Genomic DNA, 103,115 nt, shown 5'->3' on the forward strand with positions numbered 1-103,115 from the left:
TAATTCCTCAGCTGAATGCACTGCTTGTGTGTTGTGTCTTGTCTGCAATACCTCGTTTAATAAAGTAACAAAAGCTTGAAAGTTGATTGAAGATTCTATTTGTAATTCATTTTTTAATGCTTTCTTTACACCCCTTTTTCTTAACTCGCTAAATCTAATAGGGTTTTTTAAATAAATTGTAGCTGAACAATCAACTCGCGATACCACAGCTCCGCTTCTAAACAATGCATATAGATCTTCTTCGGCTGATACTTTATGATATATATGTGGTACACTTTTATAAATCAAACGACTAAAGCCATTATCGTGCATATACTCTTGTAATCTTTCAAAACATTCAATCATCTTTTGTTGTCGCATAGAATAATCAACAATAAATCCACCAAAAGTCAATCCCTGATGAGAATATAATATAGAATTTTTAATATTGAGCGGCAAAAGGGCAATAAGTTTAGAATCTTCATAAAACATTAATGAATGATCTATAAATCTATCAGCATGATAATCCATATAATTTCTATCAAACATAAAGATTCCATTTTTAGAACTTTTATTGAAAATATTCCATTCGCCATAATGCGTCGTCTCATATCGACATATCCTCATACACACACCTTGCAATTCACAAATATTTCTGCACCAAAGTCTGGTAAATAATCTATCATTTTATCTAATCCTAGCAATAAATTCTCATCAATAACTCCATTCTGCATACATTCCTGCATTTTCCGATGATTAAAAGGTTTAATGAGGTATGAACCTTTATCCATAATCGTTACCCCCCCCCCCCCATTAGCTTGATTCACAAAGTCTATAAGACTTGTAAGAGAAAAAGTTGTATGTTGTTGAAGATTCTTGGCGGTATGTGTCAAATCTCCAAGTGCTGAAATAAGCCCGCTTTGATATGCCCATAACAAGTGAAATGAATATGCATTAGGGACATTAATGTGAAGTATTGTATTAGGATTGCAAAGACTAAATATGTCTTTTAGAAAAGCTTCTGGATTTACTACTTCATGCAAAAGAGAACTAAGTATAATGAAGTCAAACCTTTGTGTTCTTAACTCCACAAGCTTAGATTCTACAAAATCATTTATCACTCGAATATTTTCAAACCTGCTTAAGTCTTTTTGTGCTTTTTCTGCAAATATTTTGGAAGGCTCGACAATACAAAAAGATTCAAATTTTTTATAATAGTTGGCTATGGAATCACTACCACAACCAATCTCCAATATATTTTTAGCCTTATAATATCCTAAAAAATTTAAGACTTTTTTACGACGAAAAGACACCATAATATTTTCAAAATCATAAGAATTCGCCAAATAATCCTGTGTGTATTTATCTATATCTCGCTGCATTTTAATTCCTTATCATTCGCAAAAACTCATCATAATCCCGGATATACTCACTCTCATCATAAAAATCACTTGCTAAAATCATTAACTTACAACCATACGAAAAATTCCGCATTTCTCGCCACATATTTTTACCTATATACAAACCTACATCTGGGCGATTAAGCCACACTGACTCCCGATTTTTTCCATCATCCAAGACAAACTCACATGCACCATCCATCGCTATCACAATCTGCTCTAAATACTTATGTGCATGAAATCCCCTCTTTTCATCAGGCAATGTATCATAAATATAATATACTCTTTTAATCGCAAAAGGAAGATTTCTATTAGACTCTAGGGCGATGAGTTTTCCACGCTTATCAAGCTTTACGTCTAGTTGTATCACTTTATAGTTCATAGCTATCCACCATTAGATTATGGTTATACCCATATCTTATTAAACAATAATTATCGCAACCATAAGAATGTTTAATTCTACACGCAAGAAGAAATATGTATCTATTGAAACAGTTATACACTACTTTATCTAAAAATAACTTATACATTAGGATACCTAAAATGTTTTCTTTTTTGTTCCATTCGATTACCAACCTTAATTCCCCATCACTTTTTAGCACAATAGACAAAAACTTCAAACCTACCAATATAATCTCTTCGCATATCACTATAACTATAACCATTAATAGGCAATGACAATGAATCATAACCTAAACACGCACTATCAATATTCCATACTTACCACCATTTACACTATGGAAAATAGTAGCTGAATGTATTTTAAAATTCCTGAATACCTTAACATTCGAGAGCACGTAACGGCAGTAAAGTACTCTCATTTTATGAAAGATTTTACCTATTACCTTCATAGACAAACCTCATACTTTTTCAGATAAAATTGCAATGTCTTTTCCAACCCACTCTCAAAACTCTCTTGTGGTTTCCAGCCTAAAACCTTAGTTATTTTACTAGAATCAATTGCATAGCGTCTATCATGACCTGCCCTATCCTGCACAAAAGTAATTTGACTTTGATAAGATTCTCCATTTACCTTTGGGATAAACTCATCTAGCAAAACACATACATACCTTGCAATATCTATATTAACACGCTCACAATTTCCGCCAATATTAAAACTCTCACCATAGCATTGCGAATGAAACACCATGTCAATCCCACGACAATGATCCTCAACATAAAGCCAATCACGCACATTTTTTCCATCACCATAAATAGGTATCGTTTTGCCTTGCAAAGCATTGCGAATGATTGTGGGAATAAGCTTCTCATCATGTTGCTTAGGTCCATAATTATTAGAACAATTTGTAATAAAAGCCTTAAGTCCATAAGTGTGAATATAAGAACGAACAAGCATATCGCTTGATGCCTTGGAAGCTGAATATGGAGAATTTGGTGCATAAGGAGTAGATTCAATAAAGTAACCACTCTCACCTAGAGAACCAAAAACTTCATCAGTGCTAATATGATGAAAAATACAATTCTCCTTGCCATGTTTTGCAACATATGGCTTATCAAACCAACATAGATAAGCGGTATGCAGGAGATTAAAAGTACCATTTATGTTTGTTTTTACAAATACATCAGGATTTGTAATAGAATTATCCACATGAGATTCAGCAGCAAAGTGTATCACACCTTCAATATTATATTTTACAAAAATCTCATTTACCAACCTTGTATCGCAAATATCACCTTGTATAAAGGTGTAATTGTTGAAGGTTTCTGCACCTTTAAGATTATCTAAACTTCCAGCGTAAGTGAGCAAATCCAAGTTAACAATATGATAATTTGGATATTTCTTTAAAAAGTACATCACAAAATTACTACCAATAAAACCAGCTCCACCTGTTATTAAAATGCTCTTCACCATCCACTCCACTAACGCTCTAAAAAATTCTTCAAATACTCACCATAACCACTCTTTTGCAAAACGTGAGCACGCTCTAATAATTTTTCTTGATTAATCCAGCCATTATGGTAAGCAATCTCTTCTAAACAAGCAATTTTATAACCCTGCCGCAACTCAATAGTCTGCACAAAAGCGGAAGCCTCTATGAGACTATCATGCGTACCTGTATCAAGCCACGCAAACCCCCTGCCTAACAACTGGGACTTCAATCTGCCCTGTCTTAAATATGCGATATTCACATCAGTGATCTCTAGCTCTCCCCTCGCACTAGGTTTCAAAGACTTAGCAAAAGAAATTGCATCATTATCATAAAAATACAACCCAGTTACTGCGAAATTACTCTTAGGATTCAATGGCTTTTCCTCAATACTCAAGGCTCTACCATCTTGATCTACCTCCACTACGCCAAATCGCTCTGGATCTTTGACACGATAGGAAAATATCGTAGCAAAGCCATGTTGTGCTTCCCTCTTTGCCTCTAAAAGCATAGGTGAAAAACCTTGCCCATAAAAAATATTATCCCCTAAAATCAATGCCACACTATCTCCGCCAACAAACTGCTCTGCTAGAATAAGTCCTTGCGCTAACCCATCAGGGCTATCCTGCACACAATAGCTAATCTCCATACCAAGCCAACCGCCATCACCAAAAATCTCTTTAAATCTTGGCATATCCTTAGGGGTTGAAATAATCAAAACTTCTCTAATTTGAGCAAGCATCAACACAGACAATGGATAATAAATCATAGGCTTATCATAAATAGGCAATAGTTGCTTGGATACCATAAGAGTGGATGGATACAATCTTGTCCCACTCCCCCCTGCTAAAACTACACCTTTCATACCAATCTAAACCTTCCTAATAATTAATCCTAAAAACGACATACAGAAAAATTATTCCAAAACAAAGTAAATACAGAATTACGCTTATCTCATTCACCATCAATAATCTCTAAAATTGAGAATAATATGCAACATTATAAAATAAAAATTGGAAACATATAAACAATAAATATACATAAGGAATCAAGATTTAAAATCGAATACCTCAAATTAAACAAAACAGACAAAATCTTGGACATTTCATACATGCATTTAGAGATTATAACAAAGCTGTTATAAATCTTCAGCAAATTCCATAACAACACATTAGACATTCTTCATTATAATACTCATCTCTCTTCTATAGAGCACAAGCATACCAAAAAAAACACTGATACTTTTTTACCCTTTTTACTAGTTTATTATGTCCAAAAACAAAGATAATGTCTTTTATCAGTTCTTCAGTATTTTATATTTGTAAAATCCTAAATGTACTTAGGCTACTAGCAAACACAATCCACAATAACTAAAAAAAAAGGGGGGGGGCTACATTGAATCCTTATAATACGCATCATAGCAGCAAAAACAAGCAAATGCAATACGTTTAACATTTAATATTAAATGCTTGACATAAATACAAAATAATATCGTAAAGAATTCTTATTTACTTCTTACATAAACAACATTTAATAATATGGTAAAACAATAACAGGAATTTTTCTATAAAGGATTATTACAAGATTCTTCTTTTTTACACAATAAAAAGATACAAAGAATTATTTTACTTTTTTTAAACTTATCACATAATATAAATACATAAAGAATGGCTTTGAGAACAAAGCTTCAAAACATATTTTATTAAATGACTTTTGCATATCATTTCCTATATAGCTTTATGATGGTTGTCAGAAACATCAACAAATCTTTAAACACATTCGCAAATTAAATACTCGTGGATATGGATCATAATGATGTGTAGCATACAAGCCGTAAGCTTTCACATGAGGATTCTGCATTGATAGGATCTTGGCCTAACCCACACAGACATAAATTGTCAAGTAGGTAAAAACACCAAACCCTAGCACATCTCCAAAAATCCTATAGAATCTTCTTTCTATCGTAAAGCTACCATCTTGCGACGCAAATACGCAATCTTACTTTGAAGTGGCAATTCTTTGGGGCAAACATCATGACAAGCAATAAGACTCATACATCCAAACACCCCATCATCATTCCCTACAAGCTCATAATAATCTTCATCGGTACGCTCATCGTGTGGATCGATCATAAATCTCACGATTCGATTCATTCCCGCAGCACCTACGAAATCATCACGCATAACCTTTGTAGCACAGCTCGCGATACAGCAACCACATTCAATACATCTATCAAGCTCGAAAACCTCATCAGCTACTTCGGGTTCTATTGGCATCTCAAGTTTTGAAATGTCGGGTTTATGCTGAGTGTGAATCCAACTCTCGACACGTTTTGTCATCCCTGCAAACCAATCACCTGTATTTACACTCAAATCTTTAATCAGCTTAAATGCAGGTAAAGGCATAAGCGTAATAACGCCATCAGGAAAATCTTGCGTCAAAGTTCTACAAGCCAAACCAGGTCGTCCATTGATCATCATGCCACAACTACCACAGATTCCAGCACGACACACAAAGTCAAAGCTCAAATCTGGATCTTGCTGCTCTCTTATCATACCAAGTGCAATAAAGACAGTCATAGAATGTGTCTCTTCAAGTTTATATTCCCTAAAATGTGGCTTTGAAGTAGCACTTTGTGGGTCAAACTTTAATGCTCTTATAGTTATAATTCTTCCTTTATTTTCAGCACTCATTATCTGTCTCCTAATCTTTGGTTTCTTGCTTTATATTGTGGTTGCAAGTTAAATGGCATAAGGGCTTCTTGCAACGCATATCTATCGCCACCTTTAGCTTGAATCTCTTGAGTGATTCTATCAATCTCAGCTTGCCTTATAGCACTATTTGGGTGCTCAATGATCATACCCTTAGCACCATACCCACGGAACCCAGGAGCAATCTCCATTTTCATAATATCCAGATCTTCATAAGTCACTGTAGGCAACGTTTGAGTTGGATCTTCCCAACTTGTAAGTGTACGCTTAAGCCAATTTGCATCATCTCTTTTTGGATAATCCTCTCTTGAATGTGCTCCACGAGATTCTGTTCTATCAAGTGCACCTTTTGCTACGCACAGTGCAACCTTAAGCATTTTTGGTGTACGATAAGCATCCTCGAGTTCAGGATTATTGTGTAACTTTTTATTTTTCACATGAATATTCCTGCTGCGTTTAAATAACTCTTCGAGCTTATCTACAGCTTCTTGTAAACTTTTGCCATCACGGAAAATACCAACATCATGATCCATGATATCTTTCATTGCATTTTTAAGCTCATATACATCTTCATTGCCAGAATTATTAATCAAGGATGCAATATAATCCTCTTGTTCTTTAATAAACTTTTCAAGCACCGAAGTTTGCACTTCAATCTGTGCTTTCGCACAATAATCAGTGAAATATCCACCAATAATCATACCAGATACAACAGCTTCGCTCACAGAGTTCCCACCAAGTCTATTGAATCCGTGCAAATCCCAACACGCTACTTCACCTGCTGCAAATAATCCCTTAAGATAAGTCTCACCTTGATAATTTGTGCGAATCCCACCCATAGAATAGTGTTGCATTGGTCGAACAGGCGCCCATTTTTCAGCTGGATCTAAACCAGCAAATGTTTTACAAATATCCTGAACATCACGTAAATTTCTCTCAACATGTGCTCGACCTAAAATAGCAATATCAAGCCACAAGTGATCGCCATAAGGTGATTTTACGCCTTTACCATTGCGGATGTGCTCAAGCATTCTACGAGACACAACATCACGACTTGCAAGCTCTTTTTTCTCCGGTTCATAATCTGGCATAAAACGATAACCATCAACATCACGCAATATTCCACCATCACCTCTACAACCTTCTGTAAGCAAGATCCCACTAGGTACAAGTGGTGTCGGGTGAAATTGCACAGCTTCCATATTGCCAAGTTTCGCAACGCCAGTTTCCATTGCAATAGCTGCACCAATACCTTCACAGATTACCGCATTCGTTGTGTTCCGATATACCCTTCCATAACCACCTGTTGCAAGTAATGTACCTTTAGACACATAGGCAATAAGCTCACCTGTTACCAAATCACGCACAACGGCACCATAACACTTGCCATCCTGATGGATAAGAGAGATTGCCTCTTTTCTATCCTGAATATCTACACCACGTTTATAAGCCTCGTTTGCCACTGCATAGAGCATAGTATGCCCAGTTGCATCAGCAGTATAACAAGTTCTCCATTTCTTCGTGCCACCAAAGTCACGCGAATGAATATAGCCATGACGGAAGTCATCTTCTGTAATTGTTACTTTTTCCCCATTGATAACTGCAGGACGATCTCCTTTTTGGATTCTCGTCCAAGGCACACCAAATCCTGCTAACTCTCTAATTGCTTTTGGCGCAGTGGTAACAAACATTCTTGCTACATCCTGATCGCAGCCCCAATCGCTCCCTTTTACAGTATCAGCAAAGTGTAAATCTTCGTTATCTCCATCACTTTTAACAGAATTTCCAAGACTCGCTTGCATACCGCCTTGAGCGGCTGCAGAGTGACTTCTTTTTACTGGGACGAGACTTAATACAATCGTATTCAATCCGGCTTCTTTTGCAGCAATAGAAGCTCTAAGTCCTGCCAATCCGCCCCCAATAACCAATGCATCGCAATATACAACTTTCATATATCTTCCTTTTCCGTTACTTACTTAGATTTTCTTCTGCAATTACAAGAGCTTTATCCATCATCGCATTTGCATTTGTTGCTTCAACATGAGTGCCAAATCTCTTATGGTCATACTCTTTTGCATCATTAATGCTTTTGAAGTTCTGATTCATTCCTTTGCTAAAATATGCATAAAACGTCGCAAGACCCAAAATAATAAAAAATGCACTCATAATCCACTTTGCAGTTCTTAAACCACTAATCCCAAGTCCTTCAAACCATCCCCATTTAATGCAAAGGCGATAAAGTCCAATAGATCCATGCAATTCAACCGCAAATAATAAAACAATATAAAGCAACCAAAAATGTTGCTCAAAAAATCTAAATGAAGAGCCACTTGGTCCAATTGTATCTGGCTCTGCAAACATAATATAAAGGTGCACACTTGCTAAAAAGAACATAATAAAACCTGTCGCAGCCTGTATGAACCACAAACTTGTATCGCTGTGTTTCATCACATGTTTATGTGCTTTCAAAGCAAGATATTGTCTGTAATTAATAGGAAACTTTCGCATTGCTAAAAAAGCATGTGCAACAAATACAATAAATACAAATGCTGCCACACCACTTACTATCTTTGGTTCTCCAGCTTTAATGAGAAACGGACTACCTTCAAAGAACTTCGTAATAGTAAACATAAATTCTTCGCTAATAAGAATACTAGAAACAAAAAACATATGCGCTATCATAAATAAGCCTAAGAAAAGTCCAGTAGCACTTTGCCACCAATCCAATCGTGCAGGCACCTTACTTTTTTTGCGTTCCGTAGTTATGCCAAGATAACCTTCTATCACCTTCTCTTCTTGCATTAAGCCTCCCTTAAAATGAGCTTTGATTTGCCAGTAGTATGCTCACATTATCCTGCATACTTCCGCCTAGCATTATAAGATATAATCACTTTAAAATACTTTTAGCAAATTGTTTTAAAAAGTTTTTTACACATATATGTGTAAAAACTACACGTATTGGCTTTTACAATAAAAAATTGCAGAAAAGAGGCTGAAACAATACCCTACACCCTACCAAAACTTTATCCTATATATCAAGTTATCGTATAGGCTTTATAAATCCATCTAAGAGCCAATCAGCCAAAGACTCATTAGTCGCTACAACAAGGTCTGTTGGGACTTCCTGACCAATGGAGAAATAACTAATTGGTTTTTTTGTCTCATACGCAAGCGAAAAAATATTACCTAAACCACGACTTTCATCTAATTTGCTAAAGATTAATGTATCAAGGTTTAAAATACTAAACGCTTCGTAAATATCACGTAAATCTTCAAACTTTGTTGTTGCACTCATGACAAGAGATGTGTTTATTTTATAATCACCCTGCAAATATTTCTTTATCTGAGCAATCTTCTCGCTATCATTTTGACTACGACCCGCAGTATCAACCAAGATATAATCACAATATCGAAGCGAATCTAATGCCTGTAAAAATTCTTCTGGAGCAACCACCATCTGAATACTAATACGCATCCGTTCCGCATACCACTCAAGCTGTTGCAATGCACCAATTCTATAACTATCAAGGGTTATAATGCCAACCTTTGCTTTCTTTTCAAGTGAAAATCTCGCTGCAAGTTTTGCAAGTGCAGTCGTCTTACCAACGCCTGTTGGTCCCACAAGCATCATAATTTTTTTTGTCATATCCTTGCTTTCTGGACGACAATATACCATCTTACGCAATACTTCCCTAAAATAGCGTTTAATAGTCAAGGAATTCTCACGCATCTTAAGAGGCATGAGTTCAAGACTGAGGCTCATAATTGCATCAAGATGATTTTTAATAATACCACTGCTTTTTGCAATGCGATAAATTTCAGCAAACTCGTGTGGTATATTTATGCCTTCACTTTTTGGACTCTTATCATCCCATACCATATTTTGAATCAGTTTTAATTTATCATTTAATTTATCAAGCTCTTTTTTTATACCACGTAATTCCTCTACATTGGCTCCTTGCATATTCTGTCGCTCTTGCAACTTTGTTCCAACACGTTTATTAAGCGTTTCTAATGTGCTTGAAGTTTGTTGTAAAATAGGTGTATTTGCAGCCTGCAAGTCATCTTGATTGAGTGTTTGCGATCGTGTTCTATTTGTAACATTTGGGCTAAAATCGAGACGAATATCATCAGAATCTATATCATTAGACAATTCAGAAATCTCTTTAACCGCACGACTGAGTTGTCGACTAATATCATCATCGAAAACATCAAGCCTCTTTTGTGCCCTTTTTCGATCAAGCTCTTTTTGTGCTATCTCATCAAGTCGTTGTTGAATGCTATTGGATCTAGGTGCAACTACCTCTGGTTGTGGCGGCTGGACAACATCATCTTGCACCGCAACCACAACTTCATACAAGCCTGGCTCTGTTAGAGTCTTTTTTCTTATTTCCTTGCTATCAATGATTAATGCCTCATCTCCGTGCATACTTTGTGCTTTTTTTAGAGCCTCTGGTGGTGTCTCTCCTGAATAAGTATAAAGCTTCATTTAAATAAACCTAGTTGAAATGTAAGTGGTTGTAAAACGCTTTGTCTATTTGCGTAATCTCTATGGGGTAAATACATGTGGGCTAAATTTGCTTTCTTTCTAGCATAAAAAATCAAATCAATATCCAAACTACGCTCTCCATTTTTCATTAAACGCACTCTTTCTCTACCGAATTTACGCTCAAAATAAAACATAAGCGAAAAGAGAGAGCGAACGCACAAGGACGTACTAAACACAATACTTGTATTATAAAAATCTGGTTGCATTTTATACCCAAAAGGTGGATTCTTATAGATATAAGCTGTGCTGTGAATCTGAATCTTTGGATGCCTGTGCAAACAAGAAAAAAGTTGCTCAAAAGTTTTTATGCAATGACCAACATTTGCACCCACACCCCAAACAACCATATTTGCATAACTTTTGCAACCACGTTGCACATAGGGAAAATGCTTTGTAAATAACTTCACAAAAACTCCTTGCCTATAAATTAACCATCATGACACAGCAGGACAAAATCCAATCTTTTAGTAAAATTCTGTATTATATCGAAAAAAATGATATTTTGAAATACAAAAATATAGATTCTATATCATTGCATTTTTTAAAAGATCAGTCTTTCAAATCAATCAATGTTATCTTGAATAACTTGCATAAACTTTTACCCTATTTTAATTACACTCATTAATCGCTCTGCTATGCTCCATAAGTTCTGGAATACCCTGTATCATATCTGGTGCAATAAGGTTAAATGTCTCTTTAGCCTGCTTACAGTTCCCTTTCTTATAAAAACCCCATGCTAAACTATCTAAATATTCAGCAGATGTTGGTTCAATAGCAAGGGCTTTACTAACATATTGCATACCCTCATCGATATTAAAATCATGAACAATCATTAGGTACCCCAAAAAATTATAAAAAAACGCATCATTTTTAGTTAGTTTTTGTTGAGTTTCTTTTAATTCTTTATTACGTTGTGTGAGCATAGTTTTAAGTGTATTAATGACTGGCTTTAATGTTTGTTTATCCTTACTTGCTATTGCTTCATATTTATACACCGCACTTAGACCCAATAAATCAGTGCGTTTTGTTTGTGCATATAAATCACTCGCCATTTTAGAAGCTTGTTTAAAATCCCCATGTTCTACATAAACTTGCATAAGCATTTCTTGCCCATCATTGCCTAGTAAGATCGCATCTTCTTTCAATAATTTTATTGCTTCTTCATAATGCTGCAATTGCACGAGAATTGATACAAGCATACGTGCATTTTCCACACTTTTATCTTCAAAGAATCTTTTTTCAAGATTCTCTTTCAATACATCAATCTTATTTACTTTTGCATAAATAGGGAAAAATGTTTGCAAATTCACACTATATTCATTATTTGAAATATACATATTAAGATAATGCAATGCTTCATCTATTTCCTGAAGTTTGAGATAGATTGTCACAATCTGATTAAGTGACTCCAATTTTAACTTAGTCCCAGCACTCATAGGATCATCATATATACTTACAAGGTGTTTCAAAGCTTTTTTGGGCATGTTTTCTTGCAAGTACAAGTTGCTTAAAACATAATGTGTATGAAGGCTTGGGCTTATAGTTACGATTTTTTCGAGCAAAATAGTTGCTAGAGCATATTGTTTTTTTCGTATATGATCTTCTGCGATAATAAGATTTGTATCTACATCATCTAAATTTTTACTTAATGTTTGATATTGTTTTGCTATCTCCACAGCAGATTCAATATTTCCTGCTTGACTTTTAGCCAATGCAACTTGTTTCAAGAAATAAATATTTTTTGTCTGCTTGTAAAGCTTATTATATATATCAGCTGCTTCTAAAAAACGCTCTTGATTCATAAAATCAGCAGCTTGCAACATAAGAAAATCAGCCGTATTTTCTACATCATATGTCTGCGTATGCTGTATATTTTGATCCAAATTCTTCGCAGTATTTGCACAACTAATATGCATTAACATCGCACACACTAAACCTACACGGCAAGTTAAGATAACAATATTTCTCCTCATCGTATTACCCCAATTTCACGTTATACTACAAAACAACGCCAATGCAACGCCCTACTAGTTCATCTTTATTATTTTTATACATATCCCAAAAAGGAAAAGTTTGGCATTGTTTTGGTCGAACTTCATAGACAGAGCATTTTAAACTTTTTTCATCAAAAAATATACAACTTACACCTTTTTCTTCATCCTCACATTTTTTCTCAATAAAAGAAAATCTTGTGCCTACTTTCTTAACATAGCGTAAGCAAAAATCCTCAAAGGGAATCTCCAAGAAAGCACTAATTTGCTCCATCTCTGCAATACTAACAAAAATATAGCCACTTTCACCATAACAACACTTACCTCCACATTCGCCACATTTTCCTGCGTTAAACACAAAGTCAAAATTTTCTTTTCTTATTATATTATCTTGTACACAATTATTGGAATCCACTTTATCTTTCATGACCTCTCTACTTGTTTTATTATAATCTTTTATCTTTGCAAATCGCTCACATTATTGTAGCAGTTTATATCTAATAAAATAAATAACAATACAACTTCAGTTTATCGACATAATTAAGATTATGGGCTAATGCCACATATTATAGAATATTGGGATACATCCTAGCATACATGACATCACAGCTACTAAAAATAACCATTAACACATATTGGCTAGAAACCATTAGTGTGCAAGATGATGATTCTAAAAAGTTTTTATACTCTTATCAATAATTGTTGTTTAGAATAGTTTGCACACATTCTTTATCACTAAAATGCACCTCATTATCCTTAAAAATCTGCACATTTTCATCACCTTTACCCAAAATAAGGAGAATCCAATCTTTTGGTAACTCCTGCAAGGCAAGTCTTATCGCCTCTGCCCTATCAAGAACAATCTGCACATTCAAAGCTGTACCTTTTAGCTGAAGTTTATATTGTGTATTTTCTCTAATATCTTCTTGTATATCTACTCCATTAAATACACCTTTTGCAATTTCTTGCGCAATACTTAATGGATTTTCACTTCTAGGATTATCGTTCGTGATATAAATATTTTTTGCATAAAGTCTAGCACATGCTCCCATTTTCTGACGCTTACTTACATCTCTATCGCCTCCAGCACCAAACACAACACTAATATTCCGCGTCTTAAAAGCTTCAAAAACTTGTTGCATACCATCAGTAGTATGTGCAAAATCAACTATGACTAGAGGTTGTTTGCTAACAATCTCCATTCGTCCTGACACACCACCGAAATTTTTTATATAAGTGCAAATTGTTTGCAGGTCTTTATTTGTGATAGCATGTATAGCTAATGTTGCTGCCATAAGGTTATAGAGGTTAAAAAGTCCAAAAAGTTCTGATTCTAAAACACACTCTCTCTTGCTTATGTCGTCATATTGCTTAGAATCTTTTTGTTTATGCAATCGCAAATTAATCTGTGCAAAAATACCATCTTGCAAACCATAGGCATTTACAGATAAATTCCCCTTAGATTCCACACCATACGTTAGGACATGCGGATAAAAACGCATACTTGCTCCGCTTTTATCATCAAGATTGATAATCTTTGGACATTCACCACTTTGCAAAAATTGCAATTTGGTTTTAGCATAATCCTCCCATGTTTTATGATAATCTAAATGATCACTTGTAATATTTGTGAGAATCTTAAGACAAAAATTCAAGCCATAAATTCGCTCTTGCTTAATCGCGTGTGAGCTTACCTCCATAACAAAGAAATCGCAACCAAGGGTTGCTGCCACATCTATATCCTCATAAAGTTCTAAAAGACTAGGTGTTGTTAACCCTTTTGGCTTCTTTCTTACATCATTAATAAACATGCCACGAGTGCCAAGCAAAGCTACCTTATAACCCATATCAAGTAACACGGAATATATAGCTGCTGCAGTTGTCGTTTTACCATTTGTACCTGTAATTCCAATTATCTTAATATCCGTGTTGAAATAATCTGTTAGCTCATCTCGTTCTATAATACGAATATTTGGCGGTAAAGACTCCATAAACTCTTCATTTTGTTGAGTCCTAAGAAATATGGAATCTTGTTTTAATTTTCTCGTATCATCTGTGATATGCAAACTCATTTTGATACTTTCTGTCGTTTTTTAGCTTTATTCTTCTCAAGCAGTTTATTATTTGCCGCTTCAATCAAAGGTATAAGCTCCATATCATACCGCGGCAATGAGTCGATGTAATGAAGCAATGCCTCGATATAGTCATTTTGCACTAGCAAAGATAAGAACTCATAAAAATCCCCCTTTTCCCCAAAAACAAGCTTTGTGTTTAAAGGCAACCTGCTATAAATTTCCTTAAAATCCTTTGTTTTTAGCAAAGCTTTAATATCAGCATAACTCATAGCATCATAGCTATCCATTGCTTCAGTCTTACTACGTTGCACAGCCTTTGAAAGATTATGTGTTTTATTGTCAAATGCTTCGATAAGAGAGAGTATCATGCGTTGAACTCTTTGTTTATTTGAACGCTTTTCAGATGCCAGTATGCTTTGATAAAATTCATAGATTCCAACCGCTTCTTGTCCAAAATCAATACCCATATCAGCAAGATAGAGTCCAATCCTAGAATCTAAATCATGTGTATCAAGCCAAAATGCTCTCTCAAAAAGATAAAACGCACTTTGAAAACTACCACTTAGTAATGCCTTAGCACCTTTTTTTTGTAAAAGCTTTTTTGTCATTATATGTGTTGATTGTAATTGAATAGTCTGCATGATTATCCTTTTACGTTTGTTACCCAATTTGCTATGTATAATCCATTCTAGCATAGTTTTATTAATTTATAATCTCATAAAAGTTTGTTTTATGTCTTGTTATTTACTTTATATGAAATATTGTTGGAATCTAAATATAACAATTTTTAAAGCATATGTAAACAATCTAAATAGAATTAACATAATATAAATTTTGCACAAAAGACCTTTAATAAAGCATCCTTTGGGGCTTCTGCTCTTTGGCATCTTTTAGATATTTTTACATAGAGGTATGTAAAAATTCTTACTATGTTGCTTTTCTATCAATTACTTGCAATCACCTGGACTTACAATTGCTTAGGTTTAGATGTTGTATGTGTTGTTAATGTAGATATGTGTATTATTAAAGCTTAACATGCCAATTACTTTTTTAGTTTTTACAACATTATTTACTCATGCTTAAACAATTTTAATGAATCACAAAAACTGAAACCATAACATTATATTTATAGATGTGTAAAGTTAGTGAAAAAAGAGATAAAGTAAAAAGATCTCTTAAATTATAGTTACGCTACAAAAGACATGCAAGTATTGTAGTCAAACTACCCTTATATATTCATTTCTTCTGCGTTATTATTATAAAGTGTAATCTTATTATTGTGTAAGGTTTATGATTATTCTTACTTAAAACATGTTTATAAAAGTTTGAAGCACCTCGCACAACTCCCTTAATCTTTTATGAATCTATTTTTAACTATAACTTTCATACAAGATACTTGAATATTATAAAATTTTAACATTCTCTAATAGTCATATAGTCTCACTAGATAACATTATTAGAACTTTAATATCTTAACAAACTAAAATGATCTAACCTCTAAACCCCCACTCTTTTTTGAGTGTTTCTAAAGCCACTTTATCAAGCTCTACACAAAGCATACCCTCTTCATCCGTTAGAGAATCTATAATATCCTGCCCCAAACTCACAAAACTACTTCCATAGAAATCCCATGTCTGCCCATCATTTGCATGATGTGTACCTATGCGATTTGCTCTAAAAACATAACAAGAATTTGTAAAGGCATGAGTTGTAAGTAAATTTTGCCAACGCTTTTGTGAAGCAAAGGTGCTTGCTGTAGCCACTAACACAACATCAACAGAATCTCTTTTAAACTCTGTCCAAAATTCATCAAAATGTGCTTCAAAGCCGAATAAAACACCAAACTTTATGCCATTTGCCATAAATGTCATGGGCAACTTTGGTAATTTTTTTGTGTCATTAGAGAAAAAGTTTGCTTCATTCCAATGTGGGTATTGTATAAGTCGTTGTTGTGTGTAGGTGATGATATTATCCTGCATAATTATTGCCATCTGTTTGTAATAACCTTTATTTTTATGCTGTATGAAAGGCACAACAAAACTATGACCATACTCTTTTGCAAATTGTATAAATATGTCAAGTTTATTTTTATCTTTAAGACAAGATTCTGGAGATAATCCCCAATCTTGTGAGAAAAAACGATCGACGATATATTCCCCAATAAGCACAATACTATGTTGTGGTATGCTTTTTATATATGTTGTGATTCGCTCCTTATTTTGCATATCACCAAGTTGCAATATTGCAACAGATCCACTAAAATCCTTTATCTTCAATTCTTCCATCATTCACCCTTGAGTCCAATATTGTAAATATTTGCGCAAACAGATAGTGTAACATAAAGCTAATTGTAATAGGCAAATATCACAATGCTTTAAGATGGTGTGATATATTTCTTAGATCTAAAAGTCTTTATCACACTTTGCGATAACTTAAAGCCTCTAAAATATGTTCCTTCTTTATATCGCTAGAATCTTGCATATCAGCAAGTGTTCTAGCAACTTTTCTTATCTTTTGTTCACCTCTATAACTTAAATTAAAACGCATTTTAGCTTGTTCTAAAAGATTTTTGCACTCTATGCTAAGTGGGCAGTATTGTTCTACTTGTATAGGCAATAGCTTACCATTGAAAATAGTATTTCCTTTTGCATCAATTTGTCCTCGCTCAATTTGACGTTTAAACACATTAAATACAACCTGCTGCATATCCTTAGATTCTGTAAGACTAGATTGCGTTTGTGTGTCTATATGCTCTTGCATCTGCACATAAAGATCTATTCTGTCTAAAAATGGTTCGCTTAGATTATTTCTATAACTTCTAATTTCAGAATCTTTACATCGACATTCTTTTGTAGGTGAGAATAAATTTCCACATGGACAAGGATTCATAGCACCGACAAATAAAAAGGAGGTATCATATACAACCTTTGAATGCACTCGTGATATAGCGAGTTGATTATTCTCAAGTGGTTCTCGCAAAGATTCTAAAATATCTCGTTTAAAATAGGGTAATTCATCAAAAAATATAATGCCATTATGTGCTAGAGCAATCTCTCCTGGGCTTACTTTAAATTGAGATGCACTGCCTAAAATACTAGCTTTTGAGGCACTCTGATGAGGTGATCTAAAACTCCTTATGGGTTTATAGCACAACACCTGCTCATTATAGGCTTGTAGCTTTACACTCTCTATCATCTCCCTTAGGCTTAAAGGTGGAAGAATATATTGCATACGCTTTGCAATCATGCTTTTACCACATCCAGGACTCCCCTCAAATAAGATATTGTGAAATCCACATGCAGCAATCAAGGCAGCTCGAATAGCCCTCTCTTGATTTTTTACATCAGAAAAGTCCATATCAAAAGAAGTATCATAATAAAATGTCATACCATTAATTTTAAGCGATTGAAAATCAAAATCACTATTTACACTTGTCTGTGGTATATTTCCCTTTAGAATCTCGAGTGCCTCTAGTATATTATCAGCAAAATACATAAAAAGATTTGGTATCTTGCTATAAAGTGCTTTTGCTTCATTTGGTAAAATAACTTTTGCATTTGGTTTATGCAGAGCAATATCTAGCAGCATAGGGTAGATCAAAGGTACATTTTTTATCACACCATCAAGCCCCAACTCGCCAAAGGCAAACCACGTATCTAACACAACACTTTCTTTACTAGCAGCTATCAAAAGTGCAATAGGCAAATCAAAATGACTGCCATTTTTTGGCAAATCTGAGGGTGAAAGATTTACATTAAGCTTTAATGGTGGAAAGTCTATGCCAAGATTAGCAAGAGAGCTTGTTACACGATGTTGAGATTCCTTAATAGAACTTGAAGCAAGTCCTGTAATATTAAAAGTTGGTAATCCCCGTGTAAAAGTCGCTTCAACTTCAATGATTTTAGAATCTAACCCATCTTGCGTTGCACAATATATTTTATTAACCATGTCGTATCTTTATTGTATTTTCTATGATTACTGAATTATAGCATAAGCAAATTGTGGTTTCATATTTCATAGTAACATCTTATTTTAAGATTCAAGAATCTTAATTTGGATATATTTAAAGGAGAACTGTGTTTTACAACAAATAACAAATATAAATTGATTAGTGTAGATTTTTGTTTTATACATTAAAAACAATATATGGATTGATAATAACCAATGTAAAATCAAAATCCATAATATAATGGTCACATGAGAATCCATAATATAAAAAGCAAGGAAAGCATAAATTAATCATCATATTTAATAAAATAAAGTAGAATTGCTAACAATTTTATTTTATTTTAAGTTTATTGAGGTATAATCTCATTTCATCTTTAACGCGGAAGTGGCGAAATTGGCAGACGCACTAGACTTAGGATCTAGCGCCGCAAGGCATGGAGGTTCGATTCCTCTCTTCCGCACCATTTTTTTTGATATTTATTGCAAAAAATGTTATTTTTTATGCTATAATTTCAGCTCTCATTTTAATATGCGGGAATAGCTCAGTGGTAGAGCACAACCTTGCCAAGGTTGGGGCCGCGGGTTCGATCCCCGTTTCCCGCTCCATTTTTAACGTTTGATTTTTAAATTGAGAAAAATAATAAAATATGATTAGTTGTCGATTATTTGGTAGTTATTTCATTAGATGATTAGTGATTATGCCTTGCTGTATCTTTTTGATGCATAAATAGGAAGCTAGGGATTACTTAGTTTTTATGGAAAATATATTACTATTGTAAAAGACGGCATACACACTATATATATGCGTTTTGCAATGGCTTTTGTGCTTGTTGCAATTGTTTTGCCCAGGTGGTGGAAATGGTAGACACAAGGGACTTAAAATCCCTCGGACCTAGTCCGTACCGGTTCAAGTCCGGTCTTGGGCACCACTTTATTATTTAGGTGTGTTGGCGACATAGCCAAGTGGTAAGGCATGAGCCTGCAAAGCTTTGATTCCTCGGTTCGAATCCGAGTGTCGCCTCCATTAGAGTTTTTATCATAACATCAAAATATTCGGGAGATGGCTGAGTGGTCGAAAGCGGCGGTCTTGAAAACCGTTGAGGGTCACACCTCCGGGGGTTCGAATCCCTCTCTCCCGGCCACTTTTATATATAATTTTGAATTCTTGTTTTTAAACTACATGCGATATTTCCATAAAATCTTAGTGCATGTTTTTAGTATATGATTATTTCTTGATGATATATTTTATCAAGAAGGCATTGTGCACTCTTTCATGAATTACATATTGCATTTTAGCAACAAAAATAAATGATATATTTTCAAACCCACATACTAAAGAGATTCTAAAAATCTTGACTATACAATCATATGCTTACTTATATGCTATCATTGCAACAACACACAACATAAGCTAATAAAAGGATAGACAATGGAACTACATGGCAAACTTGTAAGATTTTTAGATAATGGTATCGAATTCTTGGGAATCTTGCGTGAAAATGATACAATGGTTATGCCGCTTGATATAAGTAATAATATGAATGATTTTATAGTGCATTATGATAGTTTTAAACAATATCTTAATAAACCAAATCCGCTTATACCACTTTGTGATGTAACGTTACTCTCACCTATCAAAACACCGCTGCAAGATATTATTTGTCTTGGTATTAACTACATGGAACATGCAATAGAATCTATGCGTTTTAAAAATGAAGCCTTTGATGGCAAACGCGAGGAAGCTGTATATTTTAGCAAACGCGTTAATGAGTGTAATGCACCAAATGGTGATTTTTTTATAACAAACAATACAGAGCAGTTAGACTACGAGGTTGAGCTTGTGGTTATTATTGGCAAAGATTGTCGCCATGCAACGCGAGAAAATGCACATGATTTCATATTTGGATATACAATAGCTAATGATATTTCAGCAAGGGATTTGCAGCAAAAACATAAACAATGGTATGCAGGCAAAAGCTTAGAAGGTGCATTCCCTATGGGTCCATGTATTGTTTTACGTGATGATTTAGATATTACAAATCTTGATATCAAAAGCTATGTTAATGGTGAGTTGAGACAAAATAGCAATACTTCTAAATTAATTTTTGATGTACCATATGTTATTGCCGAATTATCTTCATATTTTACATTAAAAGCAGGCAGCATTATATCTATGGGGACCCCTAGTGGCGTTGGAATGGGGTTTGTGCCACCAAAATTTTTAAAAGCAGGTGATGAAGTAGTCTGTGAGATTCAAGGCATCGGGACATTAAAAACTAATATTAAAGAGTAAAAAACAAAACTGAATGAGTGACTAGATAAATAGGTTATTTACTGATTAAATGAAGTCATAGAATCAATTCTAAATTATAGTATTTTGTCACAAAACATTGGTTTGCCTTTAGATATGTATTTTTGGGCTGCAGTAAATTCTCTAAATATTAATCTATTAACTAGAGGCTTATCTTACGGAATCCATAGCAAAAGAAATGAAAGCTTCTCATATGGCAACAAGCAACATAAAACAAACACTTTTACCCATTACAACTTCATATATATTTACAACAAGACAAAGTAAAAGCAATAGTATATATGTGACATTTAACTTAAAACATTATCATGATATGCAAAAAAGCTTATTTAAGCATAAAAGCATTCAAACATGTTGTATTGCAAATTTTTAAAATATTAATCTACAACCATCTATGAGTAAAACCTCTGTAAAAATAGCCCTCAATGGTGTATAACAACAATAACATCTAAACAAGAACCCATACAATAAGCTTTATTTTACGCAAGAAAATAAATTTCAAAGTATTTGCATAACTCTCAAAAACAATAAGGCTTTTTTGCAAAATAACATAAAATCATATAGCTAACATAAGCTAGTCTTTGATGTTTGCCAATGTATCAATCATTTCTCGTACGGCACCCTCACCACCCTTTGCATGTGTAACAAAAGATGCACGCATCTTATTAATACTGCTTGCATCTGCTGGAGCAAAACTATAGCGACAAAATGCATACATATTTAAGTCATTTATATCATCGCCTATACATGCTACATTATCAGATGAAATCTTATACTTTTTACAAATCCTTTTTAAACATGCAAGTTTATCATCTATACCCAAATGCACTTCGTGTATGCCAAGCTCTTTTGCTCTGTGTTGGGTTAAAATACATTGTCTACCACTAATAATACTCACAAGCCCACCGCTCTTAATCCACTCGCTAATGCCCATGCCATCTTTTACGTTAAAACTTTTTGTTTCAGTGATAACACCATTTATGTGTAATAACCCAATTTGCCCATTTGTTAGTGTGCCATCTACATCTAAAACTATCATTTTTATCATATCGCTCATAGACACCCCTTTGTGCTTGGAATCTGTAAGGAAGAGTTTTTTGTTATCGCTCGTCTCAAACTCACTGCAAATGCTTTAAAGGTAGATTCTATAATGTGATGTAAATTTTTACCACGTTGCAAGACAATGTGTGCACTTATACCAAACTGCATAACAAGAGCACGAAAAAATTCTTCTACCAATTCCACATCAAATTCCCCAACCTTGCCATAGAATCCATTTTGTGCAGCTTGCATGTCAAAAAGCAAGTATGCACGATTACTAATGTCAATATCACAAGACACACACGCCTCATCCATGACAACAGAGCAATTTCCAAAACGCTCTATATTCTGCACAGGAAATATGGCTTTACGTAACGCCTGTCCAAGCACAATACCACAATCCTCCACACTATGGTGCATATCAATTTCTAAGTCACCCTTGCACATCAGATTTATATCAATAAGCGAATGCTTTGAAAACGCCTCAAGCATATGATTAAAAAAACCAATACCAGTCTGTATATCACTTATACCGCTTGCATAAAGGCTAAGTGTTAGATTGATTTGTGTTTCTTTGGTATTCCGCTCAATTGTTATTTGTTCTTGTTTATACACATTTTCACTCATATCTATATCCAAAATTTCAAAAAATCATTATGGGATTGATTTTAACATATTTTTATCGAGATATAATATATGTTATAAAAAGCGAAAAAGATGGCTATAGACTTCTAAGTCTTTCATAGCGATATGTTAATTATTTAAAAAGATAGTGTGTGCTTAGAGATTCTATATTTCTAAATACAATATAAGCTATAAATAAATATGATATAATTAGTTCTTATTATTATTTTTGGAGGATTTTTATGGCAAGGTATATGCGAATATTTGATTCTTTCTACTTGTTGTTGCTTGGTGTTGGTGTTGGCGGCATTATTGCATGCGGAGCCTTTAGTGCACCAATTATCTTTAATATTGATCGATTTATCCCTTCATTCTCAAAAATGGATAGTGGGCTTGTTATGGGAAAAATATTTGTGCGTTTAAATGTATATTTGGTATTTTTAGCAATTATTATCGCACTATATGAGAGTTTTAGTTTTTTTGCTAGAATATTAAAACTCAAAATTGTATATTCAAATTTTTGGATCATATTGGGTGTATTAAATATTATTCTCATTGCTTTGTTTGTGTATTATTATACGCCTTTTATACTAGATACACAAAATCTTTCGAGTAATAAATTTTTGAGTATGCATGAGCAAAGTGTATGGGTATTTAAGGCGTTAATGTTTACCTTAAGCACATTATTTATATGGAGATTATATCTATTGCATTATGTATCTCAAAGTATTAAAAAATAGTCCAAATTTTATAGCTTATTAATTATTTTAGTTTAAAATATCAACATCTTAATTTGATTTGTAAGGAGAAGCCATGTTTCATGAATATAGAGAAGAGATCACATATCTTAAGCAGCACAATGCGCATTTTGAAAAGATTTTTAATGAGCATAATGACTTAGACCAAAAGATACAGAATGCAGAGAATGGCATAGAACATCTTAGCAATCAAGAAATTGAGGTGCTAAAAAAGCAAAAATTACACCTAAAAGATCAAGCATATGCAATGATACTCGAACACAAAAAAGCACATCCACAATCCTAATCACAATTACACACATATAATGGCAAGATAGCATATCTATAATCTTGCTCTCACTTATACACAACTTTCATATAACATCGAGGGTAAATATGAACTTTGTTATTTTATTTAGTCCAAGTGAAGATAAATTTCTCAATGATGATGATTTCCTTAGGGAGACGTCCATACAAAAAACAGAGTCATTATTTTTTCTAGAATCTTTGTGGCAAAATGAGGTATTAAATCACCATAGAATAGACATTATCACACATTACTATGACGCGTTGTCTGCGATTTTGGAGCATAGAGATAAGGCCTTATTGGAATCTATATATGGTGCAAAAAGCTTTAATGATAAAAATATTTTTGATTTACATGCAGCCCTACATTCTAAAAAATTATTAAAAGCCATAGAACGTTATAATGGAGTAGCATTTCAGGGGTTATCTTTTCATACATTATCACAAAATGCTAAGGATTTTATTTTGCATAATGTGCTTATTTTTAGTAATCTATTTGGTGTTATAAGGGCAAGTGATTCTATCCCTTATTACAAGTTAAAACAGGGTACAAAAATAAAAAATCTCACACTAAAAGACGTATATGCTCCATTTATATTGCCTTTAGAGCAAATAATGCAGACAAAGCAATATGTTATTGATTTACGTGCTGGAATCTACACAAAACTTTTTAAACCAACACTACCTCATTTCTTTTTTGAGTTTCAAAAAGAAGGAAAGACAATTAGTCATTATGCCAAACTTTATCGTGGCAATATATTACGCCTGATTGCACAAGATGGACATAATCTAATGTTTCAAGAGTGTTTTGATTATCTTTGTTCCCTGCATGATGCAAATTTCAGATTCCACAGCTATACACAAAAAGAAAATTGCTTTACTCTATGTTATGAAATCCTATCTTAATCATCTTATCACACTACGAGAAAGGATTGAAAAATCTCTTGAAATTTCAAGCTATAAGATATGGCTTTCTGTGAGCTTTACTGGAAATCCAAAGTGGCTATGAGGATTGTGCCTACATATTTTCTATATCAAATATATAAAATAGATTCTTTAAAAATGTGTTGCAAAACATACATCTTGTCAAATGCCTATTACATGCACATTTTGCAAGTGGCAAAAACAATCTAAGCCATTTTACTTTTAAGGATTATAAATAAGACAATCTCTTATAAGCTTTTATAATACAACTAAATTGTTTTACTAAATTGTTTTGTGATATTTTTTGTAAAATATGTATCAAAGATCATTGCGATATTTCTAATCAGCATTTTACCTGTTGCACTCACTTCAATCCTATGAGAATCCATTGTAAGCAAACCAAGCTCACACATAGGTTTTAATGCCTCAAGTTCATTAGAAAAGTGTTGAATGCAATCAATCCCAAAACTTCTATTAACTACATCAAAATCAAGCTTTGCATTATTCATTAAACTCATAATTACTTCTTTACGCAATATATCTTCAGGGCTTAAAAGAATACCTTGTGCCACAGGCAAAGTATTATTATCTAAACTTGCTTCATAATTTGCCATATCCTTGTGATTTTGTGTATAATAATCCACACCCTCTCCAATGGCAGTCAAACCAATACCAATTGTTTGTGAAAAACCTTTTGTTGTATAACCTTGAAAATTCCTACGTAACTCCCCCTCATGTTTTGCAACACATAAAGTGTCATTCTTTTTTGCAAAATGATCCATACCTATCATTTCATAATCATTATCATGCAGGAATTCAATGGTGTTTTGCAGAATCTTTAGTTTCTCTTCTGGACTTGGAAGAGTTGTCTCATCAATCTTACGCATAGTTTTTTTAACCCATGGCACATGCGCGTAGTTAAAGATTGCTAATCTTTCTGGGCTAAGTTTTATAACAGATTCCAAAGTGTTTGCGAAACTCTTTTCATTTTGATAAGGCAAACCATAAATCAAATCAAAATTAATAGAATTTATATTATATTTTCTAGCTAAAGCTACACTATTTTCCACAAGACTAAAGGGTTGGATTCTATTGATATGTTGCTGCACCTTCATATCGAAATCTTGCACCCCAAAACTTATACGATTAAAACCGCAATTCTTTAACACCACCATTTGCTCTTCGTTAAAATGACGTGGATCTATCTCACAACTTATCTCACATGATTCTGAAAAATTTGGGAAAACATCTTTTATCATTTGTGTAATTGTTTGTAGTTGCCCTGCATCAAAAAATGTCGGAGTGCCACCGCCAAAATGGAATTGCACAACTTTCCGAGTTGTATCCATAGAATCTTTAAGGAGAGTTAACTCTTTTTTCAAATATTGTATATAACGCTCCTTTTTATCCTCTTTGCTCGTATATATCACGTTGCAACCACAAAAATAACATGCGCTTTTGCAAAATGGTAAGTGTGTGTATAACGACAAATCTTTATCTTTATATTTAGAATCTGCACGCTTAAAAGATTCTAAAAGTGTAACCGCATTAAAGTCTTTATGAAACTCATTTGCAGTAGGATAGCTTGTATATCTTGGTCCAGGTTTTGAGTATTTTGCTAGTTTTGAAAAATCAATAGATTCATACATATCATTCCTTTAACACTTCTTAGTAACTAAGACTTGCAATTATATCTAAAGCGAAAAAGAATATGTTAATGTATGCAATAAACGCAAAAAATCTCATATTTTTAATAAGTTAGAGATCACATGTCCTCTGTAAGATAAGCTGCATGTTAGCCTGTTCTGCTTTATAATTGCAAAACTATCACTACAATCTATATGAGCTATTTTAAACACAAATCATAAACTTGATATTTTATCTTACTAAAATCTGTGCTTGGGATTTTATCTCCATTGCCACATGCAGCCTCTATTATTTCATCATTATGATACAAAATCTTGATTCTAAGTCTCCCATCTTCATGGTAATATGCTGTAATACCATCTAATTTTCCATCTTTGAAAGTATCTTCTACAAACATATTTCCGTTTTCATCATAAGTTAGCTGGACACCATGCAATTTATCATCATGAAATGGTGTGCTTTGTTTAAGAATCCCATTTTCATAATAAGTTTCTCTTACACCTTCTCTCTTATCATGTTGGTAATGGGATATTTCTTTTATATTTCCATTTTCAAAATAGAACTTGTGAATGCCATGTTTATCGTTATTCTTGTATGTCCCCTCACTAAAAATATTTCCATTCAAGTGATAGCATGTTGTTTCACCTTCTTGCATACTGTAACGATAATTTGCCCTACATTCAATATTGCCATTTTCATCATAGAATACTGCTTCTCCATGCATCTCACCGTTATAATATGGTATAGTATCTAAAAGTTGCCCATTTTTATAATACCCTTTAACAACACCATGCACTTGATTATTTTTATATGGGAGCTCTTGTGAGATAACACCATTTCTATAAAATTCTCGTTCAATGCAACCTGTCTGCTTGTCTTTTTCGCTTTGACACTCCATTAAGCTTTGATATTTATCTTGAGTTTGATCATCTATTAAACTTTGATGTCTATCTAGAGTTGGATTTTGTAAAAACATTAACGCATAAAACACTTTTATAATTGCATACTGCATTAAAATCTCCTGACATAAAAAATCTAGAATATACATAGAATCTTGTGTTTCTTGCTCCTAGTCACATTCTAGATAAGAATCTCAAATATATACAAAATGCACTCTTATCTCACAATAAACCCACTGACTTATCATAAACCACGCCACAAGCACAACTCATATAACAATTTGGCTTACAGACTTTTGATTGAGCATTACTTGTATGTATTTTATCTTGTTGTTATAATGTAGCCATCACCAAAAAGACCTGGCTGCATAGAATCTGGCACAATCGCTTCAGCACTCACTTTTCTTGTGTTCACGTCCACAGCTGGATATATCTTGTATATCTTTGCCTCTCTTTCCACACCTTTTCCATCAATCCTATACCGATAAATATCTCCAATTTTTACATCTGATAGATACTTAGAATCAAACTGGATAATTATCTTTTTTTCATTACTAATAAGACGAAATAGCTTTGTTTGATTTGCCCCTACACCATCCCCTAGCTCAATATTACGACTAGCAATCACACCATCAAATGGTGCAACAAGCGTTGTCCGCCGCAAAAGTTCACTTTGATATTTAAGACTATATTGCAAATTATCATATGTGCTTTCAAGATTCTTATAATTTGAATAATTTTGCTCTAATGTATTTTTATCAATAGCACTCCCGCTCCTTTTAAATCTCTCATATTGATTTTTTGCAAAAGTGTATTGTGCCTTTGCACCCTCTAGTTGTGCCTTTTGCATATTAACATTTTGGATTCTATCTTCATTTGAAAGTGAAAGAAGTGCATCATCTTTCTTAACTTCTGTCCCCACATCAACATAAATATTTGACACAATACCACTTGTATCCATCATAAGGTTAGAATCTCTTACTGCCGCTACGTTAAAAACCCCATATATTTCCGCCCCAAGCATTATCTGAATGCTTACAAAAAATATGATAAACAATCGCATATTATTCCTTTATCTACAGAATCTATCTTGATTCTATTGTTTTATGTAATAAGAATATTATTATAAGCAAAATTTTAGGATATATTTTAAATCTAGTAATTCAAAATACATGTTAGATCATAATACAAAGACATCTTGTTTGATCACTTAGTGTATTTTATGTATTTTTACTTCCTACACAAATTTAACCTTTTTTAGCTTCTAAAGTTTATAAGTATGATTTCTTACTCTCTTAAAACTCACTAGATTTTAAGAGATTGAAGTATTTGGGATCCAATTTATTTAGAATCAAGAAATTATTGTAATTAAAAATATAAGTTTTATTGTAAACACTTAAACACCTATATATAAAAACAATATTGATAACATATAAGCCATAACTATACACTTCAGCATTCACAAAACTACTTAAATAAAGCATTTTTAAGCACATCAAAAAAATATTTTTTGATATTATAGGATAAACAAAGTCTCTAAAAAATAGACTTTAGAATAATGTATGTGAGAAAATATAAGCCTCGCTTTATCATATTCTCCAAAAAATTTAGCTAAAATTCTAGATACCGAATATTCACAATATAAACATTAAATTAAAAAAGGAATACTTTGAAAGGCTTCAAAATTTTTACAGGAAACGCACACCCAGAGTTCAGTAGAGAGTTAGCAACGCATCTTGATTGTTCGTTATCAAAAGCATTATTGACACGTTTTAGTGATGGTGAGATTAACGTGCAAATTAGTGAATCTGTACGTGGAAAAGATGTATTTATCGTGCAGCCAACTTGTGCTCCAACAAATGATAACCTTATGGAGCTACTCATAATGGCAGACGCTTTTAAACGTAGTAGCGCAAACTCTATTAACGCTGTGATCCCATATTTTGGCTATGCAAGGCAGGACAGAAAGGCGGCTCCTAGAGTGCCTATTACCGCAAAACTTGTTGCTAATCTTATACAAAGTGCGGGTATAAATCGCATTATCACTATGGATTTACACGCAGGACAGATACAAGGCTTTTTTGACATTCCAGTAGATAATCTCTATGGAGCAATCGTATTTAGGGATTATATACGACATAAAAAAGAGTTAAAAAATCCAATTATTGCAAGTCCAGATATCGGTGGTGTAGCACGGGCTAGGTATTTTGCAAATCAATTGGGACTAGATTTGGTGATCGTTGATAAAAGAAGAGAAAAAGCTAATGAGAGTGAAGTAATGAATATCATTGGTGATGTTACAAATAAAGACGTTATTTTACTTGATGACATGATTGATACTGCTGGGACAATGTGTAAAGCTGCAAAGACACTAAAAGATAAGGGTGCTACAAGCGTTATGGCAATTGGCACACACCCAGTCTTAAGCGGTAATGCGTATGATAAAATCAATGAAAGTGTGTTAGATGAAGTAGTGCTAAGCAATTCTATCCCATTACAACAGACAAGCTCAAAAATCAAGATTCTATCTGTCGCACCACTTTTTGCAGAAGTTGTACGCAGAATCTATCACAATGAAAGTGTAAATTCCCTATTTATTTAGATGTCAAACGATTGGAGATAACATGCAAAAATATCTGCAATTCTCATATATTTTCATATATACCTTAATATCTATAGTGCTACTTAGCCTATATGGTTGTAAAGATGTAAAAAATGCGAGTTTAAATAAAGATAAACCAAGTAAAGACTATATCTATGGTGAGGGATCTGGAGTCAATTTTGATCTTGCAAAACAATATGCACTGCAGGATCTTGCAACAAATTTGCAGGTGAGTATTAGATACTCAACACAGCAAAATATTGCTCAACACAATAATACATTGCAAACAAGCGGTATAAGCAATACACTTTTAGAATCTAAAATCAAAGACATACCATCAGTAGAGGTTGAAAAAACAACAAAAAAAGATAATAGGGTTAATGTCCGCGTAAGAGTAAGCAAAGAAGTCCTAGAGGGCTCGATTAGAAATCGCATAATCCATGCACAAAACGATCTTCAGACAATACTTCAAACTTGCAACCAAGTATCTTTTTCACAATATAAAAAATTTAAAACGAAGTTAAGTGGATTGAAAGAAGACATTGCACTCTATCAGGCTTTAACAAAAAATATGAGTTATGGAAATGCTATGATTCTTGACTTTCAAAATATGATTTCTACATATCCTAGCTATGCCTTGCACTGGGAGTTAAATGGCTTATATAATTATCAGAATGACATCCAAGCAATTATAACAACTGAATTAAGTAAATTTATCAAGATTAACCCACAAGCTAAACAAACACTATATATAAAAGCAAATAATGACAATCCATTACAATTCCTATTGCAATTTTATGATTGCAAAAATAATCTAGAAAATGCAATACAAATTAACACACACGCAAGCAAAAACGACATGCTACAAGGATCAAAAAAATCTCGCTTAGGAGCCATAATATATAAAGCACTCAATGATATGTATTAATCGCCAATAATACAACCCACTAGATTCTATATCATCATACATATGATACAAGCAATCTATTATCACACAAAGTACTAACCTTTCCAATCACAAATCAAAAGATAATCTCTATATATTCTCACTAGGGTTTAACCAAAAAGTATATAACAAGAGTTTAAGATCTTTGGCATATTTTAAAAAATTTTGCACTTTGTAATCTCCTATAACCAACCTTATAGCCACTTTGGATTTCCAGTAAAGCTCACAGAAAGCCATATCTTATAGCTTGGAATTTCAAGAGATTTTTCAATCCTTTCTCGTATATGATCAAATTCTAATATTGATGCAATCTTACAATCCTTATCCACTAAAATATTTACTTCCACCATATAAAAACGCCCAGACTTTGCCACATGCGTATCATAATCACTAAAGCCAAATTCATCACTCAAAGATTCTGTAATCTGCGTAATTTTAGTATCAATCTCACTTGGAGCAACCATAATCAAATCTTTAAAATTTGCAATAGCTATGCGGATAGGTGAAATACACAGCATTAAAGAAAGCAATGCTAAAAGCAAAGGATCTACATACATTGCAAAAATACTCTATGGACTTAGCAGGAAATAAATCACACCAAAAGCACATAATGCACCCAAATACAACACACAATCAATCTTCCACTCTGTATTATCCACCTTAATCAAATCAGATTCTAAAAGTTTTGTATAAAATAAAGTATAGACAAACAATGCTGTGCAGAAAGCAAATGCACACAGACTATACGCCACAGCACCGCCAAGCTCCACTGCATATCCACCATAAATGATACTCTGCAATGCATTAATAAAAGCATATATACATACAAAAACAAGCACAAGAGATTTAAAAAGATTTACCATAGGCTCAAACCGAACATAGCCATACTGAAAAATATCATCATCTTCCTTATAAATATAACGTGAAGTAATTACGCTTAATGCACCAAGTCCCACACTAATCAAGGCAACAAAGCCATCAAAAATGACTGTCATTGACTTAACTAAAATCCCAAAGCCAATACCAAAAACTGCAAGTATTAATGCACCATACATCGAAACCTTCAGCACAAATTGCTCTTTTTCTGCAGCTTTTTTAGAATCTACTTTAAGTGCATGTTTTAATGTTAAGATTTGTGTTTTTTGGCTTTCTTGTTTATGTATCATGGATTGAGAAACTACAGGGTTAGGATCTGTGTGCTCATGAATTTCTAAGGGAGATTCCACTAAATCTTTAGAATCTTGTGTAGCTTTTCTCACACTTGTGCCATAGGGAAGACGAGAAATATTTATATTAGTTTGGTTCTTTGTGTTTGTATATATTTGTGTGCTTGTCTTTTTTACATCCATAATATAACCTTTTAATTTTTGTATTCATCCAACATAATTTCCTTGGGATTATAACTAAAGAATGCAGTTAGTCATTAAAATGCACACTAAGATGTAACATATAAGCATTTTCTCACCACATACTTATCATAAAGATTTTTATATTACACTGAAAAATTATAAAAATCTTAGAGTTAGAGTAAAATTAGCACGGTGATATTTTAAGGTTTCAGCATGAAAACGTACTTAAATATTTGTCATAAAGATTATATGGATACTTCTTTAGTGAGCTATTTACAACCATAACGATTTCTTTGTATCATGCAATCATTACACAACTTGCGTAATTAGTTATATAATCCAAAAAACTATCATTCAAATATTTTCTCCATAAGTTCATTAAACTTATCGCCTCTTTCTTTATATGATGAATATTGATCAAGACTTGCACATGCAGGAGATAGCATAACAATGGGTCTGTTAGAATCATCACAATGCTTGTCCATATCGTTGATAGAATCTAGCGTATAATCATTACATAGCACAGAATAGATAGACTCCATAGCATTATCTAGAGTGAAACACTTTTTCACCCATATATCATTTGCTCTACACTCACTTGCTATCATGGCTCCATCTCTTCCAATGCTAAATACTTTTACTTTATTTTCTTGCAAGAATGGATACAGCATATCCATTTTTGCCCCCTTAGAATCCCCGCCCAAAATAAGATATATTCTATGATGTCTATATGTATATAATGCTGATAAAACTGCATGTGGATTTGTCGCTTTAGAATCATTGATAAAGAGCAAACCATGCTTTTTATGCTCTTCCATACGATATGCACCGATTTTATACTCCAAGATATTATCTATATCAAACGCAACATTACCAAAGTGCATACCACTAGCAGCCACCATAAAATCAAGTTTAAAAGGCTCTTTAAAGTAATCAAAATATTTCTTTTCGCACTGCAAATATGCGTAAAGATCTCTAGAATCTGTATAAAGCATTACATTGGCTTTTGTGCTAGTTATAATATTTTTTGCTACCTCATATTGCATAAGTTCACGTGGAATAAGAGCATAATGCTTCTTTGAATCTGCCGCATAGTTCATATATTGAAGTGGTTTTAACTTATCAGCAATATATGCTTCAAATCCACCATGCCAACTTATATGATCTTGACTTAAAGGCAATAAAATATAAATATTAGGTAAAGCATAATATGTATAATGTAGGCTAAAAGAGCTTGTTTCAAGCACCCATAGAGCATTGCAATCCTGCATTGATGGTACATCATACACCTTGTAATTTTCTGACATGCGTTTATGATGTTGAAAATGTTTTATATCTATTGGAGTTTGTATGGTGTCACACATGTAATCTTGCATAAAAAGTGTAGCAAGTGGAATACCAATATTACCTCCACTTTTTGCATTGAGCATACAAGATAACATTTCGGTTGTTGTTGTCTTACCATTTGTCCCACTCACCCAAATACTATATATCCCCTTTGCAATATGAAAGATAAAATCGTACTCGCTGATAATGTTTTTAAAATAACTTAAAAATGCAGAATCTGGCTGTATCCCTGGACTAATAATTGCTAAATTTGTGTCTCCATGTGGATTTATCTCCTGCAGTGTCGCTATCTTCTTAAATGACTGACAGATATTCCCCATTAAATCTATTTCATCATTTTTATATTTATCATCATAAATATGACATGTTATATTTTGCTTATTTAAGAGAGTAACTAATGCCTTGTTTGTAACGCCATAACCCAAAATATTAACATACATAAAACCACCCCTAATACTTTAATTTATATAACATTATAGCAAATATTATTTTAGGGATGAGGCGGTTGTAAAATACATATCTTAAAACCTCTTACTCTTCACATCTTCTAATATCTTGTTTGCAATAGAATCTACTGCATTATAAATCTCTTGTGAATGATTGGCAATGTCTACATTCTGCTCTGTAATGCTTTCAAGCTGGGAGATTGTCTCATTCATATTACCTACATTTTGTGTCTGTTGCTGTATTGATTCTGCCATATCGTGAATACTTTGTGCTAATACATTTGTATTTGCTTCAATCTCACCTAAGCTTTTTTGCGTCCTTTCTGCAAGCTTTCTCACCTCATCAGCAACAACTGCAAAACCTCTGCCATGCTCCCCTGCCCTTGCTGCCTCAATAGCTGCATTTAAAGCAAGTAGATTTGTCTGATCTGCTATATCACGTATGATTCCTATAATATTTTTAATATCTTCGCTTTGCCTAATAACATCATTTGTTCGACTTGAGACACTCTGCATAGAATCAGTAATATTTTCTATTTGAGCTGCTGCGTTTTGCAATGATTGACTTTGCGTGTGTGCACCTTGAGTAAGATTTTCAACTGCACTCTCCAATTCCTTATTTTTTTCACTTAACTCATGTGCATAACTTGCTGATATCTTAAGCATTTGAGCAATAGAATCACCCAGCCCATTAATGGCTACACCAAAGCCTTTTGCATCTTCAATCCTATCTGTAAAATCATTATTTTCATAGGAGGTAAATACGCGTGAACTTTTTTTTAAATCATCACCTAACAATTCCAATAAAGTAGAAGACATAGCATTTATCGCATCTTTTAGTTCATTGATTTGAGGATTAAGACTCTTATGGACTACAAGCTTACCAAATCGCCCAACTTTTGCTTCTTCTACAATATTTAACACATCTTGCACTAATATAGAATCTTGCTTTAAAGACTCATTTGTTTGCTGTATATTATTACCAATAACTTGTGCCATACGCCCTAACTCATCCTTAGATTTTAAAGGGATGAAGTCTATATGCGAAATCTCACGATTAAGATAGCGGAAAAATGACACAATGTTATGTTGTAAAATTCGTATTCCCTTTGTCAAATTGTTGTAAAATATTATGGTTAAAGGACAAAAAATTGCTAGAAAAATGATGATAGAAAACCATATATTTCTATGTAAAATTTCTTGCATACTTGTGAGTATGAGCTTTGAGATTTTACTAGTATGACCTTGCAGAGTATCAATATATACACCAGTTGAAATCCACATATTATCTGTATTTGGAATCATTGCTGAATATGCAACTTTCTGTGCCTCGCCTAATCGTCCATCAGGCAATGGTTTAGAGAATACAAAATATACAAATTTTCCCTTACCTTCTTTTGCATTCTTATATAACTCCTGCACATAATACACCCCATTTGAATCCTTTGCATTTTGTAACGAGGTGCCGATTAAATCTTTTCTATTTGGATGGGCTACATTGACATGCCCCTTATAGACAAAATAGTAGCCTGATTTATCATCTTCAAAATGAAAATCCTCTATAGCTTTGGCAATAATTGCAAGTTGTGACTTTTCATCTAAACCATTAACCAAGACACCAAGGCTTGATGCCATAGAATCTGTACCTAATTTTATCTTTTCCTCTGTCTCTTTTTGTATGATGCTACTAAGACTTTCTTGCATACTTACTCCAATTTCTTCTTTTCCAAACAACATAAAACCAACAAAAATCGCAAAACTTATGAAAGAACCAAGTGCTAATATTAAAAATTTATATTTTAATGAAAGATTACCATAGATCATATTATGATTTTCCCCTCCCAATTTATTACTTCCCTAATTGAACAAGGTAGGGTTATCATTCTAACACATTTTGGAATCTTTCAAAATTGAGGTATATAAAAATGACATTCTTATGACAACTACTTGCTACGATGTAACGGACGATGTAAAATAAGTAGAGCAAGGATACATAACATGCCCACAAAAATGACTTCTCCAAATGAATTAAGTGCTTTTGTCTCACTAATAATTAAAATCCCAAATGATAAACCTGTCGTGAGAATTGAAAAGAATATTGCATGGGCTGTACGCAAATTTTTTCCCTCTTTCACAGAATAAATTCCATAATCAACACTTACAACAACAAGAATAAGCAATGCAAAAAGATGCATAATATTTAATGTACTATGTGAAGCAATCACGCAAAGTGTGCATGAAAGTGGAAATAATACAAACACAACAGAATCAAAAAACGCCTCTCTTGCGGTAATAAATAACATGCCAATCATCAAACATAGTGCAATAGCAAGGACAATAAGCATAGGTTTATAAATTGTATTTGTAAGATTATCCATAATATGCTGCAGACCTCGCACTTCAATATCAGATTCTCCACTCTTAAGCTGCTTTGAAAAAGTGTCAATACGATCTAAATCGCTATTATGTGCAATAGTCAGATAATAAAATCTTTTTGTATTAGGTTGCATAGAAGCATTAGAATCTTTACTAATATTATTTGATTTTACTACAGAATCTGTTTCCATATTATTAGATTCCATGTCTTCTACAACTATATTAAAGCCCATACTAGAGAGATCATCTAATGTTATCTCTGGTTTATCATCAAGCACATAACTCTCTTTAAACATGGAAAACAAATCATCTATGGATGCCATTTTATCTTCTAAGCTTTCCGAATCATCTTCATCATTATTTAATATTTGTAGAATCTTTGTCTTTAAATGTGGAAGCGATTGCAACAATGCGATCTTATTTTTCCTCACAATTTCAGATTCTATAAATTTTGTATTTAATTCCATCTGATTGCTAGTGGGTATAAGTGAGAGTGGAATAAAAGTTTTTGCATTATTTTCATGTAAAAATTCTTGTGTTTCTCTCGCAAGAGTGATTAAGCCATTAAGGCTATTGCTTGATAATAGAATCTGTGTTGTATTACCTTGTGCATCTGCAAAAAATGTGCGTTCATTTAACATATGCTTATTTTGATAATCAAGCTTTGATAAATCAAAATCAAGCCGTAAAGACATAAATGCAATGATAAATCCACAAAGTGCAATGCCTAAGAACCAATAACTAGAGATTTTTTGGAATCTAATATACATGAGTTTAGGGAATAAGCGTGGCTTACTAAAACCAATTTGGGGATACATGAAAGCAAAACTAATATAGCAAAATGTCAATGAAATAATTGCATACAAAGAAAGCTGTGCGAGTAATGGGAATGGTATAAATAAGCATGCACTAAACCCAATAATGGTTGTAATATACCCATAAAATACAGGGCGATTAAATACCCTTTTGCCTCCTACATAGAGATTAAAAAAGTTATGATGCATCATATAATCAATAGCGATATTGCTAATCCCCATACCAAAGCTTAGTGCCATAATCGTTACCTTTGGATACACGCTTGATACAACCAAAATGGCAATAATATTTGCTGTAATTAAAGTGCAGATTGTATTTAATGTGAGCAATGGGATACGAATAATCACAAAATAAAGCACAATAAATGCAAGAGTTGCAAAACTAAGCAAGAAATTGACTTCATTAAGAATTAAACCAAGATTTTCTACATTCATAAAATTTTGCGAAAAGTATCGAATATCTGGATACTCTTTTGCAATCTGCATAAAGCTATCTAGAGTCTCTTGCACTTTCTCACTCTTCACATCTTTCATTGTTACAATAGCCATGTAGCCATAATTTTTTGCTACAAAAATATGAGGTTTTGGTATTTGTAATGTTAGAAGCTGCAAAGGATCGCTTGGGTGAAACATAGTATTATAAGAGGGTGCATTATCATGGAATGTATTATGAGTTTTAGATATTGGATTATTTTCTTTTTGCATATTTGTAGATTCTAAAGTCTTTGTATTTTCTTTATTATTGTTTTTATTTAGTCCTTCACTCTCTTCTATTAATCCGCTATCAAGTGTTTCTTCTTCAAGCATTTGAGCCTGTAGTGTCTCTAACCCATTAAGCACACGAGTTTCAATTTGATCCTTTGTAAGCACCTTATCTATGGGTTGTGGCACGGCGGTATAAAGATAGTTTTGCATAAGAAAATCTTCCAACGCATCTGAAGCACTCGTGCGAGTCATAATGCTATCTATATTTGGCACATCTTTTAATTTTGACAAAAATTCATCTAATGTATCTCTAGATTCCTCCTCAAATCCTTTTATGGCAACAAGGATATGATTGGAGTTTGCAAACTTTTGATAAACATCAATGATTTTCTTATCTTTAGTCTGTGGAAACAAATCAAGCACTTCTTGCGTAATTTCTATCTTGTTGTTATAAAAGAACAATACAAACAAAAACGCTGCAAATACCAAAGCAATAACATTTATAAAATGACGCATAAAATCCCCTATTCATATATTTGTAAATAATTGGCTTTCTCAACCTAATACATTGTATTTACTTTGAAGCTTTAGTGTATTTCTACGATTGGTTAAGTATCATTGCATTTTGATTCCCTAGTGGTTGCCTATTTTAAATACTGCATTATATCCTATTTTTTATGCTAAATTACATATTAATGACTTATATCTGTTATTATAATTCCAAGAAATTTTAAAAATTTAGATGTTTTAGATGTAATAGATTTCATTTTTATTAACATCTCACAAAATTAAGGAAAATCATGTTACTAGAAGTTCGCAATATCAATCACACTTTCACATACAATACCTTTTTTAAAAAATATACAAAACAGATTCTAAGCAATATTAATTTTCAAATGCAACAAGATGAAAATGTTGCGCTCATAGGTCCTAGTGGATGTGGGAAAAGCACCTTAGCAAAAATTATCGCACAACTTCAAAAGCCACAAAGCGGACAAATACTTTTTCACAACAACGTTATACAGTTACAAAATCTTCATCAAAGAAGAGAGTTTTATAAACAGGTGCAAATTTTATTTCAAGATCCATTAGGATCTCTTAATCCACGATATAATGTTTTAGAGCATTTGCAAGAACCACTTAACTATCTTTTAAACATAAAGAATAAGACAGCACAATTGCAAAAAATATATCCACTTTTAGATCAATTAGCCTTGCCAAAAAATATACTCTATCATTACCCTCAAATGCTTTCTGGTGGACAAGCACAAAGGATTTGTATCGCACGAATGTTACTCATAAAGCCTCTATTTGTCATTCTGGATGAGACGACTTCTGGGCTTGATTACCAACTGCAAGAAGAAATATGGGATTTATTTTTAAATATGCAAAAAACTTACAACACAACTTTCTTGTTTATTACACATGATCTTATGCTTGCACACAAGTATTGTCAAACCATCATGCTTATGGAAGAAGGCAAGATTATTGAAAGTATAAAAGCAAATGACGAGTTTCAATCCAACTTAGGTAGGGAACTTATGGCATGTTTTAATGCAGTGCTATAAACTAAAAAATATGATAAAAATCACATAAGATTAAAAATACATTTAAGTATCCTTATTGTAGTCATACATCATTTTAGCAATACAGAGAAAGGATCAAGGGGCATGAAGCTTAATTGCATGGAATCTGCATTTACTGATACACTACTAGCCCTGCAAGCCCACTCAAATAACGTAGCCATCACTACAAGTCCATTATATGCTAACAAAGGTGCTAAAAGTCTTTTTTCATGTGCATTAAAGGGTGATAGCACATAATTAGCAACCTCTTGTTTCCCACTCTTTTGATGTGAACAAAAGAGTTTCATGACAGCTTCATAATCTTCTTTTTTTATAGAATCTGCACTTAGTGTTAAGTTTGGATGAACCATACATTTTAGACTATCATGCGAACATGGACTTTCAGTCATTTGAGTAAATGCTAAATGACTTGATATAGCTTCCTTGGAATCTAATTTTTTACCATTTTCTAGATGAGCTTTATTGTGAGCATGAGATGAAAAATCTTGTTGAGAATCTAGATTAGATATTTGATTCTTCCACGTATGATAATCATTAGAATTTAAATTATTATCTCCAAAAATCTTAGATTCCATAACTTTGAAGAAACTTTTTGTTTTAAATATGTTGTGCAGACAAAGCCTCTTTAAATATGTCTCATAAAAGAGTGTTCTAAAAGATTCTATACTTATATGTGCATCATTATGCATAAGAGAGTTTAGCATGTCATGCAATATTATGTTGTTGCCAATACCAAGTTTTATACGTAAATAATCCCTTTTCACATACTCATGGATTGACTTCAAACCATTATGTCCACCGCTTCCACCTTTATAACGAAAGCTTAGATTCCCAAAGCGGGTATCTAAATCATCATAAACAACAATCATTTGTGCAATATTGCATTTCTTTTCAATGCTTTGAAGTGCAATGCCACTTCTATTCATAAAAGTTGTTGGAGCGATACATACAATCTCATAGTTACTTGACAAATTTGCCAATTTCTCTCTAAAAATCTTTTGCAACGAAAAGCTATCTAAATGCTTTTTGTGTGGATTTAAAAATTTGAGTTGTGCCAAGAAGGAAGGAAAATACTCTAAAACCCTAACAAAATCTTTAAGATTAAGTCTTGATTGTAAGCTTTGCATACTCTTTTGTTCCTGCCACTGCATTATATCTTTTTGTTGCTTACGTAAAAGCCCTTCAATATCCCCAAGTAGAAATTCAGTATTTTGATACGTCAAGGAATCATCCAACGCACAAGGATTATTAATGATCTGTGTAAGTGCGTAAAGACTTAAGAAGCCAATATTGTGCCTTGTCATTGCGTATTTTGCACCAATGTTTCCCAAACCCACAATAGCTATTGTCTGCATACTTGTCCTTTTACATTTATAATCTTGCAATTATAACGAACAATCAAATATTAATGGGCACACTCTATATGAATTTGTTAAGCATAATTAAAAATCTTAAAAATCTATCTCTTACATGCATAGCTTCCAGATATTCATTATAAAAAACAATGTGCAAGAAAAGCATAATTTTATAAGCATATAAATACTATCTTAATTAAATATCAAGATGATTTATAAAGACTTATCTTTATTGTCTTTTTCATATAAAGTGGATTTAATATATTAAAAAATAAATCATCACAAAAAAGCTTTGTAAATATATGATTTAACTATATCTTAACTATATTCATAATATTGCTAATAAGTTCCCTTTGTTGCGAATGAATCATTGATATGGACTTAACAATAAATAGATTATAAGTGAATTATGATTGATTTATTTAGACTTTATAGCATCAATAGCCTTACGACATGATTTTCATTAAAGTTATGCTACAATATTTTAAATTCATAAAAGGGCAAAGGTATGTTAGATAAGAAAGTAACATTAAATACACTACGTGCAAAAAAAGGTAAAGAAAAAATTGTTGCAATCACTGCATATGATGCACTTATGGCTAAAATCTTTGATGGTGAGGTTGATGTGATTTTAGTTGGAGATAGCCTTAAGATGAGTTTTGGTGGTGAGAATGAAACATTACGTGCAAATCTTGATGAGATGATTTATCACACAAAGGCGGTATGTGCTGGAACTAAGTATTCTTTCGTGCTTGGTGATATGCCCTTTGGAACTTATGCAACAAAGAAAATGGCTTTAACAAATGCACTTAGATATTATAAAGAGTGTAATGTTGATGCGTTGAAGATAGAAGTAGATTCCAATAAAATTGATGTTGTAAAAGCACTCTGCACAGAAGGTATCGCTGTTATGGCGCACATTGGTTTAAAACCACAATTTATGCGTTTTGAAGGTGGCTTTAAAGTAAAGGGTAAGAATGAGGTAGAAGAGAATGAACTTATAGAGAGTGCAATCGCCATGCAAGAAGCTGGTGCTTTTGGTATACTCTGCGAGGGAATAAAAGCAAGTGTTGCACAAAAAATTACACAAGCTGTGCAAATTCCTACTATTGGTATTGGTGCAGGAGTGCATTGTGATGGACAGATTCTTGTATGGAGTGATGCCTTTGGCTTCTTTGATGCATTTAAGCCTAAGTTTGTGCGACAATATTGCGATGGTAAAGATATGCTAAAAAATGCTGTACGTAATTATGCAAATGATGTAAAAAATGCGGTATTCCCTAGCGATAATGAAAGTTATTAAAGTGTTACATTAATGTATAAAATTCAAATCACTTTCCACACAATAAGGTATTATATTTGAAATCTAACCTCTTTTATCCATTGATATTGTGTAATAATGCATTACATCGTATTAATAGATGCGACTTTTATTTTTACTCACTCAATAAATAACAACATAAACTAATTTGTTACACAACTGGGAATGATAATTCATATACTTAACTTAACTATACTCTCAACTCAAGAAACTATAATTATTTGAAAAGTATAAATTGTTTGATCTAATAATATGAGCTCTAATAGTATTAGCCACTCTTTCCTATTATTTGCTCACACAAATCAAGCTATTACATCATGCTTATAAACATAGACACAAAGCTTACATCATTTGTTCACAATTTATATACGAAAGAGTTGGTAATTGAGTTAAACAAACTTAACAAAAACCAACGCTAATCTATAAAAACTCCTGTACTACAAGTTTGATTGGTGATTTGTCAAGATATAAATCTACCTTCCAGCAGCAATAGATATCTAAAAATATATGCTAGAAAGTGTAAGATACCTTATGATTCAAGCATTTCTTTTACTTTTTCCAAAATATGGGCACCTATAGGGATAGCAGAAGTCGCAGCAGGACTTGGTGCATTACATACATGAACCGATCTTGGTGTATTTACAAAAAGGAAATCTTCGATCAAATCACCAGAGTTACTCACAGCCTGTGCACGCACTCCAGCAGGATATGGACTTAAATCCTCCTTTGTAAGTTTTGGACAATATTTTTGCACAAGCTTTAGATAACCACCTTTGCAGAATGAATTTTTCATTTCAACAAGCCCTGTTTTTAGATTCTTATATATTACTTTTCTAATACCAGAGTGAGTTATCATTTCTGCAATATCATCGATAGAAATATCAGTCTTTGTGTATCCCTCACGTTTAAAAGCAAGCACAGCATTAGGACCAACCGTAACACTACCATCAATCATTCTTGTCAAATGCACCCCAAGAAAAGGCACACTAGGATCAGGAATAGGATAGATAAGGTGTTTTACAATTTGATTATGTTGACTTCGCAAACGATAATACTCACCACGGAAAGGACAGATAACAAAATCAGGTGTAATACCTAACATTTTCACAAGTTTATCCGACATAAGTCCAGAACACGTAACAAGATAACGACTTTCATATTGTCCTTTTGTAGTTTGAATGATCATACCTTGTGAGTGCTCTACCAAGCCAACAACTTCTGTGCTATAAAAGATGCTACCACCTTTTTCTTGAAAGCGTCTTGCCATAGCTTGTGTTACTTCCACATAGCTTACAATACCACTTGATGGAAAGAAGATACCGCCAAGTCCAGTAATGTTTGGCTCCCTCTCTTGCAATTCCTTAGAATCCAACCATGTTCGCTCCAACCCATTTGCTTCTGTGCGTTCCCACAAAGCCTTCATGCGTTCCATCTCAAGTGGTGTTGTTGCTACCAAAAGTTTACCACAAATGTCATATTTAATTCCATTTTCATCGCAAAAAGCTTTTGTTGCCTTATTTCCCTCGAAACAAAATTTTGCCTTCAAGCTTCCAGGAGTATAATACACACCTGCATGAATAACACCGCTATTGTGTCCAGTTTGATGTTGTCCAGCAGTCGCCTCCTTTTCGAGCAGTGCAACTTTCATACCTGGATAGGCATCCATAAGTTGCATAGCAACAGACATACCAATAATACCACCACCAACAATAACAAAATCATATATCATATTTTTTCCTTCGTAAAAGCATATTTCAGCACATATTTCACTCATATAGAACCATATTGAAGATCTATATTATAGCTCAAAAAGTATATATTAAAGATTTAAATCCTGATTTTAGTGCATCGCAAAATTTCCAACTAAAAATTAGAATTTTTAATTTAAAACCACAACAAGGGATTTACCATATTCAAAAATATTTCGAACCTATAAATATTTTAATTCAAGAATATGGTAAAGTTATTAGCCCCAACATATTTTTAACTAACACTTGTATGTATTTAAGTAGATATAATAAATGCCATAAACAAACCTCACTTTTGGAAGTGAGATTCTTCACTAAGATATCATCAAGCAATCATCAAATTATATAGCTGCTTTTTTCAATCCGTGATAGGCTTTAAAAGGATTAGAGGTAAATGAGAAATATCCTCTTTGACGCATAAGTTCTCTGCGTAAATTCTCATGACGTTCAAACTTATCCCTACCATGTAACCAGAAAAGATTGTTAATAAGTAAGAATTGACCCACTGGCACAGGGAATGAAAGCTTGTTTTTGCTATTTTCCAATGAATCTCCCATATCTGCAAGCCAAGTACCTTCTTCATAATCTTTTGGTTGTGCAAACTGATCAATAAATAACATAACAGGGCGACCATCAGTATCCACTTCAAATACTGGGTGATATGCATCCTCTGTTACATTTTTGCTTGGTGGTGCAGACCACTTAATAACACGTTTTGCCAAATGATGGTTAAAGTATTTATCCAAATCTTCCCAGTCATCAAGATGTAATAGTTGAGAATCTCCACCCTTCATATTTTGTTCATCAATTTTATACATCAACACATAGTCTGTAGTTTGATTCACATATGTACCATCATTGTGCAATTCAAGAGGTTTTTGTGGCTGACGCAAGTAGCTATCTGAATTGTCAGTATTAACAACAGCCCATCTTGCATAAAACTTACCTGTCATATCATCAAAATTTGAGCGACCAATCAAATGTACAAATGCAGTAGCAATTTTTACCATATCATCGCCTTGTGCTGCATCATTAATACCTTCTGGATTTACAAGTAAAGCACCTTGCTTTCTATTGCTTAGTGCATTTTGCAATACCTTCTGTAATTTATTATCACACAATCTATTAAGAATCTCAGCCACTCTGAATCGCAAGAAAGATTTATACTCAAGTGCTTGCACTGGATATTGTTCCACCTCTTTTAAAAACTGCGCAATAACCTCCTTGGTAAAAACCATCTCCAAAAGCCTTGGGGAATGTTTAGAGGGTGTTACCTTAAACTGCTTATTCTCAAAAATACTTGCCATGTCGTTCTCCTATCCTATAAAGTTGAAATGCTTGCGATTGCAAGAGTTATGGGGATTTTCCAAATCCTCGAGATAAGAATTACATGTTAAACATTAAATTTAGCTTAAATTGGTAATAATATACACTTTTTTATTTTGTAAAAATTATAAAATGTTACATATTTACAATATTAGATAAAAAATTATTATTATTAGAGATATAATGAGAATAAAAAATACAATTTTATTAAATCTTAGAAAATTTGCCATAAAAAAGCCTATTTTACGATAAAAAGTATATGAAATACACTTTTTATCGTTTATAGACTATTGTAAAATAGTTACAATTATATACTTGATTATATTTAAAGTGTTACTTTATATAACAATTAGAGTAATAAAAATTAGATATCATGAGGCATGTGGCTATATTTTGTTAGTGCACTAGAATTAACTTTTATCGCGTTAAACGCATTTGCGCGATAACTGCCATCTCATCATGCTTGAAGATTCCAAAGAGACTAAGTAATGTGGTTTGTAAGGCATACATAGATTCCATGTCTGGTGCTACTTGTGCATTTGCTTTGATACATACATTCACCTCAAAACCGCAATGTCCTTGCATCTTAACTACCTTTGTATGTTGCCTGTCAAATTGTGCTTGCTTATCTTGAAATTTTGTTATTGCTTGGTCAAACCTCATACGCATATTAGATTTTACTTCATTGTGTGGTTGCGGTGCTATCTTTGTTTCTTTATCTGTTCCAAGAGAAAAATGTTTAGGCTTAAAACTTGGGAGAAAGTTTGTATAATATTGCATCGTGTCTGTATGTATAGAATCTGTTGGGTGTATCTCAATGTCTATACTCTGCAAGGCTATTTGATAACACATTGTAAATATTTGACTTGCCTGTTTCGCAGCCTCTACGCCTGATGCTATAGCAACATGAATGTGCTTTGTATATGTAGAATCTGCCATAAAATTTGCAAAAGTCTGTGGCGATACTATAAGTAATCCCCCTGCATTACTTATTTGTTCTTTGTGTGGTTTGTTTGCGAGATTAGCTAATCTCATAGATATCGTATGCATTTTCAATCTCTCATGTATCATGAGATAAAATCATTGTAACAATCTTTTATCTCCAACAAAACTTTTCTCATTCTATCTTCCTCGTGAGTTAATGCTATACGTACATATCCCACTCCACTCGTATTTCTCCCAAGAAAAGAGCCAGGCAACACTTTGTGCCCAGTTTTACTATAAAGTTCTTGCGTAAAAAGCATATCGCTAGTAAAATCTTTAGGTATCACACGCTTTGTGTCTGCAACATGCAGCCACAGATAAAAGGTATAGGGATATATACGAGCATTTGGAAAAATCTCTTGAGCGATTTCTAGATTCTTAGCAAATTTTTTACGAATACTTAGAGCATACTCATCTTCTTGCCACGCAACTATACTTGCTTTTTGCAAAGTTAAAGGCATACTAATGCCAACATAAGTACGAAATACTTTGTAATCCTTTAAAATACAAGAATCACCAGCTATAAAGCCGCTACGCAAACCAGGTGCAGAAAGTCGCTTTGAAATGGAATTTATAACAAGTGTATTTTTAAACGAAGTATTACCAGCAGCCACACACGCCTCAAGCAAACTAGGTGGAGCATCATCCTTATAAATTTCGCTATAACACTCATCATTCACCAAAATAAAGTCATATTCAAGTGCAAGTTTTACCCATTCTATAAGCTCTTGTTTGTTCAAAATTTGCCCTGTTGGATTATTTGGTGAATTAAGAATTACCATGCTCACTTTCTCTAAATCAGATTTTACAAGCTTGGGTTTAAAATCATTTTGTTCGCATAGAGGCATATAAATAACATCAGCATGATTTGCAATCTGTGCACCTTCATAAATTTGATAAAATGGGTTTGGGAAAGCGAGTGTTGGCTTATTCTCTTTTTTGCATATACCACTTGTAAAAATAAAATGTGTAAAGTTAAAAAGCACTTCTCTTGAGCCAAATGTTGGAATTAGCTCAGATTCTTGTAATGCAATATTAAATCGTTTGTAGAAAAAATCTCTTTGCACTTCCTGCAGCTTGGTATCTAAACTTGGATAATAGCGGATTAAATCAGCATGATCACGCAAGGTTTGTACCACCTTTTCTGGTGCGTTAAATGCTGGTTCACCTATACTCAAATTTAGTCCATCACTGCCAACTCCACTAGCACTTGGATTACAAGATTCTAATAATGTTCGTAGTCGTTCAAATGGATATGGATTAAAAATCAAAATTACTCCTTTAATAATATAGATGCAAAATAATGCTGTAATTTTAGCAAAAAATCAATAAATTATAAGGCATAATACAAAAGTGTAATACTTCTTAAAACCAAAAATTGTTTTGATAAAATTTTCATAGAACTTTGTATTTTCAGTATGACAAAAAGTAAACAGAAAAATAGACATATGAATGACACTCATCTATCCTATACATTGCATATTGCAATAGATAAATAAAAACTAGAAACACAACGAGATACTATAAATTAATATTTTTTTGCTATAATGCAGCACTTTATCATTTTCATTGGAGAATAGAATGGTGACACGAACCGAACAAGTAATCGCTAAAGCATTAGAACAAACAGGGAACGACAGATACAAGCTTTCTGTGCTAGTATTTGCAAGAGTTAAAGAGCTTAGTGTGGGTGCACAACCATTACTTAACTATCCAGATGATTATCTAAGACGAATGGAGCCATGCGACATTGCTTTGCAAGAAATAGCTGATGGCAAAGTAACTCTTGCAAGTCATCTTTAATACATTGTAAAATTTTACGACATTGTCGTGATAAAGATCGTTACACCTAAGGTTATTGCATGGAGTTTTTTAACAATTTAGCACAAATTGAAACAATAGATGATGCACTAAAACAATTAGAATCTTTGCAAACGATTACACCAAAAATTGTAAAAGCCTTAGAAGATGCACAGAAATTCCATGAAGGGCAATTACGCAAAAGTGGAATACCCTATGTCGTGCATCCTATATGTGTAGCTTGTATTGTGGCACATTGTGGTGGTGATGAGGCTATGATCTGTGCCGCGTTATTGCATGATATTGTCGAGGACACATTATGTGAGCTTGAATATGTTTATGAAAATTATGGTGATGAGGTTGGCGCATTAGTTGATGCTCTAACAAAAATTGTTGAAATTCGCAATGAAGAGCTCACTTCAGATACAAGCGATAAAAAGCTTGTCGTGCAGGCATTATCTTTTCGAAAAATACTTATAGCAAGCATACAAGATGCAAGAGTGCTTATCATAAAAATTAGTGATAGAATGCATAATATGTTAACACTTGATGCCTTAAGCACAGCAAAACAAATAAGAATTGCAGAAGAAACGCTTGTTGTGTATGCACCTATCGCACATAGACTTGGTATGTCGTCATTAAAAAACGAGCTAGAAGATAAGAGCTTTTATTATATCTATGCTGACTCTTATAATAAAATACAAGAAGAAAAAAATGCAAAAAGACAAAATCTTGAATTGCGTCTCAATGATTTCACACAAAAAATTTCAAAACTTCTATTAAATAATGGCTTTTTGCGAGATAGCTTTGAAATTCAAAGCAGAATTAAACGTAATTACTCTATATACTTGAAAATGCAAAGAAAAGGCATTAGTATGGATGAAATGCTAGATCTACTTGCAGTTCGTATTATTGTAAAGAATCAAATAGATTGTTACCGTGCTTTAGGTATAGTGCATATCAACTTAAATCCTATACCATCACGACTAAAGGATTATATTGCATTGCCAAAAGAAAATGGCTATCAAACAATACATACTACAGTTTTTGATGATGGAGCAGTTTATGAAGTTCAAATCCGCACCTATGATATGCATAAAAGTGCTGAAATGGGTGTAGCAGCACACTGGAAATACAAAAGCGGCAGTATTTCGCCAAATCTTAACTGGCTTAAAGACATGAAGGAAAGCAGCAGTGTAAGCAAGAGTGCTGAAGAGTTCTATGAAGTAACAAAAAACGATCTCTACAGAGAAGACATTGTAGTTTTTGGTCCTGATGGGAAAACTTTTAGCTTACCAGTTGGATCTGTCGTCCTTGATTACGCATACGCAGTGCATAGCGATGTGGGAGATATGGCAGAAAAAGCCTTTGTAAATAATCAAAGAGTATCCTTATTGCAAAAGTTAAAAAGTGGTGATATTGTAAAAATAGAAAAAGGTGATGTCGCACAAACACGTTGCACTTGGATTGATTCTGTAAAGACTTCAAAAGCCAAGATTCATATGCGTACAATGTGCCACAACAAGATAAAAGAGATTGACAAAAAGGTGGCTATTAATATTTTAACAACTATCTTTGATAAAGAACATAAGTTCTTTGATGAGTTTATAAGAAATCACAATTTAGAAGATCGAATAGGACAAGCAGCAACAGATTTAGCTTTTTTGCAAGAGATTACAAATGATTTTAAGAGAGAATATAAGATTGATAATAGTTTCTTTGCATTCATGCGTTTTAAAACACTGAATTTACGGGAACAGGTTTTTGATAACCTAATCTTACATACAAATAGAAATATCAGTGAATTAATTTTTGATCATTGTTGCCATCCAAAATTTGGAGATTCAGTGGTAGCCATAAAAAATGGGCAGCGTGCAATCGTGCATCATAAACTCTGCAATAAAGCAAATGAGCGAATCAATCAAGGAATCAATCAGCTATTTGTAACATGGGCAAAACATGCAAAAGTAAGCTTTAGAGTTATAGTTTCATTTGAAAACAAGCAAGGAGCAATCGCGGAGTTCCTTACGACTTTAGCCAAACATAATTATAATGTCATAAAGGTGGAATATGATGGGCATAAAAATAGCTTCTCGCCAGTGTGTGAGGTTATTATAGAATCTGATCAAAAAGATACAAAGATAATTAAGGAAATATTGCAAAAGAAATATAGGATTATTAAATTTGTAAATCTTAAAGATGCTTATCAAGAATAAATAGAATTATACTGCCCTCTCCATTTTTTTAAGAAACACATATATCAAGCTAATGTAATGTTTTACACACCATTTTAAAGCCATATTTTCAAAAGTTCAGCCTATAAATGTATTTTAAAAAGTTTCATAACCTCTAAAAAACCATACATAAAACTTACTTCATAAAAGCATCTTTTAGCACGACTTCTACCTTTAGACTCGTAAGATGCTTTTATATAGAATCTTCTTGCTATGACATCTCTATTTGCATTATTGCTTAGGCTTAGGTTACATATATTGCTGTTGTTAAAGTGTGTAAAAGGCTGATGTGTTATAAGTGCTTGTTTTGCTTGTAATATTGCAAAACGGATTAACTGGTGATAAATAATGAACATATATACAAAATACCACCTTTTTATATCAATAAGCAAGTAAAATGAGAGAAGGAAAAGTATAAATATCTTTTTGAGTGGAATTATGCCGCATTGATGTTATAGTATTATCAATTCTTAGATTTCCATTTGCTATGCCTACATCCATAAGTTATATAAACTAAATTACTTGATTGAAACCAAATAACCACCTTGCAAGAATACAATACAATGCTTTTTTATACTCCCTCTCACTAAGTTGTGTAAGAGAATACCACTTTTTATATTTTTATAAAACTAGAAACTTATTTGACACACATACCACTCTACTATATATTGCTCCTATATATCACAAATCTGTTTCACCAGCTATCCTTGTAACCGCTCCCTTAAAAGCTCATTAACTCTTGCAGGATTCATACCTTTGGTTTGTTTCATGACTTGCCCTACAAAAAAGCCTAGCATCTTTTCTTTACCTGATCTATACTCTGCAACTTTATCCTGATTTGCCGATAAGAGCGTATCGATAACTTGTAGTATCGCACCATCATCATTAATTTGTTCTAATCCCAATTCCTCAATTAGAGCATCTACATCTCCGCCTCTTTTCTCTACTAATACATCAAGAATCTCTTTTGCACCCGCACCACTAATCTTTTGAGATTCAATGCGTTGCAACAATACTGAAAATACCATCTCGCTAATACCACAAGTAGCAAGTGTATTGCCATTTTTCAATCGCCCTTGCAACTCCACACTTAGCCATGTGCATGCCAAACGTGGCGATATCCCCTCTCCTACCATATATTCAAAATACCGCACCATATCGATGTCTTGCACCAATACCTTCGCATCACTCTCTTTAATACCAAGTGTTTCTACATATCTTTTAATCTTAGAATCTGGCATCTCAGGGATGTTCTTGGCACGCTCTAATAATGCTTTATCAAGAAAAACAGGTAATAAGTCTGGATCATTAAAATAGCGATAATCCGCACTTTCTTCCTTGCCACGCATAGATTTTGTTACACCCTTATCGGTATCAAACAGGCGTGTTTCTTGATACACTTCTGTATCATAAGTGCCATTCTCAAAAGCATTTTGTTGTCTTGATACCTCATATTCAATAGCCTTTTGGATAAATTTAAAACTATTAAGATTCTTAATTTCAACCCTTGTGTAAAACTTAGTCTCACCCTTTGGGCGAATAGACACATTTGCATCACAACGAAAGCTTCCCTCCTGCATATTCGCATCGCTTATACCAAGAAATTTTACAATAGCATGAAGCTTTTTTAAATAGGCTATTGCCTCTGTGCTACTACGCATATCAGGCTCACTCACAATTTCAAGCAATGGTGTACAAGCACGATTTAAATCAATCTTTGAATATGCACCTTCGTGAATATTTTTACCTGCATCCTCTTCTAAATGTGCCCGTGTGATACCGATAGTCTTTGTCTTTCCATCAACCTCTATGTCAAGCCCCCCCCTGCCAACGATAGGAATCTCAAACTGACTAATCTGATAAGCTTTTGGTAAATCTGGATAAAAATAATTCTTGCGTGCAAATACAGAATTTTGATGTATTGTTGCCCCAATTGCAGTACCAAATGCAATGGCTTTTGCCACTGCCTCTTCATTCAACACAGGAAGTGCACCAGGCAATCCTAAACACACAGGACACACATTTGTATTTGGAGATTCTCCAAAACTTGTCGGACATGAACAAAAAATCTTTGTTTTTGTATTTAACTGCACATGCACTTCTAAACCGATAATCGTTTCAAAACTGCTCATAATTTTCCTTTATGTTATAGAATCTTCTTGCCAACTATTTTCATATTATACATAAATCTTTACAGAATATAGTGTCTAATTCTAAGAAATGCCACGTCTTGCAATTCGCACAAATAGCAAAGGTTCAGATTCTATATTATTATTTTTTCACCCAATAAAAAATAAGAAAAATATATTTTAGCAAGACATCTTAAAACTTGTATATTGCTAATACTAGGGATATAATGAATATTTATTCATGAATTTGTGAATACAGATGATATTAGAAGCTATATTGGTTTTGAGCATACCAAAATGAAGATTTTAATTATCTTCTAGCTTTCACTTAATCTATGTTAGACTAAATTACCCCATTATTCTTTTTTTCTTTTCACTCATTTCATCAATATACTGATTATATAGCTTGATATTTTCTTGCATTTTTGGTAGTGCATTGATTCTAAAATTTTGTGTGTCTTCCATTGCACTCAATACATCATCAAAAGCATTTTTGAGTTTTTCCATATCAAGCATTGCATTTGCTGCACCTTGCTGTATAGCTGCACCTTGCTGTTTTAGATTGGTTGCATTTTGTGCAAGCAAGTCGCTTGTTGTCGCATTAATATCATTAACCGCTTTTAGCACCCTTTGTTGTTGATCAAGCCCTTGCGAAGTAATGATGGCCACATTGAGTGCATTAAGCGTCACGCTTTTTGTCCTATCCACACTATTTGCAAGCTCTTTGTTATTATTAATAAGCGTTTTAATGGCAATTTCACCTTGCGTATGAACTAGGATTTGTTGCTGGAAATCCGTGATTTTTTGTTTCAATGGAAAAAGGATTTGATTTTGTATTTCTAGTCGTTTTTCTGGACTAAGCTCTTGAGATGTTACAACCGCATAGACATCTTGCATAGAATCTTGTGCATGTGTTTGTGCAGGCAATGTGCTAGATTCCACATTCTGATTTTGTGTAAGTATATGTGTATTTTGTGTTGTTGGACTTTGATTATTTGTATCTTGAGCCAATAAGGATTCTATATAATTGTTTGCTTCTAATGCAAGTTGCAATTGTACTTTTATTTTTTCTGCGAGCTCGGCATTTTTTGTTGCTTCAATTTCCAATGCAACATTATCACGCAAAAGGATTTGTTTACCCTCTTCAAGCTTTTTTACCAGCGAATCAAGCAATGCCTGATTTTCTTGAAATTTATCAAAGTATTTTTGCATGAATTTATTTTTGCCAAATAGTTTATCAAAAAATGAGAGTTTAAAATTACTTGGATTAATATCATTTACTGCATTTTTTAACGCATTAAGTGCGTTGTATACTGGTTTATCTGTTGCTTCAAAGTTGGCTAGATTTCCACGCACCATTTGGCTAATTTGCATACTCTCATTTTTTTCTTGTTCTGCAAATCTATCAACCATATCACGATTTATCTTATTTCCTTGAATTGCTGATTGCAAATCGCTTAGAAGTGTATTTGTTTGTGTCATTGCTACTCCCTTTCTAATTTCTAACATTCATTGATTATAGCTCATAAACATAACGCAAAAATTATATCAAAATTAAGCTTATTTTACATAATGTTATACATAACCTACTTTTTGTTTGATTATATCGGGGTTATATTTGATTATTTACTATAAATTTTAGGCTATAATTGAACTCTAGATTCTAAAAACACGTAAAAAGAGGAAATATGTTATCTACATTAAAAATATTGCTATTTTCTGGTGTAATTTTTATGCAAGATAATGCAACTTCACAAGCTAACATGAATGCATTCATATCGCAAAATGGAATACCGACATTACAAAATGAAAGACATGATAGGGCAGCTAAACTTGTAGCACAAAGCTCTTATGTAGATTTGATAGAGGGTGATACAACACGTGCTTTGGAGCTTTTGAAAGAGGCTTGTAATCTTGAATATGGTCGTGCATGTTGGTATTATGCATATGAAACACAAAAAGATGAAGATGCATTGCACGCACAAAAAGTATTGCAACAATCATGCTTTGCACCATCCGCAAATGAATACAATGGTGAATCTTGCACATATCTTGGCATTATGGTGTCACACAATAAAGCAAATATAACAGAGAATGAGCAAGAGCTTTATACTCGTGCATGTGAACTCGGAGATGGGTGGGGTTGTTATCGCTTAGCAAGTGATTTTATTATTGATGAAGATACAGAACAAGCCAAAGAAATTGAAGACAGAGCTCTAAATATTCTCACTCAAGCTTGTAATAATGGTGAAGCTGCAAGTTGCTATTTTACTGGCAGTATATATTCGGAAAGTCAGGACAAACAAACTAAGGCTCGTGAATTTTATGAAAAAGGATGTAAGCTTGGTGATGGTGATTCATGTGATGAATTAAAGTTGGGCAAATAAAAATATCCTAAAGCATTTCATATATTATCGAAAGCACATTTATAGAAGTTTGGCTCATAAGATATATCCAAAAGAGTCTAATAGCTCTTCTAAAACATATTAGCCTAAAATATAGAATCTAAAGATTAGATTCTATATTTTAGGCTAGACTTTTCCTTTTTGCAGTATAGCTGCAGAGCAAATATTTATAAATTTATAGAATAAAGTAATTAATTTTTATGAGTTTGGATTATTTTTTGCTAACAAATAATGTAAATTATATTGTAGGGGTATCTAATGAGATTATTTATTATTGTTGGGTGTATTATTAGCGTTATAACATTCTCTGGTTGTGGTGAAAAAAAACCTAAACCATCAGGTGCATTTGTTAGCACACAATGTAAAATGGTATGCAACAATACACAATGCGATCAGGTTTGCACACAAGTTAGGGGCACTTTGAAATAATTATATGATCTAGACGTACAAAAACTTAATCTTATTTATGCATAAATAGAGCTATTCTGCCATAAAACAAGGTAGCTAAACCATGCACAATGAGATTAGATAAGGCTTGTGTGGTTTATTGTCGATTTTTTGCCTCCTCACTTCCAATGTCCATTCTAGTCAAACACAAGATGTCTAAACAAGAATCTTACAATTCTATATACTAGCTTCTTTAATGCCATAAAAAGGGTTTGCAACTTAAATTACATAGCAAAAATCATTATACATACGCAATTTTACATTATGAAACACAATAATACACAACAACGTATCAAATTTTATTGATTTTAATTCTTAGTTTGATTTTGGATTACAAACTATCGATAAGCTTCATATAATGATAATAATGACTAATAAGGTGGTAGATTATGTACTATCGTTTTTCTTTTGCATTTGCGTGTTTGGCAGTGCAGTTTTCGTTTGCTTCCGCTGTTGATGAAACTTTTCATTATCAAGATTATCTTGATTTTGGTAATAATACTGGGCGTTTCACCCCAGGTGCACAAAATCTTACAATCACCTCAAGAGATTCAAACACGACTTTGCATTTTAATGCACCTATGCCCAACTTCAGTGCGGCAAATCTTAGAGGTAAATGGAAAAGTGAATTTACCAATATTGGCGCTGGCTATGCCATCAGTGCGGCACACATGTTTGATAACAATCAAGCTAAAGATGTGGCAAAAAAGCATGCAACTCTAAATTTTGGTGGTGTAGATAGCATTATTGTAGGTGCGAGTAATAATTTTAAAAACTGGACTGAATATAAAAAAGGAAACCCTGACTTTGTTGTGCTTAAAATGAATAAGTTTAATCTAAATAGTGCAGCCCAAATTAGTCCAGAGTTGCAATTCACTTCGTCAAGATCAGATCAATCAAGTGCAACAACAATTATAGAGAAGTATAAAGACAATTACAAAGATACTTGTGATGTGTATGGAACAAATTGTAATGATAATGTTGGTAAGGGACAACTTAAAGATTCTAGTCGCTATACATACTACGCACGTTCTGGTACAGGTATGCAAAAACTTGGACCAAAAGAAGCAGATCGAGCTGCAACAACGATTTCTGAACATGATAAATTTATCACAAGTGGTTTTAATAAACTTGATACAAACGAACTTGGTAATTCTCAGTTTGTAGTTAAATTTCGCAACGAAACAGGTTATTGGGGAGCAACAAATCGAAAACGTGTTGATTTTTCAAGCTCCTCTGCACCTGGTGACTCTGGCTCAGCAATCTATGTATATGATAATAAATTAGGGCAATGGTTTGTTATCGGTGTGGTAAGCACAAGCAATTGTAATACGTTTGATGATACCGCCTACACATGCACAGAAGCGACTTATGGGTTAATCAATGAGGCTTTAATTGAGGATTTTAAAACTAAATATAGCACACCCGTTCTTACAGGTGGCACATATACACTTGGAGATGATGGGTTAAAAAAAGACCAAAAGGATATGGGTGCACACGTTATCACAGGCAATGTAAAAGGCGAAATAACATTTCCAAACTACTTCCAAAAAGATACTTTTATTGCACGTAATAATGAAATGGAAAAGTCTAAAGACATATATCTAAGTGGCAATGGCACAATTACATTACAATCTGATGTTGATCTTGGTGCGGGTGGGCTTATTGTAGAAAAAGATGCAAAATGGACAATTGCCAATAAAAATTCCAATAATAATTGGCTGATCTTGGGTGGGATCTCTACTGATACAGGTGCACAAGTAACCTATCATGCTAAAACAAAAGACAATGATTTTCTGCACAAGATTGGTAATGGAGATCTTATTGTTACCTCAAGTAGTCCGAATGCTGGTTTGCGTATAGGTGATGGGCGCGTGGTGTTGCAAAATAATGGCGATCAAGTAAGTTTTAAAGAGGTATATTTTACAAGTGGGCGAGGCACACTCCAAATTAGTAAAGCAAGTAATATTGATACAAATCATATTTATTTTGGTGTAGGTGGCGGGACACTTGATATGAATGGACAAAATCTCACTTTTAATAGAATCTATGCAAGTGATAGCGGTGCAGTTATTGCTAACACAAATGCTACGAATAGCACGCTTTCAATAAACAATGCTGAAAACTATCTCTACCATGGACAGATTAACTCAAATCGTGGAGGTATTAATATTAATTCCAGCTCAAAACACGATCTTGCCTTTGATGGTGGAATAGATAATGCTAATGGGAGTTTTGATTTTAGCGGTAAAGAGCTCACTTTTCAAGGTAAGCCCATAACACACGCATATGTGGATTGGGAGGTAGCCAATAAACTCAAAGGATATGGACAAAATGTATTCACTACTCCAACAAGTGCTACACAAGTTGACTGGCTTACTCGTAGCTACAAGTTAAAAACACTTGCTATTAATAATGGGGCAACATTTACACTTGCACATAATGCCGTTTTGGAAGTAGAAAATCTTAATGCTAATAATGCTACAATAAACTTGGGTAGTAAAAGGGTATGGATAGATTCTAAAGATGGAGAAAATGTAAAGTCTAGACTCTATGGTGGTAATGTAGAAAGTTCTTCTTATGGAGATGGAAAAGCTTATGGTGTGGGAGAAGATATGGAATTTAACCAAAACCTTACACAGGGATATAGCAATACGATAGAGAATGTGCGTTTTAAAGGTGATCTTAATCTTGCAAATTCTGATGCCAACCTTACAAGTATGGAATTTGTTGGGAATATTAAAGCTGACAATATGAGCCCAATCAACCTTAGTAATTCAAAACTTCAGGGTAATATAACATCAAATGGGGCACTAAATCTTAGCCACTCCTATATAAATGGTAAAATCAGCACAAATGCTTTAAATGCAAACAACACGACTTTCGTTGTAAATGTAGATTTAGATTCTAAACAAGCAAACAATGTAATTGAGGCAAGTGCATCCGCAAGTGGAAATGCAAACATTTTAATGCTTAATCTTTTGCAAACACCAACTGATACAAGTGTGGATAACATACTACTTGCATCACTTCAAGATACAAATAAAACCTTGACACAAAACTACTTTGATACACCAAATGTAAAGTATGGTTTTAGTGTTTATAAACCAAATGTCACATTTAACCGAGATAAAGATAACAAAGCGCAATGGCAGCTTAGCAAACTAGAGAAAACAAATTCATATTTTGATGTGAGTGATAATAATCCAGCCATCAATCAAGGAAATGGACTCTTTAATCAAGTGCTTTTGAGCTATCTCATCGAATGGAACAACATACAAAAGCGTATGGGTGAGTTACGAGATAATCCAAGTGCCTATGGTGCATGGATACGGACATTTGGTGGAAGCAATAGTGATGGTAGCTACAGAGGCAACTTCTTTGAAATGCAGCTTGGTGGAGACTATCAATTCAAGCTTAACTATGCTGATGTATATGCAGGTAGCATGTTTAACTATACTCGCAATATGTTGCAAGGTGATAATACAAATATACAAAGTGATGGTTTTGGACTTGGCGGTTATGCAAGCATGCTTTTTCATAATGGGTTTTATCTAGATAGTGTATTGCGTTACGTGCGTTATATAAATAACACTAATATTTCTTTTATTCCAAGTGGTGGTGCAGTAATTCCAATGCGCAATAACTCTGGCATAAATAGCTTGATATTTAGTGTTGAGGGTGGATATCGATATATGTTCATGAATGCTTATTATGTTGAACCACAAATTGAATTTATAACAGGTTATATCGGTAGCGTAACTATTGGTAATCCACAAATCTACCTAACATTGCAAAGTTCTACGCCATTAAGTGGGAAAGTTTCACTATTTAGCGGGAAACAAGCAAAATTTGGAGCATCTAGCATCTTTGATTCTCTAGGATTTAGAGTAGGATTTGGTTATGCTTTTGACATGAAAGCTTATGGTGACAGAGTTTTAAGTGATTTAAACGGATCAAAATTCTATAAGGGTATTCAAGATCAAAGGATGTTTGTAAATCTTGGTACAGGCTATATTTTAGGAAATAGCCATCGATTTAACTTTGAATTAGAACGAAGTTTTTTTGGTAAACTAAATATTAATTGGCTTATGAACGCCTCTTATAGACTTAGCTTTTAGCAGCTAAAGTCAAAGAGTTTTTAGATTGCTTAAGTATTTATACTCCTTTGCATAGCGATAATATGCAAAGTGGGCTTTCATCTAAAAACTTCATATGATCTATATTTCTCTACAAAAAATACTTTTACTCTTTCATGCATCATAACTACGACTAGAATTTATAAAAAGTGGTTTTGTCTGAATTTCAGTATTGTTTTACATAAAAAATCAAACTCAGTGATTTCAAATCTTATTAGAATATGTTTTAGCATGGAGCTTAGAAAAGTCTTTAAAATTAAACACAATAAAATCTTAAAAGACAAGAGTTTTGATATACCATCAAAGAGAGCATATTGAGATGATATAAAACAGCATTCAGACTTCTTGATAGTTTAATGCAAAAAACTTATTCATATTTCATTTATTGAGAATCTTCAAAGAATCTACTTGCTTAAACTGAAATTCTCTATATTTATCATTAATTTACACACCTAGTTATATGTGGCTATATGTGTGCATAACAAGCAGTTTAAAGTTAAATAAGAATCTATTAAATAAGAAATGATCAAACTTTGCATATTAATTATTCAGAAAACACAAGTAATAGACTATTAATTTTAAGGATTTATCCACAAATGCATGGGAATAAAGTAAGTACTATATGACTTGTTTTATTTACCAATACCAACACCATTCAGCATATATTCTATAATAAACCATTTTAAGCTATATTTACAATGTTTCTAACTTTTGTGTGACAAGCTCCAATGTTTTTGATACTTCAATAAGATATGTATAAAAATGTTTTTAGATATTTTTAATGTGCTTTAGGAGTGTGTTATTTAGGGAATTTTATAGACACTAAGGGTATAATTAAGTATATAAGCTATGTTTAATTATAAAATGAACTTTTCAAATAAGAAAACCGAATAATAAAAATTTATAAAAACTAGCAAAAAATGAATCACTATAAAAAGCAATCCTAATCTTATAGAAATATTAGGGATATATTACAATGAAGGAGAGAATGAAGAGCAACTTGTAAATTATAGAAGTACACTTCCATATAAGTAAATACAAAGGGCGGTATGTTCATAGGATAATACACTCATATCTATAATCAAAAATCCTAAATATTAAGAAATGATTATAAGCAATACAACATGCATTGCAAAGTATATTGTGCGATCAATAAAATTAAAAAATATTCTAATTAAATAATATAACACTAGACATATTATTTAGATTAATCTTTTGTTTTACCATGCAATTATCCATCAAACTTGCAAACATCAACATATCAAATAACTCGTTATGTATCATACATATTTGATTAATGTGTATGATCGCAAGACTTTTACCCTATAAATCCTGCACTAAGATTTAAAAAAATATTTTTACAAGAATAGGGTAAACGACTTCTAGTTATCATCCTCTTGTCTAAACATATTTGTGTTTAAATTTGTTGTTTGAGGAATCTTTGTGTCAATTAACCATACATAACTTAATCGATTACTAAATCTATGGGGTTTTAGCTCGGCATGCAGATAGCCATTCTCTGGCTTAATACTCCCAATTACACCAACTTGCACATCTTCAAAAAATATACCATCTAGTCCACTTGTCACTACATTGTCTCCGCTTTTGATACTCTGCCATGCTGGAATATAGTCAATCACAATATCACCATTCTCCATAGTGCGTAATGTACCTGGCACACGATTTTCACCAATATACACACTATAGCTGCAATCTCTATCGCCATTTAAGATTCCAAGCAAATGATTATCAACCATTTTGGCAATACCAATCGCATAGCCATCTTTTACGAGACCAAAAATTTTTGGTTCATCACTTAGATGTGTGTAATCCATCCAAATCTTTGTATATGTGCCAAGTGTCATATAGGATAATACTTTAACTAGATGTACATCTGGATCTGAGTAATGTCTCTCACTCTCAAGAGCATAATGTAAATTATCAAACTCTGCTTGCAATGCTTTATGTTTTATAGAATCTATTTCTAATTGCTCAATTTTTTCACGCATATTCTTGATTTGTGTGGCTTGATTCATGTAATCATTGATAAAAAGAGTCAAGTTTTCCTTTTTATCATTATAATATTTCTTAATCTGCAATGTTATATCAAGAGTGTATTCTTGCAAAAATGGGATATACCCAAATGCTATAGCCACGATAAAGCATAGTGCTACAATGATAACATAGAATCTTCTCACACTATTGCCTCTTTTAGAATCTAACTTCTTGCTGCAATTTTTTCAAGCATATCTAAATTCCCCATTGCTTCACCCGTGCCCTTTGCCACAGCCAATAAGGGCTCATCACCAACATATACAGGAAGCTTCACAATATCTGAAAAATATTTATCAAGATTGCGTATTAACGCACCACCACCAGTCAAGACAATACCATTTTCTACAATATCACCTGCTAAATCTGGCGGAACTTCCTCCAACACACCTCTTAACGCATTCCCCATCTCTTTAATAGGATCTTTAATCGCTTCTCGTATATCTTCACTCGTCAATTCAATAGAGTTTAATAACCCACTTACTTGATCTCTTCCCTTGACTAATTTCACCAAGGGTGTATCAAGTGGTGCAGCACAACCAATTTCAATCTTAATCTCTTCTGCAGTCCTATCACCAATAAGCAAGTTAAATTTCTTGCGGACATATTCCATGATTGCAGTATCCAACTTATCACCAGCTATTCGAATGGATTTTGAAATAACAAGTCCACCAAGTGATAATACGCCAATTTCAGTCGTCCCACCTCCAATATCAACTACGAGGCTGCCTTGAGGTTCTTGGATAGGTAAACCTGCACCAATGGCTGCCGCTAATGGCTCCTCTATAAGAAAGACTTCCCTAGCACCAGCACTCATTGCAGACTCTTTAACCGCCTTTCTCTCAACAGAAGTAAGTCCATAGGGCACACATACCATAATACGAGGTCGCACAAAGGATTTTCGTTTATGCGCACGCTCTATAAAATATCTTATCATTTTTTCAGTGATTTCAAAATCCGCAATGACACCATCACGTAAAGGTCGTATAGCACGAATATTATCTGGCGTCTTTCCTATCATCTCCTTTGCTTCTTTACCAACAGCAAGAATCTCCCCATCACGATATTTATCAACTTTTACTGCCACAATCGAAGGTTCATTGATGAGAATTTCATGACCCTTTATCATCACAATCGTATTTGCAGTCCCCAAATCAATTGCAATATCATGTGAAAACCAACCAACTAACTTATTTAAAAACACTTTACAATCTCCTTATTGAATAAAAACTATATAGCTTTTGTCTTTTTCTTTTTGATTAAGATAGGTTTCTCAAGTTTATCCACACACTTCCGTGTAATAATGATTTCATACCCACTAAGATTTGGTAAATCAAACATAATATCAAGACTAAAATCTTCAACAATAGCACGCAAACCCCTAGCCCCTGTTTTTCTCTCCATAGCAAGCTCAGCAATTCGCTCAATCGCATCATCTTCAAACACAAGCTTCGCCCCATCAAGTTCAAAAAGCTTTTGATATTGTTTAATAATTGCATTTTTTGGTTGTGTTAAAATCGATATCATAGCTTCTTTGCTTATAGAATCAAGCGTTGCAATAATATGCAATCGTCCTACAAGCTCTGGTATCAAACCAAAACTTACTAAATCATCAGTTTCAATCTTATGAATAATATTCTCTTCATTAGCTTGTGTTTTTGGGTTAGAATCAAACCCCAAGACATTATTACCCAATTTACGCTTGATAATATCCTCCACCCCATCAAATGCGCCACCGCAAATAAAGAGAATATTGCTTGTATCCATTTTAATAAACTCTTGGTTTGGATGCTTCCTGCCACCTTTTGGAGGAATATTTACGACACTCCCCTCAATAATCTTTAAAAGAGCTTGTTGCACACCCTCACCCGAGACATCACGTGTAATGGATCTATTTTCAGAAAGTCGAGAGATTTTATCAATCTCATCAATAAATACAATGCCCATTTCAGCACGCTTTAGATCATAATCTGCAGCCTGCAAAAGACGCGTCAAAATATTTTCTACATCTTCGCCAACATATCCTGCTTCTGTGAGAGAGGTGGCATCAGAAATTGCGATTGGAATATCAAGAAATCTTGCTAAGGTTTGAGCCATAAGGGTCTTGCCGCTGCCTGTTGGTCCTATAAGCAGAATATTTGATTTTGATAGCTCTACATTCTCTTCTAAATCTGTTACATTAATCACATTTTCATCTGTTTTTGTCGCTATTCTTTGCTGGTGCAATAATCTCTTGTAATGATTATAAATCGCAACACTAAAAACTTTTTTTGCTTTCTCTTGCCCCACCACATACTCATCTAAATGCGCTTTCAACTCTTTTGGTGATGGTACATCTTCCAAGCCCCAGGATTCTGAGTTTGCAATACTATTCTCGCTACTAAACAAAGTGGTGTAAATAAAAACTGCACATGCCTTGCATATATAAGCTTTTGTCCCAGTAATTTTCTCATTACTTGATACTATAGGATTTGGTTTAGACTTCTTTTTGCCACAAAAGCTACATATTTCACTCATTTACTTCACCTCTTTTATAGGGTATTCCTCTTTCAGATGCTAATATAAACTCACAAATTTTAACAACATGGATATTGTTTTGCACACTTTTTGCCACCTCAAGTTCCATGGCTGCCAAATCACGCAAACTCTTATTGCCAGAAAATAGGCGTTTGTAAAGTGCATCAATCACATCAATTTCATCTCTCTCCATAATTTTACGCATACGAAACCGATTAAGCCCAATGATACGTGCCCTATTGCCCTCTGCCATACAATATGGCGGAATATCTTGTGATAATGCAGAGGCCCCAGCAACCATTGCACCCTCACCAATCTTTACAAACTGATGTACTGGCGTCATACCTCCTATATTTACATAGTCTGCAACATGAATATGCCCACCAAGAGTCGCATTATTTGCTAAGATATTGTGATTGCCAACAATACAATCATGAGCTATATGCACATATGCCATAAAAAGATTATTGCTACCAATCTTTGTTATATTGCCGCCACCCTCAGTGCCTGGATTAAACATACAAGATTCTCTAATTGTATTATTATCCCCGATCTCTAGCACACTCTCTTCACCCTTGTATTTTAAATCTTGTGGTGGTGTACCAATTACTGCATTGGGAAATATCTTATTATTCTTACCAATTGTGGTGTTTCCCATAATCGTCACATGATTATATAAATAACTTTTTTCACCAATACTTACATTACCTTTGATTACACTATAATCACCTATTACTGCATTTGCACCAATCTTAACATTCCCTTCTATAATTGCAGTTTTTGCAACCAAAGCAGTTGGATGTATAACGACATTATTAGTCATAACAAACCTTTTAAATCCCAAAATTTCAAATCATTTATTATGCGAATCTGTTACCATAGCTTTTAATTCAGCCTCGCTCACAAGCACATCATCGACATATGCCCTGCCCTGCAACTGCCACACATTGCTTCTTTGTTTCATTACTTCCATATTGTATGTCAAACGATCTCCTGGTCTAACAGGCACTCTAAACTTCACATTATCAATTGTCATAAAATACACAATCTTATCCTTGCTTGCATCAAAGTCAAGCCCCCAGGTGCTAACAAACGCCAAGATCCCACCAGCTTGTGCCATGCCTTCAATAATCATAACACCTGGATAAATTGGCTCTTTTGGGAAATGCCCCAAAAACACTTCTTCATTAATTGTTACATTTTTATAGGCTTTAATCTCTTTATGTGGATCAAGGGATAGCACTCTATCTACAAGTAACATAGGGTAACGATGCGGCAAAACTTGCATGATTTTATCAATATTGAGATTTTCGTAACTTTGTAATTGATTTTCATTATTCATGTGGTAACCCTAAAAAGTCAAAATTTTTTCGCTAATTGTAACACAAAATATTTTTAAATTGATTATTTTTCTATATTGTATACAACGAAAACAATCATTGTTATACAAAATGGAATAAATCCGCAAAGATGTCTCAAATCTTTAGATTTTATCCATGATAGTTAGGTGCCTCTTTAGTAATCACCACATCATGCACATGGCTTTCTCTTAAACCTGCTGATGTGATCTCAACAATTCGCGCGTTTTCCCATAAAGCAGGAATGTCTTTTGCACCAAGATAACCCATACAAGAACGCAACCCACCAACAAGCTGGTGTAATACACTAGCAATTTTACCACGATATGGCACTCTCCCTTCAATGCCTTCTGGCACGAGCTTTTCTTGTGCTGTACCTTCCTGAAAATACCTATCACTACTACCTCTTTGCATAGCTCCAATGCTACCCATACCACGATAACTTTTATATTGTCGTCCCTGAAAGATTACCAAATCACCTGGGCTTTCCTCTGTGCCTGCGAGCAATGAACCTATCATTACACTTGATGCTCCAACAGCTAAAGCCTTTGCCACATCACCACTATATTTAATCCCACCATCTGCAATGATTGGTATTTGATATTCTTTAGCAACTCTAGCACAACCATCAATCGCAGAAACCTGTGGCATACCAACACCTGCCACAATCCTTGTTGTGCAAATACTACCTGGTCCTATACCAACCTTAATCGCATCGGCTCCAGCTAAAATCAAATCCTTAGTTGCCTCACCCGTAACAACATTGCCAACTATTACATCAACATCAAGTTTTGATTTAATTTCTTTTAACGTATTGATTACATTCTTAGAATGTCCATGTGCTGAATCAAGCACTAAAACATCAACACCCGCTTCAACCAATGCACTAGCTCTATCAATCTGATTTACACCAACTGCCGCACCAACTCTCAAGCGACCAAGAGAATCTTTATTTGCATTTGGATATTCGATGCATTTTTGAATATCTTTAATAGTAATTAAACCATGCAAAACATTATTCTCATCAACAAGAGGTAACTTTTCAATACGATTCTTGTGCATAATATCTTTTGCTTTCTCAAGACTAATGCCTACATGTGCGGTAATAAGTGGTGATTTTGTCATCACATCACCCACAAGCTTAGTGTAATCTGTTTCAAAACGAGTATCCCTATTGGTTAGGATTCCAATCAAACATTTCTTAGAATCTACAACAGGTACGCCAGAAATGCTATAGGTTTGCATGATATGCTCAGCATCATTTAAAGTTTTATCAGCAGTGATAAAAACTGGATCATTAATGATACCACTTTCACTTTTTTTTACCTTGCGTACTTCTTTTACTTGAGATTCTATATCCATGTTTTTATGTATAATCCCTATACCACCAAGCCTCGCCATAGCAATGGCACTTTTATGTTCAGTGACAGTATCCATTGCAGCACTTACAAATGGTATGTTTAGACTTATATTACGTGTAAGCATGGATTGTGTCCCCACTTCCTTTGGTGTTACTTCAGAATATGCAGGAATAAGCAAAATATCTTCAAATGTCAAAGCTTTAGTAATCAGATTCATAATACGCCTCTCTTTTATTGTAATGTGTGATGAAATATAAATATTTTACTTTATAAAAAATAATGATTAGTTTTTCGTTTTTTTAAATTCAAATGAAAATGTGCTAGAATCTTGATATTTATTTTATGTTTGTTGAAATATTTTAATTCTACAAAAGGAAATCTATGGTTTTAATGGATGGTAAAAAGCTTGCAAGCAAGATTGAAGAAGACATTATGAGGGAAACAAAAGAACTAGCTATAAAAGGTATTGTTCCAAGCCTTGCAGTAATTTTAGTGGGCAATGATAGTGCGAGTCAAACCTATGTTACAATGAAAGCAAAAGCATGCAAACGGGTTGGTATTACTTCTATTCTTTATGAAATGCCCACAAATACGAGTGAGCAAGATTTATTGCAAACAATTGATAGTTTAAATAAAAATGATCAAATCGATGGAATCTTAGTCCAGTTACCATTACCAGAACATATTAATGCATCAGAGATTCTTGATATGATTGCACCGCATAAAGATGTAGATGGGTTCCATACGCAAAATAGTGGCAAACTACATAGTGGTTTAAAAGGCTTTGTGCCTGCTACACCGCTTGGTGTCATGACACTATTAAGACATTATAATATTGATATTAAAGGCAAAGATGTCTGTATTGTTGGGGCTAGCAATATAGTTGGTAAACCACTTTCTGCACTAATGCTTAATGCTGGAGCGACTATTAGCGTTTGCCACATTCTCACAAAGGATTTAAGTTTTTATACAAAAAATGCAGATATTGTATGTGTTGGTGTAGGTAAGCCAAACCTTATCACAAAAGATATGATAAAAGAGGGAGCCATTGTGGTAGATATTGGTATTAATCGATTAGATAATGGAAAAATTGTAGGTGATGTAGATTTAGAGAATCTTGGCACCCACTGCTCTTATATCACACCTGTGCCAGGTGGTGTCGGACCTATGACGATTGCCTCACTTTTACAAAATACGCTAGAGAGTGCAAAAAAACGTTTTAAATGAAAATATCATAAAATAAGGACTAGGTATATTTTATGCTTACAATAAGGCTTTAGAGTTCTGGAGGTTTTTATGCGTCTTAAAGTATTAATAGCATTATGTATGAGTATGGTTTTTTCTTATGGCGGAGCTGGGTTTGAGAGTGATAGCTATTTGATTTGGATTGGTTCAAGATGTCCAGAAAAAAGCACAACTTGCACAAGTGTTACCTACAATCAAACAAATAAAAGCAATGGAAAAACCCTTGTAATTGAAGGCGGTGAGCCAATAGTTGGATCACTCTCTAAAAATCTCATCGGCTACACTTTTTATGATTTACAAACAAAATACTCCTACGAACTATCAATGGATTTAGATGGCTTCTATACACTTTACATAAGAAGATATCCAAAACCATCAGCAAAAGAAAAAGTCAAAAGAATTAGTGATAATGATTATCAAGCAAAGTTGGCTAAGGTTAGAAAGTAATTGGGCTTTAAAGACATAATTGCAATAGAATCTCAAAAATCAAAATGCAAAACTTTTTGAAATATTATGGAGATATAGTAAGTCTGTTAGCCATTTCTTTATAGCTTTTAGAAAGGCATGGAAATCTATAGTGTTATTGTAATTTAGCGAGTTAAATAGGATAAACAATGAAAATCTTGCTTGTATTTCTACAAACAATACAACAAAAATTACAACAAATCTATTACATAAACACACGACAAAATAGAGCTAACCCTCTTCTTTTACAGATTCCATTAAAACATTATATTATTCTTATTTTTGTATTACTTTTGCTTTGCTTTTATAATCTATTTACAAAATATCAAACTTATCTAGCAATGAAACAAGGAAATGTTTTTCAAGCAACAATACTTTTGCATTACACAAAAAAAGAAAATAGTGAAAGGTTTAAGCTCAAAGATTCGCAAGGAAATATATTTTATGCAACATATAAGGGCAAGTTTAAACAAATATCTGGCAAGAAAGCAATCGTGTATGGCAAGATTTATCGTTGCACCTTTATGCAGTTTTTACGTAGTTGCAATATTTATAATTCAAGCTTATCACTTATCCCAAGCACAGATAAAAAGCAGATTCTGCGACATTTTATCAACAATCAACATGAAGAAAAACTGGCAGCAAACTTATATAATGCTCTATTTTTTGCTGATAATCTTGAAAAGCCACTGCGACATGGTGTTATTGTATTTGGATTAGCACATCTTATTGCTATTAGTGGGTTTCATCTTGCTATTTTAAGTTTTGTGTTTTATATCGTGGTGTGTCCTATATATTTCGTGCTCCATCGTTATTTTTGCTATCGTAATGCAGTATATGACTTGGGCTTCTTAGGACTTGTCTTTGTGTTTTTTTACCTAGTATTAATTGATTTTCAACCAAGCTTTTTCAGGGCATTTATTATGGCATGTTTTTCATATATAATACTCTTTTCTGGATTGCAGATTACAAATTTTTTAAATCTTTTACTTTGTGTTTTATTTGGGCTTTCATGGAATGTTAGCCTTTTATTTCATATTGGCTTTCTACTTTCTGTTGCAGGTGTATTTTTCATTTTCTTATTTATAAGACATCTTAATGCAATCGCTACAAAATACAGGGGAATAAAAAAAATTATATTTGCAGTTGTGTTATTTAATTGTATTATTTTTATACAGATGATTCCTATTGTGCATTATTTTTTTCCGCAGTTTTCACCCTATCAGATTATCTCAATACCAATTAGCATTCTTTTTGTATTTCTATTTCCACTTGTTATAATTGCACATACTTTTGGCTTTGGAAATATTTTTGATTCTGTTATCTTGTGGGTTATATCAAATGAATTTTTTCTATCAATGTTTTATACGCCACTATGGTTTTTACTTGTTTATCTTACACTATGTCTATTTGCTATGCGATTTTTACTCGCTTATATCATGAGTTTAATTTGTGCATTTGTATTTTATGTAATTAATTTAATATTATTTTTTTACTAATTTATTTCATCTTAATGTTAAGGCACTCTTTAAATATGAAATTACTTGCTATAATAATATCAAGATTCTAAGTTTTTAAGATTCATAATGAGGTAAAATGCAAAGTAAAATATTTTTTGGTTTATTATTTTTAAGCGTATGTATTGCAACGCTTATACTTTATCAAGCGTATTTATTTAATATGCTTATTGCTTTTTTGCTTTGTGTTGCTACGATTTGGCTAAAGCACTGGTTGCAACGTTATATTAAAAATGTCTTCATGGCATCTTTATGTGCACTTTTACTTATGGTAGGCCTGGTGTTTATACCTGTATTATTTGTGTGTTATCGTGCATTTTTGGGTGTGAAAATGATTAACTGGGTTGTCTTACAAGATATATTTGACTCTTCCAAGATAGCTATACAAAATATTTTTGCAAAACTACCTTTCATGCAAGACTACTTGCCTTCACTGCTCAATGAAATCTCATTTGGAAAAATATCTAGCATAGTCTTAAAAATTTCTAGCATAGTAGGGGAAAATGGAGTAAAGTTTATTGTTGATGGTTTTGTTATTATTGTATTCTTGTTTGTATTTTTTTACTTTGAAGAGCGATTTTATGCATATATGAAGCGTATATTGCCCTTTGAAGAAAGACAAATAAGTGAAGTTACCATGGAAGTAAGCGGGACATTGCGACTCGTTTTTCTATCTACTTTTTTTAATGTCGTCATGCAAGGAACTGCATTTGGGGTTATTGCCTATTTCTTTGGTTTTGATGGGGTATTGCTTGGTATTTTATATGGAATCTGCTCTATGATTCCAATTGTTGGTGGAGTGATTGTATGGCTTCCTATATGTGCTATACTTGTATATCAAGGCGACATTAAGGGGGCTATTATTGTTGGGCTGTATAGTGCAGTATTTATAGGTTTTGTAATAGATAATGTTGTAAAACCATGGCTCATTAGCATTGTCAATAAACGTATTTTACGCACACCTTTACAAATTAATGAATTTGTAATATTTTTTGCAATTCTAGCAGGTATTGGGGCGTTTGGTTTTTGGGGTATTATTATCGGACCTGCAATCACAGCGCTTTTTATCGCTTTATTGCGTGTGTATGAGCATGAATTTTGCAATGAAAATAATAAAATAAGGGAGTAATATGATAAAAGTTGCAGTTCTTGGTACAAGTGGTTATGGTGGAGCAGAGCTTCTTAGAATCTTAAATGCACATGATGGAGTTAAACTAAATTATTTTGGTGCAAATACTCAAGCAGGACAAAGGATAGATAAAAGTTTTGGACATTTTTATAAACATTTTGATTCTATCATGGATAATAAAGAATTAGAATCAGTATGTGAGGATAATGATTGTATCTTAGCAGCAACTCCTCATGATTTCTTAGCTAATATACTTGCACAAGACATGATAGAAAAATGTGTTGTCATTGATTTGTCTGCAGACTTTCGCCTAAAAAATCCAAAGAAATATGAAGAGTATTATAACTTCACTCATCCAAATATCCCTTTATTAAAAGATTCTGTATATGGATTGAGTGAGCTTTATAAGGATGAAATTAAACAATCAAATCTTATTGCAAATCCAGGTTGCTATCCTACTTGCAGCACATTATGTATCGCACCATTTATAAAACATGGTATCATTGATAGCAAAAGCATTATTATTGATGCAAAAAGTGGAGTGTCTGGAGCTGGTCGTAGCACAAAGCTAGACAATCTATTTTGCGAGGTACATGAGAATGTAAAGGCTTATGGACTTATAAACCATAGACATACTGCAGAGATTGAACAAAATTTATCTCATATTGCAGATAATGAGATTACACTTAGCTTTACACCCCATTTAATTCCTATGAATCGTGGTATTTTAATCACTGCTTATGCACAACTAGAGAGTAAATATAGCATGATTACAGAACAAGAGATTCAAAGAATTGTTGAAGATTTCTATGCTGATTGCTATTTTATTAGAGTGCTAGAATATGGAGTGGCACCACAAACACGTTGGGTTAAAGGTAGTAATTTTGTTGATGTGAGCGTATGCCTTGATAAACGCAATAACAGAGTGATTATGATGGGTGCTCTTGATAATATTGTAAAGGGCGCGGCAGGACAAGCGGTGCAAAATTTGAATATTCGCTTTGGCTTTGCAGAACATAAAGCGCTAGAACAATTACCTTTGTTTCCATAGAAGATAAATAAGCATAATCTAAATTCTTGGTAAAAAGCATCATACACATCAAAAAACTTCCCTAGTATCTACCTATGATAGATATGTGTTTGCTATATAATCATATTCTATCGCTCTATGCAACACAAATAATCTTTGCACATCAAAGACATCTTTTATCATAAAACTTAAAAGACTAATTATGGGTATCTTGATTAGAATCTCAAAATATTAATACTCTTTGTTTGGATACTTATAGAGATGATTATCAAGGCTATACAACAATCCTTGCATATAACTACAAAATCATTTACAAAATATAAACCTATCTCTTTTTTTAAGGCTTCTCTAAACCACACTTCCTAAGAGATTCTCAAAGAAAAATAATTGAATTTGCATTATTTCTAGTTGTAATCAATTTATATGACATCAGACATATAAGTCATAGAATAAATTCTTTACAACACTTCAATATCAGCTGCTATAGCACCACTTCGTTTCATCGTCTCTAATATCGAAACAATACTTTGTGGACTTGCCCCAAGTCTTTGCAATGCGCGTACTACACTTGCAACAGTTGGCGTTTTTCCATTACTACTTAGCGTATTTGTTTTTGGATCAAGTGTCATAGAATCAATTTTTGTGCTTTTATCATTTGTATCAAACTCATTAGTAATCTTTAATGTCAAATCTCCATGTGTAAGCACAATAGGCTGCACACTGATACCCAAACCAGACACAATTGTGCCAGACTTTTCATCAATAACAATTCTTTCCCGAGCAGAGTATGGAATATCTACTTCTTGGACAAGAGCTAAGAACTCAATCATACTTAAATTATCAGGCTTATTAATCTTAATAGTTCTAGAATCTAGTGCTTTAGCTGAATTGTCTCCAAACACTTCATTAATCTTATTTTGCACTTTTATGGCATTTTGAAAATCTGATTTCTTAAGGCTTAAAGTTGTGCTTGCCTGATTTGCAAGATTATAAATAACCTCTTTTTCAATTGTTGCTCCACCATTAATAGTCCCACTCACAAGACTATCACCCTTACCAACACTAATTGCTCCTTGAGCCACTGCATAAATCTGCCCATCGACTGCATTCAATGGAGTCATCACAAGTGTGCCTCCTTGCAGAGATTTTGCATCACCTATACTTGAGATCTTTATATCAATTTTATCACCTTGTCTTGCAAATGGTGGGAGGGAGGCGGTTACCATAACTGCTGCGACATTCTTTGATTTAATGTCATCAGCAGTAACCTTTACATTCATAGTTTCTAACATGTTTGCCATAGATTGTGCAGTAAATTTGGATCCACCTTTATCACCTGTACCATTTAACCCAATGACAATACCATAGCCCATGAGTTGGTTATCTCTCACACCAGCAATATTTGTTAAATCCCCAATTTTTTCTGCGTGTAGAATTGCACCAAACATAACACAAACAAAACACAATATACTTAAAATATACTTTATAAGATTTTTAAGTCTCATCATAATAAATCCTTTTATTACAAAAATCCTTTTTATATTGTAGCACACTTCGCCCATCTACACTACAATAAGCATCCTTAAAGCAAAAGCAATACCATAGCACTACAAATACATGCGTATTTATTGCTCACAATATTTTTTGTAAATAAACCATCATAAAAATAATGTATAATGCAGACTAGAATACCCAAGAATCAAAAGGAATACATACATGGATATACGAGCAAAATACATAGAGTTTTTCAAAAGCAAGGGGCATAAAGTATATGATTCTATGCCCTTAGTGCCAGATGATGCAAGCTTACTTTTTACTAACGCAGGGATGGTGCAATTTAAGGATATTTTTACAGGTAAAATTCCAATCCCAAACCCAAACATTGCCACAAGCTCACAACTTTGTATCCGTGCGGGTGGAAAACATAATGATTTAGAAAATGTCGGTTACACAGCTCGCCACCACACGCTTTTTGAAATGTTAGGAAATTTTAGCTTTGGAGCATATTTTAAGAAAGAGGCTATTGCTTACGCATGGGAATTTGTGACTGAAATATTAGGCTTTGATAAGTCACTTTTATATGTAACAATACATGAAAGTGATGATGAGGCATATGAGTTATGGCAGACACATATAGATTCTAGTCGTATTAAGAGGATGGGGGATAAAGACAACTTTTGGCAAATGGGCGACACAGGACCATGCGGACCTTGTAGTGAAATATATGTAGATCAGGGAGAAGAATTTTTCAACGGAGAAGAAGACTATTTTGGTGGCGATGGGGATAGATTTTTGGAGATATGGAATCTCGTATTCATGCAGTATGAAAGAGGAAGTGATGGGAGCTTAACGCCTCTACCTAAACCTAGCATTGACACGGGTATGGGGCTAGAACGGGTCATGGCACTCAAAGAAAAAAAGATTAATAACTTTGATACTTCATTATTTGCACCGCTTATGCGAAAAATTGAAGAGATAAGCGGACACCAATATATCTCTGATGATGAAAAAAACAAACGAAATCCCATCCAAGCAAATACAACAAATTCCTATAATAACTCATCATTGGAAGCAACAAAGCTTGGAGGCGATGAGACTATAGCAAGTTTTAGGGTAATTGCTGATCATGCTAGAAGTGTTGCTTTTCTTCTAGCACAAGGAGTAAATTTTGACAAAGAGGGGCGAGGTTATGTATTACGTAGGATCTTGCGTCGTGCAGTTAGACATGGCTATTTATTGGGTCTAAGAAAAGCGTTTTTATATGAAGTGGTTGGGGTTGTGTGTGATACCATGGGAACCCATTATAGCTATTTAAAAGAACGCAAAAATGTCATTATGGATCAATGCAAGGCAGAAGAAGAGCGATTTTTTGAAACCATTGAGCTAGGAATGCAACTTTTCAAGAAGGAATTAGAAAAAATTTTAGGGAAAGAATTTTTGGATTTAGAACATAGTTTTAATAAAAATATCCTTCGCAAAATTATAGAATTAGGAGAAGCATATTGTCGAGGAATATATGCCCTACCTTCTTCAAAATTAATGGAATTTGCACAAGGAGCTATAACTCTAGAAGCATTAAAAATCGCTATAGAAAAACACAACACAGATAAACAATTTAAGAATAGCGGTATCCCTTTTTTTAGTGGTGAGGTAGCTTTTAGATTATATGACACCTATGGATTCCCGCTTGATTTAACGCAGGATATGTTGCGAGAATTTGGCTTAAGTGTGGATATGGAGATCTTTGAACAATGTATGCAAGAGCAAAAAAATAGGAGCAAAGCACATTGGAAAGGCAGTGGAGATAGCGTAAAGAATGGTGACTTTAACGCTCTTTTAAGTCAATTTGGAGAGAATAAATTTATAGGATATGAGTGCATACAAGCAGAATCTAAAATCCTAGCTTTGCTTGATTCTGACTTTAAAAAGGTAGAAACTCTAGTAAGTGGGGTAGAAGGTTATGTGATGTTAGATCGCACACCATTTTATCCAGAATCTGGTGGACCTGTAGGAGATAAGGGAGGCTTATTTAGTGACAATCCAACTTCAATACAACATGTAGCAGCTGCAAACAATGATTTAGAATCCACCTCATCTTGCTCACCTAATACTCCAAAAAACCAAGATTCTAAGACTTTAATGCAACTAGCAAAAGTCATTGATACTCAAAAATATTTTGGGTTAAACCTCTCTAAAATCCAAACACTAAAATCTCTAAAAACAAATGATAAGGTGATAGCACAAGTAGATTCTAGTCGTTTTGAAATCGCCAAGCATCATTCAGCTACCCATTTACTACACTATGCTTTAAGGCAAGTATTGGGCAATCATATTGCACAAGCAGGAAGTCTTGTGGAGGCAAATCGTTTGCGTTTTGATTTTAGTCACCCAAAAGCTCTTACACAGGATGAATTAGCAAGTATTGAATCTCTTGTGAATATGCAGATCTTAAACCAGAATCTACAAATTTGTGAAACTATGAGTATAGAGCAAGCAAAGGCAAAGGGTGCTATGGCGCTTTTTGGAGAAAAATATGGAGAGAGTGTGCGTGTTATTACTTTTGGAGATTCTATTGAATTATGTGGAGGTATCCATGTGCAAAATACCGCAGAGATTGGAAGCTTCTATATTGTGCGTGAGAGCAGCGTAAGTAGCGGAGTTAGGCGTATTGAAGCAGTGTGTGGCAAGGCAGCTTATACATATGGCAAAGCAGCATTAGAAAGCATGAAAAGCTTAAAAGAACAACTTAAAACACAAGACGTCTTGCAAGGTGTCGCAAAACTACAAGCTGCACTCAAAGATGCAAAAGATCACGCCAACAAGGCAAAGCAAAGCGTTAAAAGCCTAGATTATGAGGAAGTGAATGGTGTAAAACTGATTGTATTGAAGTTAGACTTAACAGAAGCAAAAGAAACAAAAGAAATCATAGATAAAGTAAAAAATGAGCATGAAAAAGTGGCAATTCTATTACTTACAGAATCTAATGACAAGGTTGCACTCACTGCTGGAGTAAAGGGTATATCAAGTCTTAAAGCAGGGGCGTGGGTGAAAGAGGTTGCACAAATATTAGGAGGTAATGGTGGAGGCAGAGATGACTTTGCTAGTGCTGGGGGAAAACTTACAGATCCTAAGAAATTACAAGAAGCTCTGGATTTAGCCAAACAAGTTGCAAGAAAAAGCATAGGTTAAGAGCTTATAATAAAAAAGAACTTCAAGACTAGATGCTTTATCTTGCTTTACAATTCTATGAAGTATTTTTAGCAACATGAAAGCACTCTCACACATCTGTAGATGATTGAATGATAGAAGTGGAATGATTTAGATTGTGCAGAATGTTTATTGAAATAATATATTTTGGATCCTCCTGCAAGACTCAACCTTAAATACAATAAGGCAAGTTTATTGAAACACTAAACAATAAAAGAGATTATCTCTATCATCCAAGTCCTAACTTCACATAGACTACTTTTAGGCTGACAAACAAAGAAATTACTGATATACTATCGCAACAACTCAAACGCCCTCTTACAAGATTCTTTGCAATAATATTATTTTAGACAACACACCACGCAAACTAAGCTAACCCCCAAACTTCTTGCTAATACTTTTGTGATATAATGTAACTATACTTCCACCATTATACATAAGGAATATGTATGCAACAAGCACTCAATGATACTGAATACAAAACCTTACAAGAATGGTTTTATGAGATTTTTGGTGATAAATCTTATAAAAACAAACAAATGTTTCCTAAAAATTTAGAAGATTTTTTGGAAAATTTCAATAAAGACCACGCCTTAAGTTTTTGCATTAACAAATATAACAACGCAAAAATTTCACAAATAAATGCAAGTGTTTTAAAACCTGTGGAATCTATTTTAAAAAAACTTGATATTTGGAATTTAAAGCTAGAAGGCTTGTGCTTAGAAGAATTACCTAGCTTTGTTTTAGAGTTAAAAAATTTGCAAAAATTAAGCCTATATGAAAATAACTTTTGGCAACTAGATAAAATAAATGAGCTAAAAAATCTAAAAAAACTTAATTTAAACCAAAATTGCTTTTGTGAAGTGCCACCACTTTCTTTACCCAATCTCACGCACCTAAGCATATGTGGTAATTTAATAGAAAATAAAAATGAAACAGATTCCATAGGGCTTAAAAACCTTAATACTCCAAATTTAAAAAAGCTTGATTTAGGTAAAAATGCACTTAATTATTTCCCTAGAGAGATTTTGGAGTTAAAAAACCTAAAAAAGCTTAATTTAAGCTCTAATAAAATTACATCCTTGCCGAGTCTTCTTTCTTTGCAAAATCTTAAAATTTTAAATCTTTCTTGTAACGCACTAAGTGAAATTTCAAAAGAGCTTACCACTCTGCCAAACTTAGAATACCTTGATATTTCTTATAATAAACTCACAAGTCTAGATACTAGCTTTTATGAAGCTAAGTTTGAGCTTATTAAAGAAGGTAATAAAATCCCGCTTACAGATTATGAAAAAGATCGCACTTCGCATTTAACCCAAAAAGAATTTAAAGCTTTTAGCACTTGGCTATGGAATAACTGCCATGATTGTGGGCTTATGCTAGAAGATATGCTTGATGAGTTTAGATGGTATGATGATTATGGCTATGACGCACCAGAACTTAAAGAGTGGTTGTTACAAACCCATGTTTTTGGGCTTCTTAGAGATTGTCCAGAGGTGCATGAGTTACCAAAAGAGTTAGGAAAGCTAAAAGGACTTCAAAAAATTGATGTCTCTTACCACCCAATTAAAGAGCTTCCAAGCACAATTTTTGGTATAAAAAGCCTAGAATATCTTGATATTTCAGACACGGATATAAATGGGCTTTCAAGTGAGATTAAAAACTTAGAAGAATTAAAGCTGCTAGATATAAGTGGCACTTTCATAAAATCTCTACCAAAAGAGATTTTAGAGTGCAAGAAACTAGAACATATCTTAGTAGATAAAGACTTCATAATCCCACAAAATTTTCCAAAAGATCTTATAAAAACTTCGCTAAGTAAAGAAGAATGGGAAAAATTTAACTACAATTAAAGGAGCAAATATGCAAAAACCAGCAAAAGTCTTAGAAAAACAACTCATTAATGCAGTAGAAAATCTCAATGTGGAAGCGGTTAAAAAGCTTTTAGATGAGGGAGCATCTATCAATGCAAAAGTAGAACATTATGGTGAAGAGAGCCATCTTTTTGGCGATCTGTATAGAGACTATTGGCACAACTATCGCTTTGAAGATAAGCAAAAAGAAGTGCAGTTAATGAAAAAGATTCTAGATCTCTTCTTTGCTAGTAACCAAAAGATTGAAGGCGAGTTCAAAGGAAAAGGCGATAATCTGCTTTGCTTTATGATTGAACACAATTATCTGCTAGATTGTGGAAAACTCTTAAGACTAGAGCCTGAAATCAACACCAAAAACATCTATGAAAATCCCCTAATGATAGCAGTGCGATATAGAAAAAATAAAGCAGTAGAACTACTACTAAAGCATGGTGCAGATGTAAATCTAGCCGCTAATGCAGGGACACCCATAGAGTATGCAATCACTTATAACTTAGAAGTTTTGCCACTTTTATTAGAAAATGGTGGGAGTGTTGATGAGGCGTTTGTAGAAGCGTGTCGTAAGGGCGATGAGGGGCTTATAAAAGAGCTTTTAGGCAAAGGTGCTAAGATAGATTCCACAAATAGATATAATCAAAATGCACTCTTTTTCCAAAAAGCCTATACAAATAAAAATATTTTTAATATGCTTTTAGAATCTGGAGTAAATATCAACCATAAAGATAAAAATGGCTTCACGCCTATTTTTCATGTGATTTATAATAAAGACACAGATTATTTGGAAATCTTTTTAGAAAAGGGTGCAGATATTGAAGCAAAAAATAATGCTGATATTACACCTGTGCATTATGCCTATAATAGAGGCTTTCAAAAGGAAGCAAACCTATTAGTAAGATTTGGTGCAAATGTAAATAATCAAGATATTGACGGGATAACGCCACTTATGCAATCTATCATTGAAGGTAAGCAAAATGCCTTTAAAGCACTGCTAAAAGCTGGGGCTGATATTAGCCTAAAAGATAAAGATGGCGATGATGTGTATTCGCTTATTAAAAGTCAGATTGACAAAAAGTCCCAACAAGCATGGGAAGAGCTAATAGCTACCACAAAGCCTGTAAAAATCAAAAAGCCAACCCCTAAAAGCACAAAAGTTTCTACTCCTAAAGTCGCTAAGCTAAAATACTTTCCAACCACCAAAGAAGAGCTTTTAAAGCTTGTGGAAGATAGCAAAGTAAAGCTAGAGACAATCGATACAAGCAAGATTAAAGATATGAGTTGTATCTTTAAAGAATCAAAACGCAGAAGCTTTAAAGGCTTAGAAACTTGGAATGTAGAGAATGTGGAAAATATGAAGGATATGTTTCGTGGGGCAAAGTTTTTTAACCACGATATTAGTGCTTGGAATACAAAATCGCTTAAAAATATGCAAGGCATTTTTTATGAATGCAAGAATTTTAACCAACCCCTTGATAAATGGGATGTGAGTAAGGTTACAAATATGAGTTGGGCTTTTTATAGTTGTATAGAGTTTAATCAGCCCTTAGATTCTTGGGATGTAAGCAATGTTACTAATATGCAAGCTACTTTTGATGCATGCGGAAAGTTTAACCAACCGCTAAATTCTTGGAATGTAAGCAAAGTAGAAACAATGCGTGCTATGTTTATGGATGCAAGGCGTTTTAATCAACCCTTAGATTCTTGGAATACTTCTAAAGTAAAAGAGATGGGGCATATGTTTAATGGGGCATTTTCTTTTAACCAAAATATAGAATCTTGGGATACTTCTAATGTAGAGGGTATGTCAAGTATGTTTAGTGAGGCAGTTTCTTTTAACCAACCACTAAATAACTGGAATGTAAGCAAGGTTGTTGATATGGAATGTATGTTTTATGGGGGGTTTGGCGGAGAAGGAGGGGCTATGAGCTTTAACCAACCCCTTGATAAATGGGATGTGAGAAATGTGAAAGATATGGATCGTATATTTTCTAATTGTCGCAAATTTTCACAAAATATTGATAACTGGCAAGTAAGAAAAGATTGTCGCTTTTCATATAATTTTACAGACTTGCAAGGTGAGTTTGCAGGTAGTAGTTTAACAAAACTACCCAAATGGTATGCACAAATCATAGAGGAACAAAAAGCACAAAAAAAGTAAAGCAAGAGCAATAATATTTCAAGAATTTCTCATATTCTACAACTTCTGGCACAAACATCTCACAAGTGGTGCCACAAAACATCTACGAGCAAAACTCAAGGATCTTTGCCTATTTACACAATAATATAAAATAATAAAAATAAAATTTTTACAAATTAGGACTCATTGTGCAATACGAAATATACTAAGCCATATTCCATATTCACGGATTTTTAACTTGCAAATATGACTAATACATTGAATACCTCTTGCAAAACCATACATTAAAAATATTTTAATGTGATTAAAATGTGTTATTGAGATAATCTTGAGAGTGTTAGTGTATATGACTAGATCAAAATTACCTTTTTCTCATAAAAGCTCATACAACACATAACTCAATTTTCAAAACACACCTTTGAATCCATGCTAGATAATAGCTGTCATTTGATTAATAGTATCTTATATAGTTTCGATGTATTTCTGAATCTTTTTCTACATTGACTTCTTCCATCTTTCTTCCCATAAACCTATCATTTCATCCATATTGTGCATTACTTTTGCTTCATTCACATAAAGATTTGGGTTAGAAAGATATGTTAATAAAAATCAAAAGGCAACAAAAAAGATCAGCTTCTTCTATCTTAAAGGCACATTCATCTTTTAGGATATCAGACTTGTAGCCAAACTCTGCATAAGTAATATGAATGCTTACTTTAAAATCAAAGGCCTCATATTATAATGTAAGGCTGTCATCTATTCTTGCTCATATTTATAAAATTACTACCTGATTGATTAAGAAATCTATCGATATTAACTTGCACTCTTTTATCTTTGAAGGCAAGAAAATCCTAAAAAACATGCTTTTATCAAAGAGTATATAGCCATTAAGCCATTATTTTTTGTTGTTTGTAACAAGTGTGATTATATTTGTATAGCTTCTATGTGTGACAATATGTGTTGTGGATTGACATGTGTTATTTCTCATATTGCCCATGATTTCTAGTTTATTTGGTTCAATTTGATTTAATTTATATTTGAATTTACACATAGCATCAAATTATCGCCAAATTCTTTTCTGCAGAGATCTTCTCCCCATTTACAAAAAAAGATAAAACCCTTGTTGTTGTCATATTTTATAAGACGTGGTCTTCTAAATCCATCAAGACGCACAATATTGCTCTCATATATATTCTGTCCATTTTTATCTTGTATACCACTTGCAAATTCTATGATATCTATAGGATAGATGTCTATATATGTATCGTGTGTGTGATGATTTGTTTTGAATCATAATGCACTTTTATATATCATCACTATAAAAATGGCTCAAAAATTTATTGCTCAAATATTGCTCTCTTATAGTTTGCCTTATTTCTACATGAATTCAAGTATCTTATGGCAACCCAATTTTATTGCTTAAATTAAGATCGCATTAAAACTTACATTTTTTGAGTTTTTGCACACTGACACGTTAAATATAAATATCCTCCTCATTGCCCTACCCCTATAGGATTTAAAGATTAGGAGCATAAATTTTAAAATATGCAGTTTAATAGAACTTAGTTAAACTTCTCAATGCTATGTTCTAATTCTATGAAATTTTCTTTTATAACATCTGATATTTGAGAGATATTTTTTGAATTCTCAAAATTATTTTGTGCTAGATCTAATATGATTTTCACCTCTCGATTCAATATTTGCAGATCGCTATCCATTGCTTCACCATATGTAACGAGCTTCTTGGCTATACTATAATTTTCATCAAAAGATAGTTTAAAATCATCTAGTTTCGAATTTGTGGTATTTGCGTTTTCTAATAATAGCTCTACATTTTGCTGATTCTGATTGAGTGCATATTTGTTTTCTTCTACTTGTTGTGTGATTGATTTTACATTACTATCAACTTCGCTCAAGCTTCTTTGTGTGTGTTCTGCTAGTTTTCGCACCTCATCTGCAACAACTGCAAAACCTCGACCATGCTCCCCTGCCCTTGCCGCCTCTATAGCTGCATTAAGTGCTAATAAATTTGTTTGCTCAGCAATTGATTTTATCGTATCTACCATTTGATTTATAGAATCTGTACTCCTCTCAAGTGTTTCAAAGGATTCTATTAATTTGTTTGTTTGTTGCTGTGTATTCTGTATAGATATATATACATTTTCTAGCATTTCCTTAATATCGTTTATTCCAGTAGACATACTTGTTTGATTACGTTGTGTTATCTTGATGCCATTTCGAAATTCACTTAGAGATGTATTGGCAGAATCTATTTTATTATATGCTGATTGGACTGCACTTCCTATATCTCGCGTTGTTACTTGTAATGAGTTTGATATGCTTTCTAATCCTTCTATATCCTTGTGACTATTTTTTGTTTTATCTTGTATTACTCGAGCTATATTTTGTATATTTTTCTTAAAATTTTCAACAAGTGATAAAATCTTGCCATTTTCTGCACTATATGAAGTATTTATCTTGATATCCGAATTAAGTCGTATTTGGCTTAGCTCTTGGGCGATTAGTCTTGTCATATTTACCCCCCATTTCTTTTCATCTATATCATGGATTATGAGAAGCACAACTATTATATATTGGATTGTTTGCCCTATTACATTTTCTGTAAAGAAAAACGCATTTAGTGCTAATATTATTATTCCTGCAATGTGGATAATTCGCATACGAAAATAAAGAGATTTAAGCATGATATGTCCTTGTTTATATTTTTGCAAAATATAGTCACCAAAAATTAATAAATGAAAAATTGTCAACAAATAAATAAGAAATAAAATATTTAACTTTTAAAAATAAAAATTGTATTGTTATGATATTTATAATTATAATAATACAATTATTATATAATATTGCTCATTATATTACTTACACTGCTCTTTTTATATTTCTCAAATCTATAAAATTTGACAATATCTTTATTGTAATAAAAAAGATAAACTCTTATTTTTTTATCTCTATATAAAAATTCTTTATCTTTATAAATTGATTCAAAGTCTTTAATTTTATCTCTTGGATTTGCTTCTATTTTAAGTCCTTTTGGATCAATAAATACAATTTTATATTCCCCATTTTCTCTATTTCTAAACCAAAATATAAAGTCAGGATAAAATTTCCGCTCACTTTGCATTTCACTATCAAAATAGGGGATATAAATATTATCAATATTTTCCATTAGCTTAGAAAAGCACCATTCATACTTTTCAAGCTTTTTAGAATCTTTTTGCAAAAACTGCTCTAAATCTTGTAGGAATTTTTTCACTATCTTCGCTTATTGCAAAATCAACCCTAGTATCTTTGTCGTTTTTATTATAAGTAATCAAAAGGCTCAATCCTTACGCCCCTAACCTATAGTTTGTAAAACATATTTTTTAGCATTCTTACTGCCAATATTAAGCAACATAAATAGTTCATTTGCATGAAACATATTTTCTCTTGAGATATCAAGGCAAACTTCTTTAGAAAAAGCTTTGCCAAGCTTTCTTGGTTTAAATACACACTATCATTAAATTCATAAAGTTTAACTTTAATCTTTTTATCTTGCATGGTGTAGAGATGATATTATTTTGCATTGCTACTCATTCTTTAATTTTTAAATCTTCTTGCTTTAAAATATTCAAAATATCATCACTAATTTTTTGATTGTAATTTTCTATAATTATTTGTATTTTCTCTAAAATCTTATCTTTATCATAAAAACTTTCTTTACTTTTTATCCAATCTTCAACATCTATTTTTTCCCAATCACGCCAATTATTTTTATAATATTCGGTTTTATTGCTATAAAAAACAATTTCATGATCATTGTGAAAATTAATAATGCTTATCAAATATCTATTAATGTTTCTAATATCTTCTTTAGGATTAAGAGATATAGCAACACCTATTGGCAAAATATCATCTGCTAAATCAATAGAATTAACTATATTTCTGTATTTTTTAACCTCTTTTTCTTCATATTCTTCTTTTGCAAACAACTCAATATGTCTTGATGGTCTTGGTATATAAGGTTGTCCAAATATCATCTCATAAGCATTTCGAGGTTTTTTCCTTTTTGGAACCCATTCTGTAGTAGTATAAGACTCTTGTTTGTAACTAAGATTGATAAAGAGATTTTTTTATTTTTTTCTATTTCATTATATAATTCATTGATATTGTTAATAATATGATAATTATTGCATTTATCAATTTTGATATCATAAATTGATTTTATATTATCGTTAAACATATCATTAAGCTTATTTTCATCAAAAATATATTCAATATTTTCTTGTGCCATATCTTTAGATATATACTTTTTAGACAAAGTTTTAAGCTGTTCTATTATATCAATTTTGTCATTTTCTATTTCTTGATTAACACCTTCATTATCATTTATTATGGGATTATTATTTTTAAAAAAATTTTGTATAGATATAAGTTTGTCAAGAAAAATTTCAGTTGCATTAGATTGATTCACAAAAAACGGCGTTTGTAATTCGCTTCTATTACTAAAATAATCGGCAATATAGGATTGAACATCTGTGTATCGAATAGAATCTGCTTTATGTGTTAAGATTGATTCTACAATAGCATTTGTAAAATAACTACCCTTATCATCTCCCATTGAAGATTGATTATTCATAGAAGAAAAGAAAAAATGACATTTTTTAAAAGAACGTTGAGTTAAACTTTTTTTGATAGACGCTTGATCAGATTCTTTGATATATTGTTGTCCCGATTGACATGCATCAATTATTTTAATTACCATTTCTGTTTCTAAGCTTTTAAGCATATTATCCAATTCATCATTAGATAAGCTTGTTGTTTCAAATTGTTTATCAGTAAAATTAATTGGTAAATAATAAAATTGCTCTTTAAATACTCCATGCCCTGTATAATAAAATAGCAACTCATTGATTTTAGAATTTTTAAGTTCTCTAATAATGTTTGATAACTCATTTTTTAATTGTTCGCTTTGGTAATTTTCAAAAATGTAAATTTCAAATTTTTTATTTAGGTCTAATATTTTTTGTATTGAACTAACATCTTTTTTACAAAAATCTAATTTACTTAAATTTTTATATTCAGAATTTCCTATTAAAATTGCTATATTCTTCATTTTACTCTCCACACCACATTAGATTTCTTAGTTTTGGGTATTTAGTCAAGTCGATATTTTCTAGATTCACAATGTCATCATTTTCAAACTTGCAAGATTGTATGCCATTTTCATCTATAAAAATACTTTTGATTTTAAGCCCTAAGAGATTAGACATTGTAGTAAAAATATCAAAGCTTGTATTCATTTTGCTCATATCAAGACAGATTTTCTCACCTTTTTTTAAGTCCTTTGATAAGTTTGCGGGATTTTCTATAATCATTCATATGTGTTGTCTTATTTTTCTCTGTTATATTGAGCGATAGTGAAACATCTATAGAATCTTTTTGAGATTCTTCGGCTAACGCTTCAGAATGACAAAATACACGCTCATTTAATACATATTCACATTTTTCTAAGCCCTCAAGCTCATAGTACTAAAAGAACCATCACCCTTAAACTCTACTTCTTTGCTAATCCCACTTACAAAACCACTAATGGCCTTTTTCATTCTTGGAATCACCACTTTATAAAAATGCTCTCCCATTTCTACGCCAAGCCATTTACGCCCTAATTTATGAGCAGTGGCGATTGTCGTACCACTACCTGCAAAAAAATCTAAAACTACATTTGTCGGTGTTATCTCTTTGGCGATTTTGACAGATTGTTCGCTCGGTGCTTGGTCATTTAGACTTACTAAACTCCCTTCACCCCTCTCTCCAAAACTACCAAAATCCCTCAAAGATACTTCCGTCTTTGTCCCTATCTCTATGATTCTTTTTGAAAGCCTTTCAAGTTTTGGGGTATCAAAAATTTTATCATTAAACAAGGTCAAAATCTCTCGCATGACATCTTGATTGTGTTCTACATCACTATATTTCCATATCATCAAAGGAGTGATACCTTGTTTAACTTCAGATAAAAATCTTTTTAATAATGGCGTATTACTCCCGTTCTCACCAAACCAAATACGATTATCATCTATTAATTTCTGAAAATTTTCTTTTGAAGTCATCCAATATCTACCCTTAGGTGGATTTATTATTTTTCCATTTGGCGTCACAATAGGATAATCGTAACTTACCATGTAAGTCTTCACCAAACAATCGCTACTCTTCCATAATCCTTTGGGATCATTGTCGGGATTTTTATATCTTTCATTCATTTTATCTGTTCTTGGCAGCAATATTGGTCGCCATTCTTCCTTATTTATTGTGTATAAAAGTATAAAGTTGTGGTTATCACTTAACTACTTAGCATCATTTTGAGGAGAATATTTCTTCTCCCAAACAATATTTGCCACAAAATTCTCTTCCCCAAACACCTCATCACATAGAATCTTAAGCCTTGCTTGTTCATTATCATCAATACTAATAAAGATACTTCCGCTATTCTTTAGAAATTCTTTTGCTAATTCTAGGCGATTATTCATCATAGCAAGCCATGAAGAGTTTAAATTTATCAGTATAGACAAAACCATCATTACCTGTATTATAAGGCGGATCAATGTAGATTAAATCTATCTTGCTTTTATATTTTGGCATGAGAGAATTTAGGGCTTGAAAATTATCACTCCTTATAAGTTCTCCATTTAAAATCTCGTCTAAATTATCAAATGCACCCAAAAGCTTATAATAATTTTCTTTGCTTAAATATTTTGTATCAAGGGGAAGGAATCTAAATTTCTCATCATTAATATTTTTAATTTCAAAATGCTCATCAATTAGTTTTAGCTCTTGCCATTCTTTGATTTGCTGTTTAAATCTGCACTCTTAAAAAAGATTCTAATTTTTTATTACTTGCAAATCTTGCGTCCATCTGAATCTAATGATAAAATTTAGGCTTCATGTAAAGTCAAAAGAAGGACATTGCAGAATCACTGCAAAGAGCCTATGAGATAAGGATTGGTGATAAAAATTTGCTTAAGGAAAAGTGATTGCATGGATACTCTAAAATCATCAAAAAACAATGCAAATGAACAAATTTTAGAATATCTTTAAGTATTATTTCTTTGGATAGCAGAAACGATAACCACGCCTTCTCACCGTCTCAATTGTATTAATATTTAATGGTTTATCCATTCTTTGTCGTATTTGATTAATTGCAACCTCAATAACATTTGGAGTCACAAGCTCTGGCTCATCCCAAATTGCATTTAATAACTGATCTTTTGAAACAATTTGATCTCTTTGGCGTGCAAGGTGAGTGAGTACCTCAAATGGCTTACCCTTTACTTCGATATCTTTACCCTTGAATGTTATTCTCTCTTCATCTGGGATAATTACTATATCGCCAATCTCTATAAGATTAGAATCTGTAAGCCTTAGTCTAGCTTGTATACGTGCCAACAAGACTTCATTATCAAATGGATAAGATATATAATCATCCGCACCATGCTTAAATGATTGGACTTCATGCTTTGGCTCATTATCGCCAAGTATGATAACTGGGATTTTTGGATACTTTCCTTTAACAATGGAGATAATATCTTGTGCTCCGCCATCTGAAAGTTGCCATTCGCCAAGCACGACATCATAACTACGCACACTAATATGATATTCTCCATCTTTTACGTTTTGCGCGACATCAACTTGATAATTTTTTTTATCCAATTCCTTTGATATGCAGTCGAGTACATCTTTTTTACTATATACAACTAAAATACGCATGAAAGTCTCCTGGCAAAAAGTCCTGTAATTATAGCATTATTTAATCTAACCTTAAACTTTTTTTATAAAAATATTAAATAAAGATAAAAGAACAATTACATAACATCTCAATGGCTTGATAAAATATATGTAGCACTGATTTTAACTGCAATTCAGACTCTAAATAAAAGGACAATTTCACTAAACTAACTATATAGCATAAGTCTCATAAAGAAACGACGTAGAGCTGTGGTAATACACAAAACACAATGTAATAAAAAATAAAAATTTGTGGTCATTAGGACAGAGAGTAAAATTTGTGATTTTATGCTACAATTTAGCTTTTTTAACTACAATAATCAAAGCATTACGAGGGTAGCGTGAAAGTATCTAGGATTCTGAAATCTTGCTTTTTGTTTTTCTTATTGATTAGCTTTATAGATATTGCCATAGCTGCACCAACAGATAATCAACTAAAACTCAATGGTGTACCCATCCCATCCGTTGATTTAAGTATCAATCCGCCAAATACTCCAACACAGCTTGTCACCACATTGAATATTGTAGTATTACTCACCCTTTTGATACTTGCTCCATCCCTTGTGCTCATGATGACTAGCTTTACACGCATTTTAATCGTGCTTGGTTTTTTACGCACAGCATTAGGCACACAGCAGTCTCCACCCACACAAGTATTGGTTAGCCTTGCTATGATTCTTACATTTTTTATCATGGAACCTGTTGTAAAAGACGCCTATAATGCAGGTATAAAACCATACATGGAAGAAAAGATAGGTTATGAAGAAGCATTTGAAGAAACCATGCACCCATTTAAAAAATTTATGCTCATGAATACACGTCACAGTGATATTGCTTTATTCTATAAAATACGCAATGAAGAGCCACCGCAAATGGATAACATTGCGACAAAAGAACAACTTAATACTTTGGTTGATAAGGTTTCGCTTAGCATTATCTTACCAGCCTTCATGATTAGTGAATTAAAGACTGCTTTTCAAATTGGTTTTTTGTTATACTTACCATTTTTGGTAATTGATATGGTGATTGCATCAGTCCTTATGGCCATGGGTATGATGATGTTACCTCCCGTTATGATTTCATTGCCATTTAAGATTCTTATTTTTGTGCTCGTCGATGGATTTAACTTGCTTATATGGAATCTCGTCCGTTCGTTTAATTATTCTTAAAAGTATTTTTTGAACAAAGAGTAATGAAAAATATTCATGAATACGAATAATATTAAAAATTATGTTATACTTGCAGAGATTATATTAATTTAGTTAGGAGCCGTGATGACACAAGAAGAGCTAGATTCTCTTATGACACAAGATGCGGATTCTTTAGATGAGAGTTTTGAAGATATAAAAACAGAAGATACTAAAGAAGAAATCAAGGCAGAATTTATAGATCCAAACTCATATAAGCCAGAGGCTGATAGAAAATGGCCACCACCACCACCAACCGAGGAGCATAAAGTTGTTCACCAACTTGATGATGTAACAAGAGATTCTGAAGTAAAAATGACAGAAGTTTTTGATCAGATTGACAATATTGGTGCTCTTGCAACCACGATAGAGAAAGATTCTAAGAAAATCAAAGAATATCTCAAAGCCCAAGAAGAGATGCTTATAACACTTGTTGAAAGCTTTCCTAAAATCAAAGCGTTTGCTGCATCACTTGAGCAAACAAAAGAGATTGCTCGAGTAAATGATAATATTAGAAATTCTGCTATGGATTGCAATGACGCGTGTATGCAGGCTATGGATATTATGCAATATCAAGATATCCATAGACAAAAAATAGAGCGTGTTATAAATGTAATGCGTGCATTAAGTCAATATATGAACTCTCTTTTTGAAGGTAGAGGTGATGATTCTAAACGTGTAGCATCGGCTACATACATTGCAGGTGACAGCCATGATGAGGTGGCAAGTGAAAGTGATATTGAGGCGCTTATCGCATCCTTTGGACAGAAATAAGACGCTGTGATTTTTGAATATCTTCCTACAAATATCACACAAGATGTTGAACGTTTACACTTAGTTTGCAGTGCATTACCTATTACAAAGGTTCTTATCCCATCAAATCCAGTTTCAAAACCATACCCAGATCCTCTTAATATTGTTGCTACCTTGCGGGATTTAACCTGGCAATCTAAACATCTAAGGCATATCCACTTCATACCAACAATAAAAACTAACATCTACACTCAAGAGGCTTTGCAAAGTATATTTTTATCATTAGAATATCTTAACATATCGCATGTAGCAATTATTAGCGGTGACACAACGCAATCTAAATCGCTGACCACTTATAATGCTTTAGAGATTTTAAAACATATGCAAAAAAAATCTACTTTTTTGAGTGACTTACAATTGTATTGTGCATTAGAATCAGATATATCATTGCGTAATAGCTATGGATTGTGTAAAAAGATTTATTATGGTGTGCAAAATTTCATTACACAGCCTTTTTACCAAGTATCAAAAAAACAAAATATGTCGCAAATACCACACAGTACACTCAATTTCCTCCCACAAGTAACAACAGATTTTGAAACATTTCTTTCTTTTTATAAGAATCTCATACACACATATACAAACAATAAGCCTTCATTTGCTTCGCTGTACAATAAAATACAAATATATTGTGGTTTTCTCCCGCTATCACATACAAAACAAGCACATGCTATCCATGCAAAAAAGCTTGGTATATCTGTACCAAACTCTTATATTAATGCGATAGAAAAAAATGCAAAAGAAGCAAATAGCAAACTCTTTAAAGCCATGCAACAATACAATGTAAGTCTTAGCTATCTTTGTTTTAGTGATATCGAAGTGCTACTTACTTGTGATTCTAAAATAAACTAGCTACTATATGTTCGATCATGATTATTGAAAGTCAGGATTCAGCAGATTCTATGAAACTTTAGCTTTGTTAACATTACTAGATATAAGATTAAAAGAGGACTCATGCTTTCTTGTGCGGAGTAATATGGAAGTAATATCTTCTTTTATTTTTTACAAAGTTTGTAAAGTAATATGAAAGATAGCTTTATATATAAAGATCTATGGAGGATAAAATTATATCACATGTCCCTACATTCTCATTATTATGTGGAAGTATAAACTTGCAATAATTCGCATTGCATCACAATTCTACAAGCATAGATAAAAGATATCACTCATTCAGTATTTCCAACAATTCATCTATTACATACAAATAACTACCACATACACTACGACCATCCTTTAAAATATTTTCAAGATATTGTCTGTGTTGTTGTATCATTTGTGCATTACATGGTAACTGCTTTGCCACTAATACATTTTATTGGTGGTAACCAGATTTTCTCTTCAAAATCACCTATAAAAGCTTTGCCTCACCTTTCTTTTATCATTCATAAAAGATGTTTGTAAACCCAAAATCATAAATCTTCATGACATTACAAACCTTGCTCAATGATGCCATTTTGCCTTCCATTTTTATAAGGAATTTTACAACCCTCTTCGTTTTTAATCATCACCAAGCATCCATTAATTGCATCTTGTTTGTTTCTATATCCTTGGATTCTGCAGCATAATCAACACCTACATACATAACACACTTGCACTACCCAACAACACCTTTTAAGCATTTTTTTGATGGGGGGGGGGGGGGGGATCATTTACCGCTTTTAATTTTAAAATCCATAATTCTTATAAAACCCCATGAGTGATTTTATAAGAATAATACAGACTTCATATTGGTATATAGATCAAAATAACAGGTTTAATATTATTCATTTATATAGACTCTATATATCTTTACTAGATTATATTTTAGACATGGGGAGATTTTAAAATCTCATCTGAATTTTCACATGAGCGTGAATTACATCAAGACTAAAAAATATAACGCGTGTTTTTGGCAAACTTTGGCTTACACCAAATAGCCTTTAGCTCATCTTCAAAATCTGCAATCAAATCAATGATATTAAAAGCTATCTTTTTAAGATGATTTAATTCATCAATCTTTGCTTTACTCCAGTCTGTAATGTCATCTAGCACATATTTAAACATCCATAAACTAAACTGCTCTTGCAAAAAGGCTCTTGCATTTTTGTGAATAAAAAAGTCGATTTCATTTTGTCTTTTATAAGAATTTAGTTTCTTTTTTAATTCTCACTCTCCAACACTCTATAAATGCCTCTTATATGATCTCATCTTGATTAAAATTTACAAAAACTACTCAATACAGCATTAATAAGTAATGCACAAGGCAATCAAGCAAAAGCAGTTTTCTGTATCCATGCAAGTCTGAAAACTTTATAAAATTTCATGAAAACACTAACATAAAATTACACAGAATTAAAGCCTTAAGCATAGTATGAAATTAATTTCTCTAAGAGATTACATATCCTTATATTTTATTTTATAATTCTAAAATTTAAATCTCTAGGACTTTCTTTATGGCTTACACTACAACTTGCAATAATATTGCGACTAATAATAAAATTTCTACCACAATAGATTCTAAATGCAATTCTAAAGACTCTGGTATCAAATACCATACATTAAATCAAATACATACAGAATCTCGTGATAAACAAAAGTTGTTTAAAATCCCAAATTTCCCTAAAAATTCTGTCTTTTTCATCATCCTTGCAATCCTTGCAGAGAGTTTTATTATTTATGCAAGTGTGCTTGTAAAACTCACAGATATGTCTCCCATTAACTTAGGATTCTATCGCATAGCACTGGCATTACCAATTTTTTGGCTTATGGCAAATACACGCAGAAATGTCTTTAAAATACCTTTAAGGGATATTACATATATGATGGTTGCAGGGATATTTTTTGCTTTTGACTTGTTGTTTTTTAACATTGCACTAAGACATACAAGTGTCGCAAATGTGAATCTATTTGCTTCTCTAGTATGCTTTATCCTCATTCCTATTGGTATTTTTTTCTTTAAGGAGAGATTCAGAAAAAGTCTTATAATTGGAGCTATTATAGCATTTTTTGGCATTTTGATCCTAGTTGGTGGTAAAGGGAAGTTAAGTGTCGCAACGCCATTTGGAGATTTTATGGCGTTTCTAAGTGTATTGTGCTTTAGTTGCTTTTTGGGTGTGATTTACTCACTAAGAAAGCGATATGGAACTTTAGAAATTATGTTTTTTGCGTGTATTGGATCAAGCCTTGTGCTTTTAGTCCTTGCTTTAATGTTTGAAGGTTTTGAAGTGCCAAAAGATATGAAAGACTTTGGTATAATCATGCTTATTTCCTTATGTGGGCAGGTGATTGGACAAGGTTTTTTTAACTATATTATGGGAAAAGTCAATACGCAAACTTCCTCACTTGTTCTCCTTTTTTCGCCTATAATCGCTGCATTAATGGGCTTTTTTATACTTGATGAAAAACTTGGTATTCTTGAGGTATGTGGCATTTGCATTATATTAATTGGGGTATATTTTGCAAAAAAAGAGAGTTATTAAAGCATATTGGGATTGGTTGATTTAAATTAGTTTTCCCTGTAATATAGGTAAGATTTAATAATATCTTATTGTTGTTAGAGTAAATTACAACCGAATTCATGTGTATCTATAATTTAGATCTTGATAGAATATTATTAAGTAAAGTATATTATAATGTGGCTTCATTTTAATTTTAAGGAGATAATATGTTTGAATTAAGAAAATTACCTTATGAGACTAATGCGTTTGGAGACTTCCTTACCCCAACGACTTTTGAATATCATTATGGCAAACATCATCAAACCTATGTAACAAATCTAAATAACCTTATTAAAGGTGGTGAATTTGAGAATGCAGAATTGTATGACATTATTAAAAAATCAAGTGGTGGTCTTTTTAATAATGCTGCTCAAGTATATAATCATGATTTTTATTGGGATTGTATTACGCCAAATAAAACAGAGGTAAGTGCTGATTTAAGTGCAGCAATCAATGAAACCTTTGGCTCATTTGATGGTTTTAAAGAGAAATTTATACAAGCTGCGACAACTTTATTTGGTGCTGGTTGGTGTTGGCTTGTTTATGATTTGCAAACAAAAAAATTAGAAATCGTGCAAACAAGCAATGCGGCAACACCTATCACTGATGACAAAATTCCTTTACTTGTTGTTGATGTGTGGGAACATGCTTATTATGTTGATCATAAAAATGCACGTCCTGCATATTTGGAGAAGTTTTTCTCACATATCCATTGGGCATTTGTCTCTAGTGCATATAAATGGGCAAAAGAGAATGGTGTAGAATCTATTAAATTCTATATCAATGGACTTCATAAAAAATAATTTAAAAGTTTAATGTGTGATAGGGTATAAAAATCTTATCTAGGTAGTTCCTTAGCTCAACTTGTCAAAAGTTGAGCTTCATTAACAATATAATTAAAAGTTATAAAATATTCTATATCAAAATATTACTTGAGTCTTTACTCATATATACATGATCTTTATAAATCTATAAATTCCCAACGCCAATTTGATAATATCTAAAACCTTTAGATTCTAGCCCACAATGTTGATAAATATTTCGTCCATCAAAAATAATAGGTTCTTTTAAAAGTTTTGCTATCTCATCAAAGTCTGGACTTCTAAACTCCCTCCATTCAGTCAATAATACCAGTGCTGCACAACCTTGCAATGCACTATACTTACTCTCCATCAATGCAATGGAATCTAACTTGTCTTTGAGATAGAATCTTGCTTGTTCATATGCTTTTGGATCATAAGCTTGTATCTTTGCTCCACGCTTAATAAGCTCATTAATAAGCACTAAAGAACTAGCCTCTCGCATATCATCAGTTTCTGGCTTGAAACTAAGCCCCCATACGCAAAAACTAAGCCCGTGCAGATTCTCTCCAAAATGTCTAAGAATCTTTTCTACCAAAAGCATTTTTTGCTTCTCATTAACCTCCTGCACAGCTTTTAGAATCTTTGCTTCATAGCCAACATCTTTTGCACTTTTTTCCAATGCCCTTACATCTTTAGGAAAGCAACTTCCACCATATCCACAACCTGGATAAATAAAGCTGTACCCAATACGAGAATCCGAGCCAATCCCTTGACGCACATCATTAATATTTGCTCCCACTCGCTCACAAATCTGGCTCATCTCATTAATAAAGCTAATCTTTGTGGCAAGCATCGCATTTGCCGCATATTTTGTCATTTCTGCAGATTCTATACTCATCGCAATCAGCCTATCACTTTTTAGTAAGAAAGGTGTATATAATGCTCTCATTACATCTAAAGCTCTCTTAGAATCTGTACCAATAACCACTCTATCTGGACTCATGAAATCTTTTATGGCGACGCCCTCTTTAAGAAACTCAGGATTACTTACCACATCAAAGTTTATATTTTGCGATTTTTCTTGTAGCTCATATTTTTCACTTACATTCTCAGAATGATTAGAATTTGTCATCATAGAATTTAAAGTTATAAGCGCATCAAACTGCTTTTTATTTGTTTTAAAGTATGTGCCTTCATTAGCGTTTCCATTTTTATCAAAAATACTATAACTTTCTTTATAATATTGCTTGATTTCTAGACTTATATCATTCATATCCAAATTTAAGTCGTGTTCATATTGCAAAAAAAATGATTCTTCTGTGCTATCTATTATTGTAAAAACACCATCAAACTTTTTTTGACCAAAGGCATAGGTTAGAACCTTATCGCCTATTTTCATTTCTTCTATACACTTTTTATTTTTCATCATATTGCCGTTGTCGTTGTATTTATCCCATTCCCAGCCCTTCTTGTCTCTATCCTCTATTTTTTCACCTAAGCATGGTTTATAACCTGCAAACCAATAATTTATTGCTGATTCTAAATCTTTAGAATTATTATTGCAAGCTAGATTATCATTATCTACAAATTTACCCCTCTTAATTAGTGTGTTTTCTATAATTTTACGCACTTGTCTTGCCGTACCAACTGGCACAGTGCTTTTATCTACAACCACAACATAATCATGTGTCATGTACTCACCAATATCTTGTGCTACCGCCTTAACAAAGGATAAGTCTGCACTACCATCTTCGCCCATGGGCGTGCCAACAGCAATAAAAATCACTTCAGCATTTGAAATGGCTTCTTTCTTGTCTGTGCTAAAATGTAAGGTATTAAGCTTCATATTTTCACACACCATCTCCTCTAATCCAGGCTCATATATGGGAATCTTGCATTGCTTTAAAGATTCTATTTTTTTAGAATCTACATCAAGACAGGTCACTTCATTGCCCATTTGGGCAAAACATGCCCCAGCCACAAGTCCTACATAGCCGCTCCCTATAATTGTAATCCGCATTTTTATCCTTAATGTAATGATTATTAACCTTAATAAGAGGTAATTATATCAAAGCTTAATACAACACTAATTGAAAAACTAAAAAATCCCATTGATTTTAAAACAATATGGTTATTCACTTGCATCTTTTTTTATCTCTTATTTATTCATTGCATTTTATGCTACAATTACCGCCGACACACTTTATCATAAGGGGCATAATGCAGCAAGTATTACTTGATACTTCAATTATTCTTGATAATACACAAAATCTTATTGATCTGCACCATAAAAATGTTGAGCTTTTTATTACAGATATTGTTTTAGAAGAGCTTGATAGGAAAAAGGATCAGCAAAGCGAGAGTGGTTATTTTGCACGGGAGTTTTTTCGTCGCATCCATAATGTCTCAGAACATGTTAGCACGACAATAACTCCAAAGCTTGCCACTGATTATATTACATGTATAGTATTTCAGACACAAGATATTTGTGTGCCTCTCTTTGTTATCACACGCACAATATATCGCACAGCATATAGCGATTATGGCTTCAATGATGCACGCATTCGAGAAGTTGCAAAAGATTATAAGTTATTGTTGCTAACAAACGATATTGCTTTACGTGTGCGTTCTATGATCGAAAATATAGAATCTTCTTCGCTTAATCAATCAAGCATTACTAGCCCAAGAGATATTAATTTTATCCACAAAATAGCATTATTGCGAGATGGTAGTGACACAATAGAATTTAGCCAAAGTGATACTTTTAAAAAACTTAGTAACTGGCATATTTTTGAAATCAATGAAGTTGATACAACTGATAGTATGCGTTATGAAACAGGAAGAAAATTCTTCGGTATTAAATATAATGACAAGTTGGAGATATTAGATTTAGATTCCATCATAGAATCACAAAAGCCCTATATATTGCCACTAAATGTCGAACAAAAACTTGCGTATGCTATCCTTTTACATACAAATAATTATGTCAGTATTATTACTGGGAGCACAGGGAGCGGCAAGACTTTAACAGCACTTCAAGCAGGTATTGCTTTGCAAAAAATGGGCGTTGTAGATGGTATTGTATATCTACGGAATACCATTACAGCCAATGATAAAGAAGCAGAGCTTGGATTTAGAAAGGGTGATGAAGATCAAAAGCTACATTATTTTATGTATCCTTTATTTAGCAGTATCAATTTTATTATTGAGCGTTTAAAAGAGCACTCTCTTGCAAAGCGTATTGAGTATAAAGGCGAGAGTAAAGGCTTTGATAAGGAGTATGCGACTCAATATTTTCTTGACAAACACCGCATTGAGGTTATGGATATAGCACATGCAAGGGGTATTACATTGCATAATAAATTTGTAATTTTTGATGAAGTGCAAAATGCTTCTGATGCGACTATTAAACTTATAGGCACACGTATGGGTGAAAAAAGTCGCATTGTATTTCTTGGTGATTATAATCAAATTGATCACCCCTATCTTAATCGCTTACGCAATGGAGCTTTAAGTTTATTACTAAAAGCACAAAAAGATGACTTTATATTTGGTTTGCAACTAAAACATACTATACGTAGCGAAATTGCCAGTTGGTTTGATTCTAATTTTTAGTTTTTCTTAATATACATTGTAAAAAATATGAATACTTTTTACAATATCAATAGATTAAAAAATTGCATATAAGTAATTTCAGAAGCCTTCAAAAATACATAAAAATTACGAAAAAAGTGCAATAAAATCATCTAATACTATGAGTTCTTATATAACTAGAGTTTGTATTTAAAGAGCACAAATAAAGGTTGTAAAAGTAAGCTTGGAACTAAAATAAGACATTAACTGCAAACTGCCAATACATGCCTAAAGTCGTGTTGTATTCTTGCCGTAGAAGTTGTTGTGCAAAAACCTTCATATCTCCTGTTATACTTGAGTCAGTGGAATCCATTTGATACCATTTTTGACTTTTTGCACTCGGATCACCAGCAAGCTGTATTGGCATTTTTACCCCTATGTCAAGTCGCATATTATTATACACATAAATACTTGCACCAAGTCGTGCGAATGCACCAGCACCAGCTAAATAAAGCGTATCATCAGCTTTTATCACTATATTATCCATCGTTGTATTATTAAATGTTCTTGTGTCATAATGTCCTAAGCTATAAGTAATAAATTCATAACCCATACCACCATAAACTCCAACACGCAATGGAATCATCTTTTTATAATTACTAAAAGTTCCTACCAAAATATGTATGGGTATGTTTGCACCAAAGTCAAATCCAATGGAATAGTCTAGCATAAATGCGTTATTAGATATATCTTTTGCAAAGTTTGGATTTGCATTGAATTTAACTGGTTGGTATTGACCACTAGTGGGTGCAGAAATATAAAATTCATCACGATAACAAATATTTGTAAGATTGGGCATTTCATTTTGATTACATTGACGCAGATTTCCATCGCGTACATTTGATACAGATCCAAGATTTACTTTATTTGAATAACTCGCACTAATATAACCCCGTAGTGTAAAAATCCCCATCTTATCAAACGTTGCTTCAACCCCAACATAGCCGCTTGTAATATCTTTGATACTGCCATTATACTCTCCAAGTTGTGTTTGCGAATAATAATAACCGCCACTTGCATTTACGCTCGAGGTGTTTTTTGTCATTTGATTTGTAGCGCTTGTATGTAGCGTCCCCTCGCCTATGCTTTGCCCAATTCCAAGAAAAAATTGATAGCGAACTGCCCATGCAGATTCTATACAGCAAAAAACCCCCACAATAATATAAAAAACCCCTCTTTTTAAACCACTCATTTCACTCCCCTATACACTCTTTTTATTGAAAATTGGACTAATACCGCTTGATTCCAATTTTGTAGTATCAAAAAAATCTTCAACAGATTCTCTAATGCGATAATAATCTTTTTCATTATTGACAAACTCTCTATACTTACTCGAATCCTTTTGTCCTTTTGCATAGGCATGTAAGTTTTTTCTAAACATAACAACACCTCGCTCACCATAAAACTCAAACATAGAATCTAAATGTTTTAACACTAAATCTTTCTTTAAAGTCAATGGAAAATCAGTTGTTTTAGCCTGTATTTGCCAGAAAATCCATGGAGATTTGAGAGCAGCCCGTCCTATCATTGCACCATCAGCATTTGTGATTTGCATAACTTTTTGAAAAGATTCTAAACTATCTATCTCTCCATTTGCAATCATTGGAATTTTTAGGTTTTCCTTCATTAGGGCAAGGCTATCATAATCAATGCGATCTTTTTTATATGCATCCATTTTTGTTCTAGCATGCACTACACAATAATCAACTCCACTTGCATTGATAGCATGAGCTAAATCTAGCGGAATCTTTTTATCAAAACCCAATCTAACCTTTACGCTATACACCTGCTTGTTTCCGTATTTACGGATACTTTGCAATAAAGATACAAATTTATCTAAATCTTTTAAAAGTGCACTGCCATTGCCATGATTTGCAACCTTTGGCGCGGGACAACCGCAGTTAAAATCAATGATATCTACCCAAGCTAATTCATTTATCTTTTCAACTGCTCTCTTCAGAATCTCATCTTTGCTCCCTGAAATCTGCAAAGAAAAAGGCGTTTCATTTGGACTTTTCAGCGCCATTTTTAGTGTCTTTTCATTTTCATAAACGAGAGCATGAGCACTTATCATCTCACTCACTGTAATATCAACACCAAAATCCTTCACAACTTTTCTAAATGGTACATCACTGAAGCCCGCAAGTGGTGCAAGTATGAGTAGTGGAGCGGGAAGCTTTTTTGTTTGTTGAAACATATCAAGATGATATTTTAGAGATTCTATATTGTTGTAATGTGTTGTATATTGCACTTATTTCCTCTTTTATTATGTTAAGTTTATGTGATTTGCATTGAGTTTATACTAAGTGCAAATTATAGCATAAAATACATGTGTTCTTAATGTTTAACTTCTAGGCTATTGTAACTTTAAACTCACACACTTTTGATACAATAATGCGAGGTTAACTAATAGTTTTAAGGAGCAAATATGCTAGTTTCTGGACAAGAGATTCTAAACAAAGCAAATAAAGAAGGTTATGGAGTAGGTGCATTTAACTTTGTCAATTTTGAAATGCTAAATGCTATCTTTGTGGCAGCAAATAAGGCAAACTCACCAATTTTTGTGCAAGCAAGTGAAGGGGCAATTAAATACATGGGTATTGACATGGCAGTGGGCATGGTACAAACAATGTGTAAACGTTATCCTCACATTCCTGTAGCATTGCACCTTGATCATGGTACTAGCTTTTCTTCGTGTCAGAATGCAGTAGAAGCGGGATTTACATCTGTCATGATTGATGCCTCACACCATCCTTTTGAAGAAAACTTAGAAGAGAGTGCAAAAGTTGTTGAAATGGCACATAAAGAAGGTGTTGGTGTGGAAGCAGAGCTTGGCAGACTGATGGGAATTGAAGATAATATATCTGTTGATGAAAAAGATGCTGTGCTCGTAAATCCAAAAGAAGCAGAGCAGTTTGTGCGAGAAACAAAAGTGGATTATTTAGCACCAGCTATTGGTACAAGCCATGGAGCGTTTAAATTCAAAGGAGAACCAAAACTTGATTTTGAGCGATTAAAACTTGTGAAAGAACTAACAAAAATTCCCCTTGTATTACATGGAGCAAGTGCTATACCAGAGTATGTGAGGGCAAGTTTTAGCGAGAGTGGTGGGGATATTGGTAGTAGCAAAGGTGTGCCTTTCTCGTTCCTACAAGAAGCGGTAAAAGGGGGTATAAACAAGGTAAATACCGACACAGATTTACGCATCGCCTTTATCGCTGAAGTAAGAAAACTTGCAAATAAAGATAAATCGCAGTTTGATTTACGCAAGTTTTTTGCACCAGCTATGGATGCTATGAGTAATGTCATCGCAGAAAGAATGGAGATTCTAGGAAGTGCAAATAAGATCTAGATAAGCAATCTAGCAAACCTGCACGTAGTTTTAAGATTTTTAAAAAACCTTAAAGTTTCATTTGCATTTAAGGCAGATTGCATTACATGAACATGGGGCTATTGCTTAACACTATACAACACGCGACTATTAATAGATAATATGTAGGTTTTAAAAACACTTATTATGCTGTGTAAAATAGGAGGTATTCCTCAGATTCTAAAATACCAATAGTAAGTTAGCAGGAGAGCATAGCAAAACCACGTGATAACTTTTACAAAACAATACAACCTCTTTGATAAGATGATGCTACAAAACAAAACAATATAGAGCTCTCATGAATATCTTTAAAGAGCGCAATTCATCTCTTTAGGAAACACATATAATATCAACAATATACATGTCATTTGATAAAACCACAATAAATTTTGCTAGAATACCTTGATTTTATTTGTAAAAAAGGTGTACTTGATGTTTGTAGATGATACATTACTTGATAAGCTTGAAAAATTGGCAATGATACATATAGCACCAGAAAAACGCAGTGCTTTCAAAGAAGAACTAAGCCAGATTATTACAAAGATGGATAGTTTGCAAGGAGTAAATACAGATAACATTACATTGCAAAAGAATGAAAAAACTCCTATGCGATCGGATACACCAGAAAATGCGGGGATACAAGGACAGATATTTAAACAAGCTCCAAAAGCAAAAGATAATTATTTTATCGTACCAAAAGTAATAGGATAAGTTTATCTCATTTTTACAATATCTTATACGAAAACCAAGGATTATTATATTTATTAAATCTTAAAGCCTTACCAAAATAACACGTACCAAATTAAGCCACATTTGCAAGGTTTTTAGCTCGTGATGTGCTTTATGTTTCTTTGATACCTCTTACAAAACTATATACAATTACATTAAATTCTAAAGACATTTGCTTTATAAACTAAGGTGGATTATTAGTTTCTGTGTTATAGCCACACCTTTTTACTAATTTAGTATATTTTAAAAGGATGAAACCTTTTCTTTATTTTTTCATAACTCTATATCTATAGAATCACTAAAACCTCCTACTATTAACAAGCACAAATGTTAAGAAATTTTTAATATTTTAAATCTTTATATATCCATTTACAACAATAAAGTAACAGACACCACATGTCAGCTCCAAGCTTAAAGAATTAATATAAAAACAAGGGGCTTTTACATATTGCCTATATAAAAAATATAATTGCTTATTCTAAGAGTCTTAGACGTATCTAAAGAGATTACATGGAAAAACTTATTTGCATTACCTACATTTCGTATATGTATATAATGTAAAGTAAAATAAAAAGTTACCTTAAGACCTCTTCATATTTCTTGCGTAATATATAGAATCATTTTAAGATTGATTTACTTGAGACTTATTGTATAGTGTATTTCACAACATCTAAAAGATCATTTGAAAGATTTGCCTTTGTGGAATCCCTTGGATATTTTAATAAGGAGCAAGATTTTTTACTATGTGTATAACCGCATTTAAAATCAAAGTCATTTTACATTTAAAATCAAAGTGTGCTTGAATCCTGCATTTTTTGACTTTGATTTTAAATGTAAATTTTGTC

The 103,115-nt window shown here is 33.1% G+C and carries 75 protein-coding genes, 5 tRNA genes and 6 pseudogenes; 34 read left to right on the forward strand and 52 right to left on the reverse strand.

Annotated elements, in window-relative coordinates; translation table 11 throughout:
- From LS81_RS04620 to LS81_RS04695, 16 genes and pseudogenes are all read right to left on the reverse strand, one after another.
- Positions 1–606: pseudogene (locus LS81_RS04620) on the reverse strand (GNAT family N-acetyltransferase); the annotation flags it as partial.
- Positions 603–1,361: a class I SAM-dependent methyltransferase gene (locus LS81_RS04625; protein WP_034345955.1), complete on the reverse strand. Its 759-nt coding sequence runs from the start codon at positions 1,359–1,361 to the stop codon at positions 603–605. The gene LS81_RS04625 and the pseudogene LS81_RS04620, both read right to left, overlap by 4 nt.
- A gap of 1 nt (position 1,362) precedes the next feature.
- Complete coding sequence (locus tag LS81_RS04630) at positions 1,363–1,761, reverse strand: sugar 3,4-ketoisomerase (protein ID WP_034318358.1); 399 nt, start codon at positions 1,759–1,761, stop codon at positions 1,363–1,365.
- A gap of 465 nt (positions 1,762–2,226) precedes the next feature.
- Positions 2,227–3,249, reverse strand: coding sequence for a dTDP-glucose 4,6-dehydratase (rfbB, locus tag LS81_RS04635; protein ID WP_199769761.1), 1,023 nt, complete (start codon positions 3,247–3,249; stop codon positions 2,227–2,229).
- Positions 3,250–3,260: 11 nt separating this feature from the next.
- Positions 3,261–4,133, reverse strand: coding sequence for a glucose-1-phosphate thymidylyltransferase RfbA (gene rfbA / locus LS81_RS04640; protein ID WP_034345964.1), 873 nt, complete (start codon positions 4,131–4,133; stop codon positions 3,261–3,263).
- Positions 4,134–5,226: 1,093 nt separating this feature from the next.
- Positions 5,227–5,961, reverse strand: coding sequence for a fumarate reductase iron-sulfur subunit (locus LS81_RS04645; protein ID WP_034345967.1), 735 nt, complete (start codon positions 5,959–5,961; stop codon positions 5,227–5,229).
- Complete coding sequence (locus LS81_RS04650; protein ID WP_034345970.1) at positions 5,961–7,931, reverse strand: fumarate reductase flavoprotein subunit; 1,971 nt, start codon at positions 7,929–7,931, stop codon at positions 5,961–5,963. Before LS81_RS04650 ends, LS81_RS04645 begins: the two co-directional genes overlap by 1 nt.
- A gap of 16 nt (positions 7,932–7,947) precedes the next feature.
- Entirely contained in the window at positions 7,948–8,781 is an 834-nt protein-coding gene (locus LS81_RS04655; RefSeq protein ID WP_034345972.1) for a fumarate reductase cytochrome b subunit, read from the reverse strand.
- Positions 8,782–9,019: 238 nt separating this feature from the next.
- Positions 9,020–10,468 carry a flagellar biosynthesis GTPase FlhF gene (gene flhF / locus LS81_RS04660; protein ID WP_034345974.1) on the reverse strand — a complete coding sequence of 483 codons (1,449 nt, stop codon included), beginning with the start codon at positions 10,466–10,468 and terminating at the stop codon, positions 9,020–9,022.
- The gene (gene folK, locus LS81_RS04665; protein ID WP_034318377.1) at positions 10,465–10,935 is read right to left on the reverse strand and encodes a 2-amino-4-hydroxy-6-hydroxymethyldihydropteridine diphosphokinase; all 471 of its coding nucleotides are present in this window, start codon (positions 10,933–10,935) and stop codon (positions 10,465–10,467) included. Before folK ends, flhF begins: the two co-directional genes overlap by 4 nt.
- A 201-nt stretch (positions 10,936–11,136) precedes the next feature.
- Positions 11,137–12,501 carry a tetratricopeptide repeat protein gene (locus LS81_RS04670; RefSeq protein WP_034345976.1) on the reverse strand — a complete coding sequence of 455 codons (1,365 nt, stop codon included), beginning with the start codon at positions 12,499–12,501 and terminating at the stop codon, positions 11,137–11,139.
- Between the two features lie 25 nt (positions 12,502–12,526).
- Positions 12,527–12,946, reverse strand: a complete 420-nt coding sequence (locus LS81_RS04675) for a YkgJ family cysteine cluster protein (RefSeq protein ID WP_034345978.1) — start codon at positions 12,944–12,946, stop codon at positions 12,527–12,529.
- A gap of 265 nt (positions 12,947–13,211) precedes the next feature.
- Positions 13,212–14,591 (reverse strand): UDP-N-acetylmuramoyl-L-alanyl-D-glutamate--2,6-diaminopimelate ligase, encoded by a 1,380-nt coding sequence (locus tag LS81_RS04680; RefSeq protein WP_052096520.1) that lies wholly within the window; start codon positions 14,589–14,591, stop codon positions 13,212–13,214.
- Positions 14,588–15,235 (reverse strand): hypothetical protein, encoded by a 648-nt coding sequence (locus tag LS81_RS04685; protein WP_034345980.1) that lies wholly within the window; start codon positions 15,233–15,235, stop codon positions 14,588–14,590. The genes LS81_RS04680 and LS81_RS04685 overlap by 4 nt, the downstream gene beginning before the upstream one ends.
- Positions 15,236–16,084: 849 nt before the next feature.
- Positions 16,085–16,879: a carbon-nitrogen hydrolase family protein gene (locus LS81_RS04690; RefSeq protein ID WP_052096521.1), complete on the reverse strand. Its 795-nt coding sequence runs from the start codon at positions 16,877–16,879 to the stop codon at positions 16,085–16,087.
- A 130-nt stretch (positions 16,880–17,009) separates the two neighbouring features.
- Entirely contained in the window at positions 17,010–18,542 is a 1,533-nt protein-coding gene (locus tag LS81_RS04695) for a YifB family Mg chelatase-like AAA ATPase (RefSeq protein ID WP_034345981.1), read from the reverse strand.
- Between the two features lie 379 nt (positions 18,543–18,921).
- Between LS81_RS04695 and LS81_RS04700 the strand changes: the two genes are divergently transcribed.
- The 6 genes from LS81_RS04700 (at position 18,922) to LS81_RS04725 (ending at position 20,835) form a co-directional block, all read left to right on the forward strand.
- Positions 18,922–19,006: transfer RNA gene (locus tag LS81_RS04700), tRNA-Leu, on the forward strand.
- 67 nt (positions 19,007–19,073) lie between these two features.
- A tRNA-Gly gene (locus tag LS81_RS04705) sits at positions 19,074–19,148 on the forward strand.
- A gap of 237 nt (positions 19,149–19,385) precedes the next feature.
- Positions 19,386–19,471, forward strand: a tRNA-Leu gene (locus LS81_RS04710).
- Between the two features lie 20 nt (positions 19,472–19,491).
- Positions 19,492–19,566 (forward strand) — tRNA-Cys (locus LS81_RS04715).
- A gap of 30 nt (positions 19,567–19,596) precedes the next feature.
- Positions 19,597–19,684 (forward strand) — tRNA-Ser (locus tag LS81_RS04720).
- A gap of 287 nt (positions 19,685–19,971) precedes the next feature.
- Positions 19,972–20,835, forward strand: coding sequence for a fumarylacetoacetate hydrolase family protein (locus LS81_RS04725; protein ID WP_034345982.1), 864 nt, complete (start codon positions 19,972–19,974; stop codon positions 20,833–20,835).
- A 592-nt stretch (positions 20,836–21,427) separates the two neighbouring features.
- Here the strand turns inward: LS81_RS04725 and LS81_RS04730 are convergent.
- The gene (locus tag LS81_RS04730) at positions 21,428–21,910 is read right to left on the reverse strand and encodes a KdsC family phosphatase (protein WP_199769762.1); all 483 of its coding nucleotides are present in this window, start codon (positions 21,908–21,910) and stop codon (positions 21,428–21,430) included.
- On the reverse strand, positions 21,907–22,521 hold the full coding sequence (hisB, locus tag LS81_RS04735) for an imidazoleglycerol-phosphate dehydratase HisB (RefSeq protein WP_104696522.1): 615 nt from the start codon (positions 22,519–22,521) through the stop codon (positions 21,907–21,909). Before hisB ends, LS81_RS04730 begins: the two co-directional genes overlap by 4 nt.
- 239 nt (positions 22,522–22,760) lie before the next feature.
- On the opposite strand from hisB, the gene LS81_RS04740 reads away from it, so the two are divergent.
- From LS81_RS04740 to yaaA, 3 genes are all read left to right on the forward strand, one after another.
- Positions 22,761–23,258, forward strand: coding sequence for a DUF4149 domain-containing protein (locus tag LS81_RS04740; RefSeq protein WP_034345985.1), 498 nt, complete (start codon positions 22,761–22,763; stop codon positions 23,256–23,258).
- 73 nt (positions 23,259–23,331) lie between these two features.
- Positions 23,332–23,562 carry an HP1242/YdcH family protein gene (locus LS81_RS04745; protein ID WP_034316582.1) on the forward strand — a complete coding sequence of 77 codons (231 nt, stop codon included), beginning with the start codon at positions 23,332–23,334 and terminating at the stop codon, positions 23,560–23,562.
- 89 nt (positions 23,563–23,651) lie between these two features.
- On the forward strand, positions 23,652–24,467 hold the full coding sequence (gene yaaA, locus LS81_RS04750; protein ID WP_034345987.1) for a peroxide stress protein YaaA: 816 nt from the start codon (positions 23,652–23,654) through the stop codon (positions 24,465–24,467).
- Positions 24,468–24,754: 287 nt separating this feature from the next.
- Here the strand turns inward: yaaA and hemN are convergent, their stop codons facing one another.
- From hemN to LS81_RS04770, 3 genes are all read right to left on the reverse strand, one after another.
- Positions 24,755–26,134 carry an oxygen-independent coproporphyrinogen III oxidase gene (gene hemN, locus LS81_RS04760; protein WP_034345989.1) on the reverse strand — a complete coding sequence of 460 codons (1,380 nt, stop codon included), beginning with the start codon at positions 26,132–26,134 and terminating at the stop codon, positions 24,755–24,757.
- A gap of 197 nt (positions 26,135–26,331) precedes the next feature.
- Positions 26,332–27,144 (reverse strand): toxin-antitoxin system YwqK family antitoxin, encoded by an 813-nt coding sequence (locus LS81_RS04765; protein WP_034345991.1) that lies wholly within the window; start codon positions 27,142–27,144, stop codon positions 26,332–26,334.
- A 209-nt stretch (positions 27,145–27,353) separates the two neighbouring features.
- Positions 27,354–28,094 (reverse strand): efflux RND transporter periplasmic adaptor subunit, encoded by a 741-nt coding sequence (locus tag LS81_RS04770; RefSeq protein ID WP_034345993.1) that lies wholly within the window; start codon positions 28,092–28,094, stop codon positions 27,354–27,356.
- Positions 28,095–28,700: 606 nt separating this feature from the next.
- On the opposite strand from LS81_RS04770, the gene LS81_RS04775 reads away from it, so the two are divergent.
- Positions 28,701–29,633: a ribose-phosphate pyrophosphokinase gene (locus tag LS81_RS04775; RefSeq protein WP_034345995.1), complete on the forward strand. Its 933-nt coding sequence runs from the start codon at positions 28,701–28,703 to the stop codon at positions 29,631–29,633.
- Positions 29,634–29,709: 76 nt separating this feature from the next.
- Positions 29,710–30,561 carry an LPP20 family lipoprotein gene (locus LS81_RS04780; protein ID WP_237022200.1) on the forward strand — a complete coding sequence of 284 codons (852 nt, stop codon included), beginning with the start codon at positions 29,710–29,712 and terminating at the stop codon, positions 30,559–30,561.
- A gap of 212 nt (positions 30,562–30,773) precedes the next feature.
- Here the strand turns inward: LS81_RS04780 and LS81_RS04785 are convergent.
- The 4 genes and pseudogenes from LS81_RS04785 to LS81_RS04800 form a co-directional block, all read right to left on the reverse strand.
- Positions 30,774–31,745 (reverse strand): annotated as a pseudogene (locus tag LS81_RS04785) (cation diffusion facilitator family transporter).
- A gap of 533 nt (positions 31,746–32,278) precedes the next feature.
- Positions 32,279–33,715: a Mur ligase family protein gene (locus tag LS81_RS04790; protein WP_034345998.1), complete on the reverse strand. Its 1,437-nt coding sequence runs from the start codon at positions 33,713–33,715 to the stop codon at positions 32,279–32,281.
- An 81-nt stretch (positions 33,716–33,796) separates the two neighbouring features.
- Entirely contained in the window at positions 33,797–35,545 is a 1,749-nt protein-coding gene (locus LS81_RS04795) for a methyl-accepting chemotaxis protein (protein WP_081955912.1), read from the reverse strand.
- Positions 35,546–35,664: 119 nt separating this feature from the next.
- Positions 35,665–38,133, reverse strand: coding sequence for an MMPL family transporter (locus tag LS81_RS04800; RefSeq protein ID WP_034346000.1), 2,469 nt, complete (start codon positions 38,131–38,133; stop codon positions 35,665–35,667).
- 284 nt (positions 38,134–38,417) lie between these two features.
- Between LS81_RS04800 and LS81_RS04805 the strand changes: the two genes are divergently transcribed.
- Positions 38,418–39,185, forward strand: coding sequence for an ABC transporter ATP-binding protein (locus tag LS81_RS04805; protein ID WP_034346002.1), 768 nt, complete (start codon positions 38,418–38,420; stop codon positions 39,183–39,185).
- Between the two features lie 68 nt (positions 39,186–39,253).
- On the opposite strand, the gene LS81_RS04810 is transcribed toward LS81_RS04805, so the two are convergent.
- Positions 39,254–40,558 carry a hypothetical protein gene (locus LS81_RS04810; protein ID WP_034346004.1) on the reverse strand — a complete coding sequence of 435 codons (1,305 nt, stop codon included), beginning with the start codon at positions 40,556–40,558 and terminating at the stop codon, positions 39,254–39,256.
- A 508-nt stretch (positions 40,559–41,066) separates the two neighbouring features.
- Here LS81_RS04810 and panB point away from each other — a divergent pair.
- Positions 41,067–41,861: a 3-methyl-2-oxobutanoate hydroxymethyltransferase gene (panB, locus tag LS81_RS04815; RefSeq protein WP_034346006.1), complete on the forward strand. Its 795-nt coding sequence runs from the start codon at positions 41,067–41,069 to the stop codon at positions 41,859–41,861.
- A gap of 547 nt (positions 41,862–42,408) precedes the next feature.
- Here panB and lhgO read toward each other — a convergent pair.
- The 4 genes from lhgO to LS81_RS04835 form a co-directional block, all read right to left on the reverse strand.
- Positions 42,409–43,608 carry an L-2-hydroxyglutarate oxidase gene (gene lhgO / locus LS81_RS04820; RefSeq protein WP_138069874.1) on the reverse strand — a complete coding sequence of 400 codons (1,200 nt, stop codon included), beginning with the start codon at positions 43,606–43,608 and terminating at the stop codon, positions 42,409–42,411.
- A gap of 360 nt (positions 43,609–43,968) precedes the next feature.
- On the reverse strand, positions 43,969–44,934 hold the full coding sequence (glaH, locus tag LS81_RS04825; protein ID WP_034346009.1) for a glutarate dioxygenase GlaH: 966 nt from the start codon (positions 44,932–44,934) through the stop codon (positions 43,969–43,971).
- Positions 44,935–45,370: 436 nt separating this feature from the next.
- Positions 45,371–45,988, reverse strand: a complete 618-nt coding sequence (locus tag LS81_RS04830; protein ID WP_233715937.1) for a cyclic pyranopterin monophosphate synthase MoaC — start codon at positions 45,986–45,988, stop codon at positions 45,371–45,373.
- Positions 45,989–46,020: 32 nt separating this feature from the next.
- Complete coding sequence (locus tag LS81_RS04835) at positions 46,021–47,208, reverse strand: succinyldiaminopimelate transaminase (protein ID WP_034346011.1); 1,188 nt, start codon at positions 47,206–47,208, stop codon at positions 46,021–46,023.
- A 310-nt stretch (positions 47,209–47,518) separates the two neighbouring features.
- Between LS81_RS04835 and LS81_RS04840 the strand changes: the two genes are divergently transcribed.
- Both LS81_RS04840 and LS81_RS04845 read left to right on the forward strand, forming a co-directional pair.
- Positions 47,519–47,740 carry a DNA-directed RNA polymerase subunit omega gene (locus tag LS81_RS04840; RefSeq protein ID WP_034316554.1) on the forward strand — a complete coding sequence of 74 codons (222 nt, stop codon included), beginning with the start codon at positions 47,519–47,521 and terminating at the stop codon, positions 47,738–47,740.
- Positions 47,741–47,799: 59 nt separating this feature from the next.
- Complete coding sequence (locus LS81_RS04845; protein ID WP_034346012.1) at positions 47,800–49,953, forward strand: RelA/SpoT family protein; 2,154 nt, start codon at positions 47,800–47,802, stop codon at positions 49,951–49,953.
- A gap of 101 nt (positions 49,954–50,054) precedes the next feature.
- Here the strand turns inward: LS81_RS04845 and LS81_RS04850 are convergent, their stop codons facing one another.
- From LS81_RS04850 to LS81_RS04860, 3 genes are all read right to left on the reverse strand, one after another.
- Positions 50,055–50,327 carry a hypothetical protein gene (locus tag LS81_RS04850; RefSeq protein ID WP_034346014.1) on the reverse strand — a complete coding sequence of 91 codons (273 nt, stop codon included), beginning with the start codon at positions 50,325–50,327 and terminating at the stop codon, positions 50,055–50,057.
- 345 nt (positions 50,328–50,672) lie between these two features.
- On the reverse strand, positions 50,673–52,103 hold the full coding sequence (gene gatB, locus LS81_RS04855; RefSeq protein WP_034346016.1) for an Asp-tRNA(Asn)/Glu-tRNA(Gln) amidotransferase subunit GatB: 1,431 nt from the start codon (positions 52,101–52,103) through the stop codon (positions 50,673–50,675).
- Positions 52,104–52,448: 345 nt separating this feature from the next.
- Entirely contained in the window at positions 52,449–53,582 is a 1,134-nt protein-coding gene (locus LS81_RS04860) for a toxic anion resistance protein (protein WP_034346017.1), read from the reverse strand.
- A gap of 206 nt (positions 53,583–53,788) precedes the next feature.
- Here LS81_RS04860 and LS81_RS04865 point away from each other — a divergent pair, with 206 nt between their 5' ends.
- From LS81_RS04865 to LS81_RS04870, 3 genes are all read left to right on the forward strand, one after another.
- Complete coding sequence (locus LS81_RS04865; protein WP_034346019.1) at positions 53,789–54,487, forward strand: tetratricopeptide repeat protein; 699 nt, start codon at positions 53,789–53,791, stop codon at positions 54,485–54,487.
- 276 nt (positions 54,488–54,763) lie between these two features.
- Positions 54,764–54,934, forward strand: coding sequence for a hypothetical protein (locus LS81_RS11625; RefSeq protein ID WP_162846242.1), 171 nt, complete (start codon positions 54,764–54,766; stop codon positions 54,932–54,934).
- Between the two features lie 407 nt (positions 54,935–55,341).
- Positions 55,342–59,073 (forward strand): autotransporter outer membrane beta-barrel domain-containing protein, encoded by a 3,732-nt coding sequence (locus LS81_RS04870; RefSeq protein WP_052096522.1) that lies wholly within the window; start codon positions 55,342–55,344, stop codon positions 59,071–59,073.
- 1,400 nt (positions 59,074–60,473) lie between these two features.
- On the opposite strand, the gene mreC is transcribed toward LS81_RS04870, so the two are convergent.
- The 6 genes from mreC to guaB form a co-directional block, all read right to left on the reverse strand.
- Positions 60,474–61,289 (reverse strand): rod shape-determining protein MreC, encoded by an 816-nt coding sequence (gene mreC, locus LS81_RS04875; protein WP_034346021.1) that lies wholly within the window; start codon positions 61,287–61,289, stop codon positions 60,474–60,476.
- A 20-nt stretch (positions 61,290–61,309) separates the two neighbouring features.
- Positions 61,310–62,347, reverse strand: coding sequence for a rod shape-determining protein (locus LS81_RS04880; RefSeq protein ID WP_004088161.1), 1,038 nt, complete (start codon positions 62,345–62,347; stop codon positions 61,310–61,312).
- A 26-nt stretch (positions 62,348–62,373) separates the two neighbouring features.
- On the reverse strand, positions 62,374–63,660 hold the full coding sequence (gene clpX, locus LS81_RS04885) for an ATP-dependent protease ATP-binding subunit ClpX (protein WP_034346023.1): 1,287 nt from the start codon (positions 63,658–63,660) through the stop codon (positions 62,374–62,376).
- Positions 63,653–64,483: an acyl-ACP--UDP-N-acetylglucosamine O-acyltransferase gene (lpxA, locus tag LS81_RS04890; RefSeq protein WP_034346025.1), complete on the reverse strand. Its 831-nt coding sequence runs from the start codon at positions 64,481–64,483 to the stop codon at positions 63,653–63,655. The genes clpX and lpxA overlap by 8 nt, the downstream gene beginning before the upstream one ends.
- Positions 64,484–64,513: 30 nt before the next feature.
- Positions 64,514–65,002, reverse strand: coding sequence for a 3-hydroxyacyl-ACP dehydratase FabZ (fabZ, locus tag LS81_RS04895; protein ID WP_034316610.1), 489 nt, complete (start codon positions 65,000–65,002; stop codon positions 64,514–64,516).
- A 148-nt stretch (positions 65,003–65,150) separates the two neighbouring features.
- Positions 65,151–66,596: an IMP dehydrogenase gene (gene guaB, locus LS81_RS04900; RefSeq protein ID WP_034346027.1), complete on the reverse strand. Its 1,446-nt coding sequence runs from the start codon at positions 66,594–66,596 to the stop codon at positions 65,151–65,153.
- Positions 66,597–66,760: 164 nt separating this feature from the next.
- Here guaB and folD point away from each other — a divergent pair, with 164 nt between their 5' ends.
- The 5 genes from folD (at position 66,761) to argC (ending at position 71,786) form a co-directional block, all read left to right on the forward strand.
- Positions 66,761–67,606: a bifunctional methylenetetrahydrofolate dehydrogenase/methenyltetrahydrofolate cyclohydrolase FolD gene (gene folD, locus LS81_RS04905; protein WP_034346028.1), complete on the forward strand. Its 846-nt coding sequence runs from the start codon at positions 66,761–66,763 to the stop codon at positions 67,604–67,606.
- Positions 67,607–67,705: 99 nt separating this feature from the next.
- Entirely contained in the window at positions 67,706–68,071 is a 366-nt protein-coding gene (locus LS81_RS04910) for a hypothetical protein (RefSeq protein ID WP_237022201.1), read from the forward strand.
- A gap of 167 nt (positions 68,072–68,238) precedes the next feature.
- Positions 68,239–69,588 carry a ComEC/Rec2 family competence protein gene (locus LS81_RS04915; protein WP_081955913.1) on the forward strand — a complete coding sequence of 450 codons (1,350 nt, stop codon included), beginning with the start codon at positions 68,239–68,241 and terminating at the stop codon, positions 69,586–69,588.
- A 97-nt stretch (positions 69,589–69,685) separates the two neighbouring features.
- Complete coding sequence (locus LS81_RS04920) at positions 69,686–70,735, forward strand: AI-2E family transporter (RefSeq protein ID WP_034322932.1); 1,050 nt, start codon at positions 69,686–69,688, stop codon at positions 70,733–70,735.
- A gap of 1 nt (position 70,736) precedes the next feature.
- A complete protein-coding gene (gene argC, locus LS81_RS04925) occupies positions 70,737–71,786 on the forward strand; it encodes an N-acetyl-gamma-glutamyl-phosphate reductase (RefSeq protein ID WP_034346033.1) in 1,050 nt (349 codons plus the stop codon).
- Positions 71,787–72,223: 437 nt separating this feature from the next.
- Here the strand turns inward: argC and LS81_RS04930 are convergent, their stop codons facing one another.
- On the reverse strand, positions 72,224–73,270 hold the full coding sequence (locus LS81_RS04930) for a flagellar basal body P-ring protein FlgI (protein ID WP_052096598.1): 1,047 nt from the start codon (positions 73,268–73,270) through the stop codon (positions 72,224–72,226).
- Between the two features lie 211 nt (positions 73,271–73,481).
- Here LS81_RS04930 and alaS point away from each other — a divergent pair, with 211 nt between their 5' ends.
- The 3 genes from alaS (at position 73,482) to LS81_RS04945 (ending at position 80,501) form a co-directional block, all read left to right on the forward strand.
- Complete coding sequence (gene alaS / locus LS81_RS04935) at positions 73,482–76,454, forward strand: alanine--tRNA ligase (protein ID WP_034346035.1); 2,973 nt, start codon at positions 73,482–73,484, stop codon at positions 76,452–76,454.
- Between the two features lie 467 nt (positions 76,455–76,921).
- Complete coding sequence (locus tag LS81_RS04940) at positions 76,922–78,325, forward strand: leucine-rich repeat domain-containing protein (RefSeq protein ID WP_034346038.1); 1,404 nt, start codon at positions 76,922–76,924, stop codon at positions 78,323–78,325.
- Between the two features lie 10 nt (positions 78,326–78,335).
- A complete protein-coding gene (locus tag LS81_RS04945; protein WP_052096523.1) occupies positions 78,336–80,501 on the forward strand; it encodes a BspA family leucine-rich repeat surface protein in 2,166 nt (721 codons plus the stop codon).
- A gap of 1,541 nt (positions 80,502–82,042) precedes the next feature.
- Here LS81_RS04945 and LS81_RS04950 read toward each other — a convergent pair.
- The 6 genes and pseudogenes from LS81_RS04950 to hsrA form a co-directional block, all read right to left on the reverse strand.
- The gene (locus tag LS81_RS04950) at positions 82,043–83,185 is read right to left on the reverse strand and encodes a methyl-accepting chemotaxis protein (RefSeq protein WP_034346039.1); all 1,143 of its coding nucleotides are present in this window, start codon (positions 83,183–83,185) and stop codon (positions 82,043–82,045) included.
- A gap of 149 nt (positions 83,186–83,334) precedes the next feature.
- The gene (locus tag LS81_RS04955; protein ID WP_034346041.1) at positions 83,335–83,754 is read right to left on the reverse strand and encodes a hypothetical protein; all 420 of its coding nucleotides are present in this window, start codon (positions 83,752–83,754) and stop codon (positions 83,335–83,337) included.
- Between the two features lie 316 nt (positions 83,755–84,070).
- Positions 84,071–84,517 carry a hypothetical protein gene (locus LS81_RS11890; RefSeq protein ID WP_233715938.1) on the reverse strand — a complete coding sequence of 149 codons (447 nt, stop codon included), beginning with the start codon at positions 84,515–84,517 and terminating at the stop codon, positions 84,071–84,073.
- Positions 84,514–85,593: a caspase family protein gene (locus LS81_RS04965; protein ID WP_233715939.1), complete on the reverse strand. Its 1,080-nt coding sequence runs from the start codon at positions 85,591–85,593 to the stop codon at positions 84,514–84,516. The genes LS81_RS11890 and LS81_RS04965 overlap by 4 nt, the downstream gene beginning before the upstream one ends.
- 1 nt (position 85,594) lies before the next feature.
- Positions 85,595–87,344 (reverse strand): annotated as a pseudogene (locus tag LS81_RS04975) (site-specific DNA-methyltransferase); the annotation flags it as partial.
- Positions 87,345–87,575: 231 nt separating this feature from the next.
- Complete coding sequence (gene hsrA / locus LS81_RS04985) at positions 87,576–88,241, reverse strand: homeostatic response regulator transcription factor HsrA (RefSeq protein ID WP_034318440.1); 666 nt, start codon at positions 88,239–88,241, stop codon at positions 87,576–87,578.
- Between the two features lie 416 nt (positions 88,242–88,657).
- On the opposite strand from hsrA, the gene fliP reads away from it, so the two are divergent.
- From fliP to LS81_RS05000, 3 genes and pseudogenes are all read left to right on the forward strand, one after another.
- On the forward strand, positions 88,658–89,428 hold the full coding sequence (gene fliP, locus LS81_RS04990) for a flagellar type III secretion system pore protein FliP (protein ID WP_052096599.1): 771 nt from the start codon (positions 88,658–88,660) through the stop codon (positions 89,426–89,428).
- Positions 89,429–89,983: 555 nt separating this feature from the next.
- Positions 89,984–90,220: pseudogene (locus LS81_RS12485) on the forward strand (chemotaxis protein); the annotation flags it as partial.
- A gap of 6 nt (positions 90,221–90,226) precedes the next feature.
- Entirely contained in the window at positions 90,227–91,111 is an 885-nt protein-coding gene (locus LS81_RS05000) for a methylenetetrahydrofolate reductase (protein WP_034346048.1), read from the forward strand.
- 310 nt (positions 91,112–91,421) lie between these two features.
- On the opposite strand, the gene LS81_RS11245 is transcribed toward LS81_RS05000, so the two are convergent.
- Together LS81_RS11245 and LS81_RS05005 are read right to left on the reverse strand one after the other, a co-directional pair.
- Positions 91,422–91,562: a hypothetical protein gene (locus tag LS81_RS11245; RefSeq protein WP_158659417.1), complete on the reverse strand. Its 141-nt coding sequence runs from the start codon at positions 91,560–91,562 to the stop codon at positions 91,422–91,424.
- Between the two features lie 512 nt (positions 91,563–92,074).
- Positions 92,075–92,404 (reverse strand): annotated as a pseudogene (locus LS81_RS05005) (site-specific DNA-methyltransferase); the annotation flags it as partial.
- A 287-nt stretch (positions 92,405–92,691) separates the two neighbouring features.
- On the opposite strand from LS81_RS05005, the gene LS81_RS05010 reads away from it, so the two are divergent.
- Together LS81_RS05010 and LS81_RS05015 are read left to right on the forward strand one after the other, a co-directional pair.
- Positions 92,692–93,717: a DMT family transporter gene (locus LS81_RS05010; RefSeq protein ID WP_081955874.1), complete on the forward strand. Its 1,026-nt coding sequence runs from the start codon at positions 92,692–92,694 to the stop codon at positions 93,715–93,717.
- A gap of 185 nt (positions 93,718–93,902) precedes the next feature.
- Positions 93,903–94,538, forward strand: coding sequence for a superoxide dismutase (locus LS81_RS05015; protein ID WP_034344525.1), 636 nt, complete (start codon positions 93,903–93,905; stop codon positions 94,536–94,538).
- A 166-nt stretch (positions 94,539–94,704) separates the two neighbouring features.
- On the opposite strand, the gene LS81_RS12490 is transcribed toward LS81_RS05015, so the two are convergent.
- Both LS81_RS12490 and LS81_RS12495 read right to left on the reverse strand, forming a co-directional pair.
- Entirely contained in the window at positions 94,705–95,673 is a 969-nt protein-coding gene (locus tag LS81_RS12490; protein ID WP_411710168.1) for a UDP-glucose dehydrogenase family protein, read from the reverse strand.
- Between the two features lie 474 nt (positions 95,674–96,147).
- A pseudogene (locus tag LS81_RS12495) lies at positions 96,148–96,558 on the reverse strand (2-dehydropantoate 2-reductase N-terminal domain-containing protein); the annotation flags it as partial.
- A gap of 200 nt (positions 96,559–96,758) precedes the next feature.
- On the opposite strand from LS81_RS12495, the gene LS81_RS05030 reads away from it, so the two are divergent.
- Positions 96,759–98,153: a PhoH family protein gene (locus LS81_RS05030; RefSeq protein ID WP_034344528.1), complete on the forward strand. Its 1,395-nt coding sequence runs from the start codon at positions 96,759–96,761 to the stop codon at positions 98,151–98,153.
- A gap of 208 nt (positions 98,154–98,361) precedes the next feature.
- Here the strand turns inward: LS81_RS05030 and LS81_RS05035 are convergent, their stop codons facing one another.
- The gene (locus LS81_RS05035) at positions 98,362–99,363 is read right to left on the reverse strand and encodes a hypothetical protein (protein ID WP_034344529.1); all 1,002 of its coding nucleotides are present in this window, start codon (positions 99,361–99,363) and stop codon (positions 98,362–98,364) included.
- 9 nt (positions 99,364–99,372) lie between these two features.
- Positions 99,373–100,368 carry a tRNA dihydrouridine synthase gene (locus LS81_RS05040; protein ID WP_034346939.1) on the reverse strand — a complete coding sequence of 332 codons (996 nt, stop codon included), beginning with the start codon at positions 100,366–100,368 and terminating at the stop codon, positions 99,373–99,375.
- A gap of 231 nt (positions 100,369–100,599) precedes the next feature.
- Between LS81_RS05040 and LS81_RS05045 the strand changes: the two genes are divergently transcribed.
- Both LS81_RS05045 and gatC read left to right on the forward strand, forming a co-directional pair.
- Positions 100,600–101,523 (forward strand): class II fructose-bisphosphate aldolase, encoded by a 924-nt coding sequence (locus tag LS81_RS05045; RefSeq protein ID WP_034318769.1) that lies wholly within the window; start codon positions 100,600–100,602, stop codon positions 101,521–101,523.
- 450 nt (positions 101,524–101,973) lie between these two features.
- A complete protein-coding gene (gene gatC / locus LS81_RS05050; RefSeq protein WP_034344531.1) occupies positions 101,974–102,252 on the forward strand; it encodes an Asp-tRNA(Asn)/Glu-tRNA(Gln) amidotransferase subunit GatC in 279 nt (92 codons plus the stop codon).
- The last annotated feature ends 863 nt before the right edge of the window (positions 102,253–103,115 follow it).

Source organism: Helicobacter trogontum (assembly GCF_000765905.2).
GTDB classification, from domain to species: Bacteria; Campylobacterota; Campylobacteria; order Campylobacterales; family Helicobacteraceae; genus Helicobacter_A; species Helicobacter_A trogontum.

Coding starts and splice junctions, on each gene's coding strand:
- LS81_RS04625 (WP_034345955.1), bottom strand. CDS start 1,361: ATGCAGCGAGATATAGATAAATACACACAGGATTATTTGGCGAATTCT.
- LS81_RS04630 (WP_034318358.1), bottom strand. CDS start 1,761: ATGAACTATAAAGTGATACAACTAGACGTAAAGCTTGATAAGCGTGGA.
- rfbA (WP_034345964.1), bottom strand. CDS start 4,133: ATGAAAGGTGTAGTTTTAGCAGGGGGGAGTGGGACAAGATTGTATCCA.
- LS81_RS04645 (WP_034345967.1), bottom strand. CDS start 5,961: ATGAGTGCTGAAAATAAAGGAAGAATTATAACTATAAGAGCATTAAAG.
- LS81_RS04650 (WP_034345970.1), bottom strand. CDS start 7,931: ATGAAAGTTGTATATTGCGATGCATTGGTTATTGGGGGCGGATTGGCA.
- LS81_RS04655 (WP_034345972.1), bottom strand. CDS start 8,781: ATGCAAGAAGAGAAGGTGATAGAAGGTTATCTTGGCATAACTACGGAA.
- flhF (WP_034345974.1), bottom strand. CDS start 10,468: ATGAAGCTTTATACTTATTCAGGAGAGACACCACCAGAGGCTCTAAAA.
- LS81_RS04670 (WP_034345976.1), bottom strand. CDS start 12,501: ATGAGGAGAAATATTGTTATCTTAACTTGCCGTGTAGGTTTAGTGTGT.
- LS81_RS04675 (WP_034345978.1), bottom strand. CDS start 12,946: ATGAAAGATAAAGTGGATTCCAATAATTGTGTACAAGATAATATAATA.
- LS81_RS04680 (WP_052096520.1), bottom strand. CDS start 14,591: ATGAGTTTGCATATCACAGATGATACGAGAAAATTAAAACAAGATTCC.
- LS81_RS04685 (WP_034345980.1), bottom strand. CDS start 15,235: ATGCAGACTATTCAATTACAATCAACACATATAATGACAAAAAAGCTT.
- LS81_RS04690 (WP_052096521.1), bottom strand. CDS start 16,879: ATGGAAGAATTGAAGATAAAGGATTTTAGTGGATCTGTTGCAATATTG.
- LS81_RS04695 (WP_034345981.1), bottom strand. CDS start 18,542: ATGGTTAATAAAATATATTGTGCAACGCAAGATGGGTTAGATTCTAAA.
- LS81_RS04725 (WP_034345982.1), top strand. CDS start 19,972: ATGGAACTACATGGCAAACTTGTAAGATTTTTAGATAATGGTATCGAA.
- LS81_RS04730 (WP_199769762.1), bottom strand. CDS start 21,910: ATGAGCGATATGATAAAAATGATAGTTTTAGATGTAGATGGCACACTA.
- hisB (WP_104696522.1), bottom strand. CDS start 22,521: ATGAGTGAAAATGTGTATAAACAAGAACAAATAACAATTGAGCGGAAT.
- LS81_RS04740 (WP_034345985.1), top strand. CDS start 22,761: ATGGCAAGGTATATGCGAATATTTGATTCTTTCTACTTGTTGTTGCTT.
- LS81_RS04745 (WP_034316582.1), top strand. CDS start 23,332: ATGTTTCATGAATATAGAGAAGAGATCACATATCTTAAGCAGCACAAT.
- yaaA (WP_034345987.1), top strand. CDS start 23,652: ATGAACTTTGTTATTTTATTTAGTCCAAGTGAAGATAAATTTCTCAAT.
- hemN (WP_034345989.1), bottom strand. CDS start 26,134: ATGTATGAATCTATTGATTTTTCAAAACTAGCAAAATACTCAAAACCT.
- LS81_RS04765 (WP_034345991.1), bottom strand. CDS start 27,144: ATGCAGTATGCAATTATAAAAGTGTTTTATGCGTTAATGTTTTTACAA.
- LS81_RS04770 (WP_034345993.1), bottom strand. CDS start 28,094: ATGCGATTGTTTATCATATTTTTTGTAAGCATTCAGATAATGCTTGGG.
- LS81_RS04790 (WP_034345998.1), bottom strand. CDS start 33,715: ATGTATGTTAATATTTTGGGTTATGGCGTTACAAACAAGGCATTAGTT.
- LS81_RS04795 (WP_081955912.1), bottom strand. CDS start 35,545: ATGATCTATGGTAATCTTTCATTAAAATATAAATTTTTAATATTAGCA.
- LS81_RS04800 (WP_034346000.1), bottom strand. CDS start 38,133: ATGCGTCATTTTATAAATGTTATTGCTTTGGTATTTGCAGCGTTTTTG.
- LS81_RS04805 (WP_034346002.1), top strand. CDS start 38,418: ATGTTACTAGAAGTTCGCAATATCAATCACACTTTCACATACAATACC.
- LS81_RS04810 (WP_034346004.1), bottom strand. CDS start 40,558: ATGCAGACAATAGCTATTGTGGGTTTGGGAAACATTGGTGCAAAATAC.
- panB (WP_034346006.1), top strand. CDS start 41,067: ATGTTAGATAAGAAAGTAACATTAAATACACTACGTGCAAAAAAAGGT.
- lhgO (WP_138069874.1), bottom strand. CDS start 43,608: ATGATATATGATTTTGTTATTGTTGGTGGTGGTATTATTGGTATGTCT.
- glaH (WP_034346009.1), bottom strand. CDS start 44,934: ATGGCAAGTATTTTTGAGAATAAGCAGTTTAAGGTAACACCCTCTAAA.
- LS81_RS04830 (WP_233715937.1), bottom strand. CDS start 45,988: ATGAGATTAGCTAATCTCGCAAACAAACCACACAAAGAACAAATAAGT.
- LS81_RS04840 (WP_034316554.1), top strand. CDS start 47,519: ATGGTGACACGAACCGAACAAGTAATCGCTAAAGCATTAGAACAAACA.
- LS81_RS04845 (WP_034346012.1), top strand. CDS start 47,800: ATGGAGTTTTTTAACAATTTAGCACAAATTGAAACAATAGATGATGCA.
- LS81_RS04850 (WP_034346014.1), bottom strand. CDS start 50,327: ATGTTCATTATTTATCACCAGTTAATCCGTTTTGCAATATTACAAGCA.
- gatB (WP_034346016.1), bottom strand. CDS start 52,103: ATGAGCAGTTTTGAAACGATTATCGGTTTAGAAGTGCATGTGCAGTTA.
- LS81_RS04860 (WP_034346017.1), bottom strand. CDS start 53,582: ATGACACAAACAAATACACTTCTAAGCGATTTGCAATCAGCAATTCAA.
- LS81_RS04865 (WP_034346019.1), top strand. CDS start 53,789: ATGTTATCTACATTAAAAATATTGCTATTTTCTGGTGTAATTTTTATG.
- LS81_RS11625 (WP_162846242.1), top strand. CDS start 54,764: ATGAGATTATTTATTATTGTTGGGTGTATTATTAGCGTTATAACATTC.
- LS81_RS04870 (WP_052096522.1), top strand. CDS start 55,342: ATGTACTATCGTTTTTCTTTTGCATTTGCGTGTTTGGCAGTGCAGTTT.
- clpX (WP_034346023.1), bottom strand. CDS start 63,660: ATGAGTGAAATATGTAGCTTTTGTGGCAAAAAGAAGTCTAAACCAAAT.
- lpxA (WP_034346025.1), bottom strand. CDS start 64,483: ATGACTAATAATGTCGTTATACATCCAACTGCTTTGGTTGCAAAAACT.
- fabZ (WP_034316610.1), bottom strand. CDS start 65,002: ATGAATAATGAAAATCAATTACAAAGTTACGAAAATCTCAATATTGAT.
- guaB (WP_034346027.1), bottom strand. CDS start 66,596: ATGAATCTGATTACTAAAGCTTTGACATTTGAAGATATTTTGCTTATT.
- folD (WP_034346028.1), top strand. CDS start 66,761: ATGGTTTTAATGGATGGTAAAAAGCTTGCAAGCAAGATTGAAGAAGAC.
- LS81_RS04910 (WP_237022201.1), top strand. CDS start 67,706: ATGAGTATGGTTTTTTCTTATGGCGGAGCTGGGTTTGAGAGTGATAGC.
- LS81_RS04915 (WP_081955913.1), top strand. CDS start 68,239: ATGAAAATCTTGCTTGTATTTCTACAAACAATACAACAAAAATTACAA.
- LS81_RS04920 (WP_034322932.1), top strand. CDS start 69,686: ATGCAAAGTAAAATATTTTTTGGTTTATTATTTTTAAGCGTATGTATT.
- argC (WP_034346033.1), top strand. CDS start 70,737: ATGATAAAAGTTGCAGTTCTTGGTACAAGTGGTTATGGTGGAGCAGAG.
- LS81_RS04930 (WP_052096598.1), bottom strand. CDS start 73,270: ATGAGACTTAAAAATCTTATAAAGTATATTTTAAGTATATTGTGTTTT.
- alaS (WP_034346035.1), top strand. CDS start 73,482: ATGGATATACGAGCAAAATACATAGAGTTTTTCAAAAGCAAGGGGCAT.
- LS81_RS04940 (WP_034346038.1), top strand. CDS start 76,922: ATGCAACAAGCACTCAATGATACTGAATACAAAACCTTACAAGAATGG.
- LS81_RS04945 (WP_052096523.1), top strand. CDS start 78,336: ATGCAAAAACCAGCAAAAGTCTTAGAAAAACAACTCATTAATGCAGTA.
- LS81_RS04950 (WP_034346039.1), bottom strand. CDS start 83,185: ATGCTTAAATCTCTTTATTTTCGTATGCGAATTATCCACATTGCAGGA.
- LS81_RS11890 (WP_233715938.1), bottom strand. CDS start 84,517: ATGATATTTGGACAACCTTATATACCAAGACCATCAAGACATATTGAG.
- LS81_RS04965 (WP_233715939.1), bottom strand. CDS start 85,593: ATGAAGAATATAGCAATTTTAATAGGAAATTCTGAATATAAAAATTTA.
- hsrA (WP_034318440.1), bottom strand. CDS start 88,241: ATGCGTATTTTAGTTGTATATAGTAAAAAAGATGTACTCGACTGCATA.
- LS81_RS05010 (WP_081955874.1), top strand. CDS start 92,692: ATGGCTTACACTACAACTTGCAATAATATTGCGACTAATAATAAAATT.
- LS81_RS05015 (WP_034344525.1), top strand. CDS start 93,903: ATGTTTGAATTAAGAAAATTACCTTATGAGACTAATGCGTTTGGAGAC.
- LS81_RS12490 (WP_411710168.1), bottom strand. CDS start 95,673: ATGATGACAAATTCTAATCATTCTGAGAATGTAAGTGAAAAATATGAG.
- LS81_RS05030 (WP_034344528.1), top strand. CDS start 96,759: ATGCAGCAAGTATTACTTGATACTTCAATTATTCTTGATAATACACAA.
- LS81_RS05035 (WP_034344529.1), bottom strand. CDS start 99,363: ATGAGTGGTTTAAAAAGAGGGGTTTTTTATATTATTGTGGGGGTTTTT.
- LS81_RS05040 (WP_034346939.1), bottom strand. CDS start 100,368: ATGTTTCAACAAACAAAAAAGCTTCCCGCTCCACTACTCATACTTGCA.
- LS81_RS05045 (WP_034318769.1), top strand. CDS start 100,600: ATGCTAGTTTCTGGACAAGAGATTCTAAACAAAGCAAATAAAGAAGGT.
- gatC (WP_034344531.1), top strand. CDS start 101,974: ATGTTTGTAGATGATACATTACTTGATAAGCTTGAAAAATTGGCAATG.